At 70.5% G+C, this 99,300-nt stretch carries 92 protein-coding genes, 3 tRNA genes and 3 pseudogenes; 67 read left to right on the forward strand and 31 right to left on the reverse strand.

The features are described from left to right. Both minC and N787_RS00010 read right to left on the reverse strand, forming a co-directional pair. Nucleotides 1-375 (reverse strand): annotated as a pseudogene (gene minC / locus N787_RS00005) (septum site-determining protein MinC); the annotation flags it as partial. 2 nt (nucleotides 376-377) lie between these two features. Then, nucleotides 378-974 carry a GNAT family N-acetyltransferase gene (locus N787_RS00010; RefSeq protein WP_034209881.1) on the reverse strand — a complete coding sequence of 199 codons (597 nt, stop codon included), beginning with the start codon at nucleotides 972-974 and terminating at the stop codon, nucleotides 378-380. 167 nt (nucleotides 975-1,141) lie between these two features. Between N787_RS00010 and N787_RS00015 the strand changes: the two genes are divergently transcribed. From N787_RS00015 to N787_RS00055, 9 genes are all read left to right on the forward strand, one after another. Then, nucleotides 1,142-2,317, forward strand: coding sequence for a sensor histidine kinase (locus N787_RS00015; RefSeq protein ID WP_034209882.1), 1,176 nt, complete (start codon nucleotides 1,142-1,144; stop codon nucleotides 2,315-2,317). Beyond that, the gene (locus tag N787_RS00020) at nucleotides 2,314-2,955 is read left to right on the forward strand and encodes a response regulator (RefSeq protein WP_034209883.1); all 642 of its coding nucleotides are present in this window, start codon (nucleotides 2,314-2,316) and stop codon (nucleotides 2,953-2,955) included. The genes N787_RS00015 and N787_RS00020 overlap by 4 nt, the downstream gene beginning before the upstream one ends. A 139-nt stretch (nucleotides 2,956-3,094) precedes the next feature. Next, nucleotides 3,095-4,366, forward strand: a complete 1,272-nt coding sequence (locus N787_RS00025) for an SRPBCC family protein (protein WP_052574973.1) — start codon at nucleotides 3,095-3,097, stop codon at nucleotides 4,364-4,366. 96 nt (nucleotides 4,367-4,462) lie between these two features. Further along, nucleotides 4,463-5,392, forward strand: coding sequence for an ABC transporter ATP-binding protein (locus N787_RS00030; protein ID WP_034209884.1), 930 nt, complete (start codon nucleotides 4,463-4,465; stop codon nucleotides 5,390-5,392). Then, nucleotides 5,389-6,123 (forward strand): ABC transporter permease subunit, encoded by a 735-nt coding sequence (locus tag N787_RS00035; RefSeq protein ID WP_034209885.1) that lies wholly within the window; start codon nucleotides 5,389-5,391, stop codon nucleotides 6,121-6,123. Before N787_RS00030 ends, N787_RS00035 begins: the two co-directional genes overlap by 4 nt. 5 nt (nucleotides 6,124-6,128) lie before the next feature. Next, nucleotides 6,129-7,991: a GldG family protein gene (locus N787_RS00040; RefSeq protein WP_034209886.1), complete on the forward strand. Its 1,863-nt coding sequence runs from the start codon at nucleotides 6,129-6,131 to the stop codon at nucleotides 7,989-7,991. 3 nt (nucleotides 7,992-7,994) lie between these two features. Next, nucleotides 7,995-9,152, forward strand: coding sequence for a DUF4340 domain-containing protein (locus N787_RS00045; RefSeq protein ID WP_034209887.1), 1,158 nt, complete (start codon nucleotides 7,995-7,997; stop codon nucleotides 9,150-9,152). Continuing rightward, nucleotides 9,149-9,505, forward strand: a complete 357-nt coding sequence (locus N787_RS00050; RefSeq protein WP_034209888.1) for a DUF423 domain-containing protein — start codon at nucleotides 9,149-9,151, stop codon at nucleotides 9,503-9,505. The genes N787_RS00045 and N787_RS00050 overlap by 4 nt, the downstream gene beginning before the upstream one ends. Before the next feature lie 2 nt (nucleotides 9,506-9,507). Beyond that, the gene (locus N787_RS00055; protein WP_034209889.1) at nucleotides 9,508-10,182 is read left to right on the forward strand and encodes a DNA-3-methyladenine glycosylase family protein; all 675 of its coding nucleotides are present in this window, start codon (nucleotides 9,508-9,510) and stop codon (nucleotides 10,180-10,182) included. Nucleotides 10,183-10,631: 449 nt separating this feature from the next. On the opposite strand, the gene N787_RS00060 is transcribed toward N787_RS00055, so the two are convergent. From N787_RS00060 to N787_RS00090, 7 genes are all read right to left on the reverse strand, one after another. Beyond that, nucleotides 10,632-11,444 (reverse strand): M15 family metallopeptidase, encoded by an 813-nt coding sequence (locus N787_RS00060; protein WP_034209890.1) that lies wholly within the window; start codon nucleotides 11,442-11,444, stop codon nucleotides 10,632-10,634. Nucleotides 11,445-11,475: 31 nt separating this feature from the next. After that, the gene (locus N787_RS14110; RefSeq protein ID WP_052574974.1) at nucleotides 11,476-12,006 is read right to left on the reverse strand and encodes a hypothetical protein; all 531 of its coding nucleotides are present in this window, start codon (nucleotides 12,004-12,006) and stop codon (nucleotides 11,476-11,478) included. A gap of 25 nt (nucleotides 12,007-12,031) precedes the next feature. Further along, nucleotides 12,032-13,432: an alpha/beta hydrolase family protein gene (locus N787_RS00070; protein ID WP_156968837.1), complete on the reverse strand. Its 1,401-nt coding sequence runs from the start codon at nucleotides 13,430-13,432 to the stop codon at nucleotides 12,032-12,034. 7 nt (nucleotides 13,433-13,439) lie between these two features. Beyond that, nucleotides 13,440-13,622 carry a type II toxin-antitoxin system antitoxin gene (locus tag N787_RS00075; RefSeq protein WP_034209891.1) on the reverse strand — a complete coding sequence of 61 codons (183 nt, stop codon included), beginning with the start codon at nucleotides 13,620-13,622 and terminating at the stop codon, nucleotides 13,440-13,442. A 3-nt stretch (nucleotides 13,623-13,625) separates the two neighbouring features. After that, nucleotides 13,626-13,841: a hypothetical protein gene (locus N787_RS00080; protein WP_156968838.1), complete on the reverse strand. Its 216-nt coding sequence runs from the start codon at nucleotides 13,839-13,841 to the stop codon at nucleotides 13,626-13,628. Between the two features lie 8 nt (nucleotides 13,842-13,849). Next, nucleotides 13,850-14,713: an SPFH domain-containing protein gene (locus N787_RS00085; RefSeq protein ID WP_034209893.1), complete on the reverse strand. Its 864-nt coding sequence runs from the start codon at nucleotides 14,711-14,713 to the stop codon at nucleotides 13,850-13,852. Nucleotides 14,714-14,815: 102 nt separating this feature from the next. Further along, a complete protein-coding gene (locus N787_RS00090; RefSeq protein ID WP_034209894.1) occupies nucleotides 14,816-15,721 on the reverse strand; it encodes a hypothetical protein in 906 nt (301 codons plus the stop codon). Between the two features lie 108 nt (nucleotides 15,722-15,829). On the opposite strand from N787_RS00090, the gene purT reads away from it, so the two are divergent. After that, a complete protein-coding gene (gene purT / locus N787_RS00095) occupies nucleotides 15,830-17,029 on the forward strand; it encodes a formate-dependent phosphoribosylglycinamide formyltransferase (RefSeq protein ID WP_034209895.1) in 1,200 nt (399 codons plus the stop codon). Between the two features lie 42 nt (nucleotides 17,030-17,071). Here the strand turns inward: purT and N787_RS15240 are convergent, their stop codons facing one another. From N787_RS15240 to N787_RS00120, 6 genes and pseudogenes are all read right to left on the reverse strand, one after another. Further along, nucleotides 17,072-17,260 carry a hypothetical protein gene (locus N787_RS15240; protein WP_245593923.1) on the reverse strand — a complete coding sequence of 63 codons (189 nt, stop codon included), beginning with the start codon at nucleotides 17,258-17,260 and terminating at the stop codon, nucleotides 17,072-17,074. A 96-nt stretch (nucleotides 17,261-17,356) separates the two neighbouring features. After that, nucleotides 17,357-17,791: pseudogene (locus tag N787_RS15480) on the reverse strand (histone H1-like repetitive region-containing protein); the annotation flags it as partial. Between the two features lie 107 nt (nucleotides 17,792-17,898). After that, nucleotides 17,899-19,107 (reverse strand): endonuclease/exonuclease/phosphatase family protein, encoded by a 1,209-nt coding sequence (locus tag N787_RS00105; RefSeq protein ID WP_034209896.1) that lies wholly within the window; start codon nucleotides 19,105-19,107, stop codon nucleotides 17,899-17,901. A 43-nt stretch (nucleotides 19,108-19,150) separates the two neighbouring features. Next, complete coding sequence (locus N787_RS00110) at nucleotides 19,151-19,861, reverse strand: arginyltransferase (RefSeq protein ID WP_034209897.1); 711 nt, start codon at nucleotides 19,859-19,861, stop codon at nucleotides 19,151-19,153. A 494-nt stretch (nucleotides 19,862-20,355) separates the two neighbouring features. Further along, the gene (asd, locus tag N787_RS00115; RefSeq protein ID WP_034209898.1) at nucleotides 20,356-21,195 is read right to left on the reverse strand and encodes an archaetidylserine decarboxylase; all 840 of its coding nucleotides are present in this window, start codon (nucleotides 21,193-21,195) and stop codon (nucleotides 20,356-20,358) included. After that, nucleotides 21,192-21,857 carry an SCO family protein gene (locus tag N787_RS00120; RefSeq protein ID WP_034209899.1) on the reverse strand — a complete coding sequence of 222 codons (666 nt, stop codon included), beginning with the start codon at nucleotides 21,855-21,857 and terminating at the stop codon, nucleotides 21,192-21,194. The genes asd and N787_RS00120 overlap by 4 nt, the downstream gene beginning before the upstream one ends. Before the next feature lie 80 nt (nucleotides 21,858-21,937). Here N787_RS00120 and prmB point away from each other — a divergent pair, with 80 nt between their 5' ends. The 11 genes from prmB to N787_RS00175 all read left to right on the forward strand — a co-directional run bounded on the left by prmB (nucleotide 21,938) and on the right by N787_RS00175 (nucleotide 35,165). Then, nucleotides 21,938-22,858, forward strand: coding sequence for a 50S ribosomal protein L3 N(5)-glutamine methyltransferase (gene prmB, locus N787_RS00125; RefSeq protein ID WP_034209900.1), 921 nt, complete (start codon nucleotides 21,938-21,940; stop codon nucleotides 22,856-22,858). A gap of 7 nt (nucleotides 22,859-22,865) precedes the next feature. Further along, nucleotides 22,866-23,954, forward strand: a complete 1,089-nt coding sequence (gene aroC / locus N787_RS00130; RefSeq protein WP_034209901.1) for a chorismate synthase — start codon at nucleotides 22,866-22,868, stop codon at nucleotides 23,952-23,954. Nucleotides 23,955-24,162: 208 nt separating this feature from the next. After that, entirely contained in the window at nucleotides 24,163-25,182 is a 1,020-nt protein-coding gene (locus N787_RS00135) for an aspartate-semialdehyde dehydrogenase (RefSeq protein WP_034209902.1), read from the forward strand. An 80-nt stretch (nucleotides 25,183-25,262) separates the two neighbouring features. Next, complete coding sequence (locus N787_RS15390; protein ID WP_156968840.1) at nucleotides 25,263-27,680, forward strand: motility hub landmark protein FimV; 2,418 nt, start codon at nucleotides 25,263-25,265, stop codon at nucleotides 27,678-27,680. Further along, nucleotides 27,681-28,448, forward strand: a complete 768-nt coding sequence (truA, locus tag N787_RS00145; RefSeq protein ID WP_034209904.1) for a tRNA pseudouridine(38-40) synthase TruA — start codon at nucleotides 27,681-27,683, stop codon at nucleotides 28,446-28,448. A 542-nt stretch (nucleotides 28,449-28,990) separates the two neighbouring features. Then, nucleotides 28,991-29,626 (forward strand): phosphoribosylanthranilate isomerase, encoded by a 636-nt coding sequence (locus N787_RS00150; RefSeq protein WP_034209905.1) that lies wholly within the window; start codon nucleotides 28,991-28,993, stop codon nucleotides 29,624-29,626. Beyond that, the gene (gene trpB, locus N787_RS00155) at nucleotides 29,619-30,848 is read left to right on the forward strand and encodes a tryptophan synthase subunit beta (protein WP_034209906.1); all 1,230 of its coding nucleotides are present in this window, start codon (nucleotides 29,619-29,621) and stop codon (nucleotides 30,846-30,848) included. Before N787_RS00150 ends, trpB begins: the two co-directional genes overlap by 8 nt. A 180-nt stretch (nucleotides 30,849-31,028) precedes the next feature. Then, nucleotides 31,029-31,835, forward strand: coding sequence for a tryptophan synthase subunit alpha (gene trpA / locus N787_RS00160; protein ID WP_034209907.1), 807 nt, complete (start codon nucleotides 31,029-31,031; stop codon nucleotides 31,833-31,835). 75 nt (nucleotides 31,836-31,910) lie between these two features. After that, a complete protein-coding gene (accD, locus tag N787_RS00165; RefSeq protein WP_034209908.1) occupies nucleotides 31,911-32,807 on the forward strand; it encodes an acetyl-CoA carboxylase, carboxyltransferase subunit beta in 897 nt (298 codons plus the stop codon). A 5-nt stretch (nucleotides 32,808-32,812) separates the two neighbouring features. Then, nucleotides 32,813-34,156, forward strand: coding sequence for a phosphoglucosamine mutase (gene glmM, locus N787_RS00170; RefSeq protein ID WP_034209909.1), 1,344 nt, complete (start codon nucleotides 32,813-32,815; stop codon nucleotides 34,154-34,156). A gap of 70 nt (nucleotides 34,157-34,226) precedes the next feature. Next, a complete protein-coding gene (locus N787_RS00175) occupies nucleotides 34,227-35,165 on the forward strand; it encodes an isopenicillin N synthase family dioxygenase (RefSeq protein ID WP_034209910.1) in 939 nt (312 codons plus the stop codon). Nucleotides 35,166-35,255: 90 nt separating this feature from the next. Here the strand turns inward: N787_RS00175 and N787_RS00180 are convergent, their stop codons facing one another. Continuing rightward, a complete protein-coding gene (locus tag N787_RS00180; protein ID WP_034209911.1) occupies nucleotides 35,256-36,062 on the reverse strand; it encodes an SDR family NAD(P)-dependent oxidoreductase in 807 nt (268 codons plus the stop codon). Nucleotides 36,063-36,169: 107 nt separating this feature from the next. On the opposite strand from N787_RS00180, the gene N787_RS15080 reads away from it, so the two are divergent. The 34 genes from N787_RS15080 (at nucleotide 36,170) to N787_RS15085 (ending at nucleotide 68,760) form a co-directional block, all read left to right on the forward strand. Then, complete coding sequence (locus tag N787_RS15080) at nucleotides 36,170-36,841, forward strand: methylamine utilization protein (protein ID WP_169742267.1); 672 nt, start codon at nucleotides 36,170-36,172, stop codon at nucleotides 36,839-36,841. After that, a complete protein-coding gene (locus N787_RS00190; protein ID WP_034209912.1) occupies nucleotides 36,841-39,180 on the forward strand; it encodes a putative bifunctional diguanylate cyclase/phosphodiesterase in 2,340 nt (779 codons plus the stop codon). Before N787_RS15080 ends, N787_RS00190 begins: the two co-directional genes overlap by 1 nt. Nucleotides 39,181-39,211: 31 nt before the next feature. Next, a complete protein-coding gene (locus tag N787_RS00195; protein ID WP_034209913.1) occupies nucleotides 39,212-39,628 on the forward strand; it encodes a group I truncated hemoglobin in 417 nt (138 codons plus the stop codon). Nucleotides 39,629-39,673: 45 nt separating this feature from the next. After that, nucleotides 39,674-40,426, forward strand: a complete 753-nt coding sequence (gene tpiA / locus N787_RS00200) for a triose-phosphate isomerase (protein ID WP_034209914.1) — start codon at nucleotides 39,674-39,676, stop codon at nucleotides 40,424-40,426. 12 nt (nucleotides 40,427-40,438) lie between these two features. Beyond that, on the forward strand, nucleotides 40,439-40,906 hold the full coding sequence (gene secG, locus N787_RS00205; RefSeq protein WP_034209915.1) for a preprotein translocase subunit SecG: 468 nt from the start codon (nucleotides 40,439-40,441) through the stop codon (nucleotides 40,904-40,906). 55 nt (nucleotides 40,907-40,961) lie between these two features. Continuing rightward, a tRNA-Leu gene (locus N787_RS00210) sits at nucleotides 40,962-41,046 on the forward strand. An 80-nt stretch (nucleotides 41,047-41,126) separates the two neighbouring features. After that, on the forward strand, nucleotides 41,127-41,483 hold the full coding sequence (locus N787_RS00215) for an NADH-quinone oxidoreductase subunit A (protein WP_034209916.1): 357 nt from the start codon (nucleotides 41,127-41,129) through the stop codon (nucleotides 41,481-41,483). Beyond that, nucleotides 41,474-42,028, forward strand: coding sequence for a NuoB/complex I 20 kDa subunit family protein (locus tag N787_RS00220; protein WP_034209917.1), 555 nt, complete (start codon nucleotides 41,474-41,476; stop codon nucleotides 42,026-42,028). Before N787_RS00215 ends, N787_RS00220 begins: the two co-directional genes overlap by 10 nt. Nucleotides 42,029-42,044: 16 nt before the next feature. Beyond that, complete coding sequence (locus tag N787_RS00225) at nucleotides 42,045-42,767, forward strand: NADH-quinone oxidoreductase subunit C (protein WP_034209918.1); 723 nt, start codon at nucleotides 42,045-42,047, stop codon at nucleotides 42,765-42,767. A gap of 7 nt (nucleotides 42,768-42,774) precedes the next feature. Next, on the forward strand, nucleotides 42,775-44,031 hold the full coding sequence (locus N787_RS00230; RefSeq protein WP_034209919.1) for an NADH-quinone oxidoreductase subunit D: 1,257 nt from the start codon (nucleotides 42,775-42,777) through the stop codon (nucleotides 44,029-44,031). A 14-nt stretch (nucleotides 44,032-44,045) separates the two neighbouring features. Then, nucleotides 44,046-44,573, forward strand: a complete 528-nt coding sequence (nuoE, locus tag N787_RS00235; protein WP_034209920.1) for an NADH-quinone oxidoreductase subunit NuoE — start codon at nucleotides 44,046-44,048, stop codon at nucleotides 44,571-44,573. 8 nt (nucleotides 44,574-44,581) lie between these two features. Beyond that, a complete protein-coding gene (gene nuoF / locus N787_RS00240; protein ID WP_034209921.1) occupies nucleotides 44,582-45,952 on the forward strand; it encodes an NADH-quinone oxidoreductase subunit NuoF in 1,371 nt (456 codons plus the stop codon). Then, complete coding sequence (nuoG, locus tag N787_RS00245; RefSeq protein WP_034209922.1) at nucleotides 45,949-48,255, forward strand: NADH-quinone oxidoreductase subunit NuoG; 2,307 nt, start codon at nucleotides 45,949-45,951, stop codon at nucleotides 48,253-48,255. Before nuoF ends, nuoG begins: the two co-directional genes overlap by 4 nt. Before the next feature lies 1 nt (nucleotide 48,256). Next, nucleotides 48,257-49,315 carry an NADH-quinone oxidoreductase subunit NuoH gene (nuoH, locus tag N787_RS00250; RefSeq protein WP_084590544.1) on the forward strand — a complete coding sequence of 353 codons (1,059 nt, stop codon included), beginning with the start codon at nucleotides 48,257-48,259 and terminating at the stop codon, nucleotides 49,313-49,315. A gap of 7 nt (nucleotides 49,316-49,322) precedes the next feature. Continuing rightward, on the forward strand, nucleotides 49,323-49,811 hold the full coding sequence (nuoI, locus tag N787_RS00255) for an NADH-quinone oxidoreductase subunit NuoI (protein ID WP_034209923.1): 489 nt from the start codon (nucleotides 49,323-49,325) through the stop codon (nucleotides 49,809-49,811). 16 nt (nucleotides 49,812-49,827) lie between these two features. Then, complete coding sequence (locus N787_RS00260) at nucleotides 49,828-50,445, forward strand: NADH-quinone oxidoreductase subunit J (protein ID WP_034209924.1); 618 nt, start codon at nucleotides 49,828-49,830, stop codon at nucleotides 50,443-50,445. After that, nucleotides 50,442-50,747 carry an NADH-quinone oxidoreductase subunit NuoK gene (nuoK, locus tag N787_RS00265; RefSeq protein WP_034209925.1) on the forward strand — a complete coding sequence of 102 codons (306 nt, stop codon included), beginning with the start codon at nucleotides 50,442-50,444 and terminating at the stop codon, nucleotides 50,745-50,747. The genes N787_RS00260 and nuoK overlap by 4 nt, the downstream gene beginning before the upstream one ends. A gap of 7 nt (nucleotides 50,748-50,754) precedes the next feature. Further along, complete coding sequence (gene nuoL, locus N787_RS00270; RefSeq protein WP_034209926.1) at nucleotides 50,755-52,893, forward strand: NADH-quinone oxidoreductase subunit L; 2,139 nt, start codon at nucleotides 50,755-50,757, stop codon at nucleotides 52,891-52,893. A 19-nt stretch (nucleotides 52,894-52,912) separates the two neighbouring features. Then, nucleotides 52,913-54,442 (forward strand): NADH-quinone oxidoreductase subunit M, encoded by a 1,530-nt coding sequence (locus N787_RS00275; RefSeq protein WP_034209927.1) that lies wholly within the window; start codon nucleotides 52,913-52,915, stop codon nucleotides 54,440-54,442. Nucleotides 54,443-54,458: 16 nt separating this feature from the next. Continuing rightward, nucleotides 54,459-55,904 (forward strand): NADH-quinone oxidoreductase subunit NuoN, encoded by a 1,446-nt coding sequence (gene nuoN / locus N787_RS00280; RefSeq protein WP_425387835.1) that lies wholly within the window; start codon nucleotides 54,459-54,461, stop codon nucleotides 55,902-55,904. Between the two features lie 64 nt (nucleotides 55,905-55,968). Continuing rightward, nucleotides 55,969-56,045: transfer RNA gene (locus N787_RS00285), tRNA-Met, on the forward strand. Nucleotides 56,046-56,208: 163 nt separating this feature from the next. Continuing rightward, entirely contained in the window at nucleotides 56,209-56,742 is a 534-nt protein-coding gene (gene rimP / locus N787_RS00290) for a ribosome maturation factor RimP (protein ID WP_034209929.1), read from the forward strand. Between the two features lie 47 nt (nucleotides 56,743-56,789). Then, nucleotides 56,790-58,277: a transcription termination factor NusA gene (gene nusA, locus N787_RS00295; protein ID WP_034209930.1), complete on the forward strand. Its 1,488-nt coding sequence runs from the start codon at nucleotides 56,790-56,792 to the stop codon at nucleotides 58,275-58,277. An 82-nt stretch (nucleotides 58,278-58,359) separates the two neighbouring features. Next, nucleotides 58,360-61,044 (forward strand): translation initiation factor IF-2, encoded by a 2,685-nt coding sequence (gene infB, locus N787_RS00300; protein ID WP_034209931.1) that lies wholly within the window; start codon nucleotides 58,360-58,362, stop codon nucleotides 61,042-61,044. 15 nt (nucleotides 61,045-61,059) lie between these two features. Further along, nucleotides 61,060-61,422, forward strand: a complete 363-nt coding sequence (rbfA, locus tag N787_RS00305; RefSeq protein WP_034209932.1) for a 30S ribosome-binding factor RbfA — start codon at nucleotides 61,060-61,062, stop codon at nucleotides 61,420-61,422. A gap of 9 nt (nucleotides 61,423-61,431) precedes the next feature. After that, entirely contained in the window at nucleotides 61,432-62,400 is a 969-nt protein-coding gene (truB, locus tag N787_RS00310; protein ID WP_034209933.1) for a tRNA pseudouridine(55) synthase TruB, read from the forward strand. Nucleotides 62,401-62,566: 166 nt separating this feature from the next. Next, nucleotides 62,567-62,827 (forward strand): 30S ribosomal protein S15, encoded by a 261-nt coding sequence (gene rpsO, locus N787_RS00315; protein ID WP_034209934.1) that lies wholly within the window; start codon nucleotides 62,567-62,569, stop codon nucleotides 62,825-62,827. A 124-nt stretch (nucleotides 62,828-62,951) separates the two neighbouring features. Further along, on the forward strand, nucleotides 62,952-65,051 hold the full coding sequence (pnp, locus tag N787_RS00320) for a polyribonucleotide nucleotidyltransferase (RefSeq protein WP_034209935.1): 2,100 nt from the start codon (nucleotides 62,952-62,954) through the stop codon (nucleotides 65,049-65,051). A gap of 179 nt (nucleotides 65,052-65,230) precedes the next feature. Next, nucleotides 65,231-65,875: a DUF5671 domain-containing protein gene (locus tag N787_RS00325; protein WP_034209936.1), complete on the forward strand. Its 645-nt coding sequence runs from the start codon at nucleotides 65,231-65,233 to the stop codon at nucleotides 65,873-65,875. Then, nucleotides 65,872-66,321: a hypothetical protein gene (locus N787_RS00330; RefSeq protein ID WP_034209937.1), complete on the forward strand. Its 450-nt coding sequence runs from the start codon at nucleotides 65,872-65,874 to the stop codon at nucleotides 66,319-66,321. Before N787_RS00325 ends, N787_RS00330 begins: the two co-directional genes overlap by 4 nt. After that, nucleotides 66,318-66,929: a CDP-diacylglycerol--serine O-phosphatidyltransferase gene (gene pssA, locus N787_RS00335; RefSeq protein WP_034209938.1), complete on the forward strand. Its 612-nt coding sequence runs from the start codon at nucleotides 66,318-66,320 to the stop codon at nucleotides 66,927-66,929. The genes N787_RS00330 and pssA overlap by 4 nt, the downstream gene beginning before the upstream one ends. A gap of 13 nt (nucleotides 66,930-66,942) precedes the next feature. Beyond that, nucleotides 66,943-67,797: a DUF817 domain-containing protein gene (locus tag N787_RS00340; RefSeq protein ID WP_211252111.1), complete on the forward strand. Its 855-nt coding sequence runs from the start codon at nucleotides 66,943-66,945 to the stop codon at nucleotides 67,795-67,797. Nucleotides 67,798-67,846: 49 nt separating this feature from the next. Next, nucleotides 67,847-68,461: a trimeric intracellular cation channel family protein gene (locus N787_RS00345; RefSeq protein WP_034209939.1), complete on the forward strand. Its 615-nt coding sequence runs from the start codon at nucleotides 67,847-67,849 to the stop codon at nucleotides 68,459-68,461. Between the two features lie 134 nt (nucleotides 68,462-68,595). Next, nucleotides 68,596-68,760, forward strand: a complete 165-nt coding sequence (locus tag N787_RS15085; protein ID WP_034209940.1) for a hypothetical protein — start codon at nucleotides 68,596-68,598, stop codon at nucleotides 68,758-68,760. Here the strand turns inward: N787_RS15085 and N787_RS00355 are convergent, their stop codons facing one another. Further along, nucleotides 68,761-70,158, reverse strand: coding sequence for a GntP family permease (locus tag N787_RS00355; RefSeq protein WP_034209941.1), 1,398 nt, complete (start codon nucleotides 70,156-70,158; stop codon nucleotides 68,761-68,763). A gap of 160 nt (nucleotides 70,159-70,318) precedes the next feature. Between N787_RS00355 and N787_RS00360 the strand changes: the two genes are divergently transcribed. Genes N787_RS00360 through N787_RS00370 form a run of 3 tightly spaced genes read left to right on the forward strand, consistent with a single transcriptional unit; the run spans nucleotide 70,319 to nucleotide 76,933 of the window. Continuing rightward, on the forward strand, nucleotides 70,319-72,520 hold the full coding sequence (locus N787_RS00360) for a TonB-dependent receptor (protein ID WP_034209942.1): 2,202 nt from the start codon (nucleotides 70,319-70,321) through the stop codon (nucleotides 72,518-72,520). Then, nucleotides 72,520-73,590, forward strand: a complete 1,071-nt coding sequence (locus tag N787_RS00365) for an extracellular catalytic domain type 2 short-chain-length polyhydroxyalkanoate depolymerase (RefSeq protein WP_084590545.1) — start codon at nucleotides 72,520-72,522, stop codon at nucleotides 73,588-73,590. Before N787_RS00360 ends, N787_RS00365 begins: the two co-directional genes overlap by 1 nt. A gap of 16 nt (nucleotides 73,591-73,606) precedes the next feature. Then, a complete protein-coding gene (locus N787_RS00370; RefSeq protein WP_034209943.1) occupies nucleotides 73,607-76,933 on the forward strand; it encodes a hybrid sensor histidine kinase/response regulator in 3,327 nt (1,108 codons plus the stop codon). Between the two features lie 79 nt (nucleotides 76,934-77,012). On the opposite strand, the gene N787_RS00375 is transcribed toward N787_RS00370, so the two are convergent. Continuing rightward, nucleotides 77,013-78,971 (reverse strand): 3-hydroxybutyrate oligomer hydrolase family protein, encoded by a 1,959-nt coding sequence (locus N787_RS00375; RefSeq protein WP_156968841.1) that lies wholly within the window; start codon nucleotides 78,969-78,971, stop codon nucleotides 77,013-77,015. Between the two features lie 110 nt (nucleotides 78,972-79,081). On the opposite strand from N787_RS00375, the gene N787_RS00380 reads away from it, so the two are divergent. Then, complete coding sequence (locus tag N787_RS00380) at nucleotides 79,082-79,891, forward strand: 3-hydroxybutyrate dehydrogenase (RefSeq protein ID WP_034209944.1); 810 nt, start codon at nucleotides 79,082-79,084, stop codon at nucleotides 79,889-79,891. A gap of 60 nt (nucleotides 79,892-79,951) precedes the next feature. Here the strand turns inward: N787_RS00380 and N787_RS00385 are convergent, their stop codons facing one another. Then, complete coding sequence (locus tag N787_RS00385; protein ID WP_052574977.1) at nucleotides 79,952-80,260, reverse strand: EF-hand domain-containing protein; 309 nt, start codon at nucleotides 80,258-80,260, stop codon at nucleotides 79,952-79,954. A 190-nt stretch (nucleotides 80,261-80,450) separates the two neighbouring features. Here N787_RS00385 and N787_RS00390 point away from each other — a divergent pair, with 190 nt between their 5' ends. Continuing rightward, nucleotides 80,451-81,110 (forward strand): response regulator, encoded by a 660-nt coding sequence (locus N787_RS00390; RefSeq protein WP_034209945.1) that lies wholly within the window; start codon nucleotides 80,451-80,453, stop codon nucleotides 81,108-81,110. On the opposite strand, the gene N787_RS00395 is transcribed toward N787_RS00390, so the two are convergent. Beyond that, the gene (locus N787_RS00395; RefSeq protein ID WP_034209946.1) at nucleotides 81,111-82,436 is read right to left on the reverse strand and encodes a hypothetical protein; all 1,326 of its coding nucleotides are present in this window, start codon (nucleotides 82,434-82,436) and stop codon (nucleotides 81,111-81,113) included. Nucleotides 82,437-82,537: 101 nt separating this feature from the next. On the opposite strand from N787_RS00395, the gene N787_RS00400 reads away from it, so the two are divergent. From N787_RS00400 to N787_RS00415, 4 genes are all read left to right on the forward strand, one after another. Next, complete coding sequence (locus N787_RS00400; RefSeq protein WP_034209947.1) at nucleotides 82,538-83,248, forward strand: hypothetical protein; 711 nt, start codon at nucleotides 82,538-82,540, stop codon at nucleotides 83,246-83,248. Nucleotides 83,249-83,252: 4 nt separating this feature from the next. Beyond that, the gene (locus tag N787_RS00405; RefSeq protein ID WP_052574978.1) at nucleotides 83,253-83,711 is read left to right on the forward strand and encodes a hypothetical protein; all 459 of its coding nucleotides are present in this window, start codon (nucleotides 83,253-83,255) and stop codon (nucleotides 83,709-83,711) included. 67 nt (nucleotides 83,712-83,778) lie between these two features. Beyond that, entirely contained in the window at nucleotides 83,779-84,357 is a 579-nt protein-coding gene (locus N787_RS00410; RefSeq protein WP_034209948.1) for a cysteine dioxygenase family protein, read from the forward strand. A gap of 22 nt (nucleotides 84,358-84,379) precedes the next feature. Beyond that, a tRNA-Leu gene (locus N787_RS00415) sits at nucleotides 84,380-84,465 on the forward strand. Between the two features lie 228 nt (nucleotides 84,466-84,693). On the opposite strand, the gene metX is transcribed toward N787_RS00415, so the two are convergent. Genes metX through ccmA form a run of 10 tightly spaced genes read right to left on the reverse strand, consistent with a single transcriptional unit; the run spans nucleotide 84,694 to nucleotide 92,401 of the window. Further along, the gene (metX, locus tag N787_RS00420) at nucleotides 84,694-85,806 is read right to left on the reverse strand and encodes a homoserine O-acetyltransferase MetX (RefSeq protein ID WP_034209949.1); all 1,113 of its coding nucleotides are present in this window, start codon (nucleotides 85,804-85,806) and stop codon (nucleotides 84,694-84,696) included. Beyond that, nucleotides 85,803-86,801: a tetratricopeptide repeat protein gene (locus N787_RS00425; protein ID WP_034209950.1), complete on the reverse strand. Its 999-nt coding sequence runs from the start codon at nucleotides 86,799-86,801 to the stop codon at nucleotides 85,803-85,805. The genes metX and N787_RS00425 overlap by 4 nt, the downstream gene beginning before the upstream one ends. Next, nucleotides 86,801-87,226, reverse strand: a complete 426-nt coding sequence (locus N787_RS00430; RefSeq protein ID WP_034209951.1) for a cytochrome c-type biogenesis protein — start codon at nucleotides 87,224-87,226, stop codon at nucleotides 86,801-86,803. Before N787_RS00430 ends, N787_RS00425 begins: the two co-directional genes overlap by 1 nt. Beyond that, nucleotides 87,223-87,756, reverse strand: coding sequence for a DsbE family thiol:disulfide interchange protein (locus tag N787_RS00435; protein WP_034209952.1), 534 nt, complete (start codon nucleotides 87,754-87,756; stop codon nucleotides 87,223-87,225). The genes N787_RS00430 and N787_RS00435 overlap by 4 nt, the downstream gene beginning before the upstream one ends. After that, nucleotides 87,753-89,672, reverse strand: coding sequence for a heme lyase CcmF/NrfE family subunit (locus N787_RS00440; protein WP_034209953.1), 1,920 nt, complete (start codon nucleotides 89,670-89,672; stop codon nucleotides 87,753-87,755). The genes N787_RS00435 and N787_RS00440 overlap by 4 nt, the downstream gene beginning before the upstream one ends. Then, on the reverse strand, nucleotides 89,673-90,149 hold the full coding sequence (gene ccmE / locus N787_RS15175; RefSeq protein WP_034209954.1) for a cytochrome c maturation protein CcmE: 477 nt from the start codon (nucleotides 90,147-90,149) through the stop codon (nucleotides 89,673-89,675). Continuing rightward, the gene (gene ccmD / locus N787_RS14550; RefSeq protein ID WP_084590546.1) at nucleotides 90,146-90,304 is read right to left on the reverse strand and encodes a heme exporter protein CcmD; all 159 of its coding nucleotides are present in this window, start codon (nucleotides 90,302-90,304) and stop codon (nucleotides 90,146-90,148) included. The genes ccmE and ccmD overlap by 4 nt, the downstream gene beginning before the upstream one ends. After that, entirely contained in the window at nucleotides 90,301-91,050 is a 750-nt protein-coding gene (gene ccmC, locus N787_RS00450; protein WP_034209955.1) for a heme ABC transporter permease CcmC, read from the reverse strand. The genes ccmD and ccmC overlap by 4 nt, the downstream gene beginning before the upstream one ends. A 17-nt stretch (nucleotides 91,051-91,067) precedes the next feature. Continuing rightward, on the reverse strand, nucleotides 91,068-91,751 hold the full coding sequence (ccmB, locus tag N787_RS00455; RefSeq protein WP_034209956.1) for a heme exporter protein CcmB: 684 nt from the start codon (nucleotides 91,749-91,751) through the stop codon (nucleotides 91,068-91,070). Beyond that, a complete protein-coding gene (gene ccmA, locus N787_RS00460) occupies nucleotides 91,748-92,401 on the reverse strand; it encodes a heme ABC exporter ATP-binding protein CcmA (protein ID WP_034209957.1) in 654 nt (217 codons plus the stop codon). Before ccmA ends, ccmB begins: the two co-directional genes overlap by 4 nt. A gap of 198 nt (nucleotides 92,402-92,599) precedes the next feature. On the opposite strand from ccmA, the gene N787_RS00465 reads away from it, so the two are divergent. The 3 genes from N787_RS00465 (at nucleotide 92,600) to N787_RS00475 (ending at nucleotide 98,397) form a co-directional block, all read left to right on the forward strand. Continuing rightward, a complete protein-coding gene (locus N787_RS00465; protein WP_084590547.1) occupies nucleotides 92,600-96,280 on the forward strand; it encodes a S8 family peptidase in 3,681 nt (1,226 codons plus the stop codon). Between the two features lie 168 nt (nucleotides 96,281-96,448). Beyond that, nucleotides 96,449-97,597, forward strand: coding sequence for a pyridoxal phosphate-dependent aminotransferase (locus tag N787_RS00470; protein ID WP_034209959.1), 1,149 nt, complete (start codon nucleotides 96,449-96,451; stop codon nucleotides 97,595-97,597). Between the two features lie 2 nt (nucleotides 97,598-97,599). Continuing rightward, the gene (locus N787_RS00475) at nucleotides 97,600-98,397 is read left to right on the forward strand and encodes an amidohydrolase (RefSeq protein ID WP_034209960.1); all 798 of its coding nucleotides are present in this window, start codon (nucleotides 97,600-97,602) and stop codon (nucleotides 98,395-98,397) included. Nucleotides 98,398-98,630: 233 nt separating this feature from the next. Here N787_RS00475 and N787_RS15090 read toward each other — a convergent pair. Then, nucleotides 98,631-99,300: pseudogene (locus tag N787_RS15090) on the reverse strand (hypothetical protein); the annotation flags it as partial.

Consider the following 99,300-nt stretch of genomic DNA (forward strand, 5'->3'; position numbering starts at 1 on the left):
CGGGGGCGCCGCCGGCTCGGCCTCGCCATCGCGCTCGTAGGAGGCGCGGAACTTGGCCAGCAGCGGCAGGCCCACGGCCTGCGACAGCTCGTCCATCTCGCGGGTGCCGTAGGCCAGGGCCACCGGCAGCACGCCGGCGGCGTGCAGCGCGTCGATCACCGCGCGGGCCTGGGCCGCGTCGGGGCAGCGGCTCAGGCCGCCGAAATCAAGCACCACCGCGGCGCGCGCGAACAGCTTGGGCGCGCGCTGCACGCGCTCGGCCATCTCGGCGCCAAGGCGCCCGGGATCGAGCGTGCGCACGCGCAGGTTGGCGATGCCGACCTGGCCGAACTTCAGTTCGCCGGCCTGTTCGTAGTCGAGGGGATTGGCGGCCATGCTCAGGTTCCCGTCGCCAGCGTGCCGAGGCGGCCGGGCAGGGCGCGGGCGGCCAGCCAGGGCTGGTCGGGCAGGCGCGTGCCGTAGGTCTCGGCGATGAAGGGGTGGCTGCACATCTCCTTCATCAGCATCGAGACGCGGATGTCGGTGCCGGGCATGACCTGCTGGCCGACCTCGCGGAATCCGAAGCTGCCGTGGAAGAGCAGGGCCGGGTCGTTGCCGGACTGCAGGAACACTTCGCAGCACAGCTGCGGCCAGCGCACCTCGGCGAAGCTCTGCACGTCGGCGTAGAACATGCGGCCGCGGCCGCCGCCGCGGCGGGGCCGGGCGATGACGATGCGGTCCACGTACAGGAACCGCGGGTGGCGGTCCTTGAACCAGCGGAAGTTCGGGCTGTCGTGCGGGGCGTCCTGCGACAGGGCCACCAGGAAGCCGGTGATGAGGCCGTCCTGCTCGGCGACCCGGAAGTATTCGGCGTGCTCCCAGAAGAAACGCACCTTGGCGGCGTCCATCGGCAGGATGGACGGCCCGGCCGCGTTGTTCAGGGCAAGTACGGAATCCAGCTCGTGCTCGCGCACGTCGCGGATGGTGATCGGCATTGTCTTTCGGACTCCGATGGCGTGAGGGCCGCGGGCGGGGGAACCCGTCGGGCGATCGGGACGGGATTATCGCACGGGCGCCGTCCCCCGGGGCGGCACCGGGAAATCCTCGCAGGCATGACTTCCGGGGTGGCACGCCGGGTCCGCGGCCGGCCTATGATGCCCGCATGCTGAACCGCCTCTCCCACACCCAGCTGCTGCGCTACGCCGGCCTGTTCACCTGGGCGGTGGTGGGCATCCCGCTGATCGTGTTCACCTGGCACTTCCCGGCCGATGCCTCGGATTCGGCCCAGGGCCTCGCCACGCCCGGGCTCACGCTGGCCAGCCTGGCCTACCTCGCCTTCGGCGTCATCTACTGGCAGGTCACCCGCGCGCTCGGCGCCCGCCGCCCGCGGCTGGTGGATGCGCTGCTGCTCGCGGCCCTGACCCTGTCGGCCATCGTCGTCAGCCACCAGACCGGCACCGGCATGGGCGCGGTGCTGATGCTGATCATTGCGGGCGTCATTCCCTGGCTGGTGCCGCTGCCCGTGGGCGTGCTGTGGCTGGTCCTGCAGCACGGCGCGCTGGTGCCGGTGTTCAGCCGGATGGAGGGCTACACGCCGGGCTTCGCGGTGCTGCAGGCCATGCTGTACGTGGGCTACTCGAGCTTCGCGATGGTGATCGGCCTGGTCGCCAAGCAGCAGGCCGAGGCCCGCGAGGACCAGCGCCGGCTCAATTCCGAACTGCGCGCCACCCGCGCCCTGCTGGCCGAGAGCTCGCGGATGAGCGAGCGCGTGCGGATCTCGCGCGAGCTGCACGACCTGCTCGGCCACCACCTCACCGCGCTGAGCCTGAACCTGGAGGTGGCCGGCCACCTCACCGAGGGCCGCGCCCAGGAGCACGTGCGCCAGAGCCACACCCTGGCCAAGCTGCTGCTCACCGACGTGCGCGAGGCGGTCAGCGAGATGCGCGACGAGGGCGCCATCGACCTCAGCGGCGCCATCCGCACCCTGGTCGAGGGCGTGCCGGCGCTGGACATCCGCCTGGACATGCCCGAGCCGCTGACCATCGAAGACCCCGAGCGCGCCCACGTGCTGCTGCGCTGCACGCAGGAAATCATCACCAATGCCGTGCGCCACGCCGGCGCGTCCACCCTCTGGCTCACGATCGCCCGCGACGCCGGCGAGGCCCGCATCCAGGCCCGCGACGACGGCCGCGGCATCGAGGGCGACGCCGTGCCGGGCAACGGCCTGCGCGGCATGCGCGAACGCCTGGCCGCCCACGGCGGCCGGGTCGATATCATCACCGGGCGCGGTCAGGGTTTCGCGCTCGACATCCGCTTGCCCCTGGAGAACGCCGCATGATCCGTGTCTGCCTGGTCGACGACCAGACCCTGGTGCGCCAGGGCGTCAAATCCCTGCTCGAACTCGCCGATGGCATCGAGGTGGTCGCCGAGGCCGGCGATGGCCGCCAGGCCGTCGAGCTGATCCCGCAAATCAAGCCCGACGTGGTGCTGATGGACATGCGCATGCCAGTGATGTCGGGCCTCGAGGCCCTGCAGGCGCTGACGGCGAAGGGCCTGCTGCCGCCGACCATCATCCTCACCACCTTCGACGACGACCAGCTGGTGCTGGCCGGCATCCGCGCCGGCGCCCGCGGCTACCTGCTCAAGGACGTGTCGCTGGACCAGCTGGTCAACGCCATCCAGACCGTCGCCGACGGCGGCTCGCTGGTGCAGCCGGCCGTCACCCAGCGCCTGCTGTCGGGGCTGGAGGGCCTGCAGAACGAATTCGTCAGCCTCGACCAGCCCGACCCGCTGACCGATCGCGAGACCGAGATCCTGCGCCTGATGGCCGGCGGCTTCTCCAACAAGGAGATCGCCAACTCGCTGGGCGTGGCTGAAGGCACCGTGAAGAACCACGTCTCCAACATCCTGTCCAAGCTGGGCGTGCGCGACCGCACCCGGGCCGTGCTCAAGGCCTTCGAACTCAAGCTGGTCTAGGCCCGGAACCCGCGCCGCTGCGCCGTTTCCGGCGATTTCCCGCCGCCCCCTGCCGGGCGGCGGGCTGACCTGTTATCCTCCCCGGTTCCTGCGATTGGGCATGTGGACCAGTCGAGGGCCGTTCCTGGAGAGCTTCCGAATGACCCGAGTTATTGAGTGGATTATTTCCCTGCTGATCGTCATCGCCCTGTTCGTGGTGATCGGCCTGTTCCTGCCCGCCTCGCGCACCGTGTCGCACTCGGTCGAGACCAATCGCCCGATGTCGACCGTGAACGACATCCTCAGCAGCTTCACCCGGTTCAAGGACTGGAACGCGCTGATCAACCACGACCCGCGCATGCAGCTCACCGCCTCGGGCCCCGAGTCCGGCGTCGGCGCCGCGCTCGCGTTCAGCTCCAGCCAGCATTCGATCGGCTCGGGCAAGTGGGAGATCAAGGAAATCGTGCCGGGCGAGAAGATCGTCTACGCGCTCGACACCCCGGGCCGCGGCAAGAACAAGACCATGACCTTCCGCTTCGAGCGGACCGGCCAGCGCAACCAGAACATCGAGATCACCCAGCGCTACACGGTGGACTACGGCTATGACCTGCTCGGTCGCTACGCCGGCACCCTGTACGTGAACAGCGAAGTCGGCGCCGACATCAAGCGCGGCCTGACCAAGCTGAGCAACCTGCTGGCCACGATCCCGCGCTTCGACTACAGCCAGCACGAGCCGGGCTTCGAGATCGCCGAGCTGCCCGCGCAGAACGTCCTGCTGGTCACCACCGCCGCCAAGCGCGCCAACGACGACATCGCCCTGGCGATGACGAACCAGCGCAAGTGGATCGACCAGGTGATGGAGAAGAACGAGCTCGAGGCCGCTGGCCCGATGCGCATCATCACCAACGAGTTCGGCTCCGACACCTACGCCTTCGACGTGGTGCTGCCGATCCGCCGCAAGGGCACCGGCCCGGCCGAGCCGGCCGCCGCCGCCGAGGGTGAAGAGGGCGAGGCTGCCGAGACGGTCGCCGAGACCGCCCCGGCCCCGGCCCCGGTCGTGGATCCGAACGCGCCGCTGGAGACCTTCGAGGTCGAGGTCGAGGGCCCGGTCGTTTACGCCCAGCTGCCGGCCATGCGCGTCGCCAAGTCCAGCTACGTCGGTCCGTCGCCGGGCCTGGCCCGCATCCGCGACCTGGTCCGTGCCTGGGCCCTGGTCCGCGGCCACGAGCCGACTGATCGTCCGTTCGAGGAGTACCTCGTCGAGATCAAGGACATGCTGGCCGAAGACGCGGAGTTCAACGTCTACTGGCCGGTGCAGGTGCCGGGCGTCGAGGCCCAGGCCCCGCGCGTGATCGCGCCGCTGCCCGAGGACGAGGCCGCCGAGCCCGCCCCGGCCGCCGAAGAGGCCGAGGCCGACGCGGCCGCCGCCTAAGCAACACCGCAGGGCGGGCCTAGTGCCCGCCCTGTCGTTTCCGGGGTCGCCCGCCCGGGCGCCCACCGAAGCCGAATCCAGCGAGACACGCCCCCGATGATCGAGGCACACGCCCTGCACAAGCGCTACGGCCGCCTGCTGGCCGTGGACGGCATCAGTTTCAAGGTCGAGCCCGGCGAAGTGCTCGGCTTCCTCGGCCCGAACGGTGCCGGCAAGTCCACCACGATGAAGATGATCGCCGGCTTCCTGGCGCCCACGTCGGGCACCGCGAAGGTCTGCGGCCACGACGTGCAGGCCGCGCCGATGGCGGCGCGCCGCGCGCTGGGCTACCTGCCCGAGGGCGCGCCGGGCTACGGCGAGATGTCGCCGTCGGGCTTCCTCGGCTTCGTCGCCGACGTCCGCGGGCTTTCCGGCGCGCATCGTCGCGAACGGATGCAGTCGGTGCTGCAGCGGCTCGCGCTCGAGGGCGTGCTGCACCAGCCGATCGACACCTTGTCCAAGGGCTTCAAGCGCCGCGTGGGATTGGCCGCCGCCATCCTGCACGATCCGCCTGCGCTGATCCTCGACGAACCCACCGACGGCCTCGACCCGAACCAGAAGCACGAGGTGCGCAGCCTGATCCGCGAACTCGCGCGCGAGCGCACGGTGCTGCTGTCCACCCACATCCTCGAGGAAGTGGAGGCGGTGTGCAGCCGCGCCATGATCGTCGCCCGCGGCAAGGTGCTGGCCGACGCCACGCCGGCCGAACTGCTGGCGCGTTCGCGCTACCAGGGCGCGGTGTCGCTGCTGGCCGGCGACAGCATCGCCGCCCGTGCCGCGCTCGACGGCATGCCCGGCGTCAGCGGCTTCCACCAGGACGCCGTGGACGGCCGGCTCTACGTGTTCCCGCAGGGCCGGCCGGTGACCGCCGACGCGGTGGCCGAGCGCCTGCGCCAGCGCGGCGTGGTGTTCAGCAGCCTGCAGCCCGAGCGCGGCCGGCTCGACGAAGTCTTCCGCCGCATCACCACCGAAGGGGCGAAGGCATGAGCGCGGTGCTGTCGGTGTTCCGGCGTGAGTTCGCCAGCTATTTCGCCACGCCGCTGGCGGCGGTGTTCCTGGTCATCTTCCTGGCCCTGGCCGGGGCGTTTACCTTCTACCTCGGCGGTTTCTACGAAGCGGGGCAGGCCGACCTGCAGCCCTTCTTCCGCTTCCACCCCTGGCTCTACCTGCTGCTGGCGCCCGCGGTGGCGATGCGGCTGTGGGCCGAGGAACGCAAGTCGGGCACGCTCGAGCTGCTGCTGACGCTGCCGCTGGCGCTGTGGCAGGCGGTGCTGGGCAAGTTCCTCGCGGCCTGGGCGTTCCTGGGGCTGGCGCTGGTGCTGACCTTCCCGATGTGGGTCACGGTGGCCTGGCTCGGTGATCCCGACCACGGCGTGATCTTCGCCGGTTACCTCGGCAGCTGGCTGATGGCCGGCGCCTTCCTCGCCATCGGCAGCGCGCTGTCGGCGGCAACCCGCAGCCAGGTGGTGGCCTTCATCCTCACCGTGGTGGTGTGCCTGCTGCTGCTGTTGGCCGGCTTCCCGATGGCGCTCGACCTGGTGCGCGGCTGGGCGCCGCAGCCGTGGGTGGACGCCTTCGCGGGGCTGAGCTTCCTGACCCATTTCCAGGCGATCAGCCGCGGCGTGCTCGACCTGCGCGACGTGGTGTTCTTCCTGCTGTGCATCGGCGCCTGGCTCACCGCCACGGTGCTGGTGATCGACCTGAAGAAAGCCGACTGAACGCCATGAAGATCCTGTCCCGACGTTCCGCTCCCCTGGTCGCGCTGGCGCTGCTGGCGCTGGGCTTCGTCGCCCTGGTGGCGCTCAACTCCGTGGTGCTGCGCGGCGCCCGGCTCGACCTGACCGACAAGGGCCTGTACACGCTGTCCGACGGCACCCGCAACCTGCTGGGCCGCATCGAGGAGCCGGTGCGGCTCAAGCTGTACTACTCCGAGCACGCCACCCGCGAGCTGCAGCAGTTCCGCGTCTTCGCCACCCGCGTGCGCGAGCTGCTCGAGGAAGTCGCCACTCGCAGCGGCGGCCAGGTCAGGCTGGAGGTCATCGACCCCGAGCCGTTCTCCGAGGCGGAGGACGAGGCCGAGGCCTACGGCCTGCAGTCGATCCCGCTCGGCACCAGCGGCGACAAGCTGTACTTCGGCCTGGTGGGCGTCAACAGCACCGACGGCGAGACGGTGATGCCCTTCATCCAGCCGGACAAGGAAGCCTTCCTCGAGTACGACGTCGCCAAACTCATTTCCACGCTCAGCGTGGACGCCCAGCCCGTGGTCGGCCTGATCAGCGGCCTGCCGACCGGCCCGACCATGGATCCGACCGGTCGCGGCGGCGCGGGTTGGGTGGTGGACCGGCAGGTCAGCGAGCTGTTCGAGCTGCGCCGCCTGCAGGGCCATCCCACCGACATCGCCGGCGACGTCGACCTGCTGATGGTGGTGCACCCGAAGGAGCTGCCCGAGGACACGCTGTACGCGATCGACCAGTTCGTGATGCGCGGCGGCCGCCTGCTGGTGTTCGTGGACCCGGATTCCGAGGCCGATGAATCCGCGATCGATCCGCTCGACCCGCTGTCGGTGGCGGTGCCGCGCAGCTCGGACCTGCCTGCGCTGTTCCAGGCCTGGGGCATCCAGTACGATCCCAACCGGCTGGTGCTCGACGAGAAGCACGCGCTTCAGGTGCAGCCCGATCCGAATGGCCTGCCGGTGCGGCACCTGGCCGTGCTCGGCCTGGGCCGGGAAGCGCTGAACCAGGACGACGTGGTGACCGGCGAGCTGCAGACGCTCAACGTCTCCAGCGCCGGCGCGCTGGGCCTGACCCGCGAATCGACCCTGGTGATGGAGCCGCTGGCGCAAAGCTCCAGCGCCTCGGCGCTGGGCGACGTGGCCGCCGTGCGCGACGCGGTCGCCGACCCCGACCGCCTGCGCGAAGGCTTCCGCCCGGGCGGCCAGCCGCACGTGATCGCCGCGCGCTTCACCGGCCCGCTGCGCAGTGCCTTCCCCGACCGCACTGGCGAGAAGCACCTGGCCGAAAGCCTCGCGCCCGTGAACCTGGTCGTGGTCGCCGATACCGACGTGCTCGCCGACCGCATGTGGGTGCAGGTGAACGACTTCCTGGGCCAGCCGGTCTTCAACGCCTTCGCCAGCAACGGCGATTTCGTCTACAACGCGGTCGACAACCTGGTCGGCAACGCCGACCTGATCGCGGTGCGCACGCGCGCCTCGGCCACCCGGCCGTTCGAGCGCGTGGCGGCCCTGCGCCGCAGCGCCGAGGCGCGCTACCGCAGCAGCGAGCAGCGGCTCCAGCAGCAGCTCGACGACCTCGAGCAGCAGCTGGCGGCGCTGCAGCAGCCCGGCGCCGATGGCCAGGCGCAGGCACTTAGCGCGCAGCAGCAGGCCGAGATCCTGCGCTTCCAGGACGAGAAGCTGCGCATGCGCCGCGAGCTGCGCGACGTGCAGCACCGGCTCAACGCCGACATCGAAGCGCTGGGCGATCGCCTGAAGCTGATCAACATCCTCGGCATGCCGGCGCTGGTGGTGCTGGTGGCGCTGGGCGTGGCCTGGCGCCGCTGGTCGCGCCGCCGCGCGGCGGGGGCCTGAGCCATGCGTCCGCGGCAGCTGGTGCTGGCGGCGGTGGTGGTGGCCGGCCTGGCCGGCGTGGCGTGGTGGCTGCTGGCACGCCAGGCCACCGGCGCGGTCGAAGAGGCCGGTCGCCTGCTGCCCGGGTTCGAGTCGCGGGTCGAGGCCATCGACGCCATCGAGGTGATCGGCGCCGGCGGCCAGCCGCTGGTCCGCATCGAAAAGCAGGACGGCACCTGGGTGATGCCCGACCGCGACCGCTGGCCGGCCAACCAGCGTGAAGTGAGCCGCGCGCTGTTCCGGCTCGCCGGGGCCCGGCGCATCGAGCCCAAGACCCGCAATCCCGCGCTGCACGCGCGCCTCGGCGTCGAGGATGTCGCCGCGCCCGAAGCCAAGGGCGCCGAGCTGCGCCTGGCCGGTGGCGGGGATCCGGTGCGGCTGGTGATCGGCAACAACCATCCTTCGCTGGGCGGCAGCTACGTGCGCGTCGGCGACGACCCGCAGGCCTGGCTGCTCGACGAGGACATCGGCCCCGCGCGCGCGCCGGCCGACTGGCTCGACCGCCGCCTGCTCGACATCCCGCTGGCGCGCATCGAGGAAGTGCGCATCGCGCCGGCGGGCGCGCGCGCGTTCCGCCTCTCGCGGGTCGAGGATCGCTTCAGCCTCGACGGCCAGCCGCCGGCCGCGATGACCGATCCCGACGCCGGCAACGGCACGGCGGGCGTCACCGACCAGTTGCCCTTCGACGACCTGGCCGTCGATGGCGGCACCGAAGCGACCCAGGTCGTGGACTTCATCGGCGTGGACGGCGTGGCCGTGCGCATCGCCGCCTGGCGCGACGAGCGCGGCACCTGGGCGCGGCTGTCGGCCACGTTCGACGAGGCGCGGGCGCTGGCGTGGTTCGAGCAGGCCGATGCCGCCAAGGCGGCGCAGGCCGCGGAGGACGCCAAGGCCGCCGACGCGGACGCCGACGCCGACCGCAACGACGCAAGTGCTCCCGAAGGCAGCGATGGCACGGCGTCCGGCGACGCCACGACGTCGCCCGCCGAACGCGTCGCCGCGCTTCGCTCCCGGGTAGATGCCTGGCAGGCCAGCTTCGAAGGCCGCCAGTTCCTGCTGCCGCCCTACAAGGCCGCGCCGCTGATGCGCAGCCGCAACGACTACCTGGCCGGCACCCGGTGAACGCGCTGGCCCGCGGCCTCGCGGCGCTGGGCGCGGTCGCCTGCGCCGCGTCCGTGGGCCTGGGGGCCTACGCCAGCCATGGCCTCGAGGGGGCTGACGCCCGGCGCGCCGGGTTGGCCGCGCTGTTCCTTTTCGGCCACGGCCTCGCGCTCTTGCTGCTTGCCCCGCCGGCCACGTCCCGCGTGCGGCTCGTCGCGCTGGTGGCGCTTGCGCTGGGCGTGCTGCTGTTCTCCGGCAGCCTGCTCGGCGCGGTCTTCGCCGCCACCTCCACGGCCCTGGCGCCGGCCGGCGGCGTGCTGTTGATGCTGGCCTGGCTTACGCTGGCCGCCGACGCCCTTCGCACGCGAGCCTAGCCATGCCACGCCACCCGCGCGGTTTCGACCTCGATGCCGCCGCCGCGCACCTGCGGCGGCGCGACCGCAAGCTCGGCCGCTGGATCGACCGCATCGGCCCGCTCGACGTCGCCGCGCGCTGGCGCAAGCCCTTCGACACCACGGATGCGCTGGCCCGCGCCATCCTCTACCAGCAGCTCTCGGGCAATGCCGCCGCCACCATCGTCGGCCGGGTCGAAGTCGCCATCGGCGCGAAGAAGCTGCACGCCGACACGCTGGGCCGCATCGACGACCCGACGCTGCGCGCCTGCGGCGTCTCCGGCAACAAGACCCTGGCCCTGCGCGACCTCGCCGCGCGCGACGCCCGCGGCGAGATCCCGACCTCGCGCGAAATGGCGTCGATGGACGACGCCGCCATCATCGAACGCCTCACCGCCGTGCGCGGCATCGGCCGCTGGACGGTCGAGATGATGCTGATGTTCAGCCTGGGCCGCCCCGACGTGCTCCCCGTCGACGACCTTGGCGTGCGCAAGGGCGCGCAGCTGCTCGACAAGCTCGACGAGATGCCCAAGCCCAAGGTGCTCGCCGAACGCGGCGAACCCTGGGGCCCGTACCGCACGCTAGCCGCGCTCTACCTCTGGCGCATCGTCGACGCCACCACCCCCGCCAAGCCCCCCGTCAAACGCTCCCAAGACTGACGTTGGCGTGCGCGGGGCGCACGACACGTGACTTCGCGGCAGCGCCGCCGCCCGCATCACTAGTCCTTCTGCCCGCCGTCTTGCTAGCGCCATCCCTGGCAGCAAACGTCGGCCGTTACGGGCTTCCTGCCCTTCACTTCAGAAGGACTAGTGATGCGTGCGACGTCGCCCCGGAAGCCGGTCGCACACCGGAAAGAGGTCAAAAGCGCAAAGCGCGCCGCACACCCATCGTGACCGCGGCGACCCGGTCGCCGCGGTGTGCTTTGGCTTCTGCTTTCTGCACTTGACCTCCTTCCGGCGTGCGACCGGCTTCCGGGGCGACGTCGCCCACAGACATAGGTCTGCGGAAGTGGAGGCAGGATGCCGGAACGGCCGGCATCAGTGGTCAGGATGACGCTCCTGAGTCGGGCCGCAGACCTATGTCTGTGGGCGGCGGCGCTGCCGCGAAGTCACGTGTCGTGCGCCCCGCGCACGCCGTGCCAGCGCCAGTGCCAGGGTTCGTAGACGATGCCGTGCGGGTTGCCGCGCGGGTAGCTCATGCGGAAGCCGAAGTCGCCGGCGCGGCGGTGCAGCCAGGCGAAGGCCGGCGTGGCTTCGAAGGATTCCTCGGCGGGCGGCTCGCCGGGCGTGCCGATGTCGATGGCGCAGCCGCCGTGGTGCTCGCTGAAGCCCGGGGCCGCGTTGACGGCCAGGACTTGCGGCAGGGTGAGGCCGCGCGCGAGCTTCCGCTCGAAGATGCCGAGCTGGTAGGCGTGGCTGCGGTAGCCGGAGATCGCCTCGAGCGCGATGTCGTCGGCGCGTGCCGCGGTGCGCATGCGGCGCCAGGCGCGCGCGGCGGGGTCGAGCAGCCAGAGCGGGCGGCGGTAGCGGTCGTGGCCGGCGAATTCCAGGCGCGCCGGTTCGGCGACCAGCGGCAGGCCGACGGCGTCGCCGTAGCTCTCGTCCAGGCCGAGCGCGTGCAGGTGCGCGAGCAGGCCGTCGAGCGGCAGTTCGAAGGGGCGGCCGGCGCGCTCGTGCGGCGCGGACAGCGCGGCGAGGATGTCGGCCAGGCCGGGCTCGCGCGCCAGTTGTGGCACCAGCGCGGTGAAGCGCCCGTTGCCGGTGGTGGCCAGGAAGCGGCCGTCGCGCTTGCGGCGCAGCAGCCAGGGCGCCTGCGCCAGCGCGCGGGCGTCGGCGTTGGCGCGCGCGCGGTCGCGCAGCAGCCGCGAGGGCAGGGCTTCGATCAGGTCGCTGTTGACGAGGTGCCAGTCGAGGGCGTGCATGCGGCCAGCTTAGCGGGCGGGCGCGGGGGCGTCACGCCGCCGCGCGGCGCAGGATGTCGAGCACGGCCTGCGGGTGCGTGAGGCTGAGCAGCCAGAGCCGCCCGTCGGCATGCGGCAGGCACAGCACGCGGGCAGGATCGGTCACCAGGCAGAAGGCCGCGCGCTTGTCGCGCAGGCGGAAATGGCCGGCGTGCAGGCCGGGCACGGCGAAGCCGTTGGTCTTGAGCGCCGGCTTGAGTTCGGTGTGTTCACGCAGGTCGACCACCCGCGCCGCGGCGAGGTCGAACTCCGTCAGCGCGGCCTGGCGCGTGTACCAGGTCGCCTTCACCCGCAGGTGCCTGCCGTCGAAGGCGGCCTCGCGCCGCCACATCGGCAGCACGATGGCGAGCGAGACCGCCGCGGCGCCGGCCTGCACCAGCAGCATCATCGCGGGCGAAATCTTTTCGGCGCTGACCTGCAGCACCACGCCCACCGCGATCGCGATCGGCAGCAGCGCGCCGACCAGCACGGCGAACAGGATGGGCGGCTTGCCGAGCGGCGGCAGGGCGAGGCGTCGGAACATGGCGGGTTCTCCGGGCGGGCGGCGATCAGGGCGGGCCGCGGGATTCGCGGGCGTGGATCCAGGCGGCGATGTCGAGGATGACGGTGGTGTCGACCGGCACGGGCGTGAAGTACTCGCGCGAGCCGGCGGGACCGCTGCCGGGCATCAGGAAATGGTTGAGCGCGGGGTACTCGCGGAAGCTGACGTCCTCGCGGCCGGCCAGTGCCGCGCGCCAGCGCGCGAGGTCGTCGCTGGCCGTCACCTGGTAGTCGCGGCCGCCCTGGATGAAAAGCATCGGCAGCGGCAGCGCGCGGGCCGTCTGCTGCGCGTCGTAGCGGCCCAGGTGCCGCCAGTAGGCCGGCGGGATGCGCAGCATCGGGTCGGTGGGTTCGGGACCGCCGGCCAGCATGGCGTCGATCTCGTCGCGCTGGCGTTCGGCGTGCGCCACCGAGACCTGCTCGAGTTCGGTGACCGCGCCGTCGGCTTCGGCCAGGTAGCGCACCTGCGCGGCGATAGCGTGGTGGAAGGGGCGCGCCAGCGCCGACAGCATCACCAGGCCATCGGCATCCGGCGCGCGTGCGGCGATGCGCGGCGCCAGCAGGCCGCCCAGGCTGTGGCCGGCGATGAAGAGGCGGCCGCGGTCGATGCCGGGCTGGCGCGCCAGCAGCGCCACCGCGGCGACCGCGTCGTTGACGCTGGCGTCGTCGGCGTTGGATTGCGGGCCCAGGCTGCGTCGCTGGGCCAGCGGGCGCTTGTCGTAGCGCAGCGAGGCGATGCCCAGGTGCGCCAGCCCGTTGGCGAGGTCGCGGAAGGGCTTGTTCGGCCCGATGCTCGCGTCGCGGTCGACCAGGCCGCTGCCGTGCACCAGCACCACGGCCGGGAAGGGGCCGGTTCCCGCCGGCAGCGTCAGCACGCCGGGCAGGTCGCCGACCAGGATCGGATGGGCGCGGATCTCCGATTCGCCGACCAGCAGTTCGCCGATGGCCTCGGCGCCGGTGACCAGTCGCAGCGCCAGCACGCGCGCGCTGCCGTCGACCCGCAACTGGGCCTGCACCGTGTCGCGCTCGAACTGCAGGTTCGCGGCGAACACACGGCGGCCGCCCGCCACGCGGGGCTGGCTGGCGCCGAGGTTCTGCAGCGCGCCGTGTCGTGCGGTTTCGCCGGACCACTGCATGCGCAGCCGGTTCGCGCTCGAGCGCAGCGCGGCCTCCGGGTCGCGGAGGGCGGCCTCGTCCGGCGCCATCAGGCGGGCGGCGTCCTCGAACCGATCGGCGGCCAGGTGGGCGAGGAAGGCGTCGGCCGCGGCGGCGCGCCGGGCGTCACCGGCCTCCTGCGCCAGCGTGGGCAGGGCGAGCAGCGCGGCCAGCACCGCGGCGAATCGCGAGCCCCGGCGTCCGGGCGCAGGCGCGGCTGCGCGGGGCAAGGTCGGCGAGGCGGGCGCGGTCACGACGCGCTCAGCCCGCCGCAGGCGGTTCGTCGTCGCCGGGCGCTTTCAGGCGCCCGGCCTTGCGCAGGGCGTCGCGCAGCAGGTATTCGATCTGGGCGTTCACCGAGCGCAGTTCGTCGTCGGCCCAGCGCTGGAGCGCATCCAGCACCTCGGCGTTCATGCGCAGCGGGTAGGCCTTCTTCTCCGCCACGATCTATCCCCGCATCACCAGGATCGCCGCGCCCGGCGCGGCGACCGCGCCGGCGACCGCCAGTGCGCGGAAGCCGACGCTGCGGCGAAGCCGGTCGGGGTCGGCCGCGTCCTCGAGCTGGCGCGGCCGCCAGAGCCCGGTAACCAGCACCAGGCCCAGGCCCAGCCCGGGCAGGGCGGTGAGCAGCAGGGCGATGCCGACCAGCAGCCAGCCGTCCATGCCGCCCATCAGTAGATCGAACCGGCGTTGACGACCGGCTGGGTGCCGCGCTCGGAGCACAGCACCACCAGCAGGTTGCTCACCATGGTGGCGCGGCGCTCGGCGTCGAGGTCGACCACCTTGCGCGCGGCCAGCTGCTCGAGCGCCATTTCCACCATGCTCACCGCGCCTTCGACGATGCGGGTGCGGGCGGCGATGATGGCGCCGGCCTGCTGGCGCTGCAGCATGGCCTGGGCGATTTCCGGCGCGTAGGCGAGGTGGCTGATGCGCGCTTCGCCGACCGTGACGCCGGCCTGGGCCAGGCGCTCCTGGATTTCCTCGGTCAGGTGCCTGGCGATCTCGGCGGCGTGGCTGCGCAGCGAGATCTTGCCGTCCTCGTGCTGGTCGTAGGGGTAGCTGGTGGCCATCGCGCGCAGCGCGGCCTCGGACTGGATGTGCACGAAGCTCTCGTAGTCATCCACGTTGTAGATCGCCTCGGCCGAATCCACCACCTGCCAGACCACCACCGCGCCGATCTCGATCGGGCTGCCGTCGAGGTCGTTGACCTTGAGCTTGCCGGACTCGAAGTTGCGCACGCGCAGCGACACCTTCTTCACCGAGAAGAACGGGTTGTTCCAGCGCAGGCCCTGGTCCTTGCAGGTGCCGACGTACTTGCCGAACAGGCTCAGCACCGCGGCCTGGTTCGGCTCGACCATGTAGAAGCCGAACAGCAGAAAGAACTCGAGGACGCCCAGCGCCACGCCCGTAGCGATGAACAGGCCGTCCTGGTCGCGCAGGCCGAGGATGAACAGCGCCGCCGTGCCCGCCATGGCCACCAGCAGGCCGAGCACGAAGGGGATGCCGGGGATGGAACTGACGCTCTGCTCTTTCATGGGGACTCTCCCGTGGACTGCGGTCAAGATATCAAAAAGATATCTATTTGCAATGTGCCGGACGAGGGCCTGCCCGATGGGGCAGGAACCCCGCCGGATCAATCACTTGGCCTTGGATTCGATCCGGAAGCGGATGACGGGCGAGGGCAGCTGTTCACTGGCGACGGTCAGGCTGCGGCCGTCGAGGGAGAAGGCGATGGCCTCCGCCTGGGGCAGCCAGGGCAGGGTGAGGTGGGGCAGTTTCCCGGCCAGGCCGGGACCCCAGTCGCCGTCGCGGCCGCGCACCACGAAATGGATGGCGCGGTAGTTGAGCACCGCCAGCACGCGGCCATTCGGGCTCAGGTCGGCCGCGGTGATCTGCGCGCGGTAGCGGCCGTAGATGGGGCTGCGGCCGAGGTCGCTGGCGTCGGGCTGCTCGATGCCGGGCAGGGTGCCGATCAGTTCCGCCACCTGCTCCTCGTCGGCGGGGCCCAGGCGCACGCGGAACAGCTCGGCCGGCACGCGCTTCTTCGAGACCAGCAGCACTTCGCCGCGCACCGCATCCACCGCCACCGCCTCGCAGTCGCGCGGGCCGTCGGGCCAGCGGAAGTGCTGGGTCCACGCCAGCGTGGCGGGCCTGGACAGGTCGGTGGGTTCCTCGAAGACGTGCAGGGACAGCGTGCGGCGGATGCCGCCGTTGTCGCCGGTGTCGGCCACCATCAGGTAATCGCGGCCGTCGCGGTGGAAGGAGGCCATGTCCTCCCAGTCGAGGTTCGGCGCGCCCGGCGTGGCGACGGTGGCCTGAAGGCGGCCGCGCTCGTCGACCAGGTGCAGCCCGGCGGTGTTGCCGCTGTCGTTGTGCGCCCAGAAGAGGCCGGGATGCCGGCGGGCCGCGGCGAGGCCGCTGATTTCGTCGATGGCGGCTTCGGTGACCAGCCCCATCGCCTCGGGTTCGCCCCAGCGCGCGCCCAGCGCGACCACGGGAACCAGCAACATCAGGGCGGTGGCGGCGGTGCGTACGGAGGACATGCAGGGCCCGGGCGGTGAGCACGAAGCATGCCAGAAACCCCCTTTGGGAGGGACTGAACTCCCTCACACGGATACAATTCCGGTCTCCCTGCTGGAAGCCCCTCCGCCATGACCGACCCGCGCCCCGTCACCCTCGGAACCCCGCTGTCGGCCGGTGCCCGGCGCGTGCTGCTGCTCGGTTCGGGCGAACTGGGCAAGGAAGTGGCGATCGAGCTGCAGCGCCTGGGCGTCGAGGTCATCGCCGCCGACCGCTACGACGACGCGCCGGCGATGCAGGTCGCGCACCGCAGCCACACCCTGAACATGCTCGACCCGGCGGCGCTGCGCGACCTGATCGCGCACGAAAAGCCCGACCTCGTCGTGCCCGAGATCGAGGCCATCCACACGCCCACCCTGGTCGAGCTCGAGGCCGACAAGGGCCAGCACGTGGTGCCCACCGCGCGCGCCGCGCGTCTGACCATGGATCGCGAGGGCATCCGCCGCCTGGCCGCCGAGACGCTGGGCCTGCCGACTTCGCCCTACCGCTTCGTGGACACGCGGGAGGATTACCTCGCGGCCGTGGCCGCCATCGGCCTGCCCTGCGTGGTGAAGCCGGTGATGTCCTCGTCCGGCAAGGGCCAGAGCACCGTGCGCAGCGAGGCCGACATCGACGCCGCCTGGGAGTACGCCCAGACCGGCGGCCGCACCGGCCAGGGCCGCTGCATCGTCGAGGGATTCATCCGCTTCGACTACGAGATCACGCTGCTGACCGTGCGCCATCGCGACGGCACCAGCTTCTGCGACCCGATCGGCCACCTGCAGGTGGACGGTGACTACCGCGAAAGCTGGATGCCGCAGCCGATGTCGGCGCGGGCGCTGCAGCGGTCGCAGGAAATCGCCCGCGCGATCACCGACGACCTGGGCGGCCATGGCCTGTTCGGCGTCGAGCTGTTCGTGCAGGGCGACGAGGTGTGGTTCAGCGAAGTGTCGCCGCGGCCGCACGACACCGGCCTGGTGACGCTGGTGTCGCAGGAGCTGAGCGAATTCGCCCTGCATGCGCGCGCCATCCTCGGCCTGCCGATCCCGAACATCCGCACGCTGGGTCCGTCGGCGTCGTGCGCGGTGCTGGCCACGGGGCACGGCGTGCCGGAGTTCTCGCACGTGGACGCAGCGCTGGCCGAGCCCGACACCGCGCTGCGGCTGTTCGGCAAGCCGCGGGTGGAAGGGCACCGGCGCGTCGCGGTGACGCTGGCGCGCGACGAGGACATCGAGTCCGCGCGCGCCAAGGCCCGTCGGGCCGCCGCCGCGCTGGGCGTCACCCTGCGCTGAGGGCGCGCCCGGCCGCGGGCGGCCGGACGCGCCCCGCCGGTTTCAGTGGCCGCGAACGCCGCGGCGATGCAGCAGCGGCATGCCGTGGGTCTGCGACGGCGCGTCGCCGTGGCCGCCCTTGGGCAGGCGCTGGCGCGCCTTCGAGGAAATCACCGGCTCCGGACCCACGTGCGGCACGGCCTGCGGGTGCACCAGCATGGCCGAGTGCGGCGTGGCCGTGGGCGAAGCCACGGCGGGGGTGGCGACGGGCGCCGGCGGCGGGATCGGCTTCGTGGCCGCGGGCCGCGGGGGGCTGGCCGGCTTGCGCGTGGCCTTCGCCGGCGCGGTTTTTTCCGCAGCGGCCTTGCTCGCGGCTACCTTTTTCGGGGCACCCTTTGCTGCAGCTGGCTTCTTCGACGTGGCCTTCTTCTGGGCGACCTTTTTCGAAGCCAGTTTCTTCGGAGCAACTTTCTTCGACGCGACCTTCTTGGGAACGACCTTCTTCGAAGCAGTCTTCTTCGAGGTGACCTTCTTAGGCGCGACCTTCTTCGAAGCAGCTTTCTTCGAAGCAACCTTCTTCGAAGCGGACTTCTTCGAAGCGACCTTCTTCGAAGCGGACTTCTTCGGCGCCGCCTTCTTCACCGCGGGCGAGCGGGTCGCGGGCTTCCGGGTCGCGGCTTTCGCCGCAGGCTTGGCGCCGGCGGCTTTTTTCTTCGCGGCCTTCCTGGCGGCGGGGCGGGGAGCGGCCTTGCGGGCAGCGGGCTTCGCACGGGAGATCTTCATCGCGGGGTGTCCTTCTCGATCGGCGGGCGGAATTCCATCCTAGCCCCCGTGGCTGACGCCTGCTTGAACGCGCCGCGCCGCCGCGAGCCAACCGGCCGGGCCTGGCCTCAGCGCATCGGCTCGAGGTCCACCCACACCAGCCGGTGGTCGGTGGCATCCAGCCACGCGTGGCCGCGCTCGCCCTCGCGCGGCCAGAACACGCCGCTGGCGCGCACCGGCAGCCCGACCGAGGGCAGCACGTAGTCGACGCGGTAGTTGCCGTTGCGCGGCCCGAAGGACGCGGTGTCGTGCGCCGGCGAGGTTTTCTGGCCGATGTTGCCGCCGCCCACCTTTTCAGCCGACGCCACCGCGCCCTCGCTTTGCGGCGTGGCGTAACGCAGCACGCGCGGATGCTCGAGCAGCTGCTGGATGGTGCCGGGCAGGCTCGCGCCATCGGCCGGGTCGGCGTTGTAGTCGCCCACGATCACGAAGCGCTCGCCTTCGGGCAGGCCGCCGCAGCGGCCGGCGTCATCGCACAGCCAGGGCTTGTCGCCCGGCGTGAGGTATTCAGCCCACAGCCTGACTTCGTCGTGGTTGCGCGCGGCGTTGCGCCGCTCCGGGCCGTCGAACACCGGCGGCGTCGGGTGCGCCGCCAGCAGGTGCAGGCGCCCCACGGGCGTGTCGATCGGCAGGTCCCAGTGCGACTTCGAACTCAGCCGCAGCTGCCGCCAGACCTCGTGCGGGTAGAAGGCCTTGCCGCTGTCCGGGAACGTCGGCGCCAGCGCGCCCGGCATCTCGCTCCACCGCAGCAGCCGGAAACTGCGCGCCGCCGCGGCGTCGATCGGATGCATGGACAGCACCAGCATCCCGTACTGCCCCGGGTGCAGGCCGTAGCCCCAGGCGTCGTCGCCGTGCTGGCGGCCGTCGCCGCCGACCCGGCCATCGCCATTGAGGTCCAGGCCGCTGGGCACGCCGGTGTTCACCTCGGCGAAGTAGCGGTGCGGATAGTGGATCGGCTCGCCGCCGTCCTGCGCCACGCCCAGGTAGCGCGACTGGAACAGGTCGGCCGCGCGACCCGCGGCGTCGTAGTCGAACTCGTTGAGCAGCACCACGTCCGGCCGCACGGCCTGCAGCGTCGCCGCGATCTTGCGGGCGTCGTCGTCGCCCTGGTCCAGGCGCTCGATCAGGCCGCCGTGGTTCTCGTCGTAGAGCGAGGTGTTGAACGTGGCGACGCGCAGCGTCATGGCGGGCTCCGCGGTGGCGCCGGCCGGGGCATGGCCGCGGCAGCCGGCGAGCAGGGCCAGCGACAGCAGCCCGAGGAAGGTCAGGGGTCTCATGCGCGGCGATTGTGCCCGAACCGGGGCCGTACCGGCAGGCGACTCATTCCGGCATCGGCTTCCACTCGGCGCCGTCCAGGAACTCCAGCGGCCGGTAGCCGCGCTTGTAGGCCATCTTCGGGTGGCCATCGAGCCAGAACCCGAGGTAGAGGTGCTCGCGGCCTTCGTCCTTCGCCCGCTGCACCTGGCGCAGGATGGCGTAGGTGCCCAGGCTGCGGGCCGATTCCTCGGGTGCGTAGAACGTGTACACCGCGGACAGGGCGTCGGCCACCACGTCGGTGACGGCCACGGCCAGCAGCTGGCCGTCGCGCCGGAACTCCATGAACTCGGTCGGGCTCCAGCCGCAGGCCAGGAAGCTGTCGAAGTTGCCGGGCGCCGGGTCGTCCATGCCGCCGCCGACATGCCGGGTGTCGAGGTAGCGCTTGTACAGGGCGAAGTTCTCGGCCGTGCGCCGGGCCGGGACGCTGCGCACCTCGAGGTCGGCGTTGCGGGCGAGGCAGCGCTTCTGGGCGCGATTGGCTTCGAACCGGCGCACGGGGATGCGCACGGAGATGCAGGCGCGGCATCCGACGCAGTGCGGGCGGTACACATGTCCACCCGAGCGCCGGAAGCCCATGGCGAGGGCGCGCCCGAACAGGGTCGGCAAATACGGATCCGTCGGGTCGATGATCAAATCCCGCGACAGGCGCTCGGGCCAATACCCGCAGGCATGCTCGACCGTCTGGAACAACCGGATGTGATGCTGGCTACCCATGGCCCCAGTCTATCGCTGCACGTGCGCCTTGCGCACGAAGGGCCGGTATGCGTGGCTTCACGGCAGCGCCGCCGCCCACACACAGGGGTCTCCCGCCCGACTCGGAAGCGTCGTCCTGACCACCGATGTCGGCCGTTCCGGCTCCTGCCTCCACTTCGGGAGACCCCTGTGTGCGTGCGACGTCGCCCCCGACGTCAGCCGCACACCGGTTCGAAATCAAGGGCGAAAGCGAAAGTCGAACGCAACCGCAAGATCAAGAGCCGTTGATCCGGCCTCGCCCTTGATCTCGATCCGGTGTGCGACTGGCGTCCGGAGCGACGTCGCACGCACGACCAGTACTTCTGAAGTGAAGGGCAGGAGGCCCGTAACGGCCGACGTTTGCTGCCAGGGATGGCGTTAGCAAGACGGCGGGCAGAAGTACTGGTCGTGCGGGCGGCGGCGCTGCCGTAACGCCACGCATACCGGCCCTTCGTGCGCAGGGCGCACGCGAGGGATCAGCGGGTGAGGCCGAGGCGCTGGCCAACGCGGGTGGGGGTTTCGGTGGCGAAGGCGTCGAGCGTGACCGCGTCGCGGGGGAACAGCAGGATCACCGTCGAACCGTAGTTGAAGCGCGCCATCTCGACGAAACGGTCAAGCGTGATGTCCTTGCCCCGCCAGTCCCGGCGCACCGGCTTGTGCGCGTAGGGAGGGATTTCCTCGCCGTTCCAGACCGACTCCACGCCCGAGACCAGCAGCGCGCCGACCATCACCGAGCACATCGGCCCGAAGTCGGTGTCGAAGTGGCAGACCAGGCGCTCGTTGCGCGCGAACAGCCGCGGGATCGCCTGCACGCCCCAGGGCGCCACCGTGAACAGGCGGCCGGGCACGTGCAGCGTCTCGACCAGCCTGCCTTTCCACGGCATGTGCACGCGGTGGTAGTCGCGGGGCGAGAGGTAGATGTTGGCGAACCAGCCGTCGGCGTAGGGCGCGGCCATGGCCTCGTCGCCCAGCAGCTCGGCGGCGGTGAAGGCCTGGCCCTTGGCCTGGAAGATGCGGCCCGCTTCGATGCGCCCGGCCTGGCTGATCTTGCCGTCGGCGGGCATCAGCAGCGTGCGCGGGTCGGCGTCGGCGGTGCGCGCCCCTGGCTTGAGCTCGCGGGTGAAGAAGGCGTTGAAGTGCGCGTAATTCGTGGCCACCGGGTCGGCGGCCTCGGCCATGTCGACGTTGAACTTGCGCACCACCAGCCGGATCAGCCAGTCCTTGAACCACGCGGCGCGGGTGCGCGCCACGGCGTAGGCGATGCGCGAGAGCAGCCGGTGCGGCAGCACGTACTGCAGGAAGACCTTGGGGCTCACGGCGCCTCCTCCGACAGAAGGGCCAGGTCGGCGGCGATGTCGGCAGGCACGAAGGGCGGGCGGATCAGGCCCGCCTGGCGGCCCTGCGCGTCAATCACCACCAGGGCCGAGGAGTGGTCCATGGTGTAGTCGCCCGCGTCGGTTTCCACCTTCATGTAGACCAGGCCCAGGCTTCCGGTGAAGGCCTGCAGCGCGCCCTGGCTGCCGGTGGCGGCGAGGGTGGCGGGGTGGAAGTAGGCGGCGTATTCGCCGGTCTTCGCGGGCGTATCGCGCTCGGGGTCGATCGAGACGAACAGCACCTGCGGGCGACGGGCCTCGGGCAGGTCGGCCCAGGCCTTCTGCGACTGCGCCAGCTCCGACAGCGTGGTCGGGCAGACGTCGGGGCAGTGGGTGAAGCCCAGGAACACCACGGTCCAGCGGCCCTGCAGCTCGGCCGGTTCGAGCGGCGTGCCGTCGGACTGCTCGAGCGCGAAGGCGGGCAGGGGGCGCGGGCTGGAGAACAGCCGGACCGCCTTGAGCCGGGCCGGGTCGACGGCCGGGGCGGCGGGCGTGCTGGCCGCGGGCGCGGCCGGCGACGGCACCAGCGCGACCTGGGCGGCCCAGAGGCCGAGGCCGGCAGCGAGCGCGGCGACGAGGATGAGCAGGGTGGTGCGGTTGAACACGGCGTGTCCCGGGGGTCGGCGAGGCGGCAATTATAGCGGGCGCGCGGCTATACTCGCGGTATTGCAAGGGCTTACGGCACATGTCGATCGAACTCGTCACCATCGTGGACTTCATCCGCTACGGCGCCAGCCGCTTCGGCGCCGCCGGCCTGACCTTCGGGCACGGGCATGACAACGCCCTGGACGAGGCCACCCAGTTGGTCCTTCACGCCCTGCACCTGCCGCCCGACCTGGGGCCGGCCTACGGCCAGGCCCGGCTGGTGGCGGAGGAGCGCACGGCGGTGCTGGCCCTGTTCGAGCGCCGCATCAACGAACGCATCCCGGCCTGCTACCTCACCGGCGAGGCCTGGTTCGCGGGCCTGAGCTTCAAGACCGATTCGCGCGCCCTGGTGCCGCGCTCGCCGATCGCCGAGCTGATCGAGGCCGGCTTCGAGCCCTGGCTGGGCGGCCGCGAAGTGAACCGCGTGCTCGACATGTGCACCGGCTCGGGCTGCATCGCCATCGCCACCGCGCACTACAACCCGCACTGGGCCGTCGATGGCGTCGACCTCAGCGACGATGCGCTGGCGCTGGCGCTGGAGAACAAGGTGCGCCTGCACGCCGACAACGTCCGGCTGATCCAGTCCGACCTGTTCAAGAACCTCGACGGCGAGGTCTACGACCTGATCGTCACCAACCCGCCCTACGTCACCCACGCCGAGACCGACGCGCTGCCGCCCGAGTACTCGCACGAGCCCGAGCTGGGCCTGCGCGCCGGCGACGACGGCCTCGACCTGGCGCTGGAGATCCTGCGCGACGCCCCGCGGCATCTCTCGGAGAACGGCCTGCTGATCTGCGAAGTCGGCGAAAGCGAGCGCGCCCTGGTCGAGCTGCTGCCCGAGCTGCCGCTGGCCTGGGTCGAGTTCAAGGTCGGGCAGATGGGCATCTTCGTCGCCGAGCGCGAGGACCTGGTCGCGCACCACGCGCGCATCAAGGCGCTCGCCGACGCGCGCCGGGCCTGACCGCCGCATGAGCGACAACAGTTTCGGCCGGCTGCTGCGCGTCACCACCTTTGGCGAGAGCCACGGCCCGGCCATCGGCTGCGTGATCGACGGTTGCCCGCCGGGCATCGCCATCGCGCCGGAAGACTTCCGCGCCGACCTCGACCGCCGCGCCACCGGCAAGTCGCGCCACACCTCGCAGCGGCACGAGGCCGACGAGGTCGAGATCCTCAGCGGCGTCTACGAGGGCCGCACCACCGGCACGCCGATCGGCCTGCTGGTGCGCAACACCGACGCGCGCAGCAAGGACTACTCGAAGATCGCGGAACAGTTCCGTCCGGGCCACGCCGACTACACCTACCTGCACAAGTACGGCCTGCGCGACCCGCGCGGCGGCGGCCGCAGCTCGGCGCGCGAGACCACGATGCGGGTGGCCGCGGCGGTGATCGCCAAGAAGTGGCTGCGCGACCGCCACGGAATCACCGTGCAGGCGCACGTTTCGCAGATCGCCGACATCCGCCCGCGCGGCTTCGATGCCGCGGCGATCGAGGGTAATCCCTTCTTCTGGCCGGACGCCTCGCAGGTGGCCGAGCTCGAGGCGTTCATGGACGCGCTGCGCAAGTCCGGCGATTCGGTCGGCGCGCGCGTGGACGTGATCGCCCGCAACGTGCCGCCGGGCTGGGGCGAGCCGATCTACGGCAAGCTCGACGCCGAGATCGCCGCGGCCATGATGTCCATCAATGCGGTGAAAGGCGTCGAGATCGGCGCCGGTTTCGGCGCGGTCACGCAGAGGGGCACCGAGCACCGCGACCTGATGTCCCCGGACGGCTTCGCCAGCAACCACGCGGGCGGCATCCTCGGCGGCATCAGCAGCGGCCAGGACATCACCTGCTCGGTCGCGTTCAAGCCCACCTCCAGCCTGCGCCTGCCGGGCGCCACGGTGGACACCGCCGGCCAGCCGGTCGAAGTCATCACCACCGGCCGCCACGATCCCTGCGTCGGCCTGCGCGCCCCGCCCATCTGCGAAGCCATGCTGGCCCTCGTGCTGATGGACCAGGCCCTCCGCCACCGCGCCCAGTGCGGTGATGTCGCCCCCGTAGCGCCGCGGATTCCTTAGCTGAAAAGCGTGGACACGGATGAACACTGAAAAAACGGATAAACACGGATAGAGCAGGGGCTGGTCGTCAAGGCCAGCGCGATGTGCCCGGCGCAGATGCCGCCTGCACCGGAGACTTGCTCCAAGACGTATTTCCGCTTTCTCAGTGTTCATCCGTTTTTTCAGTGTTCATCCGTGGCAAAAACCTGCTTCAGGACCCCCGATACCCATGAGCAAGACCTATAACGTTGCGATCGTCGGCGCCACCGGTGCGGTGGGCGAGGCGATGCTGTCCATCCTGGCCGAGCGGCAGTTCCCGGTCGGCACCCTGCACCTGCTGGCCAGCGAGCGCTCGGCCGGCGAGAAGATCAAGTACGGCGCCCGCGAGATCGTCGTGCAGGATCTCGCCACCTTCGATCCGGCCGGCGTGCACATCGCCCTGTTCTCGGCCGGCGGCTCGGTGTCGAAGGAATTCGCGCCGAAGTTCGCCGCCGCCGGCGCCGTCGTCATCGACAACAGCTCCGCCTTCCGCCAGGACGACGACGTGCCGCTGGTGGTGGCCGAGGTGAATCCGGAGGCGATCGCGAACCGCCCCCGCGGCATCATCGCCAACCCCAACTGCTCGACCATGCAGATGCTGGTCGCGCTGGCGCCGATCCATCGCGCGGTCGGCATCGAGCGCATCAACGTCGCCACCTACCAGTCGGTGTCGGGCGCCGGCCGCAGCGCGATGGAGGAGCTGGGCCGCCAGACCGCGGCCATGCTCGGCTTCCAGACCCACGAGCCGAAGAAGTTCCCGGTGCAGATCGCCTTCAACCTGATCCCGCACATCGACGAGTTCATGGACAATGGCTACACCCGCGAGGAAATGAAGATGGTCTGGGAGACCCGGAAGATCCTCGGCGACGCCTCGATCCAGGTGAACCCGACCGCGGTGCGGGTGCCGGTGTTCTATGGCCACTCCGAGGCCGTGCACCTCGAGACCCGCGCCAAGCTGTCGGCGGCCGACGCGCGCGCCCTGCTCGAGGCGGCGCCGGGCGTCGAGGTCGTGGACGACCGCGAGCCCGGCGGCTACCCGACGCCGGTGACCCACGCCGCCGGCAGCGACCCGGTCTACGTCGGCCGGATCCGCGAGGACCTGTCGCACCCGCGCGGCCTGGACCTGTGGATCGTCGCCGACAACATCCGCAAGGGCGCCGCCCTGAATGCGGTGCAGGTCGCGGAACTCGTGGTCAAAGCGACCGGCTGACCGGTATATTCACGCGGTGACACCGTCGGGGCCGCTGCAGGGGAGTGGTCGCGCCAGCCTTCCACGGGGAGATTCGAAGCGTGAATAAACGGCATCTGCAGCTACCGCTCGCCTTGGCACTGGCCCTGGGCGCGTCCAGCGCGCACGCGCTGGGCCTCGGCCCGATCCAGGTCAAGTCCGGCCTAAACGAGCCGCTGGTGGCCGAGATCCCCATCCTGTCGGCGGCGCCCGGCGAGCTCGACGAGCTCGAGGTGCGGCTGGCTTCGCCCGAGGCCTTCGCCCGCGTCGGCCTCGAGCGCCCGGTCGGCCTCACCGCCAACCTGCAGATGAGCGTCGGCCGCAATGCCTCCGGCCAGCCGGTGATCCGGGTCACCACTGCTTCGCGCTTCACCGAGCCCTTCCTGACCTTCCTGATCGAGGCCAACTGGGGCCGCGGTAGCGTGGTGCGCGAGTACAGCGCCCTGGTCGATCCGCCCTACATCGCGCCGGCGGTCATCCGCCCGCTGGAGGCGCCGGTCGCCGCCGCGCCCGCGCCCTACGTCGCGCCGCCGCCGGCCCCGCTGCCCGAGCCGGTCGAGACCACGCCGGTCGCCGATCCCGAGCCGGTGCTGACCGTCACCGACATCCCGCCGGAGGCGCCCGCGCCGGCCGTCGAAGCGCTGCCGCCCGAACCCGCGCCCAGCCCCGAGCCGGTGCTGCCCGAGCCGGAGCCCGAAGTCGCCGCCCAGCCGCCCGCGCCTGAGCCGGCCCCGGAGCCCGATCCCACCCCCGTGCCTGAGCCTGCCCCGGAGCCCGTCGCCGCCGCGCCCGAGCCGGCCCCGGTCGCGCCGCCGGCCCCGGCCCCGACGCCCGCGCCGGCCGCGGCCGACAGCTACGGCCCCGTCAGCGAAGGCCAGACCCTCTGGAGCATCGCCAACGCGGCGCGCCAGGACCGCGCGGTCACCATCAACCAGATGATGCTGGCGCTGCAGCGGGCCAACCCCGAAGCCTTCATCGACGACAACATCAACCAGCTCAAGCGCGGCGCCGTGCTCCGCATCCCGGCGCGCGAAGAGGCGCTGGTGCTCGGCGCCGAGGAAGCGGCCGCGCTGGTGCGCGAGCAGGCCAGCGCCTGGCAGGCGCGGCGCCAGCCGGTGCCGCAGCCGGCGGAGTCGGTGGCCGAGGCGCCGTCGCGTCCCGCCCCGCGTCCCGGCGCCAGCGCGCCCGCCGACGGTCGCCTCGAGATCGTGCCGCCCTCGGGCGAAGAGCAGGCCGCCCGCGGCCTGCAGTCCGGCGCCAGCGGCGCCGGCACCGGCGCGGAGTTGCGCGCCGAACTGACCCAGGCTCGCGAAGACCTCGCCGCCCGCCAGTCGGAAGTCGCCGAACTGCGCTCCCAGCTCACCGAACTCGACGAGCAGCAGGCCGACAGCGAGCGCCTGGTCGAACTCCAGGACAGCCAGCTCAAGGCCCTGCAGGATCGGCTGGGCCAGCCCGAGCCGGTCGCCCCGGCCCCGGCGCCCGAACCCGCGCCGGCCGCCGACACCGCTGCCGCCGCCGAACCGGTGCCCGCGGCGCCTGCGCCGACGCCCTGGTTCATGAATCCGCTGGTGCTCGCCGGCGCCGGCCTGGTCCTGCTCGGCGGCCTGGTGATGGCGCTGCGCGGCCGTCGCAGCAAGGCGCCGCTGCCGGTGCCGTCGCGGCGCATCTCCGATGACGACGCGGTGCGCGCCAGCCTGCCGGGCGCCGCCCGTCCCGCCGCCGCCGAACCGGCGGCTGCCGACGAAGCGGTGGCCGACGCGGCCGTCGACGAGAACCTGCTGCGCCTGCAGAAGGCCCTGCGCGAGCGGCCCACCGACCTCGAGGCCCACATCGGCCTGCTGCGGTACCACTACGCCCGCGGCGAAGCCGCCGAGTACGAGCGCGCGGCCCAGGCCATGCGCATCCAGGTGCGCAGCACGCTCGACCCGCGCTGGCGCGAGGCCGTGGTGATGGGCGCCTCGCTGGCGCCGGGCAACGCCCTGTTCAGCCAGGCGGGCTGGAACACCCCGCGCTTCGGCGACACCGGCGTGATGGCCGCGACCGCCAAGCCTGCGGCCGCTCCGTCGGCGCCGGCGTCCGCCGCCGATCTCGACGACCTCGATGCGATCGCGCCGTCCGCTTCCGCGCCGTCCTCGCCGGTCGACGAGGACGAGGACTGGGCCCGCATCACCAGCGGCGGTGCCGGCGTCCGCCTCACCTCGCCCGAACCGGCGCCCGCGCCGGCCCCGGAACCGGAGCCGACGTTCGAGCCGGAGCCTGACTTCAGCGTCACGGCAGAGCCCGACTTCGACGCCAGCTTCGACACCGCCCCGGCCGCCGACGGCGACGACGACGGCAGCGCCACCAAGATCGAGCTGGCCAAGGCCTACCTCGACATCGGCGACGTCGAAGGCGCCAAGGGCATGCTCGAGGAAGTGCTGGCCGAGGCCGGTCCGGCCGGCCGCGCCGAGGCCGCCCGCCTGCTCAAGGACATCGGCTAACTGCGCTACGCACTGGGCATCGAGTACGACGGCAGCGGCTTCCAGGGATGGCAGCGGCTGTCGCACGGTGCCTCGGTGCAGGCCGAGGTCGAGAAGGCGCTGTCCTTCGTCGCCAACCATCCGCTCGACGTGGTCTGCGCGGGCCGCACCGACAGCGGCGTGCACGCGCGCTGCCAGGTGGTGCACCTGGACTCGGACTCGGGCCGCACGCCGTTCGCGTTCCGGCAGGGCGCCAACAGCCGCCTGCCGGGCAGCATCGCGGTGCTGTGGTGCCAGGAAATGCCGCAGGACTTCCACGCCCGCTACTCGGCGCGCGCGCGGCGCTACCGCTACACCATCCTCAACCGCGGCATGCGGCCGGCCATGCAGCGCGAGTACCTCACCTGGGAGCGCCAGCCGCTCGATGCCGACGCCATGCACCGCGCGGCCCAGGCGCTGGTCGGCGAGCATGACTTCAGCGCCTTCCGCACCGTGCACTGCCAGGCGCCGCACCCGAACCGCAACGTGCACGACATCCGCGTCTGGCGCGAGGACGACCGCGTGATCATGGAAGTGCAGGCCAACGCCTTCCTGCACCACATGGTGCGCAACTTCGTCGGCAGCCTGCTGCTGGTCGGCCGCGGCGAGCAGCCCGAGGCCTGGGTCGCCGAACTGCTGGCGGGTCGCGACCGCACCGTCGCCGGGCCCACCGCGCCGTCGAGCGGCCTGGTCTTCCTCGGCCCGCGCTACCCCGCCGAATGGTCGCTCCCCCCCGAAGTCACCCTCTAACCCCCCCTGTAGGAGGGCCTTCAGGCCCGAAGCTTTTGAGTGCGTTGTGCCGGGCGCGTTCGAGGCACCCGCCCGCCGCACGAGCGGTCTCTTTCCCGGACACGCCGTGAATCCGTCCATGGAGGCTCATCAGCGACGTCCGTGTCGCTGATGGTCCGGGAAAGAGACCGCTCATGCGACGGTCGGCCGACCTGCAGGGCCGGTACCAAGTTTGCCAAAGCCTGCAAACCTTGACGTCCCGTCACTGGGGCGTGGCTACAGGCTCGCGAGCTTTTGGAGTTCGATGTTCCGGCCCGGATGGCACGCGGCCCGTCGTGCGCGAGGTCGCTTTCCCGGGGTATCGAAAACATGGACGTTTTCGATAAGCCCCCATGGACGGGTTCACGGCGTCCCCGGGAAAGCGACCTCGCGTACGGCGGGCCTTCGCGACGGACGGGCCCGGCAGAATGCACTCAAAAGCTTCGGGCCTGAAGGCCCTCCTACAGGGATCAGGGGGTGGGGTCGTACACGGCGTGAGCACGTTGGGGGCTTACAATGCCGGCATGAGGACGCGCATCAAGTTTTGCGGCATGACCCGGCCCGGCGACGTGCGGCTGGCGGTCGAGCTGGGCGTGGATGCGCTGGGCTTCGTGTTCGCGGCCAACAGCCCGCGCCGGCTTGGGCTCGAGCAGCTCGAGGGCCTGCGCCAGGCGGTGCCGCCGCTGGTCGACGCCGTCGCGCTGTTCATGGACAACCCCGGCAGCGAGGTCGCCGCGGCCATCAAGATCCTGCGGCCCACGCTGCTGCAGTTCCACGGCGGCGAGGACGACGCGTTCTGCCGCGGCTTCGGCCTGCCGTTCATCAAGACCGTACCGATGGGGAAGGGCGCCGACGATGCGGCGCTGGCGCGGAAACGCTACCCTTCGGCCAGTGCCTTCCTGCTCGACGGCCATGGCCCCGGCCAGCCCGGCGGCCGCGGCGAGCGCTTCGACTGGACCACCATCCCGCCGCTGGGCAAGCCGGTCTTCCTGGCCGGCGGCCTGTCGGCCGCGAACGTGGCCCAGGCCATCCGCACCGCGCGGCCCTACGCCGTGGACGTTTCGAGCGGGATCGAGAGCGCGCCGGGCACCAAGGACGGCGACAAAATGCAGCAATTCGTAGACGAGGTTCGACGTGCAGACCGCAGCAGCCATGAATGACATCCCCCGGGCCGAAGACATCGCCGATTTCGGCGCCTGGCCCGATGCGGCCGGCCATTTCGGGCGCTACGGCGGCGTGTTCGTCTCCGAAACGCTGATCGGCCCGCTGCGCGAGCTCGAGGCCGCGTACGAGAAGTACCGCAAGGACCCGGAGTTCCTGGCCGAGCTGCGCCACGACTACCGCCACTACGTCGGCCGCCCCAGCCCGATCTACGAAGCGGCGCGGCTCAGCGCCCACGTCGGCGGCGCGCGCATCCTGCTCAAGCGCGAGGACCTCAACCACACCGGCGCGCACAAGATCAACAACACCATCGGCCAGGGCATGCTGGCCAAGCGCATGGGCAAGACCCGCATCATCGCCGAGACCGGCGCCGGCCAGCACGGCGTGGCCTCGGCCACGGTGGCGGCGCGCCTGGGCCTGGAGTGCGTGGTGTACATGGGCGCCACCGACGTCGAGCGCCAAGCGCCGAACGTGTTCCGCATGAAGCTGCTTGGCGCCACCGTGGTGCCGGTGACCTCGGGCAGCAAGACGCTCAAGGACGCGCTCAACGAGGCGATGCGCGACTGGGTCACCAACGTGCACGACACCTTCTACATCATCGGCACCGTCGCCGGCCCGCACCCGTACCCGAAGCTCGTGCGCGACTTCAACGCGGTGGTGGGCCAGGAGTCGCGGGCGCAGATGCTGGAGGAATACGGCCGGCTGCCCGACGCGGTCACCGCCTGCGTCGGCGGCGGCAGCAATGCCATCGGCATGTTCCATGCGTTCCTCAACGACAAGGGCGTGGCGCTCTACGGCGCCGAGGCGGCGGGCGACGGCGTCGAGACCGGCCGCCACTCGGCCTCCCTGGTCGCCGGCCGCCCGGGCGTGCTGCACGGCAACCGCACCTACGTGATCTGCGACGACGACGGCCAGATCACCGAGACGCACTCGATCTCGGCCGGCCTCGACTACCCGGGCGTCGGCCCCGAGCACGCCTTCCTCAAGGACAGCGGCCGCGCCACCTACGCCGGCATCACCGACGACGAGGCGATGGAAGCCTTCCACCTGCTGGCCCGCACCGAGGGCATCCTCGCGGCGCTCGAGTCCAGCCACGCCGTCGCCCAGGCCATGAAGCTCGCCCGCGACCTGCCCAAGGACGCGCTGGTGCTGTGCAACCTCTCCGGCCGCGGCGACAAGGACATCTTCACCATCGCCCGCCGCGAGGGCATCGAACTCTAGCTTCGTGTGGCTTTTTATTTTTTGACACGGATAAAAGCGGATGAACGCGGATAAACACGGATAGAGCAACAGCCTTGGGGTGGTTCTTCGCCAGCCTGTCTCCCTCCGCCGAAAACCCATCTGCATTGCTTTATCTGTGTTCATCCGTGTTCATCCGCTCTTATCCGTGTTGAGAAACCCATGTCCCGAATCGCCGCCAAGTTCCGATCCCTCCTCGAAGCCAAGCGCAAGGCGCTCGTTCCGTTCGTGACGGCGGGGGATCCGTTGCTGGAGGCGACGGTGCCCGTGATGCATGCGCTCGTGGCCGCCGGTGCCGACGTAATCGAGCTGGGCGTGCCGTTTTCGGATCCGATGGCCGATGGGCCGGTGATCCAGCGCAGTTCTGAGCGCGCGATCGAGCGCGGCGCGGGGCTGCGCTACATCCTCGCCGCCGTCGCCGAGTTCCGCGGCCGCGACGCCGACACGCCGGTGGTGCTGATGGGCTACCTGAACCCGGTCGAGATGTGGGGCGCAGAGCGTTTCGCCAAGGCCGCGGCCGATGCGGGCGTGGACGGCGTGCTGCTGGTCGACCTGCCGCCGGAAGAGGCCGGCCCGACCCGCGCCGCGTTCAACGCCGCCGGCCTGGACCTGATCTCGCTGGCCGCGCCGACCACCACGCCCGACCGCCTCGCGCGCCTGGCCACCGAGTCGCAGGGCTACCTGTACTACGTGTCCTTCGCCGGCGTGACCGGCGGCGGCCAGCTCGACACCACCGCGGTGCTGGCCAAGGCCGGCGACCTGCGCCGGCAGGCGAACGTGCCGGTGCTGGTCGGTTTCGGCATCCGCGACGCGGCCTCGGCCGCGGCGCTGGCGCCGGCCGCCGACGGCATCGTGGTCGGCAGCGCGCTGGTGGACGCCCTCTCCGGTGCCGCCACGCCTGAGGACGCCGCGGCCCGGGCGGGCGCCTTCCTGGCCCCGCTGCGCGCGGCCCTGGACGCCCACGCCTGACCGCGGCCGGGCGGGGGCCTTCCGGCCGGGGCCATTCGGGCTAAACTTCCCGACCCGAACGAGACCGGTGGCTGAATGAGCTGGCTGACCAAACTGATGCCGTCCCGCATCCGCACCGAGGGTGCCGGCAAGCGCGGCGTGCCCGAGGGCCTGTGGGAGAAGTGCGACCGCTGCGGCGCCGCCCTCTACGGCCCCGAGCTGGAAAAGAACCTGCGGGTCTGCCCCAAGTGCAGCCACCACATGGCCATCGGCGCCCGCGAGCGCCTGGTCGCGTTCCTGGACGACGACAGCGGCGAGGAGATCGGCGCCGCGCTCGGCCCGGTGGACGCGCTGCACTTCAAGGACCAGAAGAAGTACGCCGACCGCATCAAGGCCGCGCAGAAGGCCACGGGCGAGCGCGACGCGCTGGTCGCGGTGCAGGGCAAGCTCAAGGGCCACGACATCTGCGTGGCCGCGTTCGAGTTCAAGTACATGGGCGGCTCGATGGGCTCGGTGGTCGGCGAGAAGTTCACTCTCGCCGCCGAGCGCGCGCTGGCCCTGGGCTGCCCGCTGGTGTGCTTCTCGGCCACCGGCGGCGCGCGCATGCAGGAAGGCCTGTTCTCGCTGATGCAGATGGCCAAGACCTCGGCGGCGCTGGGCCGCCTGCGCGCCGCGGGCCTGCCGTTCGTGTCGGTGCTCACGCACCCGACCACCGGCGGCGTGTCGGCTTCGCTGGGCATGCTCGGCGACATCAACGTCGGCGAGCCGCAGGCGCTGATCGGCTTCGCCGGCCCGCGCGTGATCGAGCAGACCGTGCGCGAGACCCTGCCGGAAGGCTTTCAGCGCTCGGAGTTCCTGGTCGAGCACGGCGCGGTGGACCTGATCATCGACCGCCGCCAGATGCGTGAAAAACTTTCCGCCCTGCTGGCGCTGATGATGCGCCAGCCGATGCCGGCGCCCGACGCGCCCGCCAACGGCAACGGCGCGGCCTGACCGGGATGGCGGACCGCAAGTATTTCGGCACCGACGGCATCCGCGGCCGGGTCGGCGAGTGGCCGGTCTCGGCCGATTTCATGCTGCGCCTGGGCGCGGCCGCCGGCCGGGTGCTGGCGGCGCAGGGACGCGACGACGTCACGGTGGTGATCGGCAAGGACACGCGCATCTCGGGCTACATGTTCGAGGCGGCGCTGGAGGCCGGGCTGGTCGCCGCCGGCGCCGACGTGCGCCTGCTGGGCCCGATGCCGACCCCGGCCGTGGCCTACCTGACGCGCTCGCTGCGCGCCGATGCCGGCATCGTCATCAGCGCCTCGCACAACCCGCACCACGACAACGGCATCAAGTTCTTCTCGGCCCAGGGCGAGAAGCTGGGCGACGCGCTGGAAGCCGCGATCGAGGCCGAGCTCGACAAGCCCTTCGCCACGGTCGGCTCGGAGTCGCTGGGCAAGGCCTCGCGCGTCACCGACGCGATGGCGCGCTACGCCGAGTTTTGCAAATCCACCGTCCCCGACGATTTCGTGCTCAGCGGCATGAAGATCGTGCTCGACTGCGCCCACGGCGCCACCTACCAGGTCGCGCCGCGCGTGTTCTCCGAGCTCGGCGCCGTGGTGGACTGCATCGGCAATGCGCCCGACGGCCTGAACATCAACGACGGCGTCGGCTCCACCCACCCGGGCGCGCTGATGGCGCGCGTGCGCGAGACCGGCGCCGACCTCGGCATCGCCTTCGACGGCGACGGCGACCGCGTGCTGATGGTGGACGGGCAGGGCCAGCTGGTGGATGGCGACGGCCTGATCTGGATCCTGGCGCGCGACTGGCACGCCAGCGGCCGCCTGCGCGGCCCGGTGGTCGGCACCCTGATGACGAACTACGCCATGGAGCGCTCGCTGGGCGAGCAGGGCATCGGCTTCCTGCGCGCCAGGGTCGGCGACCGCTACGTGCACCAGGCCCTGGTCGAGCGCGACGGCGTGCTCGGCGGCGAGGCCTCGGGCCACATCCTGTGCCTGGATCGCGCCAGCACCGGCGACGCCATCGTCAGCGCGCTGCAGGTGATCGAAGTGCTGCGCCGCCGCGGCAAGTCGCTGCAGCAGGCCCTGGCCGGCTACCAGCCGCTGCCGCAGCAGACCGTCAACGTACGGGTGGCCCCGGGCGTGAAGCCGCTCGACAGCGCCGCCGTGCAGGCCGCCCGCGCCGAGGCCGAGGCGGCCCTGGCCGGCCGCGGCCGCCTGGTGCTGCGCCCGTCCGGCACCGAGCCGGTGGTGCGAGTCACCGTCGAGGCCGACGACGACGGCCTGATGCGCCAGGTGCTTGATCGCCTGGCCGAGGTCGTCCGCGCCGCCACTTGAGCCTCGTCAAGGCCCGGCTCACGCCGCCGGGCCTAGAATCCACCCCACGCCACTTTCCGGAATCCCGCCCGTGACCGCCAGCATCCCCACCCTCGACATCCAGCGCTTCGACACCGACCGCGAGGCCTTCGTCGCCGAGCTCGGCGCCGCCTACCGCGAGTGGGGCTTCGCCGGCATCCGCAACCACGGCATCCCGCAGGCGCAGATCGACCGCGCCTACGACGTGTTCCAGCGCTTCTTCGCGCTTCCGGAGGACGTGAAGAAGACCTACCACGTGCCCGGCGGCGGCGGTGCCCGCGGCTACACGCCCTTCGGCATCGAGACCGCGAAGGGCGCCAAGCACTTCGACCTCAAGGAGTTCTGGCACGTGGGCCGCGAGATCCCGCGCGACTCGAAGTACGCCGACGTGATGCCGCCCAACCTGTGGCCGTCCGAGATCCCCGAGTTCAAGGAAGTGGCCTACGGCCTGTACACGGCCCTCGACCAGCTGGGCTCGCGCGTGCTGTCGGCGCTGGCCCTGCACATCAACCTGCCGGTGGACTTCTTCGCCGACAAGACCAACTTCGGCAACTCGATCCTGCGCCCTATCCACTACCCGCCGATCACCGCCGACGACATCCCGAACGTGCGCGCCGGCGCCCACGAGGACATCAACTTCATCACGCTGCTGGTCGGCGCCAGCGCCGCCGGCCTGGAAGTGCTGTCGCGCAAGGGCGAGTGGGTGCCGTTCACCGCCGACGCCGACACCATCGTGGTCAACATCGGCGACATGCTGCAGCGCCTGAGCAACCACGTGTACCCGTCCACCACCCACCGCGTGGTGAACCCGCCGGGCGAAGCCGCGCGCAAGCCGCGCTACTCGACGCCGTATTTCCTGCACCCGAACCCGGACTTCCTGATCAAGACCCTGCCGGGCTGCGTAGACGCCGGGAACCCGGATCGCTATCCGGAGCCGATCACCGCGCACGAGTACCTCCTCGAACGCCTGCGCGAGATCAAGTTGGTCTGAACCAAATGAACCAGGTTCATTTACAGGGCTACAGGTTTTACGCCCTTCGCTGAGTGTCGCCGCCCTTTAAATGAACCTGGTTCATTTGGTTCAGTCGGCGTCGCGGAAGTCTTTGGAGCGCGACGAGATCAGGGCGCTGGCGAGGTGGTCCGGGAGGTATTTCGACAGGGCGGCCAGCAGCCTGTTGGTGCGGCCGGTGATGAGGCGCGGGCGGCCGGCCTCGACGGCGTCGACGGCGAGCTTCGCGACCTCGGCGCTGGTGAGCCAGATGCCTTTCGGAAGCTGGCTGACCTTCTCGCGCATGCCGTTGACGTCGTGGAATTCGGTGTAGGTCATGCCCGGGCAGACCGCGGTGACGTGCACGCCGTGCTTCTTCATCTCGAGGTCGAGCGACTCCGAGAAGCGCACCAGCCACAGCTTGGTCGCGCCGTAGAGCGTGTGGCCCGCGGTGGCCGGCACCAGGCCCGCCAGCGACGCCACGTTGAGGATGCGGCCGTGGCCCGCGGCTTCCATCGCCGGCAGGTAGCGGTGGGTGAGTTCGGCCACCGAGGTCATCAGCACCTGGATGAAGTCGGCGTGGGTCTTCCAGTCCGCCGACAAGTAGCGGCCGGGCACGCCGTAGCCGGCGTTGTTGACCAGGGTCGAGATGAACAGGCCGCGCGACGTCGTCGCTTCGAACAGGCGGGCCGGCGTGGCGGGGTCGGCGAGGTCGGCGGCGATCACCACGCATTCCACCCTGGCGGAAAGCTCCGCGGCCAGCGCCTGCAGGCGCTCGGCGCGGCGCGCGACCAGGACCAGGGGCATCCCGCGCGCCGCGTACTCGCGGGCGATGGCAGCACCGATGCCGCTGGAGGCGCCGGTGACCAGGGCGTGGCCGCGAACCGGGGACTGCGTCATGTTTCCTGGACTCCGTGGCGGCCGGATGGCCTGATTTCGCGCCATTATCACCGGGACTGGCCGGTAATCCCGCCATCCGGCGCGGTTCGCCGGCGGAAGGGGGCAGGATGACGATGCGGCACCACTTCTCCGCGGCCCTTTGTGCCGCGGCGCTCGGCGCCGCCTCGATGATGCCCGGCGCCCGCGCCGCCGAGCTCGTGCTCACGCTCGGCGACGGCACCCGGCCGGTCGCCGACGCCGTCGCCAGCCTGCACGCCGACGCCCGCGAAGCCCCCGGGGCCACGGCCGTGATGGACCAGCGCGACTCGACCTTCGTGCCCGGCGTGCTGCCGGTGCAGGTAGGCACGGCCGTCAGCTTCCCGAACTCCGACCAGGTGCAGCACCAGGTCTATTCCTTCTCCACCCCCAAGCCCTTCGAGCTGCCGCTGTACGCGGGCACGCCGCGGGCGCCGATCCTGTTCGACCAGCCGGGCGTGGTGGTGGTGGGCTGCAACATCCACGACTGGATGATCGGCTACATCGTCGTGCTCGACACGCCGCACTTCGGCAAGTCCGGCGCCGGGGGCGAAGTGCGGGTCAAGGCGCCGCCCGGCCGCTACACGCTGCGGGTCTGGCACCCGCGCCTGGACGCGCCGGTCGAGCGGCCGCTCGAACTGGGCGAGGGGCGCGCCACGCTGGCGATGACGCTGGCCCTGGGCCCGCCGCCGCCGGACCGCCGCAGCAGCGATCGCCTGCGTGCCCTGCAGGACCGCCTGCGCAGCCTCCGGCGCGAAGACTGATGCGCTGGCGCCTGCAATCGCGGATCGTCGCCCTGCTGATCCTGGTGGTGCTGGCGGCCCAGCTGGCCACCTTCGCGGTGGTGCACGTGGCCACCGGCCGCAGCGTCAGCACCCAGCTCGAAGGCGAGCTCGCGGTCGCCGAGCGCGTGTGGCAGCGCTTCTACGACGCCCGCAGCCGCCAGCTGCTGGAGTCGACCCTGGTGCTGGCCGACGACTTCGGCTTCAAGGCCGCCGTGGCCAGCGGCGACGCCGCCACGATGGCGTCGGCGCTGCGCAACCAGGCCGCCCGCATCGGCGCCGATGCCGCCGTGCTGCTGGGCCCCGACGGCGACTGGCGCGCCGGCCTCGAAGGCGCCGACCCGGCCGCGCAGTCGCGGGCGCTGGCGCCGCTGCTGGCCCGGGCACGGGAAGAAGGTTTTGCGCTGTCGGTGGTGGATTTCGGGAACGGCCTGCACGTCATGGCCCTGCTGCCCGTGCTGGCGCCGGACCAGATCGGCTGGGTCGCGATCGGTTCGACCTTCGGCGACGACTACGCCGGCGATTTCCGCGGCCTGACCGGCATCCACGCCAGCTTCGCCCGGGAAGAGGGCGGGGCGCTGGTGGTCCACGCCTCCAGCCTCGACCCCGGCGCGCGCGCCGCGCTTGCCGCCGTGGCGCCGGCCGCGCTGGCGCCGGACCGCCGCATCCGCCCGATGGATCTCGCCGGCGACCGCTATTTCGCGCTGTCCGAACCGGTCTCCGGCGCGGACGCGGTGCGGGTCGTGCTGCAGGGGTCGCTGGACGAGGCGATGGCGCCGTACGCGACCCTGAAGGATCGCATCCTGCTGCTCTCGGGTCTGTCCGCGCTGATCGCCCTCGGCGTGGCGGGCCTGCTCGGCCGCGGCATCAGCCGGCCGGTGGTGCGCCTGGCCGAAGCCGCCCAGCGCATCCAGTCCGGCGACTACAGCCAACCGATCGAAGCCCGCGGCAAGGACGAGATCTCCGGGCTGGCCAGCGCCCTCGGCCACATGCAGCAGGGCATCGCGGCGCGCGAGGAGCGCATCCTGCACCAGGCCAACCACGACGCCCTCACCGGCCTGCCCAACCGCGCCCGCGCCCGCGACCACCTCGAGCGGACCCTGGCCGAGCCGCGCCCCGACGGCCACGCCTGCGCGGTGCTGATGCTCGACCTCGACCGCTTCAAGGAAATCAACGACACCCTCGGCCACGGCTTCGGCGACCAGGTGCTGCAGGAAGTGGGCAAGCGCCTGCGCCTCGCCGTGCGCCCGGATGACCTGGTGGCGCGCCTGGGCGGCGACGAGTTCATGGTGATCATGCGCGAAGTCGAGCGGGAGCACGCCCCGCGCCGCGCCCGCGCGCTGCTGGCCCAGCTGCGCGAGCCGCTGGACCTGCCCAGCACCCGCATCAACCTCGACTGCAGCATCGGCCTGGTGCTGTCGCCCGACCACGGCGACGACGCCCAGACACTGCTGCGCCGCGCCGACATCGCGCTTTACGACGCCAAGGAAACCCGCAGCGGCGTCGCCGTCTACCAGCCTGGCCGCGACGAGGTGCACCTGCGCCAGCTGGCGCTGATGGGCGACCTGCGGCAGTCGGTCGCGCGGCGCGAACTGAGCCTGAAGTTCCAGCCCAAGGTGGACCTGGCCAGCCGCCAGGTGCGGCACGTCGAGGCCCTGCTGCGGTGGCAGCATCCGACGCTGGGCGCGGTGCCGCCGGACGAATTCATCCCGCTGGCCGAGCGCTCGGGTTTCGTGCACGAGCTCACGCGCTTCGTGCTCGAAGAGGCGCTGCGCCAGAACGCCGCCTGGCGCGCCGAGGGCCTGGACCTGGGCGTGGCGATCAACCTCTCGGCCATGGACCTGATGGACGCCGACCTGCCGGACTTCATCCACGACTGCCAGCGCCGGCACAAGGTGCCGCCGGCGAAGATCATCCTCGAGGTCACCGAGGGCGCGCTGATGCGCGACGTGGACTACGCCGTGCGCATGCTGCACCGGCTGCGCGCGGGCGGCATCCGGCTGTCGATCGACGACTTCGGCACCGGCTATTCCTCGCTGGCCCAGCTCAAGCGCATGCCGGTGGACGAGCTCAAGATCGACAAGAGCTTCGTGATGCAGATGACCGAGGGCAGCGACGACGCGGTGATCGTGCGCTCCACCATCGAGCTGGGCCACAACATGGGCCTGTCGGTGATCGCCGAGGGCGTGGAGAGCGACTCCAGCCTGGCGCTGCTGACGCAGTATCGCTGCGACATGGTCCAGGGCTACCTGTTCAGCCCGCCGCTGGCCGGCGCCGAGCTGTACGCCTGGTGCCAGCGCTTCGCCGGGGCCGAGGCTTGAGCCCGGGGCAGGGCTGTGGTCTGGTAGGCGCATGAACCGACTCGCCTTCGCACTTCCCATGCTGCTGCTGGCAGCCTGCGCCACCACGCCGCGCATCTCGCTGTACGAACAGTTCGGCGGCCAGGCCGGCGTCGAGGCCCTGGTCGAGGAGCTGCTGGTGCGCATCCTCGAGGACGAGCGCATCAATGCCGGCTTCGTCGAGACCGACCTGGTGAACCTCAACGACCGGCTGGTGGAGCAGATTTGCGTCGAGCTCGGCGGGCCCTGCACCTACACCGGCCGCAGCATGGCCGAATCGCACGCCGGGCTGGGCATCACCGAGGCCGACTTCAACGCCCTGGTCGAGGACCTGCAGGACGCGATGGACGCCCGCGGCATCCCGTTCCGCGCCCAGAACCAGCTGCTGCGCCGGCTGGCGCCGATGCACCGGGACATCGTCAGCCCCTAGGCCGGCGCGGTATCCTTGCCGTCTTTCCCGACGCAGGAAGCCCCGATGCGCCAGAGAATCGTTGCCGGCAACTGGAAGCTCCACGGTGACCGCGCCTTCGCCCGCGGCCTGGTGGACGCCCTGGCCGCGGCCCCGCGCCCGGCCGGCGTGGACGTGGTGGTGATGCCGCCCGTGCCCTACCTGGGCGAACTGGCCGACCGCTACGCCGGCTCCGGCCTGGCCTTCGGCGCCCAGGACCTGGACGTGAACGACCAGGGTGCCTACACCGGCGAGACCGCCGGCCGGATGATCCGCGACGTCGGCGGCCGCTACGTGCTGGTCGGCCACTCCGAGCGCCGGCAGTACCACGAGGAAGACAGCGAGCGCGTGGCCGAGAAGTTCCAGGCCGCCCGCCAGGCCGGCCTGGTGCCGGTGCTGTGCGTGGGCGAGACCCTGGGCCAGCGCGAGGCCGGCCACACCGAGTGGGCCCTGCAGCGCCAGCTGCAGCCGGTGCTGGACCTGGTCGGCATCGCCGGCTTCGAGGGCGCCGTGCTGGCCTACGAGCCGGTCTGGGCGATCGGCACCGGCCGGACCGCCAGCCCGGAACAGGCCCAGGAGGTCCACGCCTTCCTCCGTGGCGAACTGCGTGCACTCGATGCTAGAATCGCCGGCTCGCTCCCGCTGCTGTACGGCGGCAGCGTCAAACCCGCCAACGCCGCCGAGCTGTTTTCCCAGCCCGATGTCGATGGCGGCCTGATCGGGGGCGCGTCCCTCGTGGCCCAGGATTTCCTGGCAATCGTCGCCGCGGCGGCGAGGTAACAGACCAAGACCATGCTGCTCACCATCGTCAGTGTCATCTACGTGCTGGTCGCGATCGCCATGATCGTGCTCATCCTCATGCAGCGCGGTTCGGGCGCGGCGGCCGGCTCCGGCTTCGGCGGCGGCGCTTCGGCCACGGTGTTCGGCGCGCGCGGTTCGGCGAATTTCCTTTCGACCGCGACCAAGTGGCTGGCCACCATCTTCATGGCGATGAGCCTGGGCATGGCCTGGAACGCCACGCGCACCACCGACGTCGCCCCGGTCGAAGACGACCTCGGCGTGATGTCGGAAGTGCCGGCCAGCGGCGCCATTCCGTCGGCCGACGCGCCGGCGGGTGACGTCCCCGTGATCCCGGCGGCGGACGTCCCGGCCGAAGTCCCCGCGGCCGACGCCGCGCCGGTCGAGGCCGCTCCGGCCGAGGCCGCCCCGGTGGAAGAAAAGCCGGTGGAAAACGCCGAAAAAAGCAGCCAAGGCGGCTGATCGGCTGGTACAATCTCTCGCCTTCGCATCGGCCACGCCGGTTCGAGGCACACCTGCCCAGGTGGCGGAATTGGTAGACGCACTACCTTGAGGTGGTAGCGACGTAAGTCGTGGGGGTTCGAGTCCCCCCTTGGGCACCAATCTGATGGACGGGCTGCCGCCCGGCGATGCTGGAGCGGCGGCGCGAACGCGCCCACGGGCGCATGGTGAGGAAGCGCGCGTGCTGGGCGAATATCTGCCGATCCTGCTTTTCCTTTTCGTCTCCACCGGCCTGGGCGTCGTCCTGCTGGTGCTGGGCTGGGCCCTCGGCCCGAAGCGCCCCACGAGCGAAAAGCTGTCCCCCTACGAATGCGGCTTCGAGGCCTTCGAGGACGCGCGCATGCAGTTCGACGTGCGCTACTACCTCATCGCCATCCAGTTCATCATCTTCGACCTGGAAATCGCCTTCGTCTTCCCGTGGGCGGTGAACTTCCGCCAGCTGGGCATCGTCGGCCTCACCGAGATGGGCATCTTCATCGGCCTGCTGGTGCTGGGCTTCATCTACGTCTGGAAGAAGGGAGCCCTGGAATGGGAGTGACCTCCACCATCAAGCGCGTGATGAACAACCCCGAGCCGATCGGCTCGGTGGACGACATCCTGCGCCCGGAAGGCGACAACCCGCTGCTCGAGCGCGGCTTCGTCACCACCAATGTCGACACGCTGGTCAACTGGGCCCGCACCGGCTCGATGTGGCCGATGACCTTCGGCCTGGCCTGCTGCGCGGTCGAGATGATGCACGCCGGCGCCTCGCGCCTCGACCTCGACCGCTACGGCGTGATCTTCCGCCCGTCGCCGCGCCAGTCCGACGTGATGATCGTCGCCGGCACCCTGGTCAACAAGATGGCCCCGGCGCTGCGCAAGGTCTACGACCAGATGCCCGACCCGAAGTGGGTCATCTCCATGGGCAGCTGCGCCAACGGCGGCGGCTACTACCACTACTCGTACTCGGTGGTGCGCGGCTGCGACCGCGTGGTGCCGGTGGACATCTACGTGCCGGGCTGCCCGCCCACCGCCGAGGCGCTCGTGTACGGCATCCTGCAGCTGCAGAAGAAGATCCGCCGCACCAACACCATCGCCCGCTAAGGACCCAGCCGACGCCATGGTCGAAACCACCACGAGCTTCACCGAGCGCCTCAAGGCGCGCCTGCAGGACCGGCTGGTGTCGGTGCACGAGGCGCTGGGCGAGACCACCGTCGAAGTCACGCCCGAATCCTTCGCCGACGCCGCGCGCCTGCTGCGCGACGACCCGGAACTCGCGTTCGAGCAGCTCAGCGACCTGTGCGGCGTCGATTACCTCGGCTACGGCACCGACGAGTGGGATACCACCGACGTCACCGACGAGGGCTTCTCGCGCGGCGTCGAGGGCAGCGCCGGCCCCGGCCGCTTCAACTGGGAAGACCGCCCGCGCGGCAACGGCCCCGAGCGCCGCTTCGCGGTGGTGGTGCACCTGCTGTCGGTGCGCACCAACCGGCGACTCCGCCTTCGTTGTTTCGCCTCGGACAATAGCCTGCCTACCGTCCCGTCGCTTGTTGATGTATTTCCCGTAGCAAATTGGTTCGAGCGCGAGTGCTTCGACCTGTTCGGCATCGTGTTCGAAGGCCACCCGGACCTGCGCCGCATCCTCACCGACTATGGCTTCGTCGGCCACCCGTTCCGCAAGGACTTCCCGCTGACCGGCAACGTCGAGGTCCGCTACGACGCCGAGCGCCAGCGCGTGGTGTACGAGCCGGTTTCGATCGAGCCCCGCGTGGGCGTGCCGCGCGTGGTGCGCGAGGACTCGCGCTGGCAGCAGGCCGCCTCCGAGCGGCCGAGCAAGGACTGACCCGGCCATGACCCAGGAAATCCGCAACTACACCCTCAACTTCGGTCCGCAGCATCCGGCCGCGCACGGCGTGCTGCGCCTGGTGCTGGAGATGGACGGCGAGGTCGTGCAGCGCGCCGACCCGCACGTGGGCCTGCTGCACCGCGGCACCGAGAAGCTGGCCGAGTCCAAGCCGTTCAACCAGTCGATCGGCTACATGGACCGCCTCGACTACGTCTCGATGATGTGCAACGAGCACGCCTACGTGCGCGCCATCGAGAAGCTGCTGGGCGTCGAAGCGCCGATCCGCGCGCAGTACATCCGCACGATGTTCGACGAGATCACCCGCATCCTGAACCACCTGATGTGGATCGGCTCGAACGGCCTCGACCTCGGCGCGATGGCGGTGTTCCTGTACGCCTTCCGCGAGCGCGAAGAGCTGATGGACTGCTACGAGGCGGTCTCGGGCGCGCGCATGCACGCCACGTACTACCGCCCCGGCGGCGTCGCCCGCGACCTGCCGGACGCGATGCCGAAGTACCGCGAGTCGCCGTGGCGCAAGGGCGCCGAGCTCAAGCGCGTCAACGAATGGCGCGAGGGCTCGCTGCTCGACTTCCTCGAAGCCTTCACCAAGGATTTCCCGAAGCGCGTCGACGAGTACGAGACCCTGCTCACCGACAACCGCATCTGGAAGCAGCGCACCGTCGGCATCGGCGTGGTGCCGGTGGACATGGCCCTGGCCTGGGGCATGACCGGCCCGATGCTGCGCGGCTCCGGCCTGGCCTGGGACCTGCGCAAGAAGCAGCCCTACGCCGCCTACGACCAGGTCGACTTCGACATCCCGGTCGGCGTGCAGGGCGACTGCTACGACCGCTACCTGGTGCGCGTCGAGGAAATGCGCCAGTCCAACCGCATCATCGCCCAGTGCGTGCAGTGGCTGCGCGCCAACCCGGGCCCGGTGATGGTCAAGAACTTCAAGGTCGCGCCGCCGTCGCGCGCGGAAATGAAGGACGACATGGAAGCGCTGATCCACCACTTCAAGCTCTTCACCGAGGGCTACAGCGTGCCCGCCGGCGAGGCCTATGCCGCGGTCGAGGCGCCCAAGGGCGAGTTCGGCGCGTACATCGTCTCCGACGGCGCCAACAAGCCCTTCCGGCTGAAGCTGCGCGCCCCCGGCTTCGCCCACCTCTCGTCCATGGACGCGATCGTGCGCGGCCACATGCTGCCCGACGTCGTGGCGATGATCGGTACCTACGACATCGTCTTCGGCGAAATCGACCGCTAAGGGTTACCTGACCGATGAAAGCAACCGGAAACTTCGCTGCCTGCCAGGACGTCGACCCGATGGTCGCGCTGTCCGACGGCACGCGCGCGCACATCGACCACTGGGTCGCCAAGTTCCCGCCCGACCGCAAGCGCTCCGCCGTCATCCAGGGCCTGATGGCCGCGCAGGAGCAGAACGGCGGCTGGCTGAGCGACGAGATCATCGCCGCCACCGCCAAGTACCTGGGCCTGCCGCCGGTGTGGGCCTACGAAGTGGCGACGTTCTATTCGATGTTCGACCTCGAGCCGGTCGGCCGGCACAAGGTCGCGATCTGCACCAACATCAGCTGCTGGCTCAACGGCGCCGAGGACATGGTCCGCCACTGCGAGCGCAAGCTCGGCATCAGGCACGGCGAGTCCACCCCGGACGGCCGCATCTTCCTCAAGATCGAGGAAGAGTGCGTCGCCGCCTGCGCCGCCGCGCCGGTCATGCTGATCGACGGGCACTACCACGAGAAGCTCACCACCGCCCAGGTGGACGCGCTTCTGGACGGACTGGAGTAAGTCGGGCCATGGCGCACCACTCCCACTATTCGGAAGGCTACGGCCCGGTCGGTCCGGCGCCGCAGGAGCACAACGTCGTCTACACGACGCTGCACTTCGACAAGCCCTGGTCGTACGAGAACTACCTCAAGACCGGCGGTTACGCCGCCTGGCGCAAGATCCTGAGCGAGAAGATGGATCCGGCCGCCGTGGTCGAGATGGTCAAGCAGTCGGGCCTGCGCGGCCGCGGCGGCGCGGGCTTCCCCACCGGCCTGAAGTGGAGCTTCATGCCGCGCAGCGCGCCGGGCCAGAAGTACATCCTGTGCAACTCGGACGAGTCCGAGCCGGGCACCTGCAAGGACCGCGACATCCTGCGCTACAACCCGCATTCGGTCATCGAGGGCATGGCCATCGCCTGCTACGCCACCGGCTGCACCGTGGGCTACAACTACCTGCGCGGCGAGTTCCACCACGAGCCGTTCGAGCACTTCGAGGAAGCGCTGAAGGAAGCCTACGCCAACGGCTGGCTCGGCAAGGACATCCTGGGCTCGGGCGTCGATGTGGACATCCACGCCGCGCTGGGCGCCGGCGCCTACATCTGCGGCGAAGAGACCGCGATGATGGAGTCGCTGGAGGGCAAGAAGGGCCAGCCGCGCTTCAAGCCGCCGTTCCCGGCCAACTACGGCCTGTTCGGCCGCCCGACCACCATCAACAACACCGAGACCTACGCCTCGGTGCCGGCGATCGTGCGCAATGGCGCCGAGTGGTTCCTCAACCTCGGCAAGCCCAACAACGGCGGCCCGAAGATCTTCTCGGTCTCCGGCCACGTCAACAACCCGGGCAACTTCGAGATCCGCCTCGGCACGCCGTTCTCCGAGCTGCTGGCCCTGGCCGGCGGCGTCAAGGGCGGCCGCAAGCTCAAGGCCGTGATCCCCGGCGGTTCGTCGATGCCGGTGCTGCCGGCCGACACCATGATGGCCTGCACGATGGACTACGACTCGATCCAGAAGGCCGGTTCGGGCCTGGGCTCGGGCGCCGTGGTGGTGATGGACGAAACCACCTGCATGGTGCGCGCCTGCCACCGCATCTCGCGCTTCTACTACGCCGAGTCCTGCGGCCAGTGCACGCCCTGCCGCGAAGGCACGGGCTGGATGTACCGCGTGCTGACCCGCATCGTCGAAGGCAAGGCCACGCTCGACGACCTGCACATGCTCAAGGGCGCCGCCGGCCAGATCGAGGGCCACACCATCTGCGCCTTCGGCGAAGCCGCGGCCTGGCCGGTGCAGGGCATGCTCCGCCACTTCTGGAGCGAGTTCGAGTACGCCATCGTCAACAAGCGTTTCTACGTGGATGACCTCGCCAAGGGCCAGGTCGTCGCCTCGACGGAGCAGGCCGCATGAGCGCCCAGCCGACCGCCCCGAACGCCGCGCCGGACGTGGTGAACATCGAGATCAACGGCGTCGCCATGACCGCGCCGAAGGGCTCGATGATCATCCAGGCCGCCGACAAGGCCGGCATCCCGGTGCCGCGCTTCTGCTACCACGAGAAGCTGCCGATCGCCGCCAACTGCCGCATGTGCCTGGTGGACGTCGAGAAGATGCCCAAGCCCGCGCCGGCCTGCGCCACGCCGGTGATGGAAGGCATGAAGGTCACCACCCAGACCAAGCGCGCGCTCGATGCGCAGCGCAACGTCATGGAGTTCCTGCTGATCAACCACCCGCTCGACTGCCCGATCTGCGACCAGGGCGGCGAGTGCGAGCTGCAGGATGTTTCGATGGGCTACGGCCGCTCGGTCTCGCGCTACGTCGACCGCAAGCGCGTGGTCGCCGACGAGGACCTGGGCCCGCTGGTCGCCACCGACATGACCCGCTGCATCCAGTGCACGCGCTGCATCCGCTTCACCGCGGACGTCGCCGGCACCTTCGAGCTCGGCGGCATGAACCGCGGCGAGCACCTGCAGATCGGCACCTACGACGGCAAGCCGCTGATGACCGAACTCTCGGGCAACGTCATCGACGTCTGCCCGGTCGGCGCGCTGACCAACAAGGTCTTCCGCTACCGCGCCCGTGCGTGGGAGCTGGTCGCCCGTGAATCCCTCGGCTACCACGACGCGCTGGGTTCGAACCTCTACCTGCACGCCCGCCGTGGCGACGTGCTGCGCACCGTGCCGCGCGACAACGAAGCGGTGAACGAGTGCTGGCTGTCGGACCGCGACCGCTATTCGCACCAGGGCCTGGGCGCCGCCGACCGCGTCACCCGGCCGCTGCTGCGCGAGGGCGATGCCTGGCGCGAGGCTTCGTGGGACGAGGCGCTGGCGCAGGCCGCCAAGCTGGTGAAGAACGCCGGCGAATCGCTGGGCGTGCTGGCGCATCCCGCCACCTCGAACGAGGAGGGCGCGCTGCTGGCCTCGCTCGCCAAGGGCCTGGGCACCGGCCACGTCGACCATCGCCTGAAGGCGCTCGACTTCGCCGACGCCGCCTTCGCCGAAACCTTCGAACTGTCCGCCGCGGCCTTCGACACCGTCGACGCCGTGCTGCTGGTCGGCTGCAACCTCCGCCACGAGCTGCCGCTGCTGCACCAGCGCCTGCACAAGGCCGGCAAGCGCGGCGCCAAGGTGTTCGCCATCAACCCGGTGGATTTCGAGACCACCTTCGCCGTCGCCGGCAAGCGCATCGTCGCGCCGTCGCAGCTGCCGGGCGCGCTCGCCGCGGTCGCGCAGGCCGCCGGTGCCTCGCTGCCCGCCGCGGTCGCCGCGCAGGACCACGACGGCGCCAAGGCCATGGCCGAGGCGCTGGCCAAGGCCGGCGGCAATGCCGTGATCGTGCTCGGCGAGCTGGCCGAGAACCACGCCCAGGCCTCCTGGCTGCGCGCCGCCGCGCGTGCGCTGGCGACCGCCACCGGCGCGAAGCTCAACCGCATCCCGCAGGGCGCCAACGCCATCGGCCTCGCGCGCCACGGCGTGCGGCCGACGGGGCAGGGCATGCACGCCGGCGCCATGCTGGCGCAGCCGCTGACGGCGTACGTGCTGTACGGCATCGAGCCGCAGTACGACTTCGCGCACGGCGCGCAGGCGCTCAAGGCGCTGGCGTCGGCCCAGGTCGTCGTGTTCGCCGCCTACGCCAGCGACGAGCTGAAGAAGCTCGCGCACGTCATCCTGCCGATCGGCCTGCTGCCCGAGGTCGAGGCCACGCTCACCAACCTCGACGGCACCGACCAGGCCACCCAGACCGGCGGCAAGCTGCCGGGCGAGGCCCGCGCCGGCTGGCGCGTGCTGCGCGCCTTGGGCGGCCAGATGGGCCTGCCGGGCTTCGAGTTCACCGACCTGCACGGCCTGCGCGCCGCGCTGGCGCCCGAGGCGCCGGGGCAGGGCACGGGCCTGGCCGAGGCCGGCAAGGCCGATCCGGGGCTCGAGCGCATCACCAGCACGCCGATCTACCGCGGCGACGCGGTGCTGCGCCGCGCCGCGGCGCTGAACGCGCATCCGCTGACCCACGGCGCCCGCATCGTGCTGCACCCGGAGGAAGCGCTGTCGCGCGGCCTGTCCGAGGGCGGCATGGCCAAGGTCGGCGACGGCATCGGCAGCGCGGCGCTGCCGGTGGCCATCAGCGCGCGCGTGGCGAAGGGCGCGGTGTGGATCGAGAGCGGCTACGAGGCGACGGCGCCGATGTCGCCGACCGCGCGCCTCGCGGTGGTGGGAGCCTGAGATGATCGACGCGATCCGCGACTTCCTCCTGGCCTACGGCGACCTGGGCCTGGTGGCCTGGACCCTGGCCAAGATCATCGTCATCGTCCTGCCGATCACCATCGGCGTGGCCTTCTTCACCCTGTTCGAGCGCAAGGTGATCGGCTGGATGCACGTGCGCCAGGGCCCGCAGTACATCGGCGGCTTCCTCGGCATCGGCGTCATCCAGGCCTTCGCCGACGTGTTCAAGATGCTGTTCAAGGAGCTGGTGATCCCGGCCAACGCCAGCCCGCTGCTGTTCCGGCTGGCGCCGCTGCTGGCGCTGGCGCCGGCGTTCGCGGCCTGGGCGGTCATTCCGTTCGACGAGGGCGTGGTGCTGGCCGACGTCGATGCCGGCCTGCTGGTGCTGCTGGCCCTGACCTCGATGGGCGTGTACGGCATCATCGTCGGCGGCTGGGCCTCGAACTCCAAGTACGCCATCCTCGGCTCGCTGCGTTCGGCGGCCCAGGTGGTGAGCTACGAGATCGCGATGGGCTTCGCCCTGGTCGGCGTGCTGGTCGCCGCCGGCACCATGAACCTCACCCAGATCGTGCACGCCCAGCAGGGCAGCCTCGGCATCGGCGAGTGGTTCATGTGGCCGTTGTTCCCGCTGTTCGTCATCTACTTCATCTCCGGCGTGGCCGAGACCAACCGCGCGCCCTTCGACGTCGCCGAGGGCGAGTCCGAGATCGTCGCCGGCTTCCACGTCGAGTACTCCGGTTCGGCCTTCGCGATCTTCTTCCTCGCTGAATACGCCAACATGATGCTGGTCAGCCTGCTGACCTCGATCCTGTTCATGGGCGGCTGGCTGTCGCCGTTCCCGCCCTCGTGGGGCTTCCTGGGCGAGCCGGGCTGGTGGTGGCTGGCGCTGAAGTTCGCGTTCTTCGCCTTCTGCTTCGTCTGGTTCCGCGCCTCGTTCCCGCGCTACCGCTACGACCAGATCATGCGCCTGGGCTGGAAGATCTTCATTCCGATCACGATCGCCTGGATCTTCGTGACCGCCATCATGGCCTACAACAATTGGTTCACGGTCGGGGCCTGAGGACGCTATGAACCAGATCAAGAACTACCTCAAGAGCCTGCTGCTGCTGGAGCTGCTGGCCGGCCTGAAGCTGACGCTGGGCTACATGTTCAAGCCCACGTACACGCTCAACTACCCGTACGAGAAGACCCCGCAGTCGCCGCGCTTCCGCGGCCTGCACGCGCTGCGCCGCTACCCGAACGGCGAAGAGCGCTGCATCGCCTGCAAGCTGTGCGAGGCGGTGTGCCCGGCGCTGGCGATCACCATCGACTCCGAGCCGCGCGCCGATGGCTCGCGCCGCACCACCCGCTACGAGATCGACCTGTTCAAGTGCATCTACTGCGGCTTCTGCGAGGAAAGCTGCCCGGTGGACTCGATCGTCGAGACCCACATCCACGAATACCACTTCGAGAAGCGCGGCGAGAACGTGGTCGGCAAGCTGCAGCTGCTGGCCATCGGCGACCGCTTCGAGGCGGAAATCGCCGAGCGGCGCGCCGTCGACGCGGCCTACCGCTGAGGCAGGGGACGAACCCATGACCTACCAACTCTTCGCTTTCTACGCCTTCGCCACCGTCACCGTGCTCGCGGCGCTGGGCGTGATCCTGGCGCGCAACCCGGTGCACGCGGTGCTCAGCCTCGTGCTCGCCTTCTTCTCCACCGCCTGCCTGTGGCTGCTGCTGCAGGCCGAGTTCCTCGGCGTGGTGCTGGTGCTGGTGTACATCGGCGCCGTGATGGTGCTGTTCCTGTTCGTGGTGATGATGCTCGACATCAACACCACGCCGATGCGCGAGGGCTTCACCCGCTACCTGCCGCTGACCGGCGCGGTGGTGGTGGTGATGGCGGCCGAGATGGTGCTGCTGATCGGCGGCAAGCGCTTCGAGGTCGGCCTGTCCTCGGTGGACCCGGCGGCCGCCGCCGGCAAGACCAACCTGCAGTGGATCGGCGAGACCCTGTTCAGCAAGTACATCCTGCCGTTCGAGATCGCGGCGGTGATCCTGACCGTGGCCCTGGTGGTGGCGGTGATGCTGACCCTGCGCCGCCGCCCCGGCACCAAGCACCAGGACGCCGGCCGTCAGGTGGCCGTGCGCGCCGAGGACCGCGTGCGCCTGGTCAAGGTGCCGTCCGAACCCCGCCAGGAGGGCAACCCGTGATCAGCCTCGGCCATTACCTCGCGCTGGGCGCGGTGCTGTTCTGCATCAGCGTCGCCGGCATCTTCATCAACCGCAAGAACGTCATCGTGCTGCTGATGTGCATCGAGCTGATGCTGCTGGCGGTGAACATCAACTTCGTGGCCTTCTCGCGCTTCCTCGGCGACGTCTCGGGCCAGATCTTCGTGTTCTTCATCCTGACCGTGGCCGCCGCCGAGGCCGCCATCGGCCTGGCCATCCTGGTGACGCTGTTCCGCAACAAGCGGACCATCAACGTCGCCGAACTCGATTCCCTGAAGGGCTGAGCGCGCCATGATCTCCATGAACACGCTCCTGGTCATCGCCCTGGCGCCGCTGGTCGGCGCCGCCATCGCCGGCCTGTTCGGCAAGCAGGTCGGCCGCGCGGGCGCGCACTGGGCCGCCATCCTCGGCGTCGCGGTCAGCTGCGCGCTGTCGTGCCAGGTGCTCTGGCAGTTCGCCATCGGTGGCGCCGACCCGTTCAACGAGAACGTCTACACCTTCTTCCAGGTCGGTGGCTATGCCGCCCACGTCGGCTTCATGGTCGACAGCCTGACCGCCATGATGATGGTGGTGGTGACCTTCGTGTCGCTGCTGGTGCACGTCTACACCATCGGCTACATGGCCGACGACCCGGGCTACCAGCGCTTCTTCAGCTACATCTCGCTGTTCACCTTCAGCATGCTGATGCTGGTGATGAGCAACAACTTCCTGCAGCTGTTCTTTGGCTGGGAAGCGGTGGGCCTCGTGTCCTACCTGCTGATCGGCTTCTGGTTCAAGCGGCCGACCGCGATCTTCGCCAACCTCAAGGCCTTCCTGGTCAACCGCGTCGGTGACTTCGGTTTCCTGCTGGGCATCGCCGGCGTGCTGATGTGGCTGGGCACGCTCGACTACGCCACCGCCTTCGCCCAGGCCCCGAACGCCTCGCTCAACGACACCTTCACCCTGTGGTCGGGGCAGGTGGCGCTGTTCGGGCACACCTGGCAGGTGCTGGCCAACCCGGTGCAGGTCCAGATCATCAGCTTCATCTGCATCTGCCTGTTCATCGGCGCGATGGGCAAGTCGGCCCAGGTGCCGCTGCACGTCTGGCTGCCGGACTCGATGGAAGGCCCGACCCCGATCTCGGCCCTGATCCACGCCGCCACCATGGTCACGGCCGGTATCTTCATGGTCGCGCGCATGTCGCCGCTGTTCGAGCAGAGCGAGGCGGCGCTGGGCTTCGTGCTCTTCATCGGCGCGACCACGGCCCTGTTCACCGGCCTGATCGGCATCGTGCAGAACGACATCAAGCGCGTGGTCGCGTATTCGACCCTGTCGCAGCTGGGCTACATGACCGTCGCGCTGGGCGTGTCGGCGTACTCGGCCGCGGTGTTCCACCTGATGACCCACGCCTTCTTCAAGGCGCTGCTGTTCCTGGCCGCGGGCTCGGTGATCATCGGCATGCACCACGAGCAGGACATGCGGAAGATGGGCGGCCTGCGCAAGTACATGCCGATCACCTACGTCACCAGCCTGATCGGCACGCTGGCGCTGGTGGGCACGCCGTTCTTCTCGGGCTACTTCTCCAAGGACACGATCATCGTGGCGGCGGGCGAGGCGGCCAAGACCGGCGGCTGGATCCAGACCTACGGCTACTGGGCGGTGATGCTGGGCGTGTTCGTCACGGCCTTCTACAGCTTCCGCCTGCTGTACCTGACCTTCCACGGCAAGGAGCGCTTCCGCGAGGTCGAGGCCCACGGCCACGACGACCACGGCCACGACGCGCACGCCGACGCCCACCACGGCGACGCGCACGATGACCACGGCCACCACGGCCCGGTCGAGCCGCACGAATCGCCCAAGGTGGTCACGGTCCCGCTGATCCTGCTGGCCATCCCCTCGATCCTGATCGGCTTCTTCACGGTCGGCCCGATGCTGTTCGGCGACTTCTTCCGCGGCGCCATCGAAGTGCTGCCGGCGCACGACACCGTCGCCCTGGCCGCGAACACGCTGTGGCACGACGAGCACGGCTGGCTGTCGGCCGCCGTCGGCTTCGGCATGCACTTCTACGCCTCGCCGGTGTTCTGGATCGCCTTCGCCGGCTTCGCTGCCGCGACCGCGCTGTACCTGTACTTCCCGGACACCGCCACGAAGATGCGCGCCAGCAAGCCCGGCGCCTTCCTCACCCGCATCCTGGACAACAAGTACGGCTTCGACGACCTGTGGATCAAGGGCTTCGCGGGTGGCGGCATCAAGCTCGGCAAGTTCTCCTGGCAGCGCGGCGACGCCGGCCTGATCGACGGCCTGCTGGTGAACGGCTCGGCGGTGCTGGTCGACCGCATCGCCGGCATCCTCCGCCACGTCCAGACCGGCCGCCTCTACAACTATGCCTTCGCCATGATCATCGGCCTCATCGTCCTGCTGGCGGTGCTGGTGCGGACGATCGGCGCCTGAGACCCACAAGGAAGACCTGATGGATGCCAACTGGCCCCTGCTGAGCGTGCTGATCTGGCTGCCGATCCTCGGCGGCCTGCTCACGCTGGCCTTCGGCGACGCCCGCGCGAACCAGGGCAAGGTGTTCGCCCTCGTGGTGGCGCTGGCGACCTTCGCCGCCAGCCTGCTGCTGTTCGCCGGCCACGACGTCGCCTCCCCGGCGATGCGCTTCGTCGAAGACCACGCCTGGATCCCCAGCTTCGACATCCGCTACGCCCTGGGCGTGGACGGCATCTCGATCGCGCTGATCGCCCTGACCACGCTCACCTCGGTGCTTGTGCTGGTCGGCTCGTGGACGTCGATCGACCGCCGCGCTCACCAGTACTTCGCCGCCTTCCTGGTGCTCGAGGGCCTGATGGTGGGCGTGTTCGCCGCGCTCGACGCCATGCTGTTCTACGTGTTCTTCGAAGGCATGCTGATCCCGATGTTCATCATCATCGGCGTCTGGGGCGGCCCGAAGCGCGTGTACGCGTCGATCAAGTTCTTCCTTTACACCTTCCTGGGCTCGGTCTTCATGCTGATCGGCTTGGTGTACCTGTACCTGCGCACGGTGGAGGCGGGCGACCCCAGCTTCATGCTGGCCGACCTGTACGCCCTGAAGCTGACCGCCACCGAGCAGACCTGGCTGTTCTTTGCCTTCCTGGCGGCGTTCGCGGTCAAGGTGCCGATGTTCCCGGTCCACACCTGGTTGCCCGACGCCCACGTCGAGGCGCCGACCGGCGGCTCGGTGATCCTGGCGGCGATCATGCTCAAGATCGGCGGCTACGGCTTCCTGCGCTTCACCCTGCCGATCGTGCCCGACGCGGGGCAGGAGTGGGCCTGGCTGGTGATCGCGCTGTCGCTGGCGGCCGTGGTCTACATCGGCCTGGTGGCGCTGGTGCAGGAGGACATGAAGAAGCTGATCGCGTACTCGTCGATCGCGCACATGGGCTTCGTCACCCTCGGCACCTTCATCGCCTTCGCGCTGGTGCGCGAGCTGGGCAGCACCGACGCCGCCCAGCTGGGCCTGCAGGGCGCGATGGTGCAGATGATCTCGCACGGCTTCATCTCCGGCGCGATGTTCTCCTGCGTCGGCGTGGTCTACGACCGCATGCACAGCCGCATGATCCGCGACTACGGCGGGGTGGCGAACACCATGCCGTGGTTCGCCGCCTTCTTCGTGTTCTTCGCGATGGCCAACTCGGGCCTGCCGGGCACGTCCGGCTTCGTCGGCGAGTTCATGGTCATCCTGGCCGCGTTCCAGCACAACGTGTGGGTGGCCTTCGCGGCCGGCTTCACGCTGATCCTGGGCGCCGCGTACACGCTGTGGATGGTCAAGCGCGTGATCTTCGGCGAGGTGGCCAACCACCACGTCGCCGAACTGACCGACATCAACGGCCGCGAGGTCCTGGTGCTGGGCGTGTTCGCGCTCGGCACGCTGGCGCTGGGCGTCTATCCCAAGCCGCTGACCGACCTCATGGAAGCACCGATCGCGCAGCTGCTCACCCAGCTCGCCGCCACCAAGCTGTAAGGGAATCCGAATGGCCTTGCCGATGCCCACCCTCGCCGACCTGGTACCGCTGGGACCGGAAATCTTCGTCTGCGGCGCGGCCTTCGCGCTGCTGATGGTGGACCTGTTCCTGTCCGACCAGCGCCGCGGCCTGACCCACTTCCTGGCCCTGTTCATCCTGGCCGCGGCGGCGGTGCTGACCGCGCGCGACATGGCGATGGCGCCGGTGTACGGCTTCGCCGACCTGTTCGTGCGCGACACCGCCAGCGACGTGCTCAAGCTGGCCGTGTACGTGGTGGCGGGCGCGTCCTTCGTCTACGCCAAGCCCTACCTGCAGGACCGCGGGCTGTTCAAGGGCGAGTTCTACGCGCTCGGCCTGTTCTCGGTGCTGGGCATGATGCTGATGATCTCGGCCAACAGCATGCTGGTGCTGTACCTCGGCCTGGAGCTGCTGGCCCTGAGCAGCTACGGCCTGGTCGGCATGGACCGCGACAACCCGCGTTCGTCCGAGGCGGCGATGAAGTACATCGTGCTGGGCTCGCTGGCCTCCGGCATGCTGCTGTACGGCATGTCCATGGTCTACGGCGCCACCGGCAGCCTGCAGCTGGGCGAGATCCACGCCGCCGCGGCCAGCACCGGCGACCGCACGCTGCTGCTGTTCGGCGTGGTGTTCATGCTGGTCGGCATCGCCTTCAAGTTCGGTGCGGCGCCGTTCCACATGTGGCTGCCCGACGTCTACCACGGCGCGCCGACCGCGATCACGCTGTTCATCGGCTCGGCGCCCAAGCTGGCCGCGTTCGGCATGGCCTACCGCCTGCTCGAATCCGGCGTCGGCCCGGTCGACGCCTACTGGCAGGACATGGTGGCCTGGCTGGCGGCGCTGTCGCTGGTGATCGGCAACCTGGTGGCGCTGGTGCAGACCAACCTCAAGCGCATGCTGGCGTACTCGACCATCTCGCACGTCGGCTTCCTGTTCATGGGCCTGGCGCAGGGCGGGCAGGTGGGTTACTCGGCGGCGATGTTCTACGCCATCAGCTACGCGGTGATGTCCACCGCCGCCTTCGGCGCCATCCTGCTGCTGTCGCGCAAGGGCTTCGAGGCCGAGGACATCGCCGACTTCAAGGGCCTGTGGGCGCGCAACCCGACCCAGGCCACGCTCGTGATGTTCGTGATGGCCTCGCTGGCCGGCGTGCCGCCGTTCCTGGGCTTCTGGGCCAAGCTCGAAGTGCTGCGCGCGGCGGTCGATGCCGGCCTGCTGTGGCTGGCGATCGTCGGCGTGGTGGCGGCCGTGGTCGGCGCCTTCTACTACCTGCGCCTGGTCAAGGTGATGTTCTTCGACGAGCCGGAAGGCGAGGGCGCGCGCATCCATCCGGACGGCCACGTGCGCGTGCTGTTCGCCGTCAACGCGGTGGCGCTGCTGGTGCTGGGCCTGTTCGCGGAGTGGATCCTGGCCTGGTGCCGGGTCGCGTTCCCGGTCGCCTGAACCGCTCGATCATCATTGGGCTTGCGCCGGCTTCGCCGGCCCCCCTATAATGCGCGTCTACTGCTGCGGGGTGGAGCAGTCTGGCAGCTCGTCGGGCTCATAACCCGAAGGTCGCAGGTTCAAATCCTGCCCCCGCTACCAGTTTCTGGCCTTGAACCGAAAGGACTCATTGCCAAGGCTTTTTCCCTCGGGTCGGCCCAGTTGGCGGCCCCGGGAAGCCGGAACCTGGATGTACCGGAAAAGGGCCTCACGGCCCTTTTTTGTTTTCGAAATTCCGCAAACGCAAAGGCACAGGACCGAACCGATGACCGGCAAGGCGACTGAAATCGGCGAACTGCTCGCACCCACGGTCGAGGCCCTGGGCCTGGAGCTGCTGGGCATCGAGTTCGCGCCCACCGGCCACAGCGCGCTGCTGCGCCTGTACATCGATGCGCCCGGCCGCCTGGTCGGCATCGAGGACTGCGAGGCGGTGAGCCGCGAAGTGGCCGCGGTGCTCGACGTCGAGGACCCGATCACCTCGCAGTACACGCTGGAAGTGTCCTCGCCCGGCATCGACCGCCCGCTGTTCACCGCCGAGCAGTTCGGCCGCTTCGTCGGCGAACAGGCCAAGCTGACCCTGCGCATGGCGCAGGACGGCCGCCGCCGCTTCATCGCCCGCATCACCGGCGTCGAGGGCGACGTGGTGCTGCTGGCGCACGAGGCCGGCGACATGCGCGTGCCGCACGACAACATCGAGAAGGCGCGCCTGGTCCCGGACCTGGTCGCCCTGGGCCTGGCGGCCCAGCCCAAGCCCACCGGCCCGGGCGGCACCCGCCGCAAGGCCAAGAAAGAATCCTGATCAAAACCCCGGGGCGGTTGATCCACCCCTGACGGAGCTGGAAAAAGATGAGCAAGGAACTGTTGCTGGTGATGGAAGCGGTGGCCAACGAGAAGGGCGTGCCGCGCGCCGTGATCATCGAGGCGATGGAGGCCGCGCTGGCCTCGGCCGCCAAGAAGCGCTACCACGAGCAGGACGTGTCCGTGCGCGTGTCCATCGACCCGAAGGACGGCAGCTACGAAACCTTCCGCCGCTGGGAAGTGGTGGCCGACGACGTCGTGATGGAGTCGCCCGAGCGCCAGATCCGCCTGATGGACGCGGTCGACGAGAAGGAAGGCGCCCAGGTCGGCGACTTCATCGAGGAGCAGGTCGAGAACGCCGAGTTCGGCCGCATCGCCGCCCAAGCCGCCAAGCAGGTCATCGTGCAGCGCGTCCGCGAGGCCGAGCGCGCCCAGGTGCTCGACGCCTGGCGCGACCGCGTCGGCGAGCTGGTGAACGGCATCGTCAAGCGCGTCGAGCGCGGCAACGTGTTCGTCGACCTCGGCGGCAACGCCGAAGCCTTCATCCCGAAGGACAAGGCCATCCCGCGCGACGTGCTGCGCCCCGGCGACCGCGTCCGCGGCTACCTGCTGGACGTGCGCGCCGAGCAGCGCGGCCCGCAGCTGTTCATCAGCCGCACCGCGCCGGAGTTCATGATCGAGCTGTTCAAGCTCGAGGTGCCGGAAGTCGGCCAGGGCCTGGTCGAGATCAAGGCCGCCGCCCGCGACCCGGGTGACCGCGCCAAGATCGCCGTGCTCGCCCACGACCACCGCACCGATCCCATCGGCGCCTGCATCGGCATGCGCGGTTCGCGCGTGCAGGCCGTGAGCAACGAGCTCAACGGCGAGCGCATCGACATCGTGCTGTGGTCGGACAACCCGGCGCAGTTCGTGATCAACGCCATGGCCCCGGCCGAAGTGCAGTCGATCATCGTCGACGAAGAGAAGCACTCGATGGACCTCGCCGTCGCCGAGGACAAGCTGGCCCAGGCCATCGGCAAGGGCGGCCAGAACGTCCGCCTCGCCAGCCGCCTGACCGGCTGGCAGCTCAACGTGATGACCCAGGACCAGGTCACCGCCAAGTCCGAGACCGAGCAGGCCACCGCGCGCCAGCTGTTCATGGACAAGCTCGAGGTCGACGAGGAGATCGCCGGCATCCTGGTCGCCGAGGGCTTCAGCACCGTCGAGGAAATCGCCTACGTGCCGGCCGCCGAGCTGCTGGCGGTGGAAGGCTTCGACGACGACATCGTCGAGGAGCTGCGCGCCCGCGCCCGCGACGCGCTGCTCACCGAGGCCCTGGCGGTCGAGGAAGAGATCGAGGAGCACAAGCCGGCCGACGACCTGCTGTCGCTGGACGGCATGGACGAGGCGCTGGCCTACACCCTGGCCGGCCGCGGCATCGTCACCCGCGACGACCTCGCCGACCTGGCCACCGACGACCTCACCGACATCGAGGACATGGACGCCGATCGCGCCGCCAAGCTGATCATGGCCGCGCGCGCGCACTGGTTCGAGTAATCGCCCCGCCTGCGTTTGTTCCAAGTCGTTCCCCGCACCACCACGCGCGCCCCGGCGCGCCGCCCCAAGGAATCACCAACCAATGTCTGAAGTCACCGTTGCTTCGCTGGCCAAAGTGCTGGGTATGCCCACCGAGAAGCTGCTCGAGCAGCTCGCGGGTGCGGGCATGACCTTCAGCGGGCCGGACCAGGTGGTCAGCAGCACCGAGAAGATGAAGCTGCTCGGCTTCCTGCGCCGCACCCACGGCAAGGACGACAAGCCGGCGGAAGCAGCCGTGCCCAAGAAGATCACCCTGCAGCGACGCAAGCAGGAAGAGCTGACCGTCAGCGCCGGCAAGACCAAGTCCACGGTCACCGTCGAGGTCCGCCAGAAGCGCACCTACGTCAAGCGCGACGAGGCCGAGGCGCCGGTGACCGACGAGCGCCAGGAAGCCCTGCGCAAGCTCGAGGAATCCAAGGCCCGCAACGACGCCGAACTGGCCGCGCTCAGCGAAGCCGACCGCAAGCGCAAGCTCGAGCGCGACGCCGAGGAAGCCCGCCTGAAGGCCGAGGAAGCCGCGCGCAACGCGCCGGTGGTGGTCGAGCCGGAAGCGCCGGAGTTCGAAGAGGAAATCGAAGTCGCGCCGCCCAAGCCTGCGCCGCGCGTCCCCGCGCCGGGCCCGGTCGGCCAGATCATCATCCACGAGCCGCGCAAGGCCCGTCCGGTCGCGCCCAAGCCGGCCCCGGCGCCTGCGCGCCCGGCCCCGTCGGGCCCGAACAAGCCGGGTCCCGGCGCCGCCAAGCAGACCCCGCCGAAGGGCAAGACCGTGCGCGGTTCGCACGCGATGGTCGACAACGAGGGCGACGAGGGCCAGGCCAGCCGCTTCGCGGCCGGCCAGCTGCACCTCACCGATTCCGAGCGCGCCCGTCGCGGCGCCGCCGGCAACCGCAAGAAGACCAAGATGCGCGGCCCGGAGCCCTCGCGCACCGCCAGCGGCGCCCACGGCTTCTCGCGCCCGACCGCGCCGATCGTCCGCGACGTCTACATCGGTGATTCCATCACCGTGGCCGACCTGGCCGTGAAGCTGGCCATGAAGGGCGGCGAAGTGGTGCGCGCGCTGTTCAAGATGGGCGTGATGGCCACCATCAACCAGGTCATCGACCACGACACCGCGGTGCTGGTGACCGAGGAGCTCGGCCACCGCGCCAGCAAGGCCAACGAGGACGACGCCGAGATCGCGCTGGTCGCGCACCAGGAAGACGTGCAGGGCGAGCGCAAGACCCGCCCGCCGGTGGTCACCATCATGGGCCACGTCGACCACGGCAAGACCTCGCTGCTCGACTACATCCGCCGCACCAAGGTGGCCACCGGCGAAGCCGGCGGCATCACCCAGCACATCGGCGCCTACCACGTCGAAACCGACCGCGGCGTCATCAGCTTCCTCGACACCCCGGGCCACTCGGCGTTCTCCGCCATGCGCGCCCGCGGCGCCAAGCTCACCGACATCGTGGTGCTGGTGGTCGCGGCCGACGACGGCGTGATGCCGCAGACGGTGGAAGCGGTGAACCACGCGCGCGCCGCCAAGGTGCCGCTGCTGATCGCCGTGAACAAGATGGACAAGCCGGAAGCCAACCCGGACAACGTCAAGCAGGGCCTGGTCAAGCTCGAAGTGGTGCCGGAAGAGTGGGGCGGCGACGTGCAGTTCGTGCCGATCTCGGCCAAGACCGGCATGGGCGTGGACGCGCTGCTCGAAGCCATCGCCGTGCAGGCCGAGGTGATGGAGCTCACTGCCGTGTACGACGCCCGCGCCACCGGCGTGGTCATCGAATCCGCGCTCGACAAGGGCCGCGGCCCGGTCGCCACCGTGCTCGTGCAGCAGGGCACCCTGAAGAAGGGCGACTACCTGGTCTGCGGCGTGCACTACGGCCGCGTCCGCGCGCTGTTCGACGAGAACGGCAAGCAGACCGACCAGGCCGAGCCGTCGATCCCGGTGCAGGTGCTGGGCCTGTCGGGCGTGCCCGACGCCGGCGACGACTTCGTGGTCGTGGCCGACGAGCGCCTGGCCAAGGAAGTCGCGCAGCAGCGCGACGCCAAGCGCCGCGAGTCGCGCCTGGTCGCCACCGCCGGTTCGCGCATGGAAGACATCATGGCCTCGATGGGCCAGGACAAGGACCAGGCCAACCTCAACCTGCTGGTCAAGGCCGACGTGCAGGGTTCGGTCGAAGCGCTGCGCCAGGCCCTGGTGGCGCTGTCGAACGACCTGATCAAGATCAACGTGATCAGCTCGGGCGTGGGCGGCATCACCGAGTCCGACGCCACCCTGGCCGCGACCTCGAAGGCCGTGATCATCGGCTTCAACGTCCGCGCCGACGCCAGCGCCCGCCGCATCATCGAGACCAATGGCCTCGACCTGCGCTACTTCTCGATCATCTACGACGTCATCGACCAGGTGAAGCAGGTTGCTTCCGGCCTGCTGGGCGTGGAGATCCGCGAGGAGATCCTGGGCATCGCCGAGGTCCGCGACGTGTTCCGCAGCTCGAAGTTCGGCGCGGTCGCCGGTTCCCTCGTCATCGAGGGCACCGTGCGCAAGAGCAAGCCGATCCGCGTGCTGCGCAACTCGGTCGTGGTGTTCGAAGGCGAGCTGGAGTCGCTGCGTCGCTTCAAGGACAACGTCGAGGAAGTCCGCTCGGGTACCGAGTGCGGCATCGCGGTGAAGGCCTACAACGACGTGCAGCCGGGCGACCAGATCGAATGCTTCGAGCGCATCGAGGTCCAGCGCACGCTGTAAGGCGCGCGCGAGCCCATGGCGAAGAAGAGCTTCCATCGCACCGACCGCGTCGCGGCCCAGCTGCGGCGCGACATCGGCCAGATCGTGCACCAGGCCGTGCGTGAGTTCGGCCTGCCCTCGGTCAGCGTGTCCGACGTCGAGGTCACGCGCGACCTGGCCCATGCCAAGGTCTTCGTGACCGCGCTGATCGGCGAGCAGGGCCCGGCCGCGGTGAAGGGCCTGAAGGAGATCGCGCCCGAGCTGCGCTATCGCCTGGGCCAGGCCGTGCGCATGCGCCACGTGCCCGAGATTCATTTCTTCTACGACGATTCGGTCGACAAGGGCGAGCGCATCGACCAGCTGCTGCGCGACAACCCGCCCGGCCCCGCCGAAGACTGAGCCCCGCGCGTGGGCCGCACCGTCTTCCGCCCGCTCGACGGCATCCTGCTGCTCGACAAGCCCGCCGGCCTGAGTTCCAACCAGGCCCTGCAGCGCGTGCGCCACCTGTTCCGCGCCGAGAAGGGCGGCCACACCGGCGCGCTCGACCCGCTGGCCACCGGCCTGCTGCCGCTGTGCTTCGGCGAGGCCACCAAGATCGCCGGCCTGCTGCTGGGTGGCCGCAAGGCCTACGAGGCCGAAGTGCGGCTGGGCCAGGTCACCGACACCGACGACGCCGACGGCCTGGTGCTGCGCGAGCGGCCGGTGCCGGCGCTGGACCGCGCCACGGTGGAGGCGGCGCTCAGCCCCTTCCTCGGCCGGATCCTGCAGCGTCCGCCGATCTATTCGGCCCTGAAGCAGGGCGGGGAGCCGCTGTACGCCAAGGCCCGCCGGGGCGAGGCCATCGAGGTCGCCGAGCGCGAGGTCGAGGTCGAAGCCATCGACCTGCTGGCGCTGGACGGCGACCGCCTGCGCCTGGCCGTGACCTGCGGCTCGGGCACCTACATCCGCAGCCTGGCCCGCGACCTGGGCGAAGCCCTGGGCTGCGGCGCCCACATCACGGCGCTGCGCCGGACCTGGGTGGAGCCGTTCAATCCGCCGGTCATGCACCCCTTCGAGGCCCTCGAGGCCACGGCCGCGGCGGGCGGGGAGGGCGCGCTGGAGGCCCTGTTGCTGCCCGTGGAGGCCGGGCTGGCGCACTGGCCGGCCGTGGTGGTGGAGCCGGACCAGGCCCGCCGGTTGGGGCAAGGCCAGGCCGTTTCGGGACTGAAGTCCCTCCTACAGGGGGCGGACGAGGTCCCTGTAGGAGGGCCTTCAGGCCCGAAGCCCTTCACCGTGAACCTGCTGGACGAATCCGGCCGCTCCCTGGGCCTCGGCGAGTGGCGTGAAGACGGCCAACTCTGGCCCAAGCGCCTGTTCCGCTGGGCTTCTGCCTCCTGAAGCCCGCGCCCGGACCAGGCCGCGCCGCCTAAAGCCTTGTCCGCAAAGGCGCCTTCCGTTAAACTTTCGCGGCTTTCACAAGCACCTCCCAACCGGCGGGCCACGCGGTGCGGCGCCAATCCTGGCGACGTTCCTGCAGGCTGCGCATCACCGAGAAGAAAACACCATGTCCATCGATTCCGCCAAGATCATCGAAGAGTTCAAGCGCGTCCCCAACGACACCGGCTCGCCGGAAGTCCAGGTCGCCCTGCTCTCCGCCCGCATCGACCACCTGACCGACCACTTCAAGGCGCACAAGCAGGACCACCACTCCCGCCGCGGCCTGCTCAAGATGGTCAACCAGCGCCGTTCGCTGCTGGGTTACCTGAAGAAGAAGGACCAGGCGCGCTACCAGACGCTGATCGAGCGCTTGGGCCTGCGCCGCTAAGGCAAGCAATAAAGACGCGGCGCAGAGATGCGCCGCGTTGCATTTGGGGGCTTCGAAATCCCCGGATGCACCCCGCCGGGCAGGGTGCCCGTCGGACTGAATCCGAAAAGAGGAAAACATCATCGTGGCGAAAGTAACCAAGACGTTCCAGTACGGTCAGCACCAGGTCACCCTCGAGACGGGCGAGATCGCCCGCCAGGCCAGTGGCTCGGTCATCGTCAAGTTCGACGACACCGTCGTGCTGGTGACGGCGGTCGGCAACAAGAACGCGAAGGAAGGCATGGACTTCTTCCCGCTCACCGTCGACTACATCGAGAAGTTCTACGCCGGCGGCCGCATCCCGGGTGGCTTCTTCAAGCGCGAGGGTCGCCAGACCGAGCGCGAGACCCTGGTTTCCCGCCTGATCGATCGCCCGATCCGCCCGCTGTTCCCCGAGGGCTTCCGCAATGAAGTCCAGGTCATCGCCACCGTGATGTCGATGAACCCCGAGATCCACGGCGACATCCCGGCCCTGATCGGCGCCTCCGCCGCGCTGGCCCTGTCGGGCATCCCGTTCGCGGGCCCGATCGGCGCCGCCAAGGTCGGCTATGCCAACGGCAAGTACCTGCTCAACCCGTCCACTACCGAACTCAAGACCTCCGACCTCGAGCTGGTCGTCGCCGGCACCGCGGGCGCCGTGCTGATGGTCGAGTCCGAGGCCAAGGAGCTGAGCGAAGACGTGATGCTGGGCGCCGTGATGTTCGGCCACCAGCAGCTGCAGACCGTCATCAAGGCCATCAACGAGCTGGTCGCCGAAGTCGGCGTCACCCGCTGGGACTGGAAGGCGGCCGAGAAGGCGCAGGCCCCGATCGACGCGCTCAAGGCCGCCATCGGCGACAAGCTGGCCGCTGCGTTCCAGATCAAGGACAAGCTGGCCCGCCGCGACGCCATCTCGGCGCTCAAGAAGGAAGTCATCGAGTCGCTGAAGCCGCAGGCCGAGGCCAACGGCTGGAACCTGGCCGAGCTGTCGAAGGAATTCGGCGAGTTCGAGTACAGCACCATGCGTGACTCCGTGCTCAAGACCAAGGTCCGCATCGACGGCCGCGCGCTCGACACCGTGCGCCCGATCACCGTGAAGACCGGCGTGCTGCCGCGCACCCACGGCTCCTCGCTGTTCACCCGCGGCGAGACCCAGGCCATCGTGGTCGCCACCCTCGGCACCGCGCGCGACGGCCAGATCATCGACGCCGTCGAAGGCGAGTCGAAGGACCACTTCCTGTTCCACTACAACTTCCCGCCGTACTCGGTCGGTGAAGCCGGCCGCATGATGGGCCCGAAGCGTCGCGAGATCGGCCACGGCCGCCTTGCCCGCCGCGGCGTCCAGGCCGTGATGCCGTCGATGGAGTCGTTCCCGTACACCATCCGCGTCGTCTCGGAGATCACCGAGTCGAATGGTTCCTCGTCGATGGCCTCGGTCTGCGGTTCCTCGCTGGCCCTGATGGACGCCGGCGTGCCGATCAAGGCGCCGGTCGCCGGCATCGCGATGGGCCTGGTGAAGGAAGGCAGCGACTACGTCGTGCTGTCCGACATCCTGGGTGACGAAGACCACCTCGGCGACATGGACTTCAAGGTCGCCGGCACCGAGGGCGGCATCTCCGCCCTGCAGATGGACATCAAGATCGACGGCATCACCGAAGAGATCATGAAGGTCGCGCTGGCCCAGGCCAAGCAGGGCCGCCTGCACATCCTCGGCGAGATGGCGAAGGCCATCACCGCGCCGCGCTCGGAGCTGTCCGAGTACGCGCCGCGCCTGCTGACCATCAAGATCCACCCGGACAAGATCCGCGAAGTGATCGGCAAGGGTGGCGCGACCATCCAGGGCATCACCAAGGAAACCGGCACCCAGATCGACATCCAGGACGACGGCACCATCGTCATCGCCTCGGTCAACGCCGCCGCCGCCCAGGCCGCGAAGGCGCGCATCGAGCAGATCACGTCCGACGTCGAGCCGGGCCGCATCTACGAGGGCAAGGTCGCCAAGATCATGGACTTCGGCGCCTTCGTGACCATCGCCCCGGGCAAGGACGGCCTGGTGCACGTGTCGCAGATCTCCAACGAGCGCGTCGAGAAGGTCTCGGACAAGCTCAAGGAAGGCGACCTGGTCAAGGTCAAGGTGCTGGAAGTGGACAAGCAGGGCCGCATCCGCCTGTCCATCAAGGCCGTCGAGGAGGGCGAGGGCGTCTGAGCCCCCGCTTCCACGCAGCACACGAGAAAGCGGGCTTCGGCCCGCTTTTTCTTTGTCCGCTCCCTGTAGGAGGGACTTCAGTCCCGAAGCCCTTCGCCGAAAAGCTTCGGGACTGAAGTCCCTCCTACAGGGAAGCGAGCGCTGGTAGAGTCTTGGCGTCCCCCCCAGCCGAGCACACCATGGCCAATGCGTCCCAGGATCTGGATGTCTTCGTGCGCGATGCGCTGGTCCGTGGCCTGCCGCGCGGCGAGATCGAGCAGGCGCTGGTGACGGCCGGCTGGCCGCAGGAACAGGCGCGGGCGGCGCTGTCGGTGTATGCCGACCAGGCCTTCCCGGTGCCGGTGCCGCGCCCGCGGGCCTATCTGTCCGCGCGCGAGGCGTTCCTGTACCTGACGCTGTTCGTGACGCTTTACCTGTTCGCGTACCACCTCGGCAGCCTGCTGTTCGACCTGCTCAACCTCAGGCTGCCGGATCCGGCGGACAACGAGTACCGCGCGGCCCAGCTGCCGGATTCGATCCGGTTCTCCACGGCCGCGCTGATCATTTCGTTCCCGGTGTTCCTGTTCCTGGCCAACCTGGTCGCAAGGGAGCAGCGCAGCCATCCCGCCAAGCGGCTGTCGGTGGTGCGGCGGTGGCTGACTTACCTCACGCTGTTCGTGGCGGCCTGCGTGCTGCTCGGCGACATGATCGCGCTCGTCGACGGCTTGCTGTCGGGCGAGGCATCGCTGCGCTTCCTGCTCAAGGTGGCGGTGGTGCTGGCCATCGCCGGCTCGGTGCTCGGGTACTACCTGTGGGACCTGCGTCGCGACGAGGCGGACGCGTGAGCGCCGCCCGGCCGGGTCGCCTGCTGCTCATCGTGGCCACGGGAGTGGTCGTGCTGGCCTTGGGCGCGGGGCTGTGGACCATCGGTGCGCCGGGCGCCCAGCGCGACCTGCGGCTGGACGAGCGTCGCCAGGAAAATCTTGCCCGCCTGGATTCAGCCATCCGCGAGTATCGGGAGGAGAACGGCGCGCTGCCTGCGGACCTCGGGGTGCTGGCATCCCGGCCCGGCGTGCGCATCGCGGTCGCCGATCCGGTGACCGACGAGCCCTACGGGTACACCGTGACCAGCGACCGCAGCTTTCGCCTTTGTGCCACGTTCGTCACCGATTCCTCGAAGACGGCGACCAGCCGCTTCCTCGACAAGCGGTTTCCCCACGGCATCGGCACGACCTGTTTCGACCTGAAAGTCGGGGCGCGCCCCGATGACGCCGCGGGCACCGAGCCATGAAGCGCCACTTCTCGATGATCCGCGGGTTCCACCTGGCCGACTGGCTGACGCTGGGCAATGCCTTCTGCGGCACCGGCGCGGTCTTCGCCGCGATGCGCTTCCTGCAGGACGGGCGCACGGCGGATTTGCTGTGGGGCATGGCGCTGATCCCGCTGGCCTTCATCTTCGATGCGCTCGACGGCTGGGTGGCGCGCCATCGGCACACCGCGTCCACGCTGGGCCGCGAACTCGACTCGCTGTCGGACGTGATCTCGTTCGGCGTCGCGCCCGCGGCGCTGGCCTACGCCTGCGGCATGCAGGGCGGCTGGGACTGGGTGGTGCTGTCCTACTTCGTCTGCTGCGGCGTGAGCCGGCTGGCGCGCTACAACGTCACCGCCGAGTCGCTCACCGGCGACGAGGGCAAGGTGCGCTACTTCGAAGGCACGCCGATCCCGACCAGCCTGGCGCTGGTGGTCGTGCTGGCGGTGGCCGCCTGGCAGGGCCGCATCGGCGACGCCATCTGGTTCGGCAGCGTGCGCCTGGGCTGGGAGCTGCACCCGCTGGTGCTGCTGTACGCCGTGTCGGGCTCGCTGATGATCAGCAAGACGATCCGCATCCCCAAGCCCTGAGCCGCCGTCCGCCGTGAACCTCCCCACCCTGGCGGCGATCGATGAGCACCTGGTGGGCGCGCGGCCACACCCCTGGCTCGCACGATGGCCGCGCTTCCTGCGCGAGTTCCTGTACTTCGGCATCAAGGAGGCGCGGGCCTGCCTGTTCGTGGTGCTGTTCTTCGCCGCCGTGTTCACCGTGCCGCGCGAAGGGCTGTTCGGCATCGCGCGCTACGACGTGCTGCTGTTCGCGGCGCTGGCGATCCAGGCTTTCATGCTGCTGGCCAAGCTCGAGACCTGGGACGAGCTCAAGGCGATCTGCCTGTTCCATGCCGTGGGCTTCGCGCTGGAGGTGTTCAAGACCTCGCCGTCGATCGGCTCCTGGAGCTACCCCGATGGCGGCGTGACCAAGGTGCTGGGCGTGCCGCTGTTCGCCGGCTTCATGTACGCGGCGGTGGGCAGCTACATCATCCAGGCCTGGCGCCTGTTCGACCTGCGCGTGCAGCACCACCCGCCGCACTGGATGGCGGCGCTGGTGGCCATCCTGATCTACGCCAACTTCTTCACCCACCATTACATCGGCGACTACCGCTGGTACCTCGCCGCGGCGGCGCTGGGCCTGTACGCGCGTTCCACCGTGGTGTTCCGCCCGCTCGACCGCGACCGCCGCATGCCGCTGCTGCTGGCCTTCGTGCTGATCGGTTTCTTCATCTGGATCGCCGAGAACATCAGCACCTTCTTCCACGTCTGGAGCTACCCGAACCAGTTTGGCGCCTGGGCCGTGGTGCACGTGGGCAAGTGGAGCTCGTGGGCGCTGCTGGTGGTGATGACCTTCACCATCGTCGCCAACCTCAAGCACATCAAGGCGCGGATCCACGTGCCCGACTGAGCCCGGCCCGGGCGACGCTGGTAAAGTGCCCGGCCAAAGGGGGATCCGCATGGACTATCTGCTCGTCACGCTCGACCTGGTCGGCACCTTCGTGTTCGCGCTCAGCGGCGCGCTGGTGGGCGTGCGGCACCGGCTCGACCTGTTCGGCGTGCTGGTGCTGTCCTTCGTGGCGGCCAACGGCGGCGGCGTGATGCGCGACACCATGATCGGCGCGACGCCGCCGGCGGCGCTGCAGGACTGGCGCTATGTCGCGATTTCGATCGCCGCTGGCTTGCTCACGTTCTGGCGGGCCGGTGCCATCGAGCGCTGGCGCAATCCCGTGCAGAGCATCGACGCGCTCGGCCTCGGCGTGTTCGCCGTGGCAGGCGCGCTGAAGGCGCAGGCCTTCGGCCTGGGTCCGGTCGGCGCGATGCTGCTGGGCATGCTCACCGGCATCGGCGGCGGCATGATCCGCGACGTGCTGGTGGCGCAGGTGCCCACCGTGCTCAAGGCCGAGCTCTATGCCATCGCCGCGCTGTGCGGCGCCGGCGTGGTGGTGCTCGGAACGGCGCTGGACCTGCCCCTGGCGGCCGTGGTGGTGGCCGGCGTCGTCACCTGCACCGGCCTGCGCCTGTTCGCGATCCGCCGCGGTTGGGCGCTGCCGGTGGCGCGGCCGCCGGAGTAGCCAGCCAGGCTGAATCCTCCCCGACCATGGCGACCGGCAACTAGCGGTGCGTTCAGGCAGCCACTGCTATCAACGTCGCACGCAGGCAGGCCAGCAACCCAAAGGCCCGCCGCGCCACCGAGAGGAGACGCCCCATGTCGTTCGCACTGTTCCTGATCGGCCTCACGCTGGTGGTCATCGGCATCGCCTGGGCGATGGTGACCGCCGGCATCCCGACGCTGTACATCGGCATCACCTGCCTGATCGTCCTGGGCGCAGGCATCATGGCCGCGGTCTCGAAGACTCGCACCAAGGACTGATCAAACCCACCCGGTGGCGTAGAACACGCCGATGATCACGAACACCGCCAGCGTCTTGATGATCGTGATGGCGAAGATGTCCTTGTAGGCCTGGCGGTGGGTCAGGCCGGTCACGGCCAGCAGGGTGATCACCGCGCCGTTGTGGGGCAGGGTGTCCATGCCGCCGCTGGCCATCGAGGCCACGCGGTGCAGCACCTCCATCGGGATGCCGGCGGCGTTGGCGTTGGCGATGAAGGTGTCGGCCATCGCCGCCAGCGCGATCGACATGCCGCCGGAGGCCGAGCCCGTGATGCCGGCCAGCGCGGTCACGGTGATGGCCTCGTTGACCAGCGGGTTCGGGATCGAGCCCAGCGCATTGGCCACCACGAGGAAGCCGGGCAGGGCGGCGATGACGGCGCCGAAGCCGTATTCGGACGCGGTGTTCATCGAGGCCAGCAGGGCGCCGCCGATCGCGGGCTGGGTGCTTTCGGCGAAGTGCGCGGTCACCGGCTTCCAGGCCAGCACCAGCACCGCGGCGATGCCGGTCAGCAGCGCACCCTCCACCGCCCAGATCGCGGCGATGCGGCTCACTTCCTGCACCACGGGCGCGGCGTTGCCGATCACCGAGGGCGCGAACTCGTGGCTGTCGCCATAGATGCGCGGGATCAGCACGGTGTAGAGCTTGTTGCTGACGCCGACCAGCACCAGCGGCAGCAGCGCGACCAGGGGGTTGGCCAGCTTGTCGCCCGCGAACGGCGCGGGCTCGTTCTTCAGCTCGGTGCCATAGCCTTCGCCCGCGCGCAGGGCCACGCGGCGGCGCCATTCCAGGTAGCTCATGCCCAGCGCCAGGATGAACACGCCGCCGATCGTACCCAGCACCGGCGCCGCCCAGGTGTCGGTGCCGAAGAAGCCGGTCGGGATGATGTTCTGGATCTGCGGCGTGCCCGGCAGCGCGTCCATGGTGAAGGTGAAGGCGCCCAGCGCGATCGTGCCGGGGATCAGGCGCTTGGGGATGTCGGCCTGGCGGAAAAGTTCGGCCGCGAACGGGTACACCGCGAACACCACCACGAACAGCGACACGCCGCCGTAGGTCAGCACCGCGCACACCGCCACGATCGACAGCATGGCCCGGTCGGGCCCGAACAGCCGGATGGTCGCGGCCACGATCGACTTCGAGAAGCCCGAGACCTCGATGAGTTTTCCGAAGATGGCGCCCAGCAGGAACACCGGGAAGTAGAGCTTCAGGAAGCCCACCATCTTGTCCATGAACAGGCCGGTGAACATCGGCGCGACCAGGCTCGGGTCGGTCAGCAGTACCGCGCCCAGCGCCGCCACCGGCGCGAACAGGATGACGCTGTAGCCGCGGTAGGCGACCAGCATCAGGAAGCACAGCGCGGCGAGCACGATCAGGAAGGACATGCCTTCGGTCCCCGGTTCGGATCAAGGCCCCGAGTGTCCCCAGCCGCCGCCGCGGCGGCCACATGTACCAAGGTACAGGTGCCGGCGGCCCGGGCCGCCGCATAGTCTTCACGGCATCCGGCCATCCCGGCCTGTCCACCGCGTTGCAAGGGGATAACGAATGAAGCGCAACCACCTCAGCCTGGCCATCGGCCTGACCCTTTCCCTGGCCGCCGTGCAGGCGCAGGCCCAGTCGGCCCCGGCCGCGGCGCCGTCCAGCGAGGCGGTGACCCTCGACGCGGTGCAGGTCACGGCCCGCAAGCGCGAGGAAACGCTGCAGGAAGTTCCGGTGGCGGTCACCGCCTTCACCGCGGACAGCATCGACAAGCTCAACATCCGCGACCTCGGCGACCTCGACGCGCAGGTGCCGAACCTCACCGTCTACGCCGCCCGCGGCTCGAGCAGCACCGTCACCGCCTACATCCGCGGCGTCGGCCAGTCCGATCCGCTGTGGGGCGTGGACCCGGGCGTGGGCATCTACCTCGACGACGTCTACATCGCCCGCCCGCAGGGCGCGCTGCTGGACGTGTTCGACGTCGAGCGCGTGGAAGTGCTGCGCGGCCCGCAGGGCACGCTGTACGGCAAGAACACCGTCGGCGGCGCCATCAAGTACATCTCGCGCGGTCTGTCGGCCGAGACCGAGGGCATGGCCCAGCTCACCGTGGGCAACTATGGCCAGCTCGACGTGAAGGGCGCCATCGGCGGTTCGCTGGGCTCCGACGCCCTGCGCGCCCGGGTCGCGGTCGCCAGCCTGCACCGCGACGGTTTCGGCGAGAACACCGTCACCGGCCAGGAAGTCAGCGACAAGGAGATCCTGGCGGCGCGCGCCCAGGTCGGCGCCTTCATCAGCGACGACTTCAACATCCAGGTGGCCTTCGACTGGATGGACGACCAGTCCGGCGTGCGCGGCGCCAAGATGCTCTCCGCCAACCGTTTCGTGCCGACCGCGCCGCCGATGGCCAGCCGCTACGACGTGCGCAACGGCATGCCCAACGTCAACGACACCTCGATGACCGGCGTCTCGGCCGTGGCCAACTGGCGCATCAGCGATGACTGGGGCTTCAAGTTCGTCAGCGCCCGCCGCGAGTCGGACACCGAGACCAACATCGACTTCGACACCACCCAGGCCACCATCGCCGACGTCAAGGCCTTCTACAGCGACGAGCAGATCAGCCACGAGCTGCAGTTCAACTACGACGGCGGCGGCCGCGCCCGCGGCGTGATGGGCGTTTACTACTTCGACGGCGAAGCCGGCGGCCAGGTGCTGAACAACTTCTTCGGCCTGCTGTTCGGCGACACCCAGGGCACCGTCTACACCGACTCCATCGCGGTCTACGGCGACTGGAGCTTCGACCTCACCAACAAGTGGAAGCTCGACGCCGGCCTGCGCTGGACCGACGAGGACAAGCGCGCCGACGTGCTCAACCGCGGCTACAGCGACCGCACCTATACCACGCCGATCTCGGTGGTGGCCGACTTCGACCGCACCATCAACTTCACCAACGTGGCGCCGAAGATCTCGCTGGGCTACCAGGCCACCGACGACATCCTCGTCTACGGCCTGGCCACCCGCGGCTTCAAGTCGGGCGGCTACAACATCCGCGCCCAGGCCACGGCGGTGCCGCGCTCGGCCGAGCCCTTCGACGACGAGGTCGTGGACAGCTTCGAGGTGGGCACCAAGATGTCCTTCCTCGACCAGCGCCTGTTCCTGAACCTCTCGGCCTTCCACAACAAGTACGAGGACATCCAGCTGTCGGTGTTCACCAGCTACGACAGCAACGGCGACGGCACCAACGATGCCTTCTTCGGCGACTTCACCAATGCCGGCAAGGGCACCGTGCAGGGCCTGGAGGTCGAGTACCAGTGGCTGCCGACCCGCAACTGGCTGGTCAGCGGCAACCTGGCCTTCCTCGACGCCGAGTACGACGAGTTCATCTACGCCGGCCTGAACATCGCCGACGAGCAGGAGTTCACCAACGCCCCCGAGTTCTCGGGCGCGATCAACGTCGAGTACCGCACCGACCTGGCTTCGGGCGGCAACCTGGCGGCGCGCGTGGGCTACAGCTACCAGGACGACGTGGTCGCCACCACCGAGATCGTCCGCACCGGCGCGCTGCCGATCACCCAGGACGGCTACGGCCTGGTCAACGCCGGCGTGATCTGGAACACCGGCGGCAGCTGGTCCTTCTCGCTGCAGGGCACCAACCTCACCGACAAGGAATACCGCACCACTGGCTACAACCTCAACGCGGCCCTGGGCGTGGTCACCGGCTTCTACGGCCCGCCGCGCCAGTACAGCCTGTCGGCCCGCTACGACTTCTGATGCACCAGTTTCCCCGGGGAATATCCCAACGGGCCGCGCAAGCGGCCCGTCTTTTTACGACAGGGCCGCGGCCGGCCGCGTTCGCGGCGGCGCTGCTGCTCGCGGGTTGCGCGGCGCAGACCGCGCCACCGCTGCCGCGCCTGGCCATCGACCCCGGGCGGGTCGCGGTGGTGGGCGTGTCCTCGGGCGCGTACATGGCGACCCAGGTGCACTTCGCATATTCGGACCGGTTTGCCGGCGCGGCGCTGGTCGCGGGCGGTCCCTACGGCTGCGCCGAAGGCAAGCTCGAGCTCGCGCTGGGGCCGTGCATGAAGGCCGAGCCGGCGGCGCCGGACGTGGCGCGACTGGCCGAGGCGGTGCGCGAACGCGCGCAAGCCGGTGCGCTGGCGCCATTGGCGGGACTGGCCGGCGATCGCGTGCTGGTGCTGCACGGCCAGCACGATCGCACCGTGGCCGCGGCCGTCAGCCGCGCGGCGCTGGACGTGTACCAACCGCTGGGTACGGACGTTGAGGCGCTGCAGCTACGCTTCGAAGGCGACGGCGACTTCGGCCACGTGATGCCGACACTGCGCGCAGGCGTGGACTGTCGGGCCGGCGGCGCGCCGCACCTGGGCGCCTGCGGCCTCGATGCCGCGGGGCAGGTGCTGGGCTGGCTGTTCGAGGCCGGCGGCACGGCGACGGAGGCCAGCGGGGAGCTGCGGCGCTTCGACCAGTCGGCGCACGCGCCGGACGGCGCGGACCCGCTGCTGGCCGACGAAGGTTTCCTCTACGTTCCGGAAACCTGTGCGGCGGGCGCGTCCTGCGGCGCGGTGGTGGTCTTCCACGGCTGCGAGCAGGACATCGGCCGCCTCGGCGACCGCTTCGCGCGCGAGGCGGGCTTCAACCGCTGGGCCGACGTGCACGGGCTGGTGGTGCTGTATCCTCAGGCGCGATCGAGCTATCTGCCGCTGAATCCGAAGGCATGCTGGGACTGGTGGGGCTATACGGGGCCGGACTACGACACCCGGCGCGGCGCGCAGCTGCGCTGGCTGGCGTCGGCCATGGCCGCGCTGGGCGCGCCGCTGGAGTGAACCCGGGCGCCGCGCCGTGCTGACCGACGCCTTCGTCATCGGCGCAGGCCTGGTCTGGCTGGGGCTGCTGTTCGGCACCGCGCTCTGGGCCGAGCGTCGTCCGGGCCTGCTCGCGAAGCAGTGGCCCGTGGTCTACAGCCTCTCGCTGGCGGTGTACTGCACGTCCTGGACTTTCTACGGCACGGTGACGCAGGCGCAGCGCTCGGGCTGGCCGATCCCGCCGACCTTCCTCGGCACGATCCTGCTCTACGTGCTCGGCTTTGGCTTCCTGCTGAAGCTGCTGCGGCTGGCGCGCGAACACAACTCCACTTCGCTCGCCGATCTCGTCGCGACGCGCCTGGGCAAGAACTCGTGGCTGGCCGCGGTGGTCACCTTCGTGGCGATGCTGGGCATCGTTCCCTACATCGCGCTGCAGCTCAAGGCCGTGGCGATGAGCTACGGGCTGCTGACGCGCGCTTCCGACCTGTCGCCGCCGCCGTGGCAGGACAGCGCGCTGTACGTGGCGCTGGCGATGGCGCTGTTCGCGATGCTGTTCGGCGCGCGCCGCGCTTCGGCGGTCGAGCACAACCGCGGGCTGGTGCTGGCGATGGCGCTGGAGTCGCTGCTCAAGCTCGGCGCGATGCTCGCGCTGGGCGGCTTCGTCTGGTTCGGCCTCGACCTGCCCGAGGTGCCGCCGGTGCCGCCGCCGGCCGATGGCGCCAGCGGCTTCCCGGCGCTGGTGCTGCTGGGCGCGCTGGCGATGTTCACGCTGCCGCACCAGTTCCACGTCGGCGTGGTCGAGTGCCGCGACGAAGGCCAGCTGCGCACGGCGCGCTGGCTGTTCCCGCTGTACATGCTGCTGATCGCGCTGCCGATCCTGCCGCTCGCGCGCGCTGGCGATGCGCTGCTGGCGCCGATGGGCGTGCCCTCCGACCTGTACGTGCTGGCGCTGCCGCTGGCGCAGGGCCAGGAGCCGCTGGCGCTGCTGGCCTTCCTCGGCGGACTGAGCGCGGCCACGGGCATGGTGATCCTCTCGACGCTGGCGTTGAGCGTGATGATCAGCAACCACTGGCTGGCGCCGCTGCTGGTGCGCGGCGCCTGGGGCCTGGGCCGCGGCCGCGGCGCCGACCTGCGCGGCGCGGTGCTGATGCAGCGGCGCGTGGGCATCCTGGTGGTGGTGCTGCTGGCCTGGCTGTACAGCCGCGCGATCGCCGGCAGCGATGCGCTGGCGGACATCGGCGCGCTGTCGTTCTCGGGCCTGGCAACGCTGGCGCCGGCGGTCGGCTTCGCGGTGTGGCGGCCGCAGACGCCGCCGCGCGCGGTGCTCATCGGCCTGCTGGCGGCGGTGGCGATGTGGATCTGGGTGCTGCTGGTGCCGGCGCTGGCCGAGGCCGCGGCGCATCGCGGCGGCTGGCTGGTGGACGGTCCGTTCGGGCTGGCCTGGCTGGCGCCGGATGCGATGTTCGGATTGGGCGAATGGAGCCGGATCGCGCGCGCGACCGTGCTGAGCCTGGTCGCCGGTGCGCTGGTCACGTGGGCGCTGGCCTCGCGCCTGGACGTGATGCCTGACCGGGGCCAGGGCGCGACGCTGACGCGCGACGGGCTGCGCGCGGTCGCGGTGCGCTTCCTGCCGCTGCCGCGGGTCGAAGCGGCGCTGGCCGGCGCCAGCGGCGACGGGGCGGTGGCGGCCGAGGTGCAGCAGCGGGTCGAGCGCGAACTGGCGGCCGTGCTGGGCGCGGCCTCGGCGCGGCTGCTGCTCGACGCCGCGCGCCGCGAGCAGGGCCGCGACCTCGACACCGTCGCCACCATCGTCGGCGAGGCCTCGCAGGCGCTGCGCTTCAACCAGCGCGTGCTGGAGGCGGCGCTGGAGAACATGAGCCAGGGCATCAGCGTGGTGGATGCCGAGCTGCGGCTGGTGGCCTGGAACAAGCCTTACGCCGAGCTGTTCGACTATCCGCCCGAATTGCTGCAGGTCGGCGTGCCGGTGGCCGAACTGGTGGCGCACAACGTCGCCCGCGGGCGCATCCAGGGCAAGGCGGCGGGCGACGCGGTGCAGCGCCGGATCGAACACATGCGCGCCGGAACGCCCTACGTGACCGAGCGCCGCTTCGGCGACCGGGTGGTCGAGATCCGCGGCACGCCGATGCCGGGCGGCGGTTTCGTGGCGACCTTCACCGACGTCACCGCGTTCCGGCGCAGCGAGGCGGAACTGAAGTCAGTGGCCGAGACGCTCGAGCACCGCGTCGCCGAGCGCACCGCGGAACTGGCCGGCGCCAAGGCCGAGGCCGAGCGCGCCAACCGCGCAAAGACCCGCTTCCTGGCCGCGGTCAGCCACGACCTGGCGCAGCCGCTGAATGCGGCGCACCTGTTCGTGCATGCACTGTCGCCGCAGCTGTCGGAACCGGGGCACCAGGCCGCGCTGGCCAACATCGACGGTGCGCTGGGCTCGGCTGAGTCGCTGCTGGGTGGGCTGCTCGATATCTCGCGGCTCGACGCCGGCGGCATGGCGCCGAAGCCGCAGGCCTTCCGGCTCGACGAGCTGGTGCTGCCGCTGGCGGCGGAGTTCCGCGTGCTGGCGGCGGAAAAATCGCTGCCGCTCGACACCGTCGCGTGCCGCGCCTGGGTGCATACCGATCCGCAGCTGCTGCGGCGCGTGCTGCAGAACTTCCTCGGCAATGCGGTGCGCTACACCGCGCGCGGCCGGATCCTGATCGGCTGCCGCCGGCGCGGCGACCGCCTCGCGATCGAGGTGTGGGACACCGGGCCCGGCATCGCCGAGGCCGACCAGGCGGTGATCTTTGAGGAGTTCCGTCGGCTCGACCGCGGCGGGCAGGGCCTGGGCCTGGGACTCGCCATCGCGGAGCGCGTCGCCCGCCTGCTCGGGCTGCCGCTGAAGCTGCGTTCGTGGCCGGGCAAGGGCACGGTGTTCTCGATCGAAGTGCCGCGCGCCGCGCCCGCGCCGGCGCCCGCCGCCGCGCCCGAGCCGCCAGCGCCGGAGCCGCCGCGCAGCCGGGTGCTGGTGGTGGACAACGACGCCGACGTGCTGCGCGGCATGCAGGCCCTGCTGCAGGGCTGGCAGTGCGAGGTGCTGGCCGCGCGCGATGCGGACGAAGCGCTGCGGCTGGTCGCGGCCGCCACGCCCGACCTGGTGCTGCTCGACTTCCACCTCGGCGACCACCAGACCGGCCTGATGCTGCGCGAACGCCTGGCCACGGTGATGCCGGCGCGCCCCTGCGTGGTCATCACCGCCGACCACGGCACCGACGTGCGCGAGGCCGTGGCCGCGGCCGGCTGCGTGCTGCTGCACAAGCCGCTGAAGCCGCTCGCGCTGAAGTCCGTGATGGCCCGCCTGCTGGCCCGCTGATCGGTCTTGCCTGTAGGAGGGCCTTCAGGCCCGAAGCTTCTCGGCGAAAAGCTTCGGGCCTGAAGGCCCTCCTACAGGTTCACGGCATTTGGCCGAGGTTTTCGGCGCGCAGCGGCTGCACGGCGCCATCGACGAATGCGCGCGGCGTGGTGGCGATGTCGGCGTCCGCCGGCAGCGGCTTGTCCTCGGCGATGTGCGCCCAGGCCGCGTCCAGCGCGCGATAGCCGTACGGCATCATCGGAACGTAGCGCATCGCCAGCACCGGCAGGCCGAGGAAGGCGTCGAAGTGCTGGGCGTTGCGAACGCGCCAGTAGCGGATCGCCGCACCGTCCTGCGCCGCCCAGCGCGCGTAGGCCGCGCCGCTGAACGCTTCCGGCACGAGGCCGTCATCGGCGCCGTGCACCACGATGACGGGCAGGCCGGCGCGCGGCGGCGCGGCGCGGGTCTGCTCGATGCCGGCGCGCACCGCGCTTCCGGCGTCGTCCCAAAGCCCGCGCAGGCAGAGGTTGCCCGGGAGCGTCGGGTCGCCGCCTTCGGCCGGCGGGCTGCGCAGCGCGATGCCGTTGCCGGGCGGGATGCCGCTGCCGTCGCTCCACCAGGCCGCGCGTTCGGCGGCGGTGGGTGCGCGCGGCTGGCCCGACGCATCCAGCGCCGTGAAGGAGAAGCCGCAGGGCATGGCGTCCGGGCCGGTGCGCGCGTACGCGGAGGCGTAGGTGGCGTTCACCGCGCGCCAGAGGTCGAAGTTGCTGCTCAGCGCGCCCGCGGCGATGGCTTCGTCGGTCCAGCCGCCGGCCAGCAGGTGCCGGCGCGCGGCCTCGGCCTGCGCGGCGGAATCGTCGGCGTCGACGAGGCCCGCCGCGCGCAGCGAGGCGCAGCGCGCGAAACCGGCCGTCGACGATGCGCCGCCGGGCCGCGCCAGCGGGACGGCGTCGAAGGCGCGGGCATTGAGCGCGCAGGGCATCCAGATCGCCGCGTCGCTGGCGTAGTCGTAGAGCGGGCGGCCGCCGTCGCCGGGCAGGATGTTCGGCGACACCGCCAACACGGCGTCGAAGTGCGGCCCGCCGAGTTCGCCCGCGCGCAGCACCGCGCCGCCGCCGTTGGAGACGCCGACCGCGATCACGCGCGTGGTGTCGAAGGTCCAGGGGGCCGCGTCCGGATAGGCCAGCGAAAGCACCTGCAGCGAGAACTCGGCGGCCTGCGCCACGTGGTGGCCCCAGTCGGCTTCGGGATTGTCGCCTGAGTGGGCGTGCTTGACGGCGATCGGTGCCGCGCCGCCGGAGGCGCTGCCCGCGGCAACGGTTGCACCCGGCGTCGCGGTGTCGTCGGCGTTCGCACCATCAGCTGCGGCCATGGCCGGAACGCGGAACTCCACCGGCGCGTCGCCATCGGCCAGCCGGCCGTCGAGGCCGAAACCGCGGCCATCGCGGGTATCCACGTAGCCGGTGCCCGCGCCCTTGTCGGTGTAGGCCACCGCGCAGCCGCGCGGCAGGCCCCAGGCACCGGCCAGCGCGATCGCGCCGTAGACCCCGCGCGAGCCGGACGAGGCGGCCACCACCACGCAGCGCGCCCCGGCATCGAACCCGTCGGGCACCTGCACCATCACGCGGTGCGGCTGCTTCCGGCCCGGCAGGCGCACCAGCGCGTGGTACTCGCGGCCCGGCACCGGCGCCAGCGCGCCGTAGGTCTCGGCGTAGCCGCCGCCCGGCGAGAGGTCGGCGATGCCGCGCCAGTTGGTCCAGATCGCGCGCCGGCGCAGTTCGGCCGCGGTCGGCTGCGCCGGGTCGGCGAAGGCGGGCGGGGTCGCGCTGCGCAGGCCGGCTTCGCCGAGGCCAGCGGTCAGCAGGTCGTCCCCGTCCCGGTGGGTGTGCAGCGAGATGCCCGCGTCCAGGTCCAGCGAAGGCGTGCGCGCGGCGTGGCCGGCGCAGCCCGCCAGCGCCAGGGCCAGCATCGAGGCCAGCGTCGCGCGGCGGCGGCGGTCCCAGGCCGGCGGCGTGCGCGCGGGCAGGGGGCGGGAGGGCGGGGTGGTCTTGGCGTTCATGCACCGACCTTAGCAATGGCGACCGGGCAGGGCATCGTACCTTGGTACGACGCGCCGGCCGGGCAGGCGCTGCTAGGGTGGATGTTCGCTTTCGCCGCCAGGACCACGCCATGACCGATCGCTTCCTCGAAGGCCGCGTCGCCCTCGTCACCGGCTCCACTTCGGGCATCGGCCTGGCCATCGCCCAGGGCCTCGGCGCCGCCGGCGCACGGGTGGCGGTGAATGGACTGGGCAGCGCCGCGCAGGTCGGCGCCGCCGTGGATGCCGTCCGCCTGGCCGGGGCGCCCGATGCCCGCCACTTCGACGCGGACCTGTCCGACGCCGCCGCCATCGAAAAGATGATGGCGGCGCTGGCGGAATGGGGCCCGGCCGACATCGTGGTCAACTGTGCCGGCGTGCAGCACACCGCGCCCATCGCCGAGATGCCGACGGCCACCTGGGACAAGCTGATCGCCATCAACCTCAGCGCCGCCTTCCACACGATGCGGCTGGCGCTGCCGGGCATGGCCGCGCGCGGCTACGGGCGGGTGGTGAACATAGCCTCGGTGCACGGGCTGGTGGCGTCGGTGAACAAGTCGCCTTACGTCGCCAGCAAGTTCGGCCTGGTCGGCATGAGCAAGGTCGCGGGCCTGGAGTACGCCGGCGCCGGCTCGCGCGACACCGGTGGCGTGACGGTGAACTGCGTCTGCCCCGGTTGGGTCGAGACGCCGCTGATCGAACCGCAGATCGCCGCGCGCGCCGAAGCCGTCGGCGGCGACCGCGACGCCGGCGTGCGCGAACTGCTGCGCGAGAAGCAGCCCAGCGGCCGCATGTCGCTGCCCGCCGAGATCGCCGACACGGTGCTGTGGCTCTGCCGCCGCCAGTCGCACAACCTCACCGGCGCCGCCATCCCCATCGACGGCGGCTGGACCGCGCAATAAGAAAATGGGGTCAGAGTAATTTTGCGTTTCAAACGCAAAATTACTCTGACCCCTTTTTTGTTACTTCCAGGCGGCGAGTTCGGCGTCGGTGATGCGGCCGTTGCGGTCGGTGTCCACCAGGCGGAATTCGCTGGCGAGGGCGTGGCTTTCAGGTACTTCCGCGCGCACCACGACGCCGTCGCCATTCTTGTCCAGCTGCGCGACGGTGGCGTCGTAGTCGCTGGCGTTCGGCAGCGGCGGCTGCACCGACTGCACGGTGACGGGACCGGTGCTGGCTTCGAAATCGACGCGCGCCCCCGTGGTTTGCTGCGCAAACGCAGCTCCGGCCGAGAGCGTGCCCAGCAGGGCGAGCGAGATCAGGGTCTTCATGGCGGGATCTCCTGGAAAGGAATGTGCGGACGACCCTGCCGCTGGCACCCCGAACGTGCGGTGAACACCGAACCGGCGTTCAGCCTTCCTTGTAGGAGGGACTTCAGTCCCGAAGCTTTTCGCCGGAAAGCCTCGGGACTGAAGTCCCTCCTACAGGGCGCGGGCCAGGGATGCGGATAGAATCGGGCGCATGACGCGACTGCTGATTGCCGACGACCATCCGCTGTATCGCCTCGCGCTCACGCAGGCGGTGCGCGGCGTGCTGCCCGATGCCACGATCCACGAGGCCGAGGACCTGCCGGGCGTGCAGGCCGCACTCGCCGCGCATCCCGACACCGACCTCGTGCTGCTCGACCTGCACATGCCCGGCAGCCATGGCCTGGTCGGGCTGGCCTCGCTGCGCGCCGAGCACCCGGGCGTGGCCGTGGCGATGATCTCCGCGCACGACGACCCCGTCACCATCCGCCGCGCACTCGCGTATGGCGCCGCCGGCTACCTCACCAAGCGCGCCGACCTGTCCGAGCTGCAGGCGGGCCTGCGCGCCGTGCTGGCCTGCGAGGAATGGCTGCCGCCGGCGCTGCGCGAGGCGGTGAAGGGCGCGCCCGCCGAGCCCGGCGATCGCGAGACCGCCGCGCGGCTGGCCACGCTCAGCCCGCAGCAGTTCAAGGTGCTGGCGCGCGTGGCGGAAGGCCGCCTCAACAAGCAGATCGCCGACGAGCTTGGCATCCAGGAGCGCACGGTGAAGGCGCATATGAGCGCCATCTTCGAGAAGCTCGGCGTGCGCAACCGCACCCAGGCCGGCGTGCTGCTGGGCGCGCTGGCGCTGGCCGATCCCGCGCGCGAGGCCTGATCAGCGCCAGAACGGGATGCGGTAGGGCCTAGTGTCCGCGTCGACCGGGGCCCGCTCTTTTCCGGTCGGCGGCATCACCGTGAGTTCGTGGCGGCCGGCGGCCAGCGCCGACACCGGGATCATCGCCAGCAGCCCGCGCTGTCCCGTCTGCGGGTCTTCGGCGGCATCGAGCGGCACCGCGACCGGCTGGCCGTCGATGCGCAGGTCGAGAATGGCGGACAGGCAGGCCAGGCGCACGCGGTCGCCTTGCGGATCGTCCTGTGCCAGCGCCTCGGGGCAGCGTCGCTGCATCGCCAGCGTGTGGCGCGACGGCAGGTAGGGAATGAACACGCGCAGGTAGGGACCGCGCACGACCGGGTCGGGGATGAAGGGCGGCGGCACCAGGATCACCGCATCGCCGCGCTGGCTGGCGTAATGCATGGGCAGCAGGGTGTTCGAGCTCATCGCGCGATCGTCCGGCAGTCCCGGGTAATCACCGAAGCCCCAGCCGACGCGCGCCGCGAAGGCCTGGTAGCTCACCACCGCCATCATCAGCGCCATCGTGATGCCCACCAGCCAGCCGGTGAGCCGGCCGCCCTCGTTGCTGCCGAACAGCAGCAGCAGCGGGTTGCTGCTGCGGCTGAAACCCAGCGCTGCGTAGAACCGGAACCCGCGACGCAGCCAGCGTTGCTCGCGCGTGCCCTCCGACGCACGCTTGCCCCGGCGCCGATCCCAGGCCACCAGTACGGCGAACGGCAGGTACATCAACAGGAACCCGCCCATCAACACGTAAAGCGTGGCGTCGCCGCCCGGGCCGCCGAGCGCGAGGTAGCCCCAAACCAGCCCGGTGCCGAGGCCCACGATCACGATCGGCATCAGCATCAGCGCCGCCATCCCGAAGCCGACGCCGAACACGCGGCTGGCGAGGTTGTCGGCGCGCTCGATCAGCTCGGACATGTCGCCGCAGCGCTCCCGGCTGGTGTCGGTGTAGTAGGGGCCCATGCGCCGGAGCTTGTCCCAGCGGATGCCTTCCGGGTACACCGAATTCAGGCCGACCAGTGCGACCCAGTGGCCGCGCAGCGCGAGGTGGGCGATGAAGGTGGCGATCAGGGTGAGCAGGGCGAACTTGACGTAGACCCACAGCGCAATCACCAGCGCGCCGATTTCCACGGCGCTGCCGTTGTTCATGTTGAACATGACGCGGTCGACGACCGCCGGCAGCTGCAGCAGGCCGAACACCGTGGCGCCGGAGATCAGCAGCTCCATGTCCCAGGTGGGCGTGGTGCGCTTGGGAAGCTGCTGCGGATCGTCGGTGCCGGGCGCGGCCGCGGCGTCGGACTGGTGCATGTTAGTCCCCTTGTACCAAGCGGCTAGGTTGGCAGACCGCGGCGGTTCCGGACAAGCGCGCGGTGGTAGCATCGGCGCCCTCATTCGAAGGCGGGCAAGGCATGAAGAAGCTGCTGTTGATCCTGGCGTTGGTCATTGGCGCCGCGGTGGTGGGCAAGTCGCTGCTGTCGGACCAGCCGGTGCTGCTCCTGGCCAGCGGCGAGCTGAAGAACCCGTACGCGCCCGGCTCGGCGCTGCATGCGCAGCAGCAGGAGTTCGTGGACCAGTTCAACGCCGATCCGCAGCTGCGCGACCGCTTCGCCGGCACCTTCACCAGCAAGGGCCTGTATGCCGAGATGGACGCGGCGCTGCGCCGGGGCGCCCGGTCGCTCGATGGCGCGCAGCTGATCTCGGTGACCCGCGCCATGGCCGCCGTGATCCCTCGCCTGCAGCAGGCCAACTGCGCCAAGCTGATGCGGCCGAAGGACGACTTCGACCGGGTGCTGGGCGCCGACGTGCAGGGCGCCCTCGAGCGCCTGCCGCCGCGCCACCACCTCAACTTCTGGCGCTTCTACCTGGCCGCCCTCAAGGCCGAAGTCAACGACCTGCCCGAGCGCCCCATCGACCTGGCCGCACGCGAGCGCGCGCTGATGGAGCTGGGCCGCCGCTTCAACCAGAACGACGTCGCGCGCCTGCAGCGGGTGGTGCAGGACCCCCGCTCGGCGCCCGATGCAGACGCCTGCTGGGCCATCAATGCGTTCACCCACAACGCCACCCAGCTTTCGCCCGACCACGCCGAGGCGCTGGCCCGGCTGATCTGGGGCGGCCAGTAAGGCCATGCCCCTCCTGGCCGGCCTCGCGCGGATGCTGGTCGCCACGCTGGGCCTGGCCTGGGCCAGCCCGGTGACGGTGGCGGGCCTGCTGGCCGGCCTGGCCGGAATGCCCTTCGGGGCCCGCGCGCGGTTCTCGGACGCGGCCCTGGTGTTCCATCGCTATCCCTGGGGTCCCGGCGGCGCGCTGACCCTGGGCAACGTGATCCTGCACACCGGCGCCAGCCTGGACGAGCCGGCCGTGACCTACGCCTGCCGCGCCCGCGGCGGCCGCGACCAGCAGGTGCGGCTGGGCGACCACGAGCGCGCCCACGTGCTGCAGTACCTGGCGCTGGGGCCGCTATTCCTGCCGCTGTACTTCGCCTGCGGCGGCATCAGCCACCGCAACCGCTTCGAGCAGGCGGCCGACCGCTACGCCCTGACCGGGCGCGGCTGGTGGCCCTGGCCGCGGCCCGAGGGGCTTTGACGCGACTCAAGGCGGCGTGAAAGGGCGGTGGTAAACTGCCCGGCATCCCGAAACCCCTGGTGATGCCATGTTGGCCCTCGAATTCCCCGGCAGCGACAAGCTGATCGCGATGATCAACGCGGCGGTCACCGGCGACTGCCAGCGCCACACCACCGACTGCATCCGCAATGGCCTCTCCGGGCTGATCCGAAACCGCGCGATGACCCTTCCGGCCTGCGTGCTCGAGCCGGTGGCCGACCACTACGCCCGCCGCGAGCTCTACCGCTGCGAGCTGACCGGCTTCAGCGTGGTGGCGATGACCTGGGGCCCGGGGCAGGGCACCGCCATCCACGACCATTCCGGCGTGTGGTGCGTCGAGGGCATCGTCGAGGGCCAGCTGGAGATCACCCAGTACGACCTGCGCGGGCGCGACGGCGACCGCTTCCAGTTCGAGCCCGTGGGCACCACGCTGGCCGGCGCCGGCTCGGCCGGCAGCCTGATCCCGCCGCACGAGTACCACACCATCCGCAACCCCAGCGCCACCGACATCGCGGTGTCCCTGCACATCTACAAGCAGGCCCTGACCTGCTGCGCGCACTTCCACCCCGCGGGCGAGGGCTGGTACACCAAGGCCGAACGCCAGCTCGGCCTGGACGAAGCGGCCTGAGCTATAATCGCCGCGCCAACGTGCCGGTGTGGCGGAATGGTAGACGCGGGGGACTCAAAATCCCTTGGCAGCGATGTCGTGTAGGTTCGAGTCCTATCACCGGTACCAAGCAAATGAACCAGGTTCATTTGTCGATCAAGAGACCCGCGCAAGCGGGTCTTTTGTTTTTTGCCACGGATAAACACGGATTGGAGACAGCCACGGAAACCCACGGATGAATCAATGAACAGGAGCGCCTTCGCCGCCCAACCTCATCCCGGCGAAAACCCACTCCTCTTTCGCTCTATCCGTGCGTATCCGTGTTCTTCTCCGTGAAAATCCGTGGAAAAAAAACTGCTACAGCCTCGCGAGGAACCCACCGATGGCGGGGCCGAAGCGGTCGATGTCGACGAGGAAGGCGTCGTGGCCCTGGGGCGAGGGCAGGGGAAGGAACTCCGAATCGGCGCCGCCGGCGCGCAGGCCGTCGGCCACCTGTTCCTGCTGCTGCAGGGGGAAGAGGATGTCGGTGTGCACGCCGATCGCCAGCGCGCGCTCGAGCCTGATGGTCGCCAGCCCGCGCAGCACGTCGCCGTTGCCGTACTCGGCCACGTCGAACCAGTCCATCGCGCGGCCCAGGTACAGGTAGCAGTTCGGGTCGAAGCTGCGCACGAAGCGGCGGGCGTGGCCCTCGAGGTAACGCTCGACCTCGAACTCCTGGCCGAAGGGATCGTCCTCGCGGCATTCGCTGTCCAGGCGCACGCGGCCGAAGCGGCCGTCCCACTCCATCGCAGAGCGATACGTCACCACGCCGAGCTTTCGGGCGATGCGCATGCCGTTTTCCGGATAGGCATGCTCGTCGTAGAGGCCCTGGTTCCAGTTCGGATCGAGCCGGATCGCCTCGCGCTGCAGCGAGCGGATGGCAATCGAGAACGGCAGCGCCTGCGCGCTTCCCGAGACGTTGATGTGCATGCGCGCCGCGCCCGGGTGCAGCAGCAGGAAAGCCAGCGCGGTCATGCCGCCCATCGAGTTGCCGATCACGCAGGCCAGGCGCTCGATGCCGAGCGAGCGGACGACGTGGTGCGCGGCGCGCGCGCCGTCCTCGATCGACAAGTCGGGGTAGGCGAGGCGGTAAGGCTGGCCGGTGGCCGGGTCGATCGACGCCGCGCCAGTCGAACCCTTGCAGCTGCCCAGCGCATTAACGCACACCACGAACCAGCGGTCGGTGTCGATCGGCTTGCCGGGGCCCAGCATTGCTTCCCACCAGCCCGGCTCCGGGTTGGCTTCATTCGACGCGGCATGCGCATTCGGCGACAGGCCGGTAAAGATCAGCACGGCGTTGTCGCGCTCGGCGTTCAATTCGCCCCAGGTCTCGAAGGCCATACGCGCGCCGTGGAGCTCGCCGCCGCGCTTGAACGCGAACGGCGAGGGCAGGGCGACGAAGCGCGTGCCCGGCGGGATCACCTCGGTCACGGCAGCACCTGGTCGATCACCAGCTCGGCGCGGGCGCCGTCGGCGACGGCCAGCGTCACGGCGCCTGCCTCGAGATCACCCGTCGCGGCGGCCGCGTCACCGGACTTCGAAATGCGCGCCAGCACGCGGACTTCCTTCTGCATCGACAGCTTCTGCGCCGGCATCAGGCCGTCGGCATCCGACAGCGTGAGCGTGAGCGGGAAGCCGGTGGCCGGCAGGCGCTTGACCGCCACCGGCAGGCCGGCGCCGTCGGCGGTGCGGGCGAAGACGTAGAGCGCGCTGCCGTCGCCGACCTGCTGCGCCAGCGCAGGCGCCAGCGACACGGTGACGGTGATCGACGGGCCCGCGGCAGCCGGCAGGTCCTCCAGCGGCGCCAGGCCCGCCAGTTCGCGCGCCTGGTCCAGCTGCGGCTTCAGCGCCAGCGCGGTTTGCGGATCCAGCAGCGGCAGCAGGCGTTCCCAGAGCGCGGCGGCCTCGGCCGGCTGGCCGGACTGCAGGCGCTGCGCGCCGAGGAAGAAGAGGCCGCGCTGGTGCGTCGGCGTGCCGGCCACCACTTTCTCCAGCAGGGCGGTGGCGCTGTCGGGGAAGCGGCCATCGGGCGCGGCGCGCATCTGCGCGTCGGCGTACTCGACCATCAGGTCCGGCTCGTCCGGCAGGATCGCGTAGGCCTTGGCGAAGGCATCGCGGGCGTCGGCCCAGCGCTGCTGCGCCATGCGGCTGCGGCCCAGCAGCACCCAGCCTTCGACGCTGCCGGGCTCGTCCGCGAGGCGACGCTCCAGCTGCGCGATGGCGCCTTCCAGCGTGGTCGGGGCCTCGACGTTGGCCGGGTCCAGCGCGTCGGGCTCGCCCACCGCGTAGTAGAGGCCCACGGTCAGCGCGGGCACCGCCAGCAGCAGCGCCAGCGCGCTGCCGCGCGCCGAGCGCCACAGCGGCGGCAGCACGAAGGCGAGGGCGAGCGCGACCAGCAGCGCGGCGCCGATCAGGAAGGACGTCATCACCACTCCTGGGAATCGTTGGGCGGCGGCACCGCGGGGGCGGCGGCGGCGCGGCGGCGCACCACGACCACCAGCACGGCGGCGCCACCGAGCAGGATCAGCGCCGGTCCGAACCACAGCAGCCAGGTGCTCGGCTTCACCGGCGGGTTGTAGAGCACGAAGTCGCTGTAGCGCGCGACCAGGTAGTCCTTGATCTCGTCGTCGCTCTTGCCCTCGCGCATCAGGTCCAGCACCTGGCGGCGCAGGTCCTCCGCGATCTGGGCGTTGGAGTCGGCCAGCGACTGGTTCTGGCACATCACGCAGCGCAGCTCGGCGGCCAGCGCCCGGAAACGCGTTTCCTCGGCCGCGTCGCGGAACTCGATGGGCGCGGCGGCCGTGGCCACCAGCGAAGCGAGCATCAGCAGCAGGAAGAGAAGGCGCTTCATCGCAGATCCTCGATCAACGGCAGCAGCTGCGCCTCGACGACTTCGTCCGTCACCGGCCCGACGTGCTTCCAGCGGATCACGCCCTGCGCGTCCACCAGGAAGGTCTCGGGCGCGCCATAGATGCCCCAGTCGAGCGCGGCGCGGCCCTCCTCGTCGGTGATGACGAGGTCGTAGGGATTGCCGAACTGCTGCAGCCAGCGCTGCGCGTCCCCGGGGGTGTCCTTGTAGTCGTAGCCGACCACCTTGATCACGCCGCTCTCGGCCAGGCGCGTGATCACCGGGTGCTCGTCGCGGCAGGCCGGGCACCAGCTGCCCCAGACGTTGAGCAGGTAGGGCGCGCCGAGCAGGTCGGTGTTGCGCACGATGCGCTCCGGCTCGCCCAGCACCGGCAGCGCGAAGTCGGGCGCCGGCTTGCCCACCAGCGGCGACGGGATCGCGCTGGTGTCCTTGCCGGAGTTCATCATCACGCCCACGCCCAGCAGCACGGCCAGGCCGAGGAAAGCGATGAAGGGCAGCAGCCGCCGGATCATGCCGGCACCTTGCGGCGGAAGCGCTGGTCGAAGGCGACGATGAAGCCGCCCAGGGCCATGAACAGCGAGCCGAGCCAGATCAGCCGGATCCAGGGCTTCACGTACAGGCGCAGCGCCCAGGTGCCGTTGGCATCGAGCGGCTCGCCCAGCGCCACGTAGAGGTCGCGGTGCAGGCTGCCGTGCAGCGCGGCCTCGGTCATCACCTGGCCGCCGGCCTTGTAGGCGCGCTTCTCGGGATGCATCACGGCGATCTCCTCGCCGTCGCGGCTCACGCGCACGGTGCCGCGGTCGGCGATGAAGTTCGGGCCCGGGGCCTTCTCGACGCCGTCGAAGGCGAAGTCGTAGCCGCGCAGCGCGAACACCTGGCCGGGCCGCGCCGCCACGTCACGCTCGATGCTGGTCGATTCGGTGATGAACACGCCGGCCACGAAGATGCCGATGCCCGCGTGCGCCAGCACCATGCCCACCATCTCGGCGGTGAAGCGGCTGCCCTTCGAGCGCGCGCGCTGCCAGACGAAGCGGGCGGTGCCGCCGAGGATCCAGGCGGCGCCCAGCAGGCCGAACGCGGTCTTGGCCGTGCCCTCGGGCCAGGCGAAGAAGGCGACGACGCCGACGATCACCGCCAGCACCGCCCAGGGCGCCAGCCAGCGCAGCGGCTGCGCCATGTCCTCGCGCTGCCAGCGCACCAGCGGCCCGAACGGAACCAGCGCCACCAGCGGCGCCATCAGCAGGATGAACAGCAGGCCGAAGTAGGGCGGTCCGACCGAAATCTTGCCCAGGTCCAGCGCATCGGCCAGCAGCGGGTACAGCGTGCCCAGCAGGATCATCGCCGCCGAGGCGGTCAGCAGCAGGTTGTTGGCCAGCAGGAAGGTCTCGCGCGACCCGGCCGCGAACGGCTGGCCCGACTCCACCTTCGGCGCCCGGATCGCGTACAGCAGCAGCGAGCCACCGATCACGATCGCCAGGAAAATGAGGATGAACATGCCGCGCTCGGGATCCGAGGCGAACGCATGCACCGAGGTCAGCACGCCCGAGCGCACCAGGAAGGTGCCCAGCAGCGACAGCGAGAACGCCGCGATCGCCAGCAGCATCGTCCAGCCGCGGAAGCTGCCGCGCTTCTCGGTGACGGCCTGCGAGTGCACCAGCGCCGCGCCCACCAGCCAGGGCATGAAGCTCGCGTTCTCGACCGGGTCCCAGAACCACCAGCCGCCCCAGCCCAGCTCGTAGTAGGCCCAGAAACTGCCCAGCGCGATGCCCAGCGTCAGGAAGGCCCAGGCCACGTTGGTCCACGGCCGCGACCAGCGCACCCACTGCGCGTCCACCTTGCCGTCGATAAGCGCCGCCACCGCGAACGCGAACGCCACCGCGAAGCCGACGTAGCCCATGTAGAGCAGCGGCGGGTGGAAGATCATGCCCGGATCCTGCAGCAGCGGGTTCATGTCGCGGCCTTCGGCGGCGCCCGGCAGCAGGCGCACGAACGGGTTGGACGTGAACACGGTGAAGGCCAGGAAGCCCACCGACACCATGCCCATCACCGCCAGCACGCGCGCCACCACCGGCGCCGGCAGCGCCTTCGAGAAGCGCGCGACCAGCGCGGTCCACAGCACCAGGAACCAGATCCACAGCAGCAGCGAGCCTTCGTGGGCGCTCCACACCGCGGTGATCTGGTAGGCGCGCGGCAGCAGCGTGTTCGAGTTCTGGGCGACGTAGGCCACCGAGAAGTCGTGCTGCAGGAAGGCCCAGGTCAGCAGCCCGTAGGACACCGACACCAGCACCAGCAGGCCGTAGGCCAGTGGCCGCGCCGTGGCCATCCAGGCCGCGTGGCCGCGCTGCGCGCCGGCCAGCGGCAGCACTGACAGCGCCACCGCCAGCACCATCGCCAGCAGCAGGCTGATCAATCCGAGTTCGGGCAGCACTCAGTAGCCTCCCGGCTTGGCCTCGCCCGCGGGCGCCGCCTCGACCTTGTGCTTCTCGTGCGCCTTGCCCATGGCGTCGGCGACTTCCTTGGGCATGTACTGCTCGTCGTGCTTGGCCAGCACCTGGGTGGCGATGAAGACATCGCCCTCGCGGCGGCCGGTGGCGACCACGGCCTGGTTCTCGCGGAACAGGTCCGGGAGGATGCCTTCGTAATGCGCGGTCATGATCGCGTCGCCGTCGGTGACGCCGAACTGCACCTTCAGCGTGCCTTCCTCGCGCTTGAGCGTGTCCTTGGCGACCATGCCGCCGAGCCGGAACACGGCCTGGTCGGCGGCTTCGCCCGCGAACACCTGGCTGGGCGTGTAGAGGTAGGTGATGTTCTCGCGCAGGGCGAGGGTGACCAGCGCCGCGGCCACGCCGGAGGCGGCGAGCAGGGCGAGGATGAGCAGCAGGCGGCGCTTGCGGATCGGGTTCATGCGGGGGTTCCGGTCTTGCGGGCGGCCTCGCGCGCGGCGCGCCGGGCGATCTCGCGGCGGGTACGGGACAGCTTCAGTCGCGGCACCGCGAAGTCCCAGGCCAGGAAGGCGGCGAACACCGCGTAGGCGCCGATGACGTATTCCAGGTAGTTCATCGCGCCACCCCCGAGGCCGCGCGGGCCCAGTCCTTGCCGGCCTCGCGCGCGAGGTTGTCGGCGCGGGCGCGCTGCAGCAGCGAGCCGATGAACCAGAACTTGGTGGCGAACACCATCACCCACAGCGGCCAGGCCATCGACGAATCCATGGTCGATTCGCCGAACAGCTTGATGGTGGCGCCCTGGTGCAGCGAGTTCCACCACTCCACCGAGTAGCGGATCACCGGCAGCAGCACCACGCCGACGATGGCCAGGAAGCCGGCGGCGCGCGCGGCGGCGCGGCGGTCCTCGATGGCGGTGTTCAGGCCGATCACGCCCAGGTACAGGAACAGCAGCACGAGCTCGGAGGTCAGGCGCGGGTCCCAGTCCCACCAGGTGCCCCACATCGGCTTGCCCCAGATCGAACCGGTGGCCAGGGTGACGAAGGTGAACCAGGCGCCGACCGGCGCGCAGGCCATCGCCAGAACTTCGCAGAGCTTGATGTGCCAGACCAGGGCGATGACGGCATAGACCGCCATCAGCGCGTACACGAACAGGCTCATCCACGCGGCCGGCACGTGGATGTAGAGGATGCGGAAGCTGTCGCCCTGCTGGTAGTCGGCCGGCACCATGAACAGCGCGCCGTAGAGGCCCACGGCCATCATCGCCAGGGCGACCAGGAAGGAGACCGGCACCCAGCGCGCCGCGAAGCGATCGAAGACCGGCGGCGAGCCGAGTTGGTGGAACCAGAGCAGGACGGGATTCACGGTGGTTTGCGACTTCTTCAGCTCAGGGCGATTCGGACCGCCGCGGCGGCGGCGAGCGGGGCCAGCACGAGGGCCAGGGCCAGTCCGGCCCCCAGCAGCAGCAGGGCGCCGGCCCAGGGAAGACCCTGCGCGGCGGCCATCACGCTGCCTGCCCCGAACACCAGCACGGGCAGGAACAAAGGCAGCGCCAACAGGGCCAAAAGCATACCAGAGCGCCGTATGCCGACCGTCAGCGCCGCGACAACGGCGCCCACCAGGCTCAGCAGCGGCGTGCCCAGCAACAGCGAGGCCATCAACACCGGCAGCAGGTCGCCCGGGAGGTACAGCAGCTGCGCCAGCAGCGGCGTCGCCAGCACCAGGGGCAAGGCGGTCGTGAGCCAGTGCACGCCAACCCGCACCGCGATCAGCCAGGCCAGCGGCACGGGCGCGAGCAGCATCTGCTCGAGGCTGCCGTCGTCGACGTCGCTGCGGTAGAGCGCATCCAGCGTGAGCAGGCCCGACAGCAGCACCGCCACCCACAGCACGCCCGGCGCGATGCGCGCCAGCTGCTGCGGGTCGGCGCCGAGGGCCAGCGGGAACAGCGCCACCACCATCAGGGAGAACAGCAGCGGCTGGGCCGCATCACCGCGCCGGCGCCAGACCAGGCGCAGGTCGCGCAGGGCCTGGGCGCGGCCGGCGGCCAGGAGCGAGGGGCCGCTCATGCCGGCACCCGGGCCGGGCCCAGCGCGAGCGTGCGCACCGGCACCGGCGGGGCGGCGTAGGCGCCGTGGGTGGTCAGCAGGGCAGCGCCGCCGTTGGCGAGGTGCTGCTGGATCAAACGGTTGACCAGGGCGATGCCGTCCAGGTCGAGGTTGGCGTAGGGCTCGTCCAGCAGCCACAGCGGGGCCGGCTGCAGGCGCAGGCGGGCGAGGGCGAGGCGCTTGTTCTGGCCGGCGGAGAGGCGGCGGGCGGGGCTGTCCTCGTGGCCGGCCAGGCCGACGGCCGCGAGCGCGGCCGCGAGGTCGGCGCCGGGGTCGCCGCCCTGCAGGGCGTGGCTGTAGGCCAGGTTTTCCAGCGCGCCCAGGTCGGCCTTGTGCCCGGGCAGGTGTCCGAGATACGCGCTGCCGCGGGCCAAGTGATCGCGGTCCACCGGCCGCCCCTGCAGCTCGACCTCGCCGCCCGAGGCGGGCAGGAGACCGGCCAGCACGCGCAGCAGCGTGGTCTTGCCGGCGCCGTTGCCGCCCAGCACCAGCAGCGCTTCGCCGGGCCCGAGGGTGAAGTCGAGGGGGCCGAACACCGGCTCGTCGTTGCGCGAGAAGCACAGTCCGCGGGCCTGCAGCAGCGGGGACGAGGCGTGCGGGGAGTCGGTCATTGCGCGGGCATTCTACGAGCCGGGGCTGGTGCTGTCCATGATGCAGGTCAGGGCAGCCCCGGTAACCAAACGGCGGCGTGAACAGCGATCCTTCACATAGTTGACCGCGCCCCGGTTTTCCTGCCACCGGATGATTGTGATTGCAATGTGGCTGGGGGAGAATCGGGCGGCTCATTCATCTGCAGGACAGCTAATTCCATGCGCGCCACACCCCTGATGCTCGCGATCGCCCTGGGCCTCGGCCTGCCGGCCGGTTCGCCCGATGCCGCTTCGCCCAAGAATCCCGACGCGCTGCGTGCCGATGCGCTGCAGACCTACATCGTCGTCTTCGACGAGGCCCCGGCCGCGCGCTTCCGCGGCTTCGGCAAGGCCGACGCCGGCCGTCCGTCGCTGGCCGCGACCAGCCCGCTCGCCACCGGCGCGCGCAAGTACGACGCCACCAGCGCCGCGGCGGTCGAATACGTCGACTACCTCGACGACCTCCGCCGCACCCGCCTGAACGACGCGGCGATCGCGCTGATGCGCCCGCTGGAGCCAACCCAGGTCTTCCGCCATGGCCTCAACGGCATGAGCGTCGAGCTCACCGCCGCCGAGGCCAAGCGCATCGCCGGCCTGCCCGGCGTGCGCACCGTGCGCCCGGAGTTCGAGCGCTACCTGATGACCGACCGCGGCCCGGCCTGGATCAAGGCCGACCAGGTCTGGTCCGGTGCCGCCACCGGCGTCGCCAACCGCGGCGAGGGCGTGATCGTCGGCGTCATCGACAGCGGCATCAACCGCACCCACGTGTCCTTCTCGGGCGCGGGCATCACCAATCCGCTGCCGGGCTTCGTCGGCTACTGCGCCTCGGTGCCCTCGGCCTGCAACAGCAAGCTGATCGGCCTCTGGGACTTCACCGGCCCGGCCAATGGCATCGGCGACCCGATCGACGACGACGGCCACGGCACCCATACCGCCTCCACGGCGGTCGGCGCGCCGTTCACCTCCGTGGGCGTCACCTACAGCGGCGTCGCGCCGCGCGCGAACCTGATCGCCTACAAGGCCTGCCCGGGCGATACCTGCACCGGCACGGCCATCCTCGCCTCGATCGACCGCGCCATCGCCGACGGCGTGGACGTCATCAACTACTCCATCGGCAGCGGCCCCTTCGATCCCTGGGCCACGGTCGGGGACGCCAGCGCCGATGACGCGGAATCCTTCCTGGCGGCGCGCGAGGCCGGCATCGTGGTGGCGGCCTCGGCCGGCAACGACGGTCCGGACCCGGGCACGCACGGCAACCCGGCCAACTCGCCCTGGGTGATGGGCGTCGCCGCCGCCACCCACGACCGCTCCGGCGCCGGCGATCGCCTCGCCAGCTTCAGCGGCCGCGGCCCGGTCGTCCCGCTCGGCGTGAACAAGCCCGACATCACCGGCCCGGGCGTCAGCATCCGCGCCGCCGGCACCGCCAGCAACACGTCGGTGGCCACGCTCAGCGGTACCTCGATGTCGTCCCCGCACGTGGCCGGCGCCGCCGCGCTGCTGCGCTCGATCCACCCGAGCCACACGCCCGACGAGGTCATCTCGGCGCTGATGCTCACCGCGCGCCCCTCGGTCACCGAGTTCTCCCTGCCGACCACCCCGCACGATCAGGGTTCGGGCATGGTGGACGTGGCCCTGGCCGCGCGTGCCGGCCTCTACCTCGACGTGCCGCCGGGTGGCTTCAACACCCCGCGCGCCAACCCGTACACGGGCGGCGCCGAGAACATCAACCTGCCCAGCATCGCCCACGGCGCCTGCTTCCGCAGCTGCGTGCTGACCCGCGCCTTCAAGCTGATGCCGGGCGTCGCCCCCGCCAACTACAGCGTGCAGGCCAGCTTCACCGACGCGCCGGGCGCCACCATCACCCCGAGCCTGGGCTCGTTCACCAGCAGCGCCGCTGGCCAGTCGGTCAGCTTCACGGTCAACGTCGACAGCCCGGCCCTGGTGGGCAAGTGGGTCTACGGCAGCGTCACCCTGGTGAACAACGCCGGCGACGGTCGCCCGAACCTGCGCCTGCCGGTGTCGATCTACGTCTCGCCGTTCGCCACCTCGGGCGCCGAGGCGGCGCTGACCACGATCACCCGCAACGTGACGCGCGAGCGCGACTACTTCGACGTCACGCTCAGCGGCCTGGTGCCGATGCCGGAGGCGCGCTTCAGCACCTCCAGCCTGGTGGCGCCGGTCAGCACCACGCAGACCATCGCGGCCGACCCCACCAACGACGATCCCTACGACGCCGGCTCCAACACCTACCTGCGCCTGGTCTCGGTGCCGGCCACGCCGTTCGGCAGCGACCCGATTCAGTACCGCCTCACCGTGACCACCTCGGCGGCGAATCCGGACATCGACCTGTTCGTGGGCCGCGACACCGACCTCAATGGCGCGGGCCGCGTGGCCGAGGAACTCTGCACCTCGCTCACGAGCGGTTCCAACGAGTCCTGCGTGCTGAGCTTCACCTCCCAGCCCAGCGCCAGCCAGTACTGGATCGTGGTGCAGAACTTCAGCGGCCCGGGCACCGGCGTGCGCGTGGATTCGGTGCTGCTGCCGATCTCGGCCTCGAGTGCGTCGGCGATGGTGGCCAGCGGCCCCGGCCGCACCTCGGCCAGCGCGTCCTTCCGCATCCGCGTGGCCTACGACGATCCCAGCCTGGTCAATGGCCAGTCGCGCGAGGGCCTGCTGTTCATCCAGCCCAGCCCGGACGCCACCCCGATCGAAGTGCCGATCCGCATCTCGCGCAGCGGCAGCAGCTTCGAGCCGTTCGCGCTGGCCAACAACGTCGGCCGCGCGGTGACCCTGCCGGCGGGCACCAGCCACGACAAGCTCTACTTCGACGTGCCGCCGAACGTCACCAGCGTCGAGTTCACCACCAGCAACGCCAGCGGCAACGTGGACCTGTACGTGGCGCACGTCGCCTCGCCGACCGGTCCGGCCATCGCCTCGGCGCCGGCCTGGAACGGGCAGGCGATCTACCGCGTCGCCTCGGGCTCGGGCAATGAATCGCTCACCGTCGCGGGCGGCAACCTGCCGCCGGGCCGCTACTACGTGGTGCCCACCAACGGCACCGGCGGCACCGTGTCCGCCACCGTCACCGCGCGCATCCTCACGCAGGGCGTGAAGCCGGCCTTCCTGTCGGGCCAGTACTTCAACCCCGCGCGCGACGGCCACGGCCTGTTCATCGACTTCGCGGGCCCGGCCGGCAACCCCGACCAGTGGATCTCGGTCTGGTACGCCTACCTCGAGGACACCACCCCGACCTGGTACTACTCGCAGGGCGCGACGCCCGGCGCGGACGGCATCTGGAAGGCGGAACTGTTCCGCGTGGTCTGGGACGGCGACAGCACGCACGCGGTGGACGTGGGCGACGTGATCGTGACCCCGACCGGGGCCGAGACCATGACGATGAGCTTCAACCTCGACGGTCGCAGCGGTTCGGAGCCGATGGTCCGCATCGGCGGCGGCACCTGCCCGCAGTTCAACGGCCAGACCCTCGACGTGAGCGGCCACTGGTTCTCGCCGACCCTGTCCGGCTTCGGCTACAGCTACCAGGTCACCGGTGGCGCCAATCCGCAGGAAGTCTTCATCCCCTACGTCTACGACGGCCAGGGTTTCCCGCGCTGGCTGTACGGCCAGAAGAACTACGACGGCAGCGTCGGCAACTTCAACCTGCAGTGGTTCGCCGGCTTCTCGCCGCTGTCCGCCCCGGTGCAGCTGGCCGGCACGGCCGCCGGCACCGGCACCCGCACGCTGGCGACCAACGACGTGACCAACATGTCGGTGAACGCCAACCTGACCGGCGCGCTGTCGGGCAACTGGGTGCAGAACCTCCCGGTCGCGCAGCTGTCGCAGCGCAAGAACTGCCAGTAATCCCGCGGCAGTCCGCGTGAAGCAGGGGCCCCTCGGGGCCCCTGTTTTTTGCCCTGTAGGAGGGACTTCAGTCCCGAAGCTTTTCGCCGAAAGGCTTCGGGACTGAAGTCCCTCCTACAGGTTGCCGCGCGGCATAATGGCGGCCTCACCGAACAGACGCCCTTGCCCATGCACGTGCCCAACAAGCTGCCGAAGGTCGGCACCACCATCTTCACCGTGATGTCCCAGCTGGCGCTGGAGCACCAGGCGGTCAACCTGGGCCAGGGCTTCCCGGATTTCCCGGTGCCGCAGCGGCTGGTGGACGAACTCGCGCGCGCCATGGCCGAGGGCAAGAACCAGTACGCGCCGATGACCGGCATCCCGGCCCTGCGCCAGGCCATCGCCGCCAAGACCGCGCGCTGCTACGGCCGCGCCGTGGACGCCGACGCCGAGGTCACGGTGACCAGCGGCGCCAGCGAAGCGATCTTCAACGCCATCCTGGCCCTGGTCAGCCCGGGCGAGGAAGTGATCGTGCTCGACCCCTGCTACGACTGCTACGAGCCGGCGATCGACCTCGCCGGCGCGATTCCCGTGCACGTACCGCTGGACCCGGTGGATTTCAGCGTCGACTGGCAGCGCGTGCGCGACGCGATCACGCCGCGCACCCGCATGCTGATGGTGAACACGCCGCACAACCCGTCCGGCGCGATGTTCACCGCCGACGACATGGCGGCGCTGGCCGACCTGCTGCGCGGCACCGACATCATCCTGCTCTCGGACGAGGTCTACGAGCACATCATCTTCGACGGCCGCCGGCATGAGTCCGTGCTGCGCTATCCGGAGCTGGCCGAGCGCTCCGTGGTGGTCTCCAGCTTCGGCAAGACCTACCACTGCACCGGCTGGAAGATCGGCTACGCGATCGCGCCGCCGAAGCTCAGCGCCGAGTTCCGCAAGGTGCACCAGTACAACACCTTCTGCAGCTTCGCCCCGGCGCAGTGGGCGTTCGCGGCGATGATCGTGCAGGAGCCGGCGCACTACGACGAGCTCGGCGCCTTCTACCAGGCCAAGCGCGACCGCTTCCGCGAGCAGCTGCTGGGCACGCGCCTGAAGCCGCTGCCGGTGCCGGGCGGCTACTTCCAGCTGGTGGACTACTCGGCGGTGAGCGACTTGCCGGACGCGGAGTTCTGCCGCTGGCTGACGATCGAGAAGGGCGTGGCCGCGATCCCGCTGTCGCCGTTCTACGAAACGCCGCCCGCGGGCCAGCGCCTGGCGCGGCTTTGCTTCGCGAAGGTCGAGTCCACCCTGGACGCCGCGATCGAGCGGCTGGCGAGGATCTGAGCATGCAGGACCTCCGCGTCTCGCTGGTGCAGGGCGACACCGTCTGGCACGACCCGGCGGCGAACCGGGACCGCTACGGCGGGCTGATCGCGCCGCTGGCCGGCCAGACCGACCTGGTGGTGCTGCCGGAGACCTTCACCTCGGGCTTCAGCAACGAGGCGTTGGCCAGTGCGGAAGACATGGACGGCCCGACCGTGCGCTGGATCCGCGAACAAGCCGCGCGCCTCGGCGCGGTCGTCACCGGCAGCGTGCAGCTGCGGGTGGGCGAGGGCGTCTACAACCGCCTGCTCTGGGCCACGCCCGAGGGCGGGCTGGCCTTCTACGACAAGCGCCACCTGTTCCGGATGGCGCGCGAGCACGAGCGCTACGCCGCCGGCCGCGATCGCCTCACGGTGGAGTTGAAGGGGTGGCGGGTCTGCCCGCTGGTCTGCTACGACCTGCGCTTCCCGGTGTTCATCCGCAACCGCTTCGACGTCGAGGCGCCCGGCCGCTTTGACTACGACCTGCTGCTGTTCGTAGCCAACTGGCCGGCCCCGCGCCGCTACGCCTGGCAGACGCTGCTGCGCGCCCGCGCGATCGAGAACCTGAGCTGCGTCGCCGCGGTCAACCGCGCCGGCACCGACGGCAACGGCATCGCCTACGCCGGCGACAGCGTGGCCCTCGACTTCCTGGGCCAGCCGCAGCTCGAATTCGGCGAGGGCGTGCACGTCGGCACCACCACCTTCTCGGCCTCCGCACTCGCCGCCCACCGCGAACGCTTCCCTGCCCACCTCGACGCCGATCGCTTCGAGATCATCTAGCGGGCGGGAAGAGGTTTTTGCCACGGATGAACACGGATAAGAGCCGATAAACACGGATACAGCAAAAGCGACAAAGCGACGAATTCAAAGAGCAAAGAAAAAGGCCAGAGTGGATATCTGTTTCAAACAGATATCCACTCTGGCCTTTCTTCTTCGCCTTCGTTCGCTTTATCCGTGTTTATCGGCTCTTATCCGTGTTCATCCGTGGCAAAAAAACGCCACGGAAATCCGGATCAATCGTCCGAAGGCAAACCCTCGGGGCGCTTCTTGCGGAAGGGCGGGGGGCCGCCGTTGCCGCCCGGGCGCGGGCCGCGGTTGCCGTCGACCGGGCCGCGCGGGCCCTTCTTCGGGCCGCCGTAGGGGCTGGCGCCGGCGGGGGCGTTGCCGCGCGGGCCGGCCGGGCCGCGCGAGTGGCCGTAGGGCGCGTCACCACCCGGCTTCGGGCCGCGCGGACCGCGCGCCGGACCACCGGGACCACCGGGACCGCGTGCCTGGCCGTAGGGCGAGCCGCCCTGCGGACGCGGACCGGCGGGCTTGCCGCCCGGGCGCTGGCCGCGCGGCGGCGCGACCTTGGAGCCGGTTTCCACGCCCTCGGGCACGTACCAGCTGCGGAACGCCGCCGGGTTGTTGTCGTGTGCGTTGGCGTGCGTCGGCTGCGCGTCGCCGCGCGGGCCGCGCGGCTTCTTGTTGAAGCCGCCGCCCGGCGCGCCGGGTGCGCGGTTGCCGAAGCTGTCGTCGCGCGGACCACGCGGGCCACCGGGCGCGCCGCCCGGCTTGCCGCCGAAGGGCTTGGCGCCGAAGGGCTTGGGCGGACGCGCGCCGCGCGGCGCATCGGGGCCCATCGGGCCGGCGAAGGGCTTGCCGCCGCCGGGACCGCGCTTGCCCTTGCCGCCGAACGGCTTG

Origin of the sequence: Arenimonas metalli CF5-1, assembly GCF_000747155.1 — a bacterium.
GTDB classification, from domain to species: domain Bacteria; phylum Pseudomonadota; class Gammaproteobacteria; order Xanthomonadales; family Xanthomonadaceae; genus Arenimonas; species Arenimonas metalli.

Coding starts and splice junctions, on each gene's coding strand:
- N787_RS00010 (WP_034209881.1), bottom strand. CDS start 974: ATGCCGATCACCATCCGCGACGTGCGCGAGCACGAGCTGGATTCCGTA.
- N787_RS00015 (WP_034209882.1), top strand. CDS start 1,142: ATGCTGAACCGCCTCTCCCACACCCAGCTGCTGCGCTACGCCGGCCTG.
- N787_RS00020 (WP_034209883.1), top strand. CDS start 2,314: ATGATCCGTGTCTGCCTGGTCGACGACCAGACCCTGGTGCGCCAGGGC.
- N787_RS00025 (WP_052574973.1), top strand. CDS start 3,095: ATGACCCGAGTTATTGAGTGGATTATTTCCCTGCTGATCGTCATCGCC.
- N787_RS00030 (WP_034209884.1), top strand. CDS start 4,463: ATGATCGAGGCACACGCCCTGCACAAGCGCTACGGCCGCCTGCTGGCC.
- N787_RS00035 (WP_034209885.1), top strand. CDS start 5,389: ATGAGCGCGGTGCTGTCGGTGTTCCGGCGTGAGTTCGCCAGCTATTTC.
- N787_RS00040 (WP_034209886.1), top strand. CDS start 6,129: ATGAAGATCCTGTCCCGACGTTCCGCTCCCCTGGTCGCGCTGGCGCTG.
- N787_RS00045 (WP_034209887.1), top strand. CDS start 7,995: ATGCGTCCGCGGCAGCTGGTGCTGGCGGCGGTGGTGGTGGCCGGCCTG.
- N787_RS00055 (WP_034209889.1), top strand. CDS start 9,508: ATGCCACGCCACCCGCGCGGTTTCGACCTCGATGCCGCCGCCGCGCAC.
- N787_RS00060 (WP_034209890.1), bottom strand. CDS start 11,444: ATGCACGCCCTCGACTGGCACCTCGTCAACAGCGACCTGATCGAAGCC.
- N787_RS14110 (WP_052574974.1), bottom strand. CDS start 12,006: ATGTTCCGACGCCTCGCCCTGCCGCCGCTCGGCAAGCCGCCCATCCTG.
- N787_RS00080 (WP_156968838.1), bottom strand. CDS start 13,841: ATGGACGGCTGGCTGCTGGTCGGCATCGCCCTGCTGCTCACCGCCCTG.
- N787_RS00085 (WP_034209893.1), bottom strand. CDS start 14,713: ATGAAAGAGCAGAGCGTCAGTTCCATCCCCGGCATCCCCTTCGTGCTC.
- N787_RS00090 (WP_034209894.1), bottom strand. CDS start 15,721: ATGTCCTCCGTACGCACCGCCGCCACCGCCCTGATGTTGCTGGTTCCC.
- purT (WP_034209895.1), top strand. CDS start 15,830: ATGACCGACCCGCGCCCCGTCACCCTCGGAACCCCGCTGTCGGCCGGT.
- N787_RS00105 (WP_034209896.1), bottom strand. CDS start 19,107: ATGAGACCCCTGACCTTCCTCGGGCTGCTGTCGCTGGCCCTGCTCGCC.
- N787_RS00110 (WP_034209897.1), bottom strand. CDS start 19,861: ATGGGTAGCCAGCATCACATCCGGTTGTTCCAGACGGTCGAGCATGCC.
- prmB (WP_034209900.1), top strand. CDS start 21,938: ATGTCGATCGAACTCGTCACCATCGTGGACTTCATCCGCTACGGCGCC.
- aroC (WP_034209901.1), top strand. CDS start 22,866: ATGAGCGACAACAGTTTCGGCCGGCTGCTGCGCGTCACCACCTTTGGC.
- N787_RS00135 (WP_034209902.1), top strand. CDS start 24,163: ATGAGCAAGACCTATAACGTTGCGATCGTCGGCGCCACCGGTGCGGTG.
- N787_RS00150 (WP_034209905.1), top strand. CDS start 28,991: ATGAGGACGCGCATCAAGTTTTGCGGCATGACCCGGCCCGGCGACGTG.
- trpB (WP_034209906.1), top strand. CDS start 29,619: ATGAATGACATCCCCCGGGCCGAAGACATCGCCGATTTCGGCGCCTGG.
- trpA (WP_034209907.1), top strand. CDS start 31,029: ATGTCCCGAATCGCCGCCAAGTTCCGATCCCTCCTCGAAGCCAAGCGC.
- accD (WP_034209908.1), top strand. CDS start 31,911: ATGAGCTGGCTGACCAAACTGATGCCGTCCCGCATCCGCACCGAGGGT.
- glmM (WP_034209909.1), top strand. CDS start 32,813: ATGGCGGACCGCAAGTATTTCGGCACCGACGGCATCCGCGGCCGGGTC.
- N787_RS00180 (WP_034209911.1), bottom strand. CDS start 36,062: ATGACGCAGTCCCCGGTTCGCGGCCACGCCCTGGTCACCGGCGCCTCC.
- N787_RS15080 (WP_169742267.1), top strand. CDS start 36,170: ATGACGATGCGGCACCACTTCTCCGCGGCCCTTTGTGCCGCGGCGCTC.
- N787_RS00190 (WP_034209912.1), top strand. CDS start 36,841: ATGCGCTGGCGCCTGCAATCGCGGATCGTCGCCCTGCTGATCCTGGTG.
- N787_RS00195 (WP_034209913.1), top strand. CDS start 39,212: ATGAACCGACTCGCCTTCGCACTTCCCATGCTGCTGCTGGCAGCCTGC.
- tpiA (WP_034209914.1), top strand. CDS start 39,674: ATGCGCCAGAGAATCGTTGCCGGCAACTGGAAGCTCCACGGTGACCGC.
- secG (WP_034209915.1), top strand. CDS start 40,439: ATGCTGCTCACCATCGTCAGTGTCATCTACGTGCTGGTCGCGATCGCC.
- N787_RS00220 (WP_034209917.1), top strand. CDS start 41,474: ATGGGAGTGACCTCCACCATCAAGCGCGTGATGAACAACCCCGAGCCG.
- N787_RS00225 (WP_034209918.1), top strand. CDS start 42,045: ATGGTCGAAACCACCACGAGCTTCACCGAGCGCCTCAAGGCGCGCCTG.
- N787_RS00230 (WP_034209919.1), top strand. CDS start 42,775: ATGACCCAGGAAATCCGCAACTACACCCTCAACTTCGGTCCGCAGCAT.
- nuoE (WP_034209920.1), top strand. CDS start 44,046: ATGAAAGCAACCGGAAACTTCGCTGCCTGCCAGGACGTCGACCCGATG.
- nuoF (WP_034209921.1), top strand. CDS start 44,582: ATGGCGCACCACTCCCACTATTCGGAAGGCTACGGCCCGGTCGGTCCG.
- nuoG (WP_034209922.1), top strand. CDS start 45,949: ATGAGCGCCCAGCCGACCGCCCCGAACGCCGCGCCGGACGTGGTGAAC.
- nuoH (WP_084590544.1), top strand. CDS start 48,257: ATGATCGACGCGATCCGCGACTTCCTCCTGGCCTACGGCGACCTGGGC.
- nuoI (WP_034209923.1), top strand. CDS start 49,323: ATGAACCAGATCAAGAACTACCTCAAGAGCCTGCTGCTGCTGGAGCTG.
- N787_RS00260 (WP_034209924.1), top strand. CDS start 49,828: ATGACCTACCAACTCTTCGCTTTCTACGCCTTCGCCACCGTCACCGTG.
- nuoL (WP_034209926.1), top strand. CDS start 50,755: ATGATCTCCATGAACACGCTCCTGGTCATCGCCCTGGCGCCGCTGGTC.
- N787_RS00275 (WP_034209927.1), top strand. CDS start 52,913: ATGGATGCCAACTGGCCCCTGCTGAGCGTGCTGATCTGGCTGCCGATC.
- rimP (WP_034209929.1), top strand. CDS start 56,209: ATGACCGGCAAGGCGACTGAAATCGGCGAACTGCTCGCACCCACGGTC.
- nusA (WP_034209930.1), top strand. CDS start 56,790: ATGAGCAAGGAACTGTTGCTGGTGATGGAAGCGGTGGCCAACGAGAAG.
- infB (WP_034209931.1), top strand. CDS start 58,360: ATGTCTGAAGTCACCGTTGCTTCGCTGGCCAAAGTGCTGGGTATGCCC.
- rbfA (WP_034209932.1), top strand. CDS start 61,060: ATGGCGAAGAAGAGCTTCCATCGCACCGACCGCGTCGCGGCCCAGCTG.
- rpsO (WP_034209934.1), top strand. CDS start 62,567: ATGTCCATCGATTCCGCCAAGATCATCGAAGAGTTCAAGCGCGTCCCC.
- N787_RS00325 (WP_034209936.1), top strand. CDS start 65,231: ATGGCCAATGCGTCCCAGGATCTGGATGTCTTCGTGCGCGATGCGCTG.
- pssA (WP_034209938.1), top strand. CDS start 66,318: ATGAAGCGCCACTTCTCGATGATCCGCGGGTTCCACCTGGCCGACTGG.
- N787_RS00345 (WP_034209939.1), top strand. CDS start 67,847: ATGGACTATCTGCTCGTCACGCTCGACCTGGTCGGCACCTTCGTGTTC.
- N787_RS15085 (WP_034209940.1), top strand. CDS start 68,596: ATGTCGTTCGCACTGTTCCTGATCGGCCTCACGCTGGTGGTCATCGGC.
- N787_RS00355 (WP_034209941.1), bottom strand. CDS start 70,158: ATGTCCTTCCTGATCGTGCTCGCCGCGCTGTGCTTCCTGATGCTGGTC.
- N787_RS00360 (WP_034209942.1), top strand. CDS start 70,319: ATGAAGCGCAACCACCTCAGCCTGGCCATCGGCCTGACCCTTTCCCTG.
- N787_RS00365 (WP_084590545.1), top strand. CDS start 72,520: ATGCACCAGTTTCCCCGGGGAATATCCCAACGGGCCGCGCAAGCGGCC.
- N787_RS00375 (WP_156968841.1), bottom strand. CDS start 78,971: ATGAACGCCAAGACCACCCCGCCCTCCCGCCCCCTGCCCGCGCGCACG.
- N787_RS00380 (WP_034209944.1), top strand. CDS start 79,082: ATGACCGATCGCTTCCTCGAAGGCCGCGTCGCCCTCGTCACCGGCTCC.
- N787_RS00385 (WP_052574977.1), bottom strand. CDS start 80,260: ATGAAGACCCTGATCTCGCTCGCCCTGCTGGGCACGCTCTCGGCCGGA.
- N787_RS00390 (WP_034209945.1), top strand. CDS start 80,451: ATGACGCGACTGCTGATTGCCGACGACCATCCGCTGTATCGCCTCGCG.
- N787_RS00395 (WP_034209946.1), bottom strand. CDS start 82,436: ATGCACCAGTCCGACGCCGCGGCCGCGCCCGGCACCGACGATCCGCAG.
- N787_RS00400 (WP_034209947.1), top strand. CDS start 82,538: ATGAAGAAGCTGCTGTTGATCCTGGCGTTGGTCATTGGCGCCGCGGTG.
- N787_RS00405 (WP_052574978.1), top strand. CDS start 83,253: ATGCCCCTCCTGGCCGGCCTCGCGCGGATGCTGGTCGCCACGCTGGGC.
- N787_RS00410 (WP_034209948.1), top strand. CDS start 83,779: ATGTTGGCCCTCGAATTCCCCGGCAGCGACAAGCTGATCGCGATGATC.
- N787_RS00425 (WP_034209950.1), bottom strand. CDS start 86,801: ATGACGTCCTTCCTGATCGGCGCCGCGCTGCTGGTCGCGCTCGCCCTC.
- N787_RS00430 (WP_034209951.1), bottom strand. CDS start 87,226: ATGAAGCGCCTTCTCTTCCTGCTGCTGATGCTCGCTTCGCTGGTGGCC.
- N787_RS00435 (WP_034209952.1), bottom strand. CDS start 87,756: ATGATCCGGCGGCTGCTGCCCTTCATCGCTTTCCTCGGCCTGGCCGTG.
- ccmE (WP_034209954.1), bottom strand. CDS start 90,149: ATGAACCCGATCCGCAAGCGCCGCCTGCTGCTCATCCTCGCCCTGCTC.
- ccmD (WP_084590546.1), bottom strand. CDS start 90,304: ATGAACTACCTGGAATACGTCATCGGCGCCTACGCGGTGTTCGCCGCC.
- ccmB (WP_034209956.1), bottom strand. CDS start 91,751: ATGAGCGGCCCCTCGCTCCTGGCCGCCGGCCGCGCCCAGGCCCTGCGC.
- ccmA (WP_034209957.1), bottom strand. CDS start 92,401: ATGACCGACTCCCCGCACGCCTCGTCCCCGCTGCTGCAGGCCCGCGGA.
- N787_RS00465 (WP_084590547.1), top strand. CDS start 92,600: ATGCGCGCCACACCCCTGATGCTCGCGATCGCCCTGGGCCTCGGCCTG.
- N787_RS00470 (WP_034209959.1), top strand. CDS start 96,449: ATGCACGTGCCCAACAAGCTGCCGAAGGTCGGCACCACCATCTTCACC.
- N787_RS00475 (WP_034209960.1), top strand. CDS start 97,600: ATGCAGGACCTCCGCGTCTCGCTGGTGCAGGGCGACACCGTCTGGCAC.